Genomic DNA, 111,359 nt, shown 5'->3' with positions numbered 1-111,359 from the left:
CCGTAGGGGGCAAGTGCTCACCGCACAGGAGCCTCAATGTCCGAAGCCCTAGAAATCGAAGGCCACGCCAGCCTGTTCTGGACCCGCGACCTCAACGACGACGTCACGGCCGCTGGGGCCTTCGCCGCCAGCCTGGCCCGCACCGGCCCGGCCGGGGTGAAGATGCTGCACCAGCACGACGACGCCGAGCCGATCGGGGTCTGGGACGAGATCGCCGAGGACGCCCAGGGGCTGTTCGTCCGTGGACGGATTCTGCGCACCACGGCCCGCGGCCGCCTGGTGGCCGCCCTGGTCGAGGCCGGCGCCCTGGATGGCCTCTCCATCGGCTTCCGCGCCGTGAAGGCCCGCCCCGACGAGACAGGGCGGCTGCGGGTGCTGACGGCGGTGGAGCTGTGGGAGGTGTCGATCGTGACCTTCCCGATGCTGCCGGGGGCGCGGTTGAAGGTCGCGCGGCCGGAGGTCGGCTAGCCCGGCGCCGCGCCGTGGTCTAGCTTGCCCGGACAGCCGGGGGACGCTTCGATGACACGGATCTGGACGATCTTGACCGCCCTGGTCCTGGCGGCCCTTCCGGCCGMGGCCCGCGCCGGCTGGGCGGCCACCGAATGGGACATGACGCCCGCCCAGGTCGAGGCGGCGATGCCCGGGACCAAGTCGGTCAAGCGCGGCGCGGTGCTGTCGATGGGCCAGGTGCGGTCGGCCGGCCAATACACGCTGAACGGCCAGGCCGTCCGGACGAGCTACTATTACGACGACAAGGGCCTGTCGCTGGTCATGTTGCGCGTGCCCTTCAAGGCCTGCGGCGCGACGCTGGACCAGCTGCAGAGCGACCATGGCCGGCCGCTGAGGATCAGCGACCAGGTGTTCTTTCGGCTGGTGATCTGGCACGACGAGCCGGCCCAGACCCGGATACGGCTGATGGTCTCGCCCGAAGCCGAGATCTGCGACCTGCATTTCGAACGCCTGTCGACCTATCGCGAGGTCGACCTGGCCCAGGCGGCGCGGCCCTAGCGACGTGCAGGATTTCAGCGACCAGCCCGGCTTCGCGGCCGCCCTCGGCGTCCTGCCGCTGGCCCTGGTCGCGGTCGTTCTGGTCTTCGCCCTGATCGGGACGCGGGCGGCGAACCCCGGGCTTCGGCGCGGCTTCAGGCTGCTGGCCTGGGCGTGCGGGCTGGTGCTGGCCGCCGGCGCGGTCGGCCTGGCCGTTCTCACCGCCGCCTGAAACGACGGCCGGCCGCGCGGCTCACGGTTCCTGGAGATCGACCGCGACCGGAGGACTGTCGGCGTTCTCGCCGACCGCGTCGGGCAGGAAGCGCACCTCGGCCTGGGTCCAGCAATCGCTCCATTCCGTCGCGACGACGGCGCCGCAGACGCAGGCGCGGTTGGGGCCGTCCATGCCGTCGGAACCGCAGCAACCATTGTCCCGCCCGTGCGGCAGCAAGGCGTCCGGCAGGACGTCGTCCGGATGGGCGGCGATCGCGCCGGCCGGCGAGAAGACATGGATCCGGATCACCTCGCCGTGCTGGGTGACCGGGGTGCTGCTTTCCTCGAGCAGGCGGACGAGGGCGCCGACCGGGACGGTCGGGGCGCGATCGACCACCGTCACGTCATGCTCGGCCGGCGCCCCCCAGCGGCAGTCGCGGGTCAGCGGTCGGCCGCAGGCGGTGCAGGTCAAGCAAGGCATGCGCCGACGATAGCGTTCCAACGCGGGTCCTAGAAGACCGCGCGTTCGAGCCCCTTCCGCCCGTCCTCCGGGGCGAAGGCGGAGGGACCTTTCTTCAAAACCGGAGATCCCCATGAAGGAAACCAAACAGGCCGCGGCCTCGCCCGAGGCCCGGGCGGCGCTGCACGAGGTGCTGGCCGCGTTCGAGGGCTTCAAGGCCGCCAACGACCAGCGCCTGGCGGCGCTGGAGACCAAGCGCGCCGACGTGCTGCTGGAGGAGAAGGTCGCCCGCATCGACGAGGCCGTCTCCAGCGCCCAGGCGCGGCTGGACCGCGTGCTGAGCGACGCCCGGCGCCCTTCCATCGGCGGTGACGCGCCGCTGGCGCGTGTGGACGAGCGCAAGGCCGCCTTCGACCGCTACATCAAGACCGGCGAGACCCCCGGCCTCCTCCTGGAAGCCAAGGGCCTGTCGGAAGGCGTGGCCACGGCCGGCGGCTATGTGGCCCCGGCCGAACTGGAGCGGCAGATCCTGCGCCGTCTCGCGGCGGCGAGCCCGATGCGCGACATCTGCCAGGTGCGCACCATCGGAGCCGGCACGTTCCGCAAGCCCGTCTCGACCGCCGGCCTGGCCGCCAGCTGGGTGGCCGAGACCGCGGCGCGTCCGGAGACCACGGCCCCGACCCTGGACGTGATCGACTTCCCGGCCGGCGAGCTCTACGCCAGCCCGGCCGCCACCCAGGCCCTGCTCGACGACGCCTATGTCAACATCGACGAGTGGCTGGCCGAGGAGGTGCAGGACGCCTTCGCCGCCCAGGAGACCTCGGCGTTCATCAGCGGCGACGGGGTCAACAAGCCCAAGGGCCTGCTGGCCTACACCGCCGCGCCGGACGCCAGCTACACCTGGGGCCAGGTCGGCTACCTGGCCACCGGCGTCGCCGGCGCCTGGCCGGCCAGCAACCCGACCGACAAGCTGATCGACCTGATCTACGCCACCAAGACCCAGTACCGCCAGAACGGCCGCTTCGTGCTGAACCGCCGCACGGTGAGCGCCGTGCGCAAGTTCAAGGACGCCCAGGGCAACTACATCTGGAACGCGGCCCTGCAGCCGGGCCAGTCGGCCAGCCTGCTGGGCTATCCGGTCACCGAGATCGAGGCCATGCCCGACGTGGCGGCCAACGCCATGGCCATCGCGTTCGGCGACTTCGAGAAGGGCTACCTGATCGTCGACCGCGCCGGCGTCCGCGTGCTGCGCGACCCGTACTCGGCCAAGCCGCACGTGCTGTTCTACACCACCAAGCGGGTCGGCGGCGGGGTGCAGAACTTCGACGCGATCAAGCTGCTGAAGTTCGCGGTGTCGTAGTCCCGTCCCACTTGCCCCCACCTGGCGACTTCGTCGCCTGTCCGCCCCCATAGGGGGCGGAGGCTGGAGGCGCGCGTCCTCCGCCCCCTATGGGGGCGGACAGACCGCGCAGCGGTCAGGTGGGGGCAAGTCCCTCTTTCCACGGAAAATCTCATGCCCCTCTCCATCACCCTGGCCGAGGCCAAGGGCTTCCTGCGCGTGGCCGACGCCACGGAGGACGCCCTGGTCGGGCTGCTGATCGACGCCGCCGAGGCGCGCGTCGCCGCCGCCACGGGCCTGGTCCTGGCGCCCGCCAGCCCCGCGCCGCTGCGCCTGGCCGTGCTGCTGCTGGTCGCCCACGCCTACGAGCACCGCGACGGGAGCGAACCGCCGCCCGGCCTGGTCGAGGCCTGGCTGGCCCCGTACCGCGAGGCCCGGCTGTGAGCGGCCCTCTGAATAATGGCCCCGACGCGGCGATCGCCGCCGCCCTGGTCGAGGCCCTGAAGGCCGCGCCCGCCGTCTCGGCCCTGGTCGAGGGCCGCGTCCACGTCGATGCGCCGCGCCGGCCGACCTATCCGTGCGTCAGCCTCAGCCGCCAGGAAAGCCGGCCGTTCGGACCGGACGCGGATGGCCTGGAGCACCTGCTGACCGTCACCTGCGCCAGCCGGTTCGGCGGTCCGGAGGAGGCCCGCGCCGTCACCGCCGCCGTCCGCGCGGCCCTGCACAATGCGCCGCTCGTCGTGACCGGCCGCCGCCTGGTCACCCTGCGCGTCACCTATGCCGACGTCTTCCGCGCCGCCGACCGCGAGCTGTCGCTGGGCGTGCTGCGGGTGCGGGCGGTGACCGAGACCGTCTGAACGACAGCAGCTCACCCCCTTGCCCCCACCTGACGGCTTCGCCGTCTGTCCGCCCCCATAGGGGGAGGAGGCCGAAAGCGCGAAGCCTCTTCCCCCTGTGGGGGAAGACGACCGCGTAGCGGTCCGTAGGGGGCAAGTGATCGCCACAAACCCCGCAACCCGGAGATCCTCCCATGGCCGCCCAAGCCGGCAAAGACATCCTGCTGAAGATCAGCGACGGCGCCCCGACGCCGACCTTCACCACCGTGGCCGGCCTGCGGGCCCGCACGATCAGCCTCAACGCCCAGACCATCGACGCCACCGACGGCGACAGCGCCGGCCGCTGGCGCGAGCTGCTGGCCGGGGCGGGCGTGCGCTCGGTCGCCGTCTCGGGCGCCGGCGTGTTCCGCGACGCGGCGTCCGACGCCCTGGTCCGCGACAGCTTCTTCGCCCAGACGGCGCGGGTGTGGCGCCTGGTGATCCCCGACTTCGTCCAGCTGGAGGGGCCGTTCCTGGTGGCCGCCCTGGAATACGCCGGCGACCACGACGGCGAGGCCGCGTTCGCCCTGTCCCTGGCCTCGGCCGGGGCGGTGACGTTCACGGCGATCTGAGGCTCATCAGAAGCCGCTCATCCCGGCGAATGCCGGGACCCAGATGGAATGGCTTTGAGGCTGACGCCATGAGCTCCGAGCTCTTCCAATCAGCCACACCGCTAAGGGATCTGGGTCCCGGCATTCGCCGGGATGAGCGGATCAAAATTATCCGAAAGGTATTTGGGATGCACACCCCCAACCCCGCCCGAGGCGAGGTCCTCGTCCCCCTGGCCGGGGCACCCCGCCGCCTGTGCCTGACCCTGGGCGCCCTGGCCCGCATCGAGGCGGCCCTGGGCTTGCAGGACTGGAGCGCCTTGCCCGAACGGTTCGCGCGGCTGTCGGCGACCGAGCTGACCGCCGTGCTTGCGGCCCTGCTGGAGGGCGGCGGCGAGGATCCGGCCGTGCTGGACGCCGCCCCGGTCGCCATCCCCGAAGCMGTCGCGGCCGTGGCCGCCGCCCTGGCGGCCGCCACATGACGCCCCCCATGACGCCCCATTGGCGCGACGCCCTGCGCCTGGCCGGGTTGCAGCTGAGCATCCCGCCCGAGGCGTTCTGGCGGCTGTCCCTGGCCGAGTGGCGCGCCGTGACGGAGACGCCCGCCGCCCCGGTCCTGGCCCGCGCGGCCCTGGACGCCCTGATCGCCCGCTTCCCCGACGAGGAACCCCAATGAGCGACTTCGACCCAGATGGCCTGGACGCCATCCCCGCCCGCGCCGCCGAGGCCGCCGCCGCCCTGGCCGCGTTGCGCGCCCCGGCCGAGCAGGCCGCCCGCAGCATTGACGAGGCCTTCGCCAAGGCCGGCGCGGGCCTCGTCCGCTCGCTGGCCCACGCGGCCGCCGACGGCAAGGTCAGCCTGGGCGAACTGGCGCGGGCGGTGATCGACGCGATGTCGGCCGGGACTTCCGGGGGCGGCGGCCTGGTCCATGCCCTGGCCGGCGCCCTGGGCTCGGCCTTCTCAGGAGCCCAATTCTCTGGAGCAAGGGCCGACGGCGGCCCGGTGGCGGCCGGCGGGGCCTATCTGGTGGGCGAGCGCGGGCCCGAGCTGTTCCAGCCGGCCAGCGGCGGGACGATCGCGCCGGCCGGGGCGGCCGGGGTCAGCGTCACCGTCAACGTCCAGGGCGCCGACACCGCGTCCCTGGCCCGCTCCGACGCCCAGCTGGCCCAGGCCCTGGCCCGCGCGGTGAGCCTGGGGGCGAGAGGGCTATGATTTTGATCCGCTCATCCCGGCGAATGCCGGGACCCAGATCCTATGGCGGTGTGTCGGGCTGGATCAGCTCTGAGCTTGAGGAACCCACCTCAAAGCCATTCCATCTGGGTCCCGGCATTCGCCGGGATGAGCGGATTATGGGGAATTCAGGCGTTGGGGTTCAGGTCAGGGAACAGGTCCCGCCAGGTCGGATTGTCGGCCTCGATCAGCATGAGCTTCCAGGAGCGACGCCATTCCTTGATCCGCCGCTCGCGCTGAAACGCGCCGTCACGGGTCTCGAAGACCTCGTACCAGACCAGGATCGTGCAGTGATATTTCGCCGTGAAGCCGTCGCGAATGTGTTCGCGATGCTCTTCGATCCGGCGCGACAGATCGTCGGTGGAGCCGATATAGAGCGTACCGTTCCGCTGGCTGGCGACGATGTAGCAGTAGAAGGCCATACGGCATTTCCCCACCGCCGAAGCGATGGGGAAAGCTTGAAAAATCAGGGTTTCGGTTTTCGTCCTAGACCACCACCGCCGTCAGCGGCGGCTGGCCATACCGGTTGTCGACCGGCTCGCCCTCGGCGACGCCCACCCACAGGGTGAAGGCGATCATCGAGATGAAGGCGACGGCGACGCTGACCAGCAGGACCCCGACCCCGGCCAGGGCGGCCAGTTCGGGCTCGCCGCCGGTGAGGGCGGCGACGGCCGCGCCGAAGCCGATCCACAGGGCCGAGCCGACGATCAGCACCGGGCCCAGGGCCAGGGCCGGCGCCTGCCACCAGCCGCTGCGGCCCATGTCGTGCAGGCGCTTGGTGCACAGGCACACCCAGGCGAACAGGGCGATCAGCCCCAGCGCGTGGCCGACCACCGGGATCCACCCGGCCAACATCTGGACGCCCAGCAACACCAGCCAGCCGATCCAGAACGCCTGCCGGCCGATGCGGCCCTCGGCAGAGAAGAACAGCGATTTCCAGTCCATTTCCAGCTCCCAAATCCTGAAGCGAGATTAGGAGCAGCGGGCTCGCGGTTTAAGTGAATTGCAAGTCATGACGCGGGTTTAACCTGGGTCGCCGCGAAGCCCCGCGGGAAGGTGGGCGTCGGCCCCAGGCTGCCGATCCAGCCCAGGAAGATCGCCCAGGCCAGGGCGCTGGCCGCCATGTCGGCCAGGATCGGGGTGATCACCGCCATGCCGTCGTCGAACAGGTCATAGGCCCACAGTCCCATCAGCCCATGGATCAGCAGCACGATCAGGCCGAAGGCGATCAGCGGGGTGCGGCCCTGGCCGGCGTGGCGCGAGCGCTTCAGCACCAGGCAGGCGGCGGCGTAGAGGCGGGCGGCCACGATCAGGACCGCCGAGACCAGCGGCACGTCGGCCGCGACCGCGCCGTAGGCGTGGCTGGCCGCGCCCCCCACCAGGAAGGCCTCGCCGATCACCGGGATCGCGGCCGGCGAGCCCTCCACGCCCAGCCGCGTCAGGCCCAGCCAGACCGCCAGGCCCAGCACCGTCAGCTGCAGCAGGCCGCTCCAGAAGGTGCGGCGGTCAATCACGCCGCGGGGATCGAACAGCAGGGACAACGCACGCATCGACGGGTTCCTCCAGGGTTTTCGGTTCAAAGGGTGAATATTCACTCACATACGGCGACACTATCGCCCGAGGTCGGGCGGGCTTGGGTCAGGCAGGGCGGGGCTGGCGCGGACGGCTGGCGACGAGCCAGATGAAGAAGGCGGTCCAGAGCAGCAGGTTGAACACGACGTCGATCAGGGGCGGGAAGAGCGTCCCCATCTCCGAGGCCCACAGCGTGTAGGCCCACCGGCCCATCTGCACGTGGAAGGCCAGGCTCACCGCGCTCACGACGATCAGCGAGAGCGGGCCGCGCCCGGCGTCCCTCAGGCGCTTCAGGCACAGGCACGCCAGCGCGTAGAGGCGGGCGCAGGCGAGCAGGACGGCCGGGATCAGCAGGGGCGAGGCGTCCTTGTCGAGGACCGCCTCGATGATCGCGGCCACCAGCAGCGACGTACCCAACAGCGGCGTCGCGGCCGCCGCCAGATCGCCGACCGGCCACCACAGGGTCAGCGCCCCGAAGATCGCCAGGGCGAGGACGGCGATCGCCGCCAGCGCCGTCAGGCCGTCGGCGAACGTCTTGCGTCCGACGGCGCCGCGCGGGTCCAGCAACAGCTTCGAGAAATCCATGGTCCGCCCCTCCGATGCGGCGACCATAAGTGAATGTTCACTCACATGCAAGGAGGCGGCGCATGACCGCGTTCCACGAGGCGCGCCTGCCCGCGCGCCTGGCTTTCGGCTGCACCGGCGGCGTCGAGCGGCGCACCCAGGTGACGACCCTGGCCTCGGGCTTCGAGCGGCGCTCCAGCCCCTGGACCCAGGGGCGGCGGCGCTACCTGATCGGCACGGCGACGCGGCCGCTGGACGACGCGGCCGAGCTGGTCGCCTTCTTCGAGGCGCGGCGCGGGCGGCTGCACGGCTTCCGCTTCCGTGACCCGGCCGACTGCAAGTCGTGCGCGCCCTCGGCGACGCCGGCCGCGACCGACCAGGCGATCGGGATCGGCGACGGGGCGCGCCGGATCTTCCCGCTGTGCAAGACCTACGGGACCGGCGAGACGGCGGTGATCCGCGCCATCGCCAAGCCGGTGGCCGGCACGGTCAAGCTGGCGGTGGCGGGCGTGGTCCTGGGGGGCGGGGCCTTCGCGGTCGACACGGCGACGGGCCTGGTGACCCTGACGACCGCTCCGGCGGCGGGGGCGACGGTGACGGCCGGCTTCGAGTTCGACACGCCCGTGCGCTTCGACGGCGACCGGATCGACGTGACCCTGGAAAGCTTCAACGCCGCCCGGGTGGGCGCCGTGGCCCTGGTCGAGGTGCGGGTCTGATGCGCGCCGTCCCGACCGACCTGGCCGCGCGGCTGGAGAGCGGCGCGGCGTCGCTCTGCCACGCCTGGATCCTGACCCGGGCCGACGGCGCGGTGCTGGGCTTTACCGACCACGACCGCGACCTGGTAGTCGAGGGCGTGACCTGCCGGGCGGCCAGCGGCTGGACCGCCGGGGCGTCCGAGACGGCGGCCGGCTTCGCGCCCGGCCAGGCCGCGGCGGTGGGCGGCTTCGACGATGCGGCCCTGAGCGAGGCCGACCTCCTGGCCGGGCTCTATGACGGGGCGCGGGTGGACTGCCGCGTGGTCGACTGGTCCGCGCCGGCCCTGTCGGTCCCGCTGTGGTCGGCCCGCGTGGCGGCCGCCAAGGCCGAGGGCGGGGCTTTCACCCTGAGCCTGGAGGGGCCGCTGGCGGCGCTGGACCGGGTGGCCGGCCGCACCTTCGGCCGCTCGTGCGACGCGGCGTTCGGCGACGCGCGGTGCGGGGTGGATGTCGCGGCGTTCCCGGGGGCGGCTTGCGACAAGCGCTGGGCGACGTGCCAGGGCGTGTTCGGCAACGGGCTGAACTTCCGGGGATTCCCGACGGCGCCGGGCGAGGACTTCCTGACGCTGTATCCCAACGAGGGGGAGCGCAATGACGGCGGGCGGCGGTGAGGCGATCACTTGCCCCCACCTGGCGGCTTCGCCGCCTGTCCGCCCCCGCAGGGGGCGGATGCCGGCGCCGGCGCATCTTCCCCCTCCGGGGGAAGGCGACCGCGAAGCGGTMCGTAGGGGGCAAGTGGTAGCCGCCTCTGACTCCGACCGTGAGCGCGCTCTGACCGAAGCCCGCCGATGGCTCGGCACCCCCTACCAGCACCAGGCCTCCCTGCGCGGCGTCGGCTGCGACTGCTTGGGGCTGGTGCGCGGCGTCTGGCGGGCCCTGCACGGCGCCGAGCCCGAGGCCCCGCCGCCCTACCGTCCTGACTGGGCCGAGCTGGGCGGCCGCGAGCTGCTGCGTGAGGCGCTGGAACGCCGGCTGGTCCCGCTGGACCCCGTCGCCGCCCGCCCGGGCGACGTGCTGCTGTTCCGCATGGCCCCCGGCGCTCCCGCCAAGCACTGCGCGATCCGCTCGGCCGACGACCGCATGATCCACGCCTACTGGGGCCGCGCCTGCGTCGAGAGCTGGCTGGGCCGCTGGTGGCGCGAGCGGCTGGTCGCGGCCTTCGCCTTTCCGGAAACCTGAAGGACTTCGAACATGGCCCAGGTCATCCTTTCCGCCGCCGGCAAGGCCGCCGTCGGCCTGGTCGCCGGCGCGGCGATCAACGCCCTGACCCCCGCCCGCCAGGTCGGGCCGCGCATCCCGGAGCTGCGGCTGTCGGGCGCCGCCGAGGGCGCGCCGATGGCGGCGGTGTTTGGCCGGGCCCGCGTGGCCGGCCAGGTGATCTGGGCGGCGCGGTTCAAGGAACGCTGGGTCGAGGGCCGCACGGGCGGAAGCAAGGGCCCGCGCACCACCAGCGCCGCCTACAGCCTGTCGTTCGCCGTGGCCGTCTGCGAAGGCCCGATCGACGGGATCGGGCGGGTCTGGGCCGACGGCAAGCTGATGGACATGGCCGGGGTGGTCCTGCGCGTCCACACGGGCGGCGAGGACCAGGCGCCCGACCCGCTGATCGCGGCGGTGGAGGGCGAGGCGCCGGCCTATCGCGGCACGGCCTATGTGGTGTTCGAGGACCTGCCGTTGGGCGCCTACGGCAATCGCCCGCCGCAGCTTTCCTTTGAAGTCTTCCACCGGCCGCGCGCCAGCGGCGCGCCAGCGGGTCTGGAGGAAAGACTGAAGGGCGTGTGCCTGATCCCCGGCGCGGGCGAGTTCGTCTACGCCACGGACGCGGTCCTGCGCCGCGACGGCCTGACCCGGACGACGGCCGAGACCGTCAACAACGGCGAGGGCCGGCCCGACCTGGTTGTGTCGCTGGACCAGCTGCAGGCCCAGCTGCCGAACGTCGAGGAGGTGACGCTGGTGGTCGCCTGGTTCGGCGACGACCTGCGCTGCGGGTCGTGCACGATCCGGCCCAAGGTCGAGACGACGGCCAAGGCGACGATCCCCTTCGACTGGCGCGTGAACGGCGTCGACCGCGCTGCGGCGGCGGTCGTCTCAAGCAGCGGGGGCGGCCCGGCCTATGGCGGCACCCCGGCCGACCGGGCGGTGCTGCAGGCCATCGCCGAGCTGAAACGGCGCGGGCTGAGGGTGACGCTGTATCCGTTCGTGCTGATGGACGTGCCGGCCGGCAACACGCTGCCCGATCCGTACGGCGGGGCCGCTCAGGGCGCCTATCCGTGGCGCGGGCGGATCACCTGCCACCCTGCCGCCGGGCGTCCGGGCTCACCGGACAAGACCGCCGCCGCGAGCGCGCAGGTCGGGGCGTTCTTCGGCGCGGCCACGGCGGCGCAGTTCGGGGCGGCCGACGGCCTGCCGACCTACGGCGGTCCGGCCGGCGACTGGGGCCTGCGGCGCATGTTGCTGCACTACGCCAAGCTGGCCCAGCTGGCGGGCGGGGTGGACGGCTTCATCCTGGGCTCGGAGCTGCGCGGCCTGACCACGGTGCGCGACGGGGCCTCGTCCTATCCGGCGGTGACGGCCCTGAAGAGCCTGGCCGGCCAGGTGCGGAGCCTGCTGGGACCAGGGACGAAGCTGGGCTACGCCGCCGACTGGAGCGAGTATTTCGGGCACCAGCCGCCCGACGGGTCCGGCGACGTCCACTTCCACCTCGACCCGCTGTGGAGCGACGCCAACATCGATTTCGTCGGGATCGACTTCTATCCGCCGATGGCCGACTGGCGCGACGGCGACACGCACCTGGATGCCGGGGAGGGCGGGCCGCACGACCTCGACTACCTGCGCGCCAACCTCGCGGGCGGCGAAGGCTTCGACTGGTTCTACGCCTCGGACGCCGCGCGGGCGGCCCAGGTCCGCACCCCGATCACCGACGGCGCCTATGCCGAGCCCTGGGTGTTCCGGCCCAAGGACCTGGCCAACTGGTGGGGCCGCCAGCACTTCAACCGTCCGGGGGGCGTTCGCTCGGCGACGCCGACGGCCTGGGTCCCGAAGTCCAAGCCGCTGCGGCTGGTCGAGTTCGGCTGCGGCGCGGTCGACAAGGGCGCCAACGCCCCGAACCTGTTCGTCGACGCCAAGAGCGCCGAGAGCGCCCTGCCGCCGTTCTCGGACGGGAGCCGCGACGAGGTCGGCCAGCGGCGGGCGCTGGAGGCGGTGCTGGCCCAGCTGGCCGACCCGGCCGCCAATCCGGTCTCGCCGGTCTATGGCGGGCCGATGATCGCCGACGCGGCCGCCTGGTGCTGGGACGCCCGGCCGTTCCCCGATTTCCCGGCCCGGAGCGCCGTCTGGGCCGACGGTCCCAACTGGACCCTGGGCCACTGGCTGAACGGCCGCTCGGGGATCGCTCCGCTGCCGGAGTTGATCGCGGCCCTGGCCGACCGGGCCGGCGTGGAGGTCGATCCCGGCGAGGCCGGCGGGTCGATCGTCGGCTATGTGGTGGACCGGCCGATGCGGCTGCGCGACGCCCTGGCGCCACTGCTGGAGGCCTTCGCCCTGGACCCGGTCGAGCGCGGCGACGAGGTCGTGCTGGCGGCGCGCTCGGGCGTGGCGGCCCTGGCCCTCGGCGACGACGACCTGGCCTGGCCCGAGGACCGCGAGGCGCCGGTGGTCGAGACCCGCGCCATGACCGCCCCGGTCCAGGCCCTGCGCCTGCGCTTCATCGACGCCGCCCGCGACTACCAGACCGGTTCGGTGGTGGTGCGCCGCGACGACGGGCCAGAGTCGGGGGAGGGGAGCGCCGACCTCGACGCCCCGCTGGTGCTGGCCGCCGCCGACGCCCGGGCCGTGGCCGAGCGCCTGCTGGCCGCCGCCGACCCGCGCGAGGTCACCGCCCATCTGTCGCCTCTGGCCGCCCTGCGCCTGGAGCCCGGCGACCGCCTCGATCTGGACGGCGCGACCTGGCGGGTGACCCGCGTCGACCTCGACGAGCATCCCCGCGCCCGGCTGGCCCCGGTGGTCGATCCCGTCCGCGTAGGCGGCGACCTCGACTGGTCGCCCGCCGCGCCGCGCGCGGTGGCCGGGCCGCCGGTGCTGCACGTGCTGGACCTGCCCTCTTTTCAAAGCTTGGGGGGCCAGGCCGACGAGCGGCCGCTGGTCGCCGTGGCCGCCTCGCCCTGGCGGTCGTTCGACGTCCACGCCGGCGTCGGGGTCGAGGCCCTGGGCGTCCGCGCCACCGCCGCCGTCCCCGCGACGGTGGGCGTCACCCTGTCGGACCTGCCGGCCGGCCCGTTGCACCGCTTCGACCGCGCCACGCGCCTGACCGTGCGGCTGGAGGGCGCGGCCCCGATCAGCCGCGACCGCTCGGCCGTGCTGGCCGGCGCCAACGCCCTGGCCGTGCGCGGGGCGGGCGGGGAATGGGAGGTGCTGCAGTTCCTGACCGCCGAGCCCGTGGCCGACGACGTCTGGACCCTGTCGGGCCTGCTGCGCGGCCAGGCCGGCAGCGATCCGGCCATGGCGACCCTGACCCCGGCGGGAGCGGCCGTGGTGGTGCTGGACGAGGCCCTGGTCCGCGCCGACCTTGTCGCCGCCGAGCGCGGCCTGCCCCTGACCTGGCGCGCCGCCCCGGCCGGCGGTCCAGCCTCGGGGCCGGCGATGAGCCAGACGCTCGAGACCTGGCGCGGCCTGTCGGCCCGCCCCTGGTCGCCGGCCCGCCTGAAGGTCCGGCCCCAGGGCGGTGACGCCGTCGTCACCTGGATCCGCCGCGCCCGCCTGGCCGGCGACGGCTGGGACGCCGAGGTCCCGCTGGGCGAGGAGCGCGAGGTCTATCGCGTCGAGGTGATGGACGGCGAGACCGTGGTCCGCACCGCCGAAACCGTCACGCCGGCCTTCACCTACACCGCCGCCCAGCGCGCCGCCGATTTCCCCTCTGGACCGACCGGGGCCCTGGCTGTCAGGGTCGCCCAGGGCTCGGCCCTGTTCGGCTGGGGCGCCGTGTCGCGAACCTTGCTGTGATATTAATGCAACATAATGCTTGCACGCCGCGCCGAACGGCCTAATTGAGGCGTTCAGCCTTATCGAACCGAAGTGAGGAGCCTCCTTGGCGCGCGACCCCTATCTGGAGCTTGGCGTTTCCCGCACCGCGAGCGCGGCGGAAATCCGCAAGGCGTTCCACAAGCTCGCCAAGCAGCATCACCCCGACGCCAACAAGGGCGACAAGAAGTCGGAGGAGAAGTTCAAGCAGGTCAGCGCCGCCTTCGACATCCTGGGCGACGCCGACAAGCGCAAGAAGTTCGACGCCGGCGAGATCGACGCCGACGGCCGGGAGACCATGCGTGGCGGCTTCGGCGGCGGCGGCGGCAACCCGTTCGGGGCCGGCTTCGGCGGCCGCGCGCGCGGCGGCATGGGCGGCGAGGGGCCGGAGATCGACCTCAACGACCTGTTCGGCGACATCCTGGGCCGCAACCGCGGCGGGTTCGGCGGCGGCGAGCGCGGCGGCTTCTCGCCCAAGGGCGCCGACGTGCGCGCCCGGCTCGACATCGACCTGGAAGAGGCGATCAAGGGCGGCAAGAAGCGCGTGGCCTTCTCGGACGGCCGCACGATCGACGTCACCATCCCGGCCGGCGCCCAGGAAGGCCAGACCCTGCGCCTGAAGGGGCAGGGCAGCCCGGGCCGGGGCGGGCAGGGCGACGCCCTGATCGAGCTGGCGATCAAGCCGCACCCCATCTACCGCCCCGAGAACGGCGCCCTGGTCATGGACCTGCCGATCACCGTCCCCGACGCGGTGCTGGGCGGCAAGGTCGAGGCCCCCACGCCCGACGGCCCGGTGACCCTGACCGTCCCCAAGGGCTCCAACAGCGGCGCCAAGCTGCGGCTGAAGGGCCGAGGCCTGTCCGACGCCAAGGGCCACCGCGGCGACCTGTTCGCGCGGCTGGTGGTGACGTTGCCCGACGCGCCGGACGCCGAGCTGGAGAAGTTCGCGGAGACCTGGCGCGAGAAGCGGCCTTACGCGCCGAAGCGGCGGTAATCTCACTCTCTTCTCCGCTCATCCCGGCCTTCTCCGCTCATCCCGGCGAATGCCGGGACCCAGATGGAATGGCTCTGAGGCTGACGCCAAGCGCGCCGAGTCTATCCAGTCATCCACACCGCTTTGGGATCTGGGTCCCGGCATTCGCCGGGATGAGCGGATTTAGGAGGGGTCCGCCTCGCTGTGGTCCGCCAGGCTCTGGTACGGCCGCTTTCCCAGACTGTTTGAGCAAAAGGTCCGTCAAGGCCTACGGGCGGAGCTTCGGTCAACCCACCCCTTTCGGCAGCGCCGCCTTCTTGATCAGATAGGCCCCTTGCCCGATGCCGAAGCTGCCCAGCAGGGCGGTGTCGACGTCGGGGAGGGTGGTGGTCCTGGCGATGTCGATCAGGGTCAGGAACTCCCAGCTGGCGCAGGCGAAGATCACGGTGGCGGCGCTGCTGATCAGGATCATCTGGAAGTCGCCCAGGTCGGCGTCGCCGTAGTCGTTCAGCACCAGGTCGGTGAACTTCGGCTTGGCCGCGACGGCGGGCGGGGCCGGGGCGGCGGGAGCCGAGGGCGCGACGGCCGGGGCCGAAGCGCCGGCGCTCTTCTGCACGGCCACCACCTTGGCGGCGCCGAACGACAGGCCCGACAGGCCGGTCATGGCCAGGACGTTGGTGGTCATCGAGATGCCGCCGATGAAGTCCCAGCCCAGGAACCAGGCGCGCAGGATCAGGTCCGCGCCGTAGACCACGGCGACCACGCCGAACCACAGCACCAACTGGACCTGGGAATTGCTCATCCGGTTGTCGTCGCCGACCAGGAACTTCCACGGCCGGCCGGCCGTGGCCAGGGCGGCGAGGGCGGCGATGACCGTGAAGGCCGCGCCCAGGGCGATCAGCCGCTGCAGCACCGGCGCGGGCCGGGCCAGGCGGGTGATCTGCACCACGTGTTGCGGGTTCAGCGGGTCGTCGACCGTCAGCCAGATGCGGTCGCCCGGCCGCGCGCCCTGGTCCAGGGTCAGCTTGTCGGCCATGCGGTCCACGGTCAGGGTCACGGACTGGGCCGCGCCGGTGGGCAGGAAGGTGATCTGGTCGGAGTTTGCGCCCAGCCTCGAGCCCGGCAGCCCGACGGACTGGATCACGCCGTCGTCGGTGGCGGGCGTGGCGCTGGGCGGCGGCGCGTCGGCCCGGGCCGACGAGGCCGTCCCGCCAGCAGCGATCAGGCCCAGCGCCAGGACAAGGGCCAAGGCCCAGCCCCGTGGATTTCCGAACGATCGCATGCCTGGCCCCCCCACGGACGATGATGCAGGGATGCGATCCGCCGCCCTGCACGCGAGGATTGCACGCTAGAACCGTGTTATTTGACTGGCAAGGCCGTCGGCCGGCGCAGGGCGAGCCCGCGACGAACGCGCCCGATGCTCCGACCACGACCTTTCCTGGCCAAGGGACGGGCCGCCGGCCGCGCGCCGGCTTTTCCTGCGCCGAATCCGTGACAGAACGTCGCTACCCGTCCATAACGGCCGTGTTCAGCCTCTATTCAGCCGCTGCGCTCTAAACCTGAGCCCATGAAGCCTATTCACTTCCTCTTCGCCGCTGTCCTGGCCGCCTCGACCCTCCCGGGCGTGGCGTCGGCCCAGCGCGGCCCGGACTCGCTGGGGGCCGACTGGCGCGCCCGGCAGGACCAGGCGCGGGGCGGCGTGCAATCGGGCCAACTGGTGCCCCTGGGCCGGGTGATCGAGCAGATCGGCCGGCGCAYGCCCGGCCGCGTGCTTGACGCCGGTCTGGAAGGCCCCAACTACCGGGTCCGCTGGGCCACCACCGACGGCCGCCGCATCGACTTCATCGTCGACGCGCGCACCGGTCAGATCCTCAGCGCCAACTAAGCCGTCAACCGCGTCACGAGACAGAGGCTTTTCATGCGTATCCTGCTTGTCGAAGACGATCCGGACCTGTCGCGCCAGCTGAAGCTGGCCCTGGGCGACGCCGGCTACGCCGTCGACCACGCCGCCRACGGCGAGGAGGCCCAGTTCCTGGGCGAGACCGAACCCTACGACGCCGTCGTCCTGGACCTGGGCCTGCCCAAGGTGGACGGGGTGTCGGTGCTGGAGCGCTGGCGGCGGGGCAACGTCGCCACGCCGGTGCTGATCCTGACCGCCCGCGGCTCGTGGAACGAGAAGGTCGCCGGCTTCGACGCCGGGGCCGACGACTACCTGACCAAGCCTTTCCACACCGAGGAGCTGCTGGCCCGCCTGCGCGCCCTGCTGCGCCGCTCTTCGGGGCATGCGTCGCCGACCCTGTCGTGCGGCGGCCTGCGCCTGGACCCGCGCGCCGCCCGGGCCAGCGTCAACGGCGAGCCCCTGCGCCTGACCTCGCTGGAATACCGCCTGCTGCACTACATGATGATGCACCAGGGCCGGGTGATCGGCCGCACGGAGCTGGTCGAGCACCTGTACGACCAGGACTTCGACCGCGACTCCAACACCATCGAGGTGTTCATCGGCCGTCTGCGCAAGAAGCTGGGCAGCGACCGCATCGAGACCGTGCGCGGCCTGGGCTATCGCCTGACGCCGCTGGAAGGCGAGACCACCGAATAATGCCTTTCCGCCGGGCCAGCTGACCATGTGGGACCTCAGCAAGCGCTCGCTGGTCCGTCGGCTGGTGCTGCTGGCCGGGATCTGGAACCTGGTGGTGCTGCTGGTGGCGGGCGTGTTCCTGACCGCCCAGTTCCGCGACGCGGCGATCCGGCGGTTCGACCAGTCGCTGGCCGTGCTGACCGACGACCTCTACGCCGGCTCCACGGTCGAGGACGGGGTGCTGAAGGCCCCGGTGCTGACCGACATCCGCGCCACCCGGGCCTATTCGGGCCGCTACTGGACGATCTTCGATCAGCCGGCCGGCGGCGGCGGACTGAACGTCATCGAGCGCTCGCGCTCGCTGTTCGACAGCGACCTGATGATCCCGGTCGAGCAGTCGGAACGGCTGATGTCCGAGTCCGGCAAGACGCTCTATTTCGACCTCAAGGGCCCGCAGAACCGGCCGCTGCGCGCGGCGGCCCTGCTGGCGCGCCTGCCGGGCTATCCGCGGCCGGTGGTGTTCATCGCCGCCGAGGACCGCTCGCCGATCGACGCGGACGCCGACCGCTTCGGCCGCATCACCACCGTGGCCCTGGTCATCCTGGGCGCCGGCCTGATCGCCGCCGTCGTGGTGCAGGTGCGGGTGGGCCTGCTGCCGCTGTTTCGCCTGCGGCGTGAGGTGGCCTCGGTGCGGCGCGGCAAGGCCGAGAAGCTGGAGGGCGCCTATCCGGAGGAGCTGGAGCCCCTGGCCGTCGAGCTGAACGCCCTGCTCAGCCATAACCAGGAGGTGGTCGAACGCCAGCGCACCCACGTCGGCAACCTGGCCCACGCCCTGAAGACCCCGCTGTCGGTGATGCTGACCGAGGCCAGCCAGCAGCCGGGAGGGCTGGCCGAGGTCGTCGAGCGCCAGGCCCAGACCATGCGCGAGCAGGTCGACCACCACCTGCGCCGGGCCCGCGCCGCCGCCCGCTCCCAGACCTCGGGCGAACGCACGCCGGTCGAGCCGATCCTGGACGAGCTGGCCGTCACCCTGGAGCGGATCTTCCAGGACAAGTCGGAAGGGCGGGGCATCGAGATCGACTGGCGCTGCCCCGAGGACCTGTGCTTCCAGGGCGAGCGCCAGGACTTCATGGAGCTGGCCGGCAACGTGATGGAGAACGCCGGCAAGTGGTGCAGGGGCAAGGTCCGCGCCGAGGCCGTGGCCAGCTCGCCCGAGCAGATGAGCCTGACCGTCGACGACGACGGCCCCGGCCTGCCGCCCGACCGCTGKAGCGACGCCCTCAAGCGCGGCCAGCGCATGGACGAGCACACGCCGGGTTCGGGCCTGGGCCTGTCGATCGTCGACGAACTGGCCCGCGCCTACGGCGGCTCGGTGACCCTGGGAGCCTCGCCGCTGGGCGGTCTGAGGGTGACCCTGGTGCTGCCGCGCTCGGAGGGGTGAGGCGTTCGGGCGTCTCGACTGCAACCTGACATTTCGTCGGTTTTCGACCGACACCGGTTACTTGCGGCAGCGACGTTTCGACGCCGTTCTTCGCGTCGCGAAAACTTATGGTTTCGGAAAGTCTTAACCTCGTTGGCGACATGGTTGACGCGGCCTGGTTCGGGCTCGTCCGGTGGGGGATTATGGCAGGCATAGCCGCCAACAAGTTGCTGATGGTTCGGAAGCTGGTGGAAACCGCGCCCGACGCCGCCCTGCGCAGTCTGGAGCTCGCCCTGGCCGGTCCGGCCGGCGGGCAGGGCGCGTTGGCGGCCGTGCGCGGCCTGGTCGAGGACGAGACCGCCGCCCGCTATGTCCGCAACAGCGTGCTGGCCCCGATCGTCCCGCTGTGCGCCAAGCGCGACACCGAGCAGACCTCTTTCCCGCCCCGCACCCTGGCCCTGCTGTGGTCCGCCCTGAAGGAGGTCGCGCCCAAGCAGGTCGAGGAGGCCGCGGCGCGCTGCAATCCGTGGGACCTGGACGAGGGCCCGCCCGAAGTCTTCAACGACCTGTGCAAGCTGGCCGCCAAGGGGCTGCGCGCCCAGGCCGAGCGCGGCTTCCAGGCCTTGGACCCGATCTGCGACATCGACGAGCTGGCCTCGTGCCTGGAGCTGTCGCACATCGTGCGCTCCGCCCTGCCCAGGCTGCAGGAATGGGTCAGCAAGATGAGCGAGGAGCGCGCCTCCGCCGCCCGCCTGGCCTACAAGGACGCCTGCGACATCCGCGCCGACGCCGGGCCGCTGCTGTTCGAGATCCTGGCCGCCCACCTGCCCGACGACTTTCGGATCCTGCGGGTCATCTCGGCGGTCATGGACCGACCGGGCGACAAGTTCTGGGCCTCGTCGGAGGTCAGCGTGTTCGGCGAGCGGGTGCTGGCCGACATCGCGCGCAACATCGAGTTCATCGAGGGCTTCGACGCCGCCAAGGGCGAGGCCGAGGGCCGCAAGGCCGCCCTGGCCGCCCAGAAGACCGCGGCCGAGATCGCCGAGTTCGAACGCTCGGTGAACCTGGCCAAGGACGGCCCCTGGGGCCGGCGGATCGCCAAGCAGAAGACGGCCGTCGCCGAGGCGGTCGAGACGCGGATGGGCGGCGCCGAGCGCGAGCTGCTGGCGGCCCTGCCGCTGCGGCCGATCTCGTTCCTGAGCGGCAAGAACGGCAAGGGCGTGCCCCAGCTGACCGCCGAGCCCGACGAGGTCCTGGGCCGCCGCCTGACCGCGGTGCTGGTGTTCATCGCCGAGATCCGCGGCTGCGCCCAGCAGAGCGGCTACGGCTCCAGCCGCACCAAGGTGCTGGAGAAGCTGAACAGCCGCCTGGACCAGTACATCGAGGACATCCTGCACATCGTCCGCACCGGCGACGGCGGCGACCAGGGCCTGGCCCGCCAGTACCTGGACCTGGCCGCCGGCTACATCGCCTACAGCCGCGACGAGAAGACCGCCGAGATCGTCCGCCGCCGCGCGGCCGCGGCGATGGCGGCGGCGGCTTAGGCTAGAACACCCAATTCCAACGCCCCCTCGGTCCGCTCATCCCGGCGAATACCGGGACCCAGATGGGATGGCGGTGTGGCGGGCTCCATGAGTGCTGAGCTTCTCCAGTCATCCTTACGGCCATAGGATCTGGGTCCCGGCATTCGCCGGGATGAGCGGAGCTGGGAGAGGGACTCCCCTTACGGAATTTTTTCGCTAACGGCGCCGCCGTTTTCCCGAAGGGCTTATCGCCTAGCGCGATAAGCCCGTCTTATCTTAAGTAGCGCGATAACCGCCGAAACCGGCTTCCACTTTCGGCTATCGCGCTCTAACACGCGCTCATGATCGCTTTCTGGATCGCCGCGGCGGGATTGTCGGCCGTCGTCGCCGCCCTGATGCTGCGCGGAGCCGCGCGGGCGTCCATGGGCGTGGGCGACGACGCCAGCCTGGCCGTGCACCGCCGCCAACTGTCCGAGATCGACGACCTGGCCGAGCGCGGCCTGCTGGCCGACGCCGAGCTGAAGGGCGCGCGGGCCGAGGCGGGCCGCCGGCTGATCGCCGCCGCCGACCGCCAGGCGCCGTGGCCGTCGGCCAATCCCAAGCTGCGGCCGCTGATCCTGGCCCTGGCCGGCGCCGCGCCGCTGGTGGCGCTGGGCGTTTACGGCGTGATCGGCGGGATGGGCGTGCCCGACCAGCCCTACATCAAGCGGGTGGCGCAGTGGCGCAACAGCGACCCCGCCACGCTGGAGCCGCAGAAGATCGCCGCGGTGCTGGAGCAGATCGCCCTCCAGCGTCCCAAGGACCCCGAGCCGCTGCGGAACCTGGCCCTGGCCCGGATGGCCGCCGGCGACGCCACGGGCGCGGCCCAGGCCCTGCGCCGCGCCGTGGTCCTGGCCCCCGACCGCGCCGACCTTTGGGCCGGCCTGGGCGAGACCTTCGTGGCCGAAAGCCAGGGCGAGATCGGGGCCGACGCCCGCAAGGCCTTCGCCGAGGCCCTGAAGCGCGACCCCAAGAACACCAGCGCCCGCTACCACCTGGGGCTGGCCCGGATCAGCGACGGCGACGTCCAGGGCGGCCTGGCCGACTGGAAGGCCCTGCTCAACGACCTGCCGCCGGACGATCCGCGCCGCATGGGCTTCGGCCACCAGATCGCCCAGGTCCAGGCCGACGGCGGCCTGCGCCCCTCCGCCGCCCCGACCGGCCAACCGGCCGAGAGCGCGCGTGACGAAGACGTCCAGGGCATGATCCAGGGCATGGTCGCGGGGCTGGCCGCGCGGCTGCAGGCCAACCCCGATGATCCCGACGGCTGGGTCAAGCTGGTGCGCGCCTACGCGGTGCTGGGCGACACCGCTCGCCGCGACGCCGCCCTGGCCTCGGCCCAGGCGCGCTACAAGGGCCAGCCCAAGGTGCTGGCCGCCCTGAACCAGGCCGCCCAGACTCCCTCCCAAGGGGCCCCGTCCCAGAAGACGTCCCAGAATACTGGCCAGCCATGAGCTTCCTGCCCAAATCCCGCAAGGCGCGTCGCCGCCTGACCGTCCTGGCCGTGGCCGCCCCCGTCGTGGCCCTGGCCGTGGGCCTGGCCCTGTGGGGCATGCGCGACGCCATCTCGCTGTTCTACACCCCGGCCCAGGCCGCCGCCGCCCACGTGCCGGCCGGCCGCAAGGTGCAGCTGGGCGGGCTGGTCAAGGCCGGCAGCGTGGTCAAGCACCCCGACGGCCTGGTCGAGTTCGTGGTCGCCGACCAGCGCTCCACCGCCCTGGTCCGCTTCAAGGGCGACCTGCCCGACCTGTTCCGCGAGGGGCAGGGGATCGTCGCCTCGGGCGCCTTCGACGAGTCCGGGACCTTCGTCGCCAAGCAGGTGCTGGCCAAGCACGACGAGCGCTACATGCCGCGCGAGGTCTCCAAGGCCCTGAAGGAACAGGGAGAATGGCGCGGCGACGGCGCCAAGCCGGCGTATCAGGACTACAAGCCCGGGAAACCCACCACGTGACGTCGGCCCTTCTCCTTCCTTCTCCCCTTGCGGGAGAAGGTGTCGCGCAGCGACGGATGAGGGGTCTCTCAGACCTGTCCGTGCGACCCCTCATCCGACCTGCTTCGCAGGCCACCTTCTMCCGCAAGGGGAGAAGGGGAGCTTTCGCATGATCACCGAATTCGGCGCCTACGCCCTCGTCCTGGCCCTGGTCCTGTCGGCGCTGCAGCTGATCCTGTCGGCGGTGGGCGGGGCGCGGCGGTCGTCGCTGCTGGCGGGCGCGGGACGCGGGGCGGCGCTGGGCGCCTTCCTCTGCACGGCCCTGACCTTCCTGGCCCTGATCCACGCCTTCGTGCTGTCGGACTTCTCGGTCGCCAACGTCGCGGCCAACTCGCACACCGCCAAGCCGCTGCTCTACAAGGTGGCCGGCGCCTGGGGCAGTCACGAGGGCTCGATGCTGCTGTGGTGCCTGGTGCTGACCGGCTACGGCGCGGCCGTGGCCAGCTTCGGCGAGGCGTTGCCGCCGCGCCTGCGGGCCTATGCGGTGGCCACCCAGGGCGCGCTGGGCGTGCTGTTCCTGGCCTACACCGTCTTCKCCTCCAACCCGATGGCGCGGCTCTACGACGTGCCGGTCGAGGGCGCGTCGCTGAACCCGCTGCTGCAGGACCCGGCCTTGGCGTTCCATCCGCCGTTCCTCTACTGCGGCTATGTCGGCTTCTCGGTGGTGTTCTCGTTCGCCATGGCCGCCCTGATCGAGGGCCGGGTCGACGCGGCCTGGGCCCGCTGGGTGCGGCCCTGGACCCTGGCGGCCTGGAGCTTCCTGACCGTCGGCATCACCCTGGGCGCCTTCTGGGCCTATTACGAGCTGGGCTGGGGCGGCTGGTGGTTCTGGGACCCGGTCGAGAACGCCAGCTTCATGCCCTGGCTGATCGGCTCGGCCCTGCTGCACTCGGCCGTGGTGCTGGAGAAGCGCGGCGCCCTGCCGGGCTGGACCGTGTTCCTGGGCCTGGCGGCCTTCACCTTCTCGATGCTGGGCGCCTTCCTGGTGCGCTCGGGCGTGCTGACCAGCGTCCACGCCTTCGCCGTCGACCCGACGCGCGGGATTCTGCTGCTGACCATCATGGGGATCGCGGCCGGGGCCGGCTTCGCGATGTTCGCCCTGCGCGCGCCCAGCCTGAACAGCGGCGGCCTGTTCGCCCCGGTCAGCCGCGAGAGCGCCATCGTCCTGAACAACATCATCCTGTCGACGGCCACCGCCGTGGTGCTGGTCGGCACCCTGTTCCCGCTGATCCGCGAGGCGACCGACGGCGAGGCCGTGTCGGTGGGCGCGCCGTTCTTCAACATGACCTTCGTGCCGCTGATGGTGCTGGCCATGGCCGTGCTGCCGGCCGGTCCGCTGCTGGCCTGGAAGCGCGGCGACGCCCGGCTGGTGGTGCGTCGCCTGTGGCTGGCCCTGGCCGTCGCCGCCATCCTGGGCCTGGTGGCCTTCGCCGTGGTCTCGCCCCGCAGCGCCCTGGCCAGCGCCGGCCTGGTGGTCGGCTTCTGGCTGATCGGCGGGGCGGTGCTGGAGCTGGCCGAGCGGGTCAAGGCCTTCCGCGCCCCGTGGGCCGAGGTGCGCCGCCGGGCCACGGGCCTGCCCCGCGGCGCCTGGGGCACGACCCTGGCCCACGCCGGCCTCGGGATCTTCGTGCTGGGCGCGTCGTTCGAGACCACCTGGCGGGTCGAGGCGGCCCAGGCCCTGAGCGTCGGCGGCCAGCTGAAGCTGGGCGCCTATGAACTGACCCTGACCGATGTCGGCACGGCCGAGGGCGGCAACTACATCGCCGAGCGCGGGATCGTGAAGATCACCAAGGCCGGAGCGCTGGTCTGCGAGGCCAAGCCCGAGCGCCGGTTCTATCCGACCGGCAAGCAGACCACCTCGGAAGTGGCGATCTGCCCCAAGGGGCTGGACGACCTCTACGTGGTGCTGGGCGAGCGCCGCGCGGGCGAGGGCGGCCAGCCGGCCTGGCTGGTGCGGGCCTTCGTCAATCCGTGGGTGCGGCTGATCTTCCTGGGCCCGCTGATCATGGCCATCGGCGGCGTGGTCTCGCTGTCGGACCGCCGCCTGCGGTTTGGGGTGGCGCGCAAGGTGGAGAAGGCGGCGTGAAGCGGCTGCTGATCGCCCTGGCCGCCGTCGCCTGCATGGCCGGCGCCGCGGCCGATCCGGCCGAACGCCTGCCCGATCCCGTCCAGGAGGCCCGGGCCCGCGAGATTTTCCGCGAGGTGCGCTGCCTGGTCTGCCAGAACGAGTCCATCGACGACTCCCAGGCCGACCTGGCCGGCGACCTGCGCCAAGTGGTCCGTGACCAAGTGAAGCAGGGACGCAGCGACAAGCAGATCCGCGCGTTCCTGGTGGAGCGTTACGGCGAGTTCGTGCTGCTCAAGCCGCCGTTCTCGCTCGGAAACGCGCTGCTCTGGGCCACGCCTGGGATTGCGTTGATTTTAGGCGGCGTGTTGATGGTGCTGCTCCTGCGTCGGCGGTCCGCTTCGGCGGCCGACGACGAAGACGCGCAGCGACTTTCCCAGGAGGAAGAAGCGCGTCTTCAGGTGTTGTTGAAGGACGAATGACACGATTGCGCCGCGAAGACGCCGCAAGACCATCTTGAGCGTGGACGCATGATCTCTTTCGAAGACCATTGCGCCTTTCGCCAGCGCAACTAGGTTCTCAAGCCAAGGACCCGGCGCCGCGCGCCGTGGGTGAGGAAAGACGTAAGATGGCTGCTAGGAAGTCTGGTTTCTTTGTCGGTGCGGTCGCCGGCGCGGGCGTGGCCTGCGCGGCTCTGGCCGGGGTCGGCATGCGCATGGCGCCCGCCGGGGCGGCCGAGCCGGCCCAGGTGGTCCGCACCTCGGGCGCCCCAATGGCTAGCGGGGCCCCGATGTTCGCCCCGCCGCCCGGCGCGCCGATGTCGTTCGCCGACATCTTCGAACAGGTCTCGCCCGCCGTGGTGCAGATCGACGTGACCTCCAAGGCCGCCGCGGCCCCGCGCCTGCGCATCCCGGGCCTGGAAGGCTTCGACATCGTGCCGCGCGGCCAGAAGCCGGGCGAGGACGGCGAGGAGGCCCCCGGTCCCAAGCAGCAGTCCTCGGGCTCGGGCTTCTTCATCTCGGCCGACGGCTACCTGGTGACCAACAACCACGTGGTCGCCGACGCCGACGACGACGGCATCAACGTGGTGCTGAAGGACGGCCGCGAGCTGAAGGCCACCATCGTCGGTCGCGACGAGGGCACCGACCTGGCCGTGCTGAAGGTGGTCGACCCCAAGGCCAAGGGCGCGGCGTTCCCGTATGTGAACTTCGAGAACCAGGCCAAGCCGCGGGTCGGCGACTGGGTGATCACCATCGGCAACCCGTTCGGCCTGGGCGGCACCGCCACGGCCGGGATCATCTCGGCCTATAACCGCGACCTGGGCGACAGCTCGTCGACCTTCGTCGACTACATCCAGATCGACGCGCCGATCAACCGGGGCAACTCGGGCGGTCCGTCGTTCGACATCTACGGCCGGGTGATCGGGGTCAACACCGCGATCTTCTCGCCGACCGGCGGCTCGGTGGGCATCGGCTTCGCCATCCCCGCCGACGTGGCCGAAGCCACCGCCAAGCAGCTGATCAGCGGCGGCAAGGTGGTGCGCGGCTATATCGGCGCGCAGATCCAGCCCTTCACCAAGGAAATGGCCGACGCCCAGGGCCTGGGCGACGTCAAGGGCGCGATCGTCGCCGACCTGGTGGCCGGCGGTCCGGCCCAGAAGGGCGGCCTGATGCCCGAGGACGTGATCACCGCCGTCAACGGCGTGGCGATCAAGAACGGTTCGGAACTGACCCGCGAAGTGGCCAAGGGCCGTCCCGGCGACACCCTGAAGCTGTCGATCCTGCGCGGCGGCAAGCCCCGCACCATCGACATCAAGTCGGGCGTGCGTCCGACCGAGAAGGAACTGGCGCTGAGCGACGACGACAGCGACGAGGGCGGCGCCGAGGCGCCGACCAAGCCGCAGGTCCAGAAGTCGGAAGCCCTGGGGATGAGCCTGGCGCCGATCGACGACGCGGCCCGCCGCACCTACAGCATCGATCCCACCGTCCGCGGCGTGCTGATCGACGGCGTGAAGGCCAATTCCGACGCCGGCGAGAAGGGCCTGCGCAAGGGCGACGTGCTGACCAGCGTCAATGGTGATCCGGTCACCTCGGCCTCGCAGGTCAACGCGGCGGTCGAGGCGGCCAAGAAGCTGCAGCGTCCCAGCGTCAACCTGCGGATCATCCGCGCCGGTCGTCCCACGATCGTGCCGCTGAAGATCGCGCCGTAAGGGGACGCGAGGCCTAACACGGGTACGCGGGGGCTTTCGCCCGCGCCCGGATCACGTCACCATTGCGGGGACGTGACGACGACACGACAGAGGGCGTCATCGATTCGCACGGTGACGCCCTTTCGTGCATCTGGGGACCTGCATGCGTATCCTGATTATCGAGGACGATCTCGAAGCCGCCGGCGCCATGAGCCACGGCCTGACCGAGGCGGGCTACGAGTGTGTCCACGCGCCCGACGGCGAGGCCGGCCTGGCCGAGGCGGGCAAGGGCAAGTTCGACGTGATGATCGTCGACCGCATGATGCCCAAGAAGAACGGCGTCGAGGTGGTCGAGACCCTGCGCCGTGAAGGCGACCAGACGCCGGTGCTGTTCCTCTCGGCCCTGGGCGAGATCAACGACCGCGTCACCGGCCTGCGGGCCGGGGCCGACGACTATCTGGTCAAGCCCTACGCCTTCGCCGAGCTGATCGCCCGGGTCGACGCCCTGTCGCGTCGCCGCGAGACGGGCGCGGTGGCCACCACCCTGAAGGTGGGCGAGCTCGAGATGAACCTGATCAACCGCACGGTCCATCGCCAGGGCAAGGAGATCGACCTCCAGCCCCGCGAGTTCCAGCTGCTGGAATTCATGATGCGCCACGCCGGCCAGTCGGTGACCCGCACCATGCTGCTGGAGAAGGTGTGGGAATACCACTTCGATCCCCAGACCAACGTCATCGACGTGCACATTTCCCGCCTTCGATCGAAGATCGACAAGGGGTTCGATCGGGCCATGCTGCAGACCGTGCGCGGGGCGGGCTACCGGCTCGATCCGTAGGCGGCGGGTCCCGGGCGTGATAGGCTGGAGCCATGAACAAGCTGACCCAGCCCGTTCCCGAGCGCGAGGATTTCAGCGCTGAACCGTCCGAGGCCGAACTCGAAGCCTGGTTCGAGCGCAATCGGGACGCGCTGAAGGAGTCGCTGGACGTCGCGCGCCGACAGCTCGCCGAGGGGCGATCGGATAAGCGCACGGTCGCCGAGATCATCGCCGAAGGAACGCGCCGGCACCTCGCCAAGCGATAAGGTCGGAATGGCGGGGGCGTTCAATCGATCAGAGTCGTCCGGTCAGGACCTCGACGACATCTTCGCACGGGTCGCGGAAGACAACKGGCTGGGCGTCGCGGTCGCACAGCTCGAACGCCTGGAAAAATCCCTGGACCGGCTCGCGGCGTTCCCTCAACTGGGTCGCGCGCAGCGCGACCTGGGTGAAAATACATTCACTTTGCCGGTTCGGCCGTGGGTGATCATCTACGACCTCGTGGAGGGAGACGTCGAAGTGTTGCGTATCGTCGATGGCCGCCGCGACCTGTCCGCTCTTCTAGACGAGCCCCGCTGAACCATGCGCCTGCCGCGCCTGATCCGATCCACGCCGTTCCGGCTGACCCTGCTGTTCCTGGCCCTGTTCGCGGCGGCCGCCAGCGCGTTCCTGGGCTACATCTACATCGCCACCGCCGGCGAGGTGAACCGTCGCGCCGACGCCGACATCACCCGCGAGATGGAGAGCCTTGAGGCCGCCTATCGGGTCGGCGGGGTCAACGCCCTGAACCAGACCATCGTCGAGCGCGCCACCGGCGAGCGGCCGTTCCTGTACCTGCTGCTCGACAAGGACGGAAAGCGCATCTCCGGCTCGATCGAGGAGTCGCCGATCGACGACTTCACGGGCCCCGGTCCCACGTGGGAGACGTTCAAGCTCACCGAGACCGACATCGACGGGGCCGAGGTCAAGCGCGCGGCGCGCGGGGTGCAGGAGAAGCTCTCGGGCGGCGAAGCCCTGTTCGTCGGGGCCGACGTCCAGGAGTCGGAAGGCTATGTGATGAAGATCGTCCGGGCCCTGCGCGGGGCCGGGGCGCTGGTCATCATCCTGGGCCTGGCCGGCGGGGTGCTGATCAGCCGCAACGTCTCGCGCAGCATGCAGGGCCTGGTCGACGTCGTGAACGCGGTGCGGGCCGGCGACCTGCATGCCCGGGCCCGGGTGCGCGGCACCCGCGACGAGTACGACGAGCTGGCCGAGGGCCTCAACGACATGCTCGACCGCATCGAGCGGCTGATGGGCGGGCTGCGCCACGCCGGCGACGCCATCGCCCACGACCTGCGCTCGCCCCTGACCCGCCTGCGCGCCCGCATGGAGGTGGCCCTGATCGACGCCGAGAACGGCAAGGGCGACCCGATGGCGGCGCTGGAGACGGCCCTGATCGACGCCGACGGCGTGCTCAAGACCTTCAACGCCGTGCTGGCCATCGCCCKCCTGCAGGCGGCCGGCGAGGCGCCGAACCAGGAGTCGTTCGACGCCAGCGAACTGGCCTCGGACATGGCCGAGCTCTACGAGGCCAGCTGCGAGGACAAGGGCCTGGACTTCAAGGCCGAGATCGTCCCGGCGCTGAGCATCCGGGGCAACCGCGAGTTCATCGCTCAGGCCCTGGCCAACATCCTGGACAACGCCATCAAGTACACGCCCGAGGGCGGGGCGGTGATGCTGCGGGCCCGGCGCACCTCGTCCGGCGAGCTGGAGTTCTCGGTCACCGACACCGGCCCCGGCGTGCCCGAGGCCGACCGCGTCCGGGTGATCCAGCGTTTCGTCCGCCTGGAGAACAGCCGCAGCGAGCCGGGCGCGGGCCTGGGCCTGTCGCTGGTCCAGGCGGTKGCCGCCTCGCACGGCGGACGGCTGGAGCTGGCCGAGGGACCGGGCGAATACGGCGGCTTCGGCCCGGGCCTGCGGGTGGCGCTTGTGCTGCCGCGGGTGGAGTAGGGGGGCAAGTGATCGCCGCCGGAGCGTCTACCGCCCGTACACCACGGTATAGCACCGCTCCTGCCCCAGCTTCGTCGCGCAGAACCCCGTCTCGTCGGAGCCTTCACGGATGACGACGTAGCGGTCGCGCTTGCAGGCCCACCACTCCTCCTCGAAGCCCTGACCGTCGCCGTCCTGCTTGAACACCGGCTCGTCGCCCTGGGCGTAGAAGCGGGTCATGCCGGTCAGGCCGCCGAAGCTGCCCCAGCCGTTGACCAGGCCGCAGACCCGGCCGTCGCGCCGCGCCCACACCTGGCCCAGCTCCAGGCTGTGCGGCTGGGCCAGCCGGGCGATCAGCCGCGGCTTGACGCTAGCCCAGCGCACGCGCGCCATCGACCTGGCCTGGATCAGCTGGGCGCCGTCCCGGGCCGGGGCCTTGGGCTCGACCTTCAGCTCGTACTGCACGGTGTACATGACCATCAGGCCGACGGCGAAGGCGACCAGCGCCATGACGCCCAGCTCGAAGACCCTCACCGCGGCGGCCTTGCGGCGGCTTCGCGGGCCTCGGTTCGCCGGCATCCTKAGAACGAAGGTCATGGCCGCCCTGCCTGCTTCCACGCGGGGCGTGGATTACGTCTGTAGTTTACAAAACTTACAGGCGTAATCCGAATCGTCAAGCCATGGACACCAGGCTGCGGCGAACCGCAGGTTCAGTGGTTGAGCTTGGGCAGGGTGATGCTGTCGACCGGCGTGTCGCCGACGAACCGGCCGGGCCAGGAGATCTCCTGGTTGGGCAGGGGGCCGCGCGGCGTGACGGTCCAGACGACCAGGGCGGTGACCACGGCCATCAGGGCAATCGCGGCCGCGCCGGCGGTCTGGCGGCGATAGCTGGGCTCGGGCTTGGCCAGCAGCCTGACCCGCAACAGCAGCGGATGGGCCGCGAAGAAGCAGGCCAGGGGCGAGCCGGTCCGGCGGGTGTGCGCCTCGACCAGGGCCTYGGCATAGGTGCGGCGCAGGTTGGGGCGCAGGCTCAGGACCGTGGCGTCGCAGGCCATCTCCTGGTCCAGTCGGGCGCACAGGGCGCCCAGATGGATCAGCGGGTTGCACCAGCCCAGCACCTGGATGCCGGCGATGGCCAGGTTGGCGATCGGGTCGCCGCGCTTGATGTGGGCGCGTTCATGCAGGTCGACGATCTTGCGCGCCTGCTCGTCGAAGCGGGTCGCGAAGTCGGCGGGCAGGACGACGCGGGGCCAGAAGACGCCCATGACCGCCGGGCCGGCGCGGCCGGTCTCGGCCCGGGCGCGGAAGGCGCGCTCCTGCAGCAGGATCACCGTGGCCAGGGCGACGCCGCCGGCCAGCCAAACGGCCAGCAGCAGCACGGCGCGCTCCTCGCCCATCAGCGAGGCGGGCGCGCCCGAGCCCAGGGTCTCGGACAGGCTGGGGAAGACCGTGGCGATCGCCGCCACCGGCACCAGGGCCCACAGGCGGTAGGCCAGGCCGGGGCCGAACACCGCCCGCGTCGGGCTCCGCAGCAACAGGACCAGCAGCACCGCGGCGGCGGCCGCCATCTGGGTGCGCAACAGGGTCAGGGCCAGCAGTTCAGCCATCATTTTCGAGGCCCTCGATCAGGGACTTCAGCTGCTTGATCTCGTCGTTCGACAGGGCGCGGTGCTGGGCGAAATGCGCCACCAGCGGCGTCAGCTGGCCGTCGAAAAGTCGGTTCAGGAGGCTCTGGCTCTCGGCCTGCACATAGTCGGCGCGCTGGATGATCGGGGCGTAGCGCGCCCGGCCGTCGATGCGGTCCGACCGGATCGCCTTGCGCTTCAGCAGGCGGTTGATCAGCGTCTTGACCGTCGCCTCGCCCCAGCCCTGGGGTTCGGCCACCTCCGCCATGATCTCATCCACCGTCAGGGGATTGCGCATCCACAGCGCGTCCATGATGCGGCTTTCGGCCTGGGTGATGTTCATGGCGTTCGGTCTCCGGACTCGAACGATTACGCCTGTAACATCGCCTGTCAAGCGGGCAGCCACGGTGACCGAAAGGTGGTCTGCGCAACGACGTGAGGTTCGGGCCAGCAATGACCCTTTACCCGCAAGGCCCAGCGCGAGAACCTTCGCGAATGAACGAGCCTCGTCGCGATCCGAGCCAGCACTGCTGCACTACGATGTGGGTGATGACCCGGACGCGTAGTGATCTGCTCGCCGACCCGGAATTGTCCGCTGAAATGGGCGAGGGGGTGGAGAGCTGGTCGGAAACGGCGATGGTCGAGTGGGCGGAGCACATCGGCATGTTCGTCATCGGTCATGTCACTATCGCCTTTTGCCCTTGGTGTGGCGCCACGTTGCCCGGCGGGCCGGTCGTCCCGGACAAGGCGGTGCACGTCACCATCGGACCCCGGGGGGAGGTTTACGCCACCCTCGGCGACGAACCCATCGACCCGGCCCTGATCACGAGGGTCAGCCCGGTCAATGACGACATGGCCTAGAGCTAGCTCTCGCCGCCCCGCCGCGCCACAGTGCCCGCCATGACTCGCCTGCTCGAACGCCTTACCCCCTGCGGCCCCGTCGTCGATCCCAAGGCCGCCGAACGGGCGCACGAGACGATCACGCGGCGCGTCGGCGAGGCCGTGCCCCTGGTCGAGGCCGCCTGGCCGGCCCTGGCGCCGGTGTTCGCCGCCTCGCCCTATCTGACCGGCCTGGCGCGCCGCGACGGCAAGCGGTTGCCGCTGATCCTGGAGGGCGACCCCGAGGCGCGGCTGGCCGAGATCCTGGCCCAGGCCGAGGCCGTGGCCGCCGAACCGGACTTCGAGGCCGCCCGCCGGGCGATGCGCGAGCTGAAGGCCGACCTGCACCTGCTGACCGCCCTGTGCGACCTGGGCGGGGTCTGGGACCTGGACGCGGTGACCGGCGCCCTGACCCGCTTCGCGGACGCGGTCCTGCACGCCAGCCTGGCCCAGGCCGTGCGGCTGGAGGTGGCGCGCGGGGCGCTGACCCACGTCGGCGAAGGCCCGGACGGCCCGGCCCCGGGCCTGTTCTGTATCGCCATGGGCAAGCACGGGGCGTTCGAGCTCAACTATTCCAGCGACATCGACTTCTCGATCTTCTACGCGCCGGAAGCCCTGCCCGTGGCCGAGGGCGTCGAGCCGCAGGGCGTGACGGTGCGCATCGCCAACCATCTGGGCCGGCTGCTGGCCGAGCGCACGGCCGACGGCTACGTGTTCCGCATCGACCTGCGCCTGCGCCCCGACCCCTCGTCGACCCCGCCGGCCATGCCGATCGATGCGGCCCTCGACTACTACGAGAGCGTCGGCCAGAACTGGGAGCGGGCGGCGCACATCAAGGCGCGGATCTGCGCCGGCGACTTCGCGCGCGGCGAGGCGTTCCTGGCCGAGCTGCAGCCGTTCATCTGGCGCAAGAACCTCGACTTCGYCGCCATCGCCGACATCCATTCGATCAAGCGCCAGATCCACGCCTACAAGGTGGACGACCGCCTGACGGCCAAGGGCGCCGATCTCAAGCTCGGTCGCGGCGGCATCCGCGAGATCGAGTTCTTCGTCCAGACCCAGCAGCTGATCCTGGGCGGGCGCCATCCCGACCTGCGCAGCCCGCGCACCCTGGAGGCCCTGGCGGCCCTGTCCGAGGCCGGCCACGTCACGCCGGAGGACCGCGACTATCTGATCAAGGCCTATCGCGACCTGCGCGCCCTGGAGCACCGGGCCCAGATGATCGCCGACGACCAGACCCACAAGCTCCCGGAGAGCGACGCCGACCGCAAGAAGGTGGCGGCCCTGTGGGGGCACGCGGCGCTGCGCAGTTTCGACGCGGTGGTCGGCCAGGTCCTGAAGGGCGTCAACCGCCGCTACGGCGCGCTGTTCAAGGGCGAGGAGGAGTTGTCGTCGCGGTTCGGCAGCCTGGTCTTCACCGGCGTCGAGGACGACCCGGAGACCCTGGCCACGCTCAAGCGCATGGGCTTCTCTCATCCCGAGCGCGTGGCCGCCACGATCCGCGGCTGGCACCACGGCCACATCGCCGCCACCCGCACCGAGCGCGGGCGCGAGCTGTTCACCCGCCTGGCCCCGCGCCTGCTGGACGCCGCCAACGCCACCGGCGCGCCGGACGACGCCTTCAACCGCTTCGGCGACTTCTTCGCGGGTCTCAGCAGCGGCGTGCAGATCCAGTCGCTGTTCCTGGCCCAGCCGCGCCTGTTCGAGCTGATCGTCGAGGTCATGGCCTTCGCCCCGCGCCTGGCCAGCACGCTGGCGCGGCGGCCCACGGCGTTGGACGCCCTGCTGGACCCGGCCTTCTTCGGGCCGATCGAGATGCCCAAGGACGCGCCGTGGGACCCGGCCGATTTCGAGGGGGCGATGGACGCGGCTCGGCGGCTGTTCCGAGACCAGAGCTTCCGCATCGGGGTGCGGGTGATCAGCGGCACGGCGGGAGCCCGCGACGCCGGGGCGGCCTTCGCCGACCTGGCCGACCTGATCGTCGGCGGCCTGGCCCCGGCCGCCCTGGCCGAGGTCGAGCGGCTGGGCGGCGAGTTCCCGGGGCAGGTGGCCGTCGTGGCCCTGGGCAAGGCCGGCTCGCGCGAGATGACCGCCAAGTCGGACCTGGACCTGATGACGCTGTACGCGTCCGACGATCCGGCGGCGATGTCGGCCATCAAGGGCTGGAGCGCCGACAGCTTCTACGCCCGCTTCACCCAGCGCCTGACCTCGGCCCTGTCGGCCCCGACCGGCGAGGGCACGCTGTACGAGGTGGACCTGAAGCTGCGACCCTCGGGCACCAAGGGGCCGGTGGCGGTCAGCTACGCGGCCTTCGAGGACTATTACGAGCGCGAGGCCGAGACCTGGGAGCTGCAGGCCCTGACCCGAGCGCGGGTGATCTGGGCCAGCTCGCCGGCGTTCAAGGCCCGGGCCGAGGCCGCGATCGCCGCGGCCCTGCGCCGGGCGCGCGATGCGAAGAAGACCGCCGTCGACGTGCTGGAGATGCGCCAGCTGATGGAGGACGAACGGCCCGGCAAGGGCGACTGGGACCTGAAGCTGACGCCCGGCGGCCTGGTCGACATCGAGTTCGCCGCCCAGTTCCTGCAGCTGGTCCACGCGGCGGACGGCGGCCCCTTGGCCCAGAACACCGGCGAGGCCCTGGCGGCCCTGGGCCGCGCCGGCCTGGGCGACAAGGCGGCGCTGACGGCGCTGGAGGGCGCCTGGCGGCTGGAGCAGGACCTGTCCCAGCTGCTGAAGGTGGCCCTGGAGGACGGGCATGATCCGGACACCGAGCCCAAGGCGTTCCGGACGCTGCTGGCGCGGGCCGGCGGGGTGCGGGAGTTCAAGTCGCTGAAGACCAAGCTGGCCAAGGCGAAGGCCGAGGCGCGGGGGGCGTTCGAGGCGGTGGTGAGGGGTTAGTGGCTCACCCACTTGCCCCCACCTGACCGCTTCGCGGTCTGTCCGCCCCCATAGGGGGCGGAGGACGCCCGCACGGCGCGACCCGTAGGGGGCAAGTGGTCACATTCTGCATACGCCCTGTAACCATTCCCCCTCCCAGCACGTATCCTTCAAGGTAGCCTCCCCGGAGCCCGCCATGCTGATCCGCCACGCCCCCGACTTGACCGACAACGACGTCACCGACCGGGGGCTCTACCTGCGTCGGCGCGAGTTCATCGGCGGAGCGGCGGGACTGGGCCTGCTGGCGGCGGCGGGCGCGGCCGGGGCGCGGGAACTGACCTACGGCCCGGGCTTCTCGACAACCGAGAAGGCCACGCCGAAGAAGGACATCACCAGCTACAACAACTTCTACGAATTCGGGGTCAACAAGGAGGACCCGTCCGAGAACGCGGGCTCCCTCAAGACCCGCCCCTGGACCGTCCGCGTCGACGGCGAATGCGAGGCCCCGGCCAGCTTCGCCATCGACGACCTGATCAAGGGCAACAAGCTGGAGGAGCGCATCTACCGGATGCGCTGCGTCGAGGGCTGGTCGATGGTGATCCCCTGGGTGGGTTTCCCGCTCAAGGACCTGCTGGCCAAGGTCAAGCCGACGTCCAAGGCCAAGTACGTGGCCTTCGAGACCCTGATGCGGCCCTCCGAAATGCCCGGCCAGCGCTGGGACACCCTGCAGTGGCCCTATCGCGAAGGCTTGCGGATCGACGAGGCCACGCACCCGCTGACCATCCTGGCCGTAGGCCTTTACGGCGACGTCCTGCCCAACCAGAACGGCGCGCCCGTCCGGCTGGTCGTGCCGTGGAAGTACGGCTTCAAGGGCGCGAAATCGATCGTGCGGATCAGCCTGGTCGAGAAGATGCCGCGCACCGCCTGGAACGACCTGGCGCCGCGCGAGTACGGCTTCTATTCCAACGTCAATCCGGCCGTGGACCATCCGCGCTGGTCGCAGGCCACCGAGCGCCGGATCGGCGAGTTCCGCCGCCGCGAGACCCTGCCGTTCAACGGCTACGGCCAGTATGTCGCCGACCTCTATCGCGGCATGGACCTGAAGCGGAACTTCTGATGGACGGCTCGGTGAAGCGGGCGGCCAAGAGCAAGCGCCCCTCCAAGACGCAGGACAACCTGGTCTACGCCGCCGTCTGGCTGGCCTGTTTCGCCCCGCTGGTCTGGCTGGCCTGGCGGGTGTTCAGCGACGACCTGGGGGCCAATCCGATCGAGGCCCTGATCCGCCAGATCGGCGTCTGGGGCCTGCGCCTGCTGCTGGTGGGCCTGGCGATCACGCCCGCCGCGCGCCTCCTGAAGAAGCCGCGCCTGGTCCGTTTCCGCCGCACGATCGGCCTGTTCGCCTTCAGCTACATCTGCCTGCACCTGCTGACCTATATCGGCGTCGACCTGTTCTTCGACTGGGGCCAGCTGTGGAAAGACATCCTCAAGCGGCCCTTCATCACCCTGGGCATGCTGGGCTTCGCCCTGCTGATCCCGCTGGCCGTGACCTCGACCAACGGCTGGGTGATCCGCCTGGGGCGGGCGACCTGGCAGAGGCTGCATTGGCTGATCTACGTGATCGTGCCCCTGGGCGTGGCCCACTACTACCTGCTGGTGAAGGCCGACCATCGGCCGCCGCTGGTCTATGCGGGGATCCTGGCGGTGCTGATGGGCTGGCGGTTCTGGGATGCGTGGCAGAGAGCTCGGCGCTCCTGAACTCAAAAACGGTTGTCATCCCGGAAAGCGCGCAGCGCTTGTCCGGGACCCAGGGCAGCCGCGCCGCATGTGCCCAGTCACCTGGGTCCCGGACAGCCTCTGCGAGGCTTCCGGGATGACAACAGTGAGAGGCTCTAGAACATCTCCGCTTCGGGATCGCGTGTCTGGTCTCGCTTCCACCAGCCGCCCAGCTTCGCGCCGCCGCAGGGACCCTTCTGGGTGATCGTCACGGTGTCGAAGGTGAACGCCGCGTCCAGTCGGCAGGCGTCGGGACCTGTCCCGGTCAGCGGGAAGCTGGCCACGTCCTGGCCCGTCGCGATCTTCACCGGTCGGGTGTCGTCCGTGAAGCCCTGGCTCGCATTGGCGTCAGCCAGCTGGTAGGCGAAGTCCAGGCCGGTCGGCACGGCCTTGATGCGCAGGAAGTCCTGGCCGCGCACATAGATGCCGCTCAGCCGGAAGCCCGGGTTCCTCAGCACGGCGATGCGGTCGGCGTGGATGGTGCGCAGGCAGGGCAGGGCGGTCTCGTCGTCGGTGCAGAGGATCCCGCCCCCGCTCACCTCGGGCGGCTCCAGGGCGCGCGAGCCCACCCAGCCGCGCTGGGTCAGCTTCACATAGGCGGCGATCTGGCCGTCCCAGAGCTTGAGGGCCTCGCCATAGGCCTTGGCCAGGTCCTCGTCCTGGCGGGAGAGCTGCGGGTCCTTGCAGATCAGTTTCTCGACCTTCGACCGGGCCTTGGCGCAGTCGAAGCTGGCGGCCGTGGCGGGGGCGGCCCCAAGAACGGGGACCAGAGCGATCAGCAGAAGCCCGACGAGGGCGGCGACGAGACGGCTCATGACCTACTCCGCCACATAGACCGGCTTGGCCGGATCGCGCTTGAACACACGCTCGTCGGTGCCCAAGGCGCAGCGATCAGTCTTGGGGAACGACAGGGTCACGGTGTCCTGGGTGAAGGTCAGCACGCGCGAGCAGCCGGCGTCCTCGAAACTGAGCTTGCCCGAGGCGTCGACCGTCCCGGCCGCCTGCAGCAGCATGTTCCCCGCCGAACTGGGGCAGACGTACAGCTCCACCCCGATCCCGGCGTCCGGATAGCTCTGGGTCACGTCCAGATAGACCCCGTCGGCGGGGCACTTGCCGGCGACGTAGCGGCCCATCCATTTCAGGCTGGGATGGGTCAGGAAGCTGAGGCGGCGCTGGTAGTCCTGTTTCAGGCAGGCCGCGTCGGCCTTGCAGATCGCATCGCGATCCTTGATCCACCAGCGCTGCTCGGTGCGGATGTAGCTCGACCAGTTCCCGGCCGGCCACAGGCCTTGGGCGGCCTTGAAGGCGGCGGTGACCTGCTCGTCCAGCTTCGACACCGCCGGATCCTTGCAGATCGCCTTCTCGGTGGGCGAGCCGGCCTTGGCGCAGTCGAAACTGGCGGCTCGCGCCCCGGCGGGAAGGGCGGCGAGGCAGAGCAGGGCGGCCAGGGCGGCCCAGGACGCGACACGGTTCATGCGGAGACCCCTCCCAGCGACGCTGGGAGAGGCTAACCGAGAACGGCGTTACCCGAAAGCGCCCCTTGCTTCGCGGTCTACTTCGGCGCGGCCTGTTTGGCGGCGTAGTCCTGCACCTGGCGCACCACGCGCAGCACGTTGCCGCCCCAGATGGCCGCGACGTCGGCGTCGGTGTAGCCGGCCGCCTTCAGGCGGGCGGTGACCTTGGGCAGGTCGGCGACGTCTTCGAAGCCGACCACCCCGCCGCCGCCGTCCCAGTCGGCGCCGATCCCCACGTGCTCAGGACCCACCACCTTCAGGGTATGCAGCAGGCTGGACATGAAGTCCTCGAAGGTGGCGCGGACGGGCGGGAACTTGGCGTCCACCTCGGCGCGCTTCTTCAGATAGGCCGTCATCTCGGCCTCGGTCGCCGTCTCGCTGTCCGGCGCGGTCCCCAGGGCCTTGAGCGCCGCCAGACGCTCGGGGCTGGCGGCGGTGTTCTTCAGATAGACCGAGTTGATGCAGATCACCCCGCCGGCGTCGGCGATCTTCTTCAGCCGGCCGTCGTCCAGATTGCGCGGGTGGTCGTAGATGGCCTTGGCGCCCGAGTGCGAGGCGATGATCGGAACCTTCGACAGGGCCACGGCCTGGTCGACCACGTCGTCGGACGAGTGGCTGACGTCGATCAGGATGCCCAGCCGGTTGGCCTCGGCCAGCCAGCGCAGGCCCAGCGGCGAGAAGCCGTGCCACAGCGGCTTGTCGGTCGAGCTGTCGGCCAGCTGGTTGGCCTTGAAGTGCGCTGGCCCGGCCATGCGCACGCCGGTGGCGTAGAAGGTCTGCATCAGGGTGAGGTCCTCACCCAGCGGCCAGCTGTTCTCCATGCTCTGGAAGACGAACTTCTTCCCGGCCTTGTTGATCCGCTCGGCGTCGTCGGCGGTGTAGGCCAGCTCGAACTTGTCGGCATGGGCCGCGACCATCTCGCGGATCTCGGCGGCGCGCTCCAGCGCCGCGTCGCGGGCCTGGCGATAGCCCTCGGCGGTCAGGGCGCCCTGCTCGGTGTAGATCACGAAGAACCCGCCATCCAGGCCGCCGGCGTCCATGCGCGGCAGGTCCACCTGGGTGCCGTCCGCCTTGACGTCGTGCCGGTCGACGATGCTCCAGCCCTTGCGGGCGAAGTGCTCGGGGGTGTCGAGGTGGGTGTCGAGGGTCAGGACCTTCTCGTGCAGCGCGCGGTCCTGTTTGGAGATCGGGGCGTCCGCGGCATGCGCGGCGGTGGCGAGGGCGGCGGAGCCGAGGAGGATCGTCAGCAGGCGGGACATCTTGGCTCCGACATGGCGTTTGCTAAGGCCACGCTCGGGGATTGCTCGCGGTCGGTCAAGGCGGAGCGGCGATCACTTGCCCCCACCTGACCGCGTCGCGGTCTGTCCGCCCCCATTTGGGGGCGGAGGACGCCTAGTAGAACGCGCCGTAGATGACGTCGGCGATTCGGCCGGTGCGGGTCTCGACCAGCAGGAGGTCGGGTCCGTAGCGCACCCACTGGTAGCCCCAGGGCGGCCCTTCCAGGCCCATGCGCCAATAGTCGTCGTAATAGTAGGTCGGGGCCAGGAACAGCGAGGGCAGCACCACGCCGATGCTCCAGCGGCGATAGCGATAGCCCGGCGGATAGCGCCAGCGCGGACCATGGACCGGACGGAAGCCGGGCGGACGGCCCGCGCCGGGACGGTGCGGTCCCACGGGGCCCGGCGGACGCGGACCTGGGCCGGGATGGGGATGATGGCCGCCGCCCGAAGGCGGGCGAGGCGGAGGCTTGGGCGCGGGCGGTCTCGGTCCCGGTCCCTGACCCTGGCCGGGCGGTCGTCCGCCGCCGTTCCCGCCGCCGGGAGGACGCGAACCGCCGGAATTCCCGCCGCCGGGCGGATGACCTCCGCCGCCTGGTCCGCCCCCGCCATGGCCGCCGCCGGGTTTCCCGCCGGGCGGTCCGCCCGATTGCGCGAGGGCCGCGCCCGGGACCAGCAGTCCCAGGGCCGAGGCGACGAAGAGGCGGCGATCCATGCTCAAGCTCCCACGGCCGCCCGGATCGGGGCGTTCAGGCTTGAACGCCGCAAAGCGTCACCGGTTCACCCTGGGATACGGGGAGGGCCTCGTGAAGCCGTTGGCGCGGTTCGGCGGCCGTGTCAGAACAGGGTCATGGTGACGACGGACGCCCTGTTTCGAATTGGCGACGCCGCCGAGGAGGCGGGCGATTTCGATCTGGCCCTGCGCTCGTTCGAGCGTGGCTCGTCCCTCGGCTCGGCGGAATGCCTCACCCGGCTGGCTTACCTGTATGACGAAGGGCTGGGCGTCGAAGTGGATAAGCCCCTCGCGATGAAACTCTATCGCCGCGCCTGGCGCCGCCACGGCTCCACGGGCGCGGCGAACAACATCGCCATCCTGTATCGCGAGCTCGGGCGCTACCGGGACATGTTCGGCTGGTTCCAGCGAGCGGCTCGGGGCGGCGACGACGGCGCGCAGCTGGATCTCGCGAAGTGTTATCTCGACGGCGTGGGTGTCCGGAAGAACGTCCAGCTGGCCCTGCGATGCCTCGCGATCGCCGATGGCGGCGTCCACATCTCCGAGGACGAGCGGGACGAAGCGCGCGCCCTTCTGGCCGTGCTGGGCCCGCGCCTGGTCTGAAGTCCGCAAGCCACGCGCGGCGGCTTTCGGGAGCCGGACCTAGAACAGTCCCAGCGCCTTGAAGCTGGCCACGCCGTCGCGGCCGACCACTAGGTGGTCGTGGACATTGATCTTCAGCGCCTTGCCGGCCTCGACGATCTGCTTGGTCATCTCGATGTCGGGCCGCGACGGCGTCGGGTCGCCGCTGGGGTGGTTGTGCAGCAGGATGATGTTGCTGCTCGACAGTTCCAGCGCCCGGCGCATCACCTCGCGCGGATAGACCGGCGCGTGGTCGACCGTGCCGCGGTTCATCACCTCGTCGGCGATCAGCTGGTTCTTGTTGTCGAGGAACAGCACCCGGAACTGTTCGCGCGGCTCGTTGGCCAGGGCGACGCGGACATAGCCCAAGAGGGCGGTCCAGGACGAGATCACCGGCCGCTTGGCGATCTTGTCGCGCCCGGCCCGCAGGGCGGCCTCGTGCAGCAGCTTGATGTCGATCGCCGCGCTCTCGCCGACGCCGGGCACGGTCTTCAGCTCCTCGATCGAGGCCGAGATCGTGGCGCCGAACGAGCCGAACCGCGCCAGCAGGGCCTTGGCCATCGGCTTGACGTCGCCGCGCGCGAAGGTGCGGAAGAGGTAGAGCTCCAACAGCTCGTAGTCGGGCAGGGCCGACAGGCCGCCGGCCTTGGCGCGTTCGCGCAGGCGTTCGCGGTGGCCCAGCTGATGGGCGGCCGGGGCGGCGCGCTCGGCCACGCCCGTCGCCGGCGGCGCGGGTTCGCTTGCCCTGAGTGACTTGCCGCTGACCATCGCGCCCCCGCCTGCGAACAGGCAGTAGGCCGCAACATCTCAGGATTGTCCATGGTCGAGGTTCGCGCCTTCGGTGTGCTTGGGCGCGGACCTGGCGGGATCAGCCGCCCAGGATCGCCGGCTGGAACAGACCGGCGGGCGAGGCGGTGAACACCTCGTAGCCGTCGTCCGTCACGCCGATCGAGTGCTCGCACTGGGCCGACAGCGACTTGTCGCGGGTCACGGCGGTCCAGCCGTCGCCCAGCACCTTCACGGCCGGCTTGCCCAGGTTCACCATCGGCTCGACGGTGAAGAACATGCCGGGCTTCAGCACCGCGCCCTGGCCGGGGCGGCCGAAGTGCAGGATGTTCGGGGCGTCGTGGAACACCTTGCCCAGGCCGTGGCCGCAGAAGTCGCGCACGACGCTGCAGCGCTGGGCTTCCACGTACGACTGGATGGCGTAGCCGATGTCGCCCAGCGTGGCGCCGGGCTTCACCGCGTCCAGGCCGCGCTTCATGCCCTCGTAGGTGATCTCGACCAGGCGGCGGGCGCGCGGGCCCACTTCGCCGACGCCGTACATCCGCGAGGTGTCGCCGTGCCAGCCGTCGACGATGGCGGTCACGTCGATGTTGACGATGTCGCCCTCGCGCAGCGCCCACTCGCCGGGGATGCCGTGGCAGACCACGTGGTTGCGCGAGATGCAGACCGTCTTGGGATAGCCACGATAGAACAGGCAGGCGGGCAGGGCGCCGTGGTCGAGGATGAACTCGCGGGCCAGGGTGTCCAGGTAGTCGGACGACACGCCCGGCTTCACGTGCGGGACCAGCATGTCCAGGCACTCGGCCGCCAGCTTGCCGGCCTTGCGCATGCCCTCGAAGTCGGCGGGCTTGTGGATCTTGATCGCGCCGGTGCGGGTCTCGGCGGCGATCTCGACGGTGTCTTCGAGGGTCATGGGCGGTGGTCTCAAACTGGCGGCGCCGCCCTGGCCAAGGGGCGCCGAAATCACGGATCGGTTCGGGCTTATGTCGCAACGATAGCACAGAACTTCAACGTTCGCTTCCGGGAGAAGAGCGAACTCGCGTTTCATGCTATCTTGGGTTTCATTTGACCTTGGAGATCGCAGTGGGCGAGTTCGAAGTTTCGGATGCGGCGGCGGGGCGGAGGCGCGAGCCGTCCGTGCTCGTGGCGGCCGGCGGCGCCATACTGGCGCTGCTGGTGCTGGTCCTGCTGGGCTGGGTGGCGGTCTCGCCGTATCGCTACGGCGACGCCGTGCGCGACGCCGCCCAGGCCGGCGACCGCCAGCGACTGGAAGCCCTGGTCGACTTCCCGGCGGTGCGGGACCGAATGACCACCGATTTCAGGGCCACGCTGCTGAAGCCGACGCCGGCCGAGTCGGAAGACTACGAGGGCGGTGGGTTCGAGGCGGCGACCGGATCGTTTCTGGACCTGTTCATCACCGCCCTGATCGACCAGGTCGTGACCCCGGCGGGCCTGGAGAAGGTGGCGACCGGCAAGCCGATCATGGTCGAGGCGATCGGCGCGTCCACCGATCCGGTGGCCTCGGCCTTCCCCAGGGACGGGCAGGGGCGGCGGTTCCGCGTCGAGACGCGTTACTTGGCGCTCGACCGCTTCCGCTACACGCTGGTCAACGACGCCCGGAAAAGCCGCGTCGACATCGACCTGCGCCGCCAGGGCCTGTTCGGCTGGCGCGCGGTGCGGGTGACGCCGCGAATGGATCTGCTGGACCTAGCAGGCCAGCACGACGACGAGACCGCCGTGGCGGACGCGCCCCCGCCGCCGTCCGACGCCGCCCCGGCGGCCGAGCAGATGACCCGTCTCTCCGGCGAGGTGGACGCCGCTCACGCCGACGCCTTCCTCGCCAAGGTGGCCGACCATCTGGACGGGATCGTCGGCGTGCAGGTGTGGATCGAGCCCACCGAGGAAGGCGACGCGACCTATCAGGTGGGCCAGGACGACGAGCGCCTGGTGGTCTCCAACGAGACCTACGAACTCCTGGCGCCCAAGGGCGCCTGGCGATGGGAGCACGGCCGCTATGTGGTCGACGGCTTCTTCCTGGTGAAGAACGGCGGCGTCCACCAGGGCGTGTCGTCCCTGGGACTGGAGCCGATGTCCGAGAGCGCCGTGCGGCTCAAGCCCAACCTGACCGTGGTCGACGCCGGATTCTAGGCGCCGGCCTGGTCCAACCAGGGGATGCGGCGGGCGACGCGGATGGCGTCGGTCCCCATCTCGCAGGCATAGACCAGCACCTCGACCCCCGCCTCCGCGGCGCGCGTCAGTCCGGCGGCGAAGGCCGGGTCGAGCTCGGCGCAGGCCTTGAAGCCCTCGCAGTCCTCGCGTTGGACCACGAACAGGGCCACGGCGCGGTGGCCTTCCTTCACCTGGGCGGCCAGGTCTTCCAGGTGGCGGGTCGAGCGCGCGGCCTTGCAGTCGGGGAACTCGGCCAGGCCCGGCGTGCGCGACAGGTGGACGTTCTTGACCTCCAGCCAGCACGGCGGGCGGTCGGGATCGGTCAGCAGGAAGTCGACGCGGCTGGCGGCGGCGTACTTCACCTCTGGACGGATCGAGGCGTAGCCGGTGACCTCCTGGATCACCCCGGCGACCAGGGCCTCGGCGACCAGCTTGTTGGGCAGGTGCGTGTTGACCCCGACCAGACCTTTGCCGTCCGGTCCGGCCGCCTCGACCAGCTGCAGCGTCGCGGCCAGCTTGCGCTTGGGATCGTCGGACCACGACACCCACGCCCCCTGGCCCGGCAGGTTCACGCCCAGCATGGCGCCGGAGTTGGGGCAATGGGCGGTGATCTCGCGCCCGTCGTCCAGGACCAAGTCGCAGAAGAAACGCTTGTAGCGCTGGACGATCACGCCGCGCGTCATCGGTTGGGGGAGGAGCATCAGTCGTCGGTCTCGCGAGGTTCCAGGCCGGTGGTGAAGACGAAATCGTCCGGAGCGCTCTCGTGGGGCGCCGGGTCCTCGACCTCGAGAGCGCACTGAAGCGCTCGAAGGGCTGATAGCGGGAAGCCGCGATCCCCCATCCAAAGGGCGTTGTATTCGTCGGGGCCATGGCGATCCCATAGCGCCTGAGCCGTACCGGCGATCGCTCGCGCTATTGCCTCGGTCTCCACCGTGGCCTTGAACAGGACCCGGCCGCGCTCCTCAGGAAGGCAGGCGAAATCCTCGAATTCCAGCAAGCTGAGCTGACACGACCCGCCAAGGCTGCTGCTCCGATAGGCGCGTTGAAAGATCAACCGCTGCTCACCAGGTTCAAGCTCCAGCCCGACTTCGGCTCGATAAGCCCCCGTGGCCATGGCCAGGGCGGCACGTACGAGATCGCCCAGCGCATCAGTGCAATAGCTGAAAGAGCCGACATCGACCTTGCGGTCGCCCACGTTCAGCGTGAATCGCGACCATCCGCTCCGGCCCAAGTCGTACTCGATGGAGATCGGCTCGGCCTTCATCCGCTCATGACTCCCTTGCCCATCGAGCGGGCGACCGCGAGGGCGATTACAGGATGGCGTTGCCGTGCGCCACTCGCCAGCTTAAGTCCGAGGGAGGAACGGACGGGAGCGAAGCGATGGCGGTAGGCGACGAGCGCGTGACGGCGGCGGTTCTGATMATCGGCGACGAGATCCTGTCGGGCCGCACCCAGGACGTGAACCTGAACGCCATCGCCAAGTACCTGGCCACCTACGGCGTCGACCTGTGCGAAGCCCGGGTGGTGCCCGACGTCGAGCAGGAGATCATCGACGCGGTCAACGCCCTGCGCACCAGGTACGACTACGTGGTCACCACCGGCGGCATCGGTCCCACCCACGACGACATCACCGCCGATTCGGTGGCCAAGGCGTTCGGCGTCACCGCCCCCGAGCATCCCGAGATCATGGCCATGCTGCGCGAGCGCTGGGGCGAGCCCAACGCCGCCCGCCGGCGCATGGCCCACGTGCCCGAGGGCGGCACGCTGGTTAAGAACCCCGTCCAGGGCCCGCCGGGCTTCCAGAAGGAGAACGTCTTCGTCCTGGCCGGCGTGCCGGCGATCATGCGCGGCATGCTCGACGACGTCGGCCCGCGCCTGCGCACCGGGGCGGTGGTGATCAGCAAGACCGTGCGCGTCACCGGCACCGGCGAAGGCACGATCGCCGCGCCGCTGGAGGCGGTGGCCAAGGCCCATCCGGACCTGTCGATCGGCAGCTATCCGTTCTTCGCCCCGCCCGACGTCTATGGCGCCAGCCTGGTGATCCGCGGCCGTGATCTGGCCGAGGTGGACGCGGCGGTGGAGGAACTGGTGGCGGCCCTGACCGAAGCGGGCGTGAAGGGGATCGAGCGGCTGGAGGCCGGTTCCCAATAATCCGCTCATCCCGGCGAATGCCGGGACCCAGATCCCCAAGCTGGGTGGCTGATTGGAAGAGTTCAGCGTTTGTGGCGTCAGCCCAAAAGCCATTCCATCTGGGTCCCGGTATTCGCCGGGATGAGCGGAATCTTTCTAAGCCACGTCCGCCGTCTCGTCCGGTTCGACCAGGGTCTTGGCTACGTTCAGGATGGTCTTGCGGCCCTTCGGCGTGGCCTGGCTGTAGGCCCTCAGCAGGTCGATCGCGCCGGGCGTCGAAAGGGCCGTCAGCATGGCTACGTCCTGCTCGGCCAGGACGTCCTCGCCCACCAGGCTGCCGACCGTGGTCTGCAGCTTGCCGGCGATCCGCACCAGCATCGAGGCCGACACCCGGTTGGTGCCCCGCTCGTACTTCTGGACCTGCTGGAAGGTGAGGCCGAGGACCTGGGCCAGTTCGTCCTGGCTGATCTTCATGTGCCGCCGCTGGACCCGGATGCGGGTGCCTACCGCGACGTCGATGGGGTCCGGGCTGGTCGGCGTGTTCAAGGCGCGTCCCACTCAGAGATGAGGATATGGAACTATCGGCTTGGCCTTGGCCGGCTGCAATGCATTCTTGCACCGTACGCGGCGCGTCGGGCGCGGGCGTGATCGGCGTCGGGCGTGATGGACAGGTCTTCGGCCAATATCGAGCTGCTCACCCAGCGGGAGAGGGAAGCCCTGCGCTGGGTCGCCGAGCACAGGCTGTCCAAGGAAATCGGCCCCTTGATGGGGGTGTCCAAGTCGCGCGCCGACGCCCTGGTCGAGAGCGCCTGCCGCAAGCTGGGCGTCAGCGGGCGGCGGGCAGCGGCCCGGGTGCTGACCGCGCACGAACACCTCGCTTCCGGCTATGGGACCCGATCCCACAGCGACTCAATGGGCCTGTCGCCGGCTTCGCCGTCGCCGTCTGCTGCCGTCTCGACATTCCACGAGGCGGACGATGACCGTGACCACCACTCCCATCCTGGGCGCGACGAACGACAACCAGGCGACCCATCTGACCGGCGCGCGGCTGGGCAAGGTGGTGCGCAAGGTGCTGCAGATCCGCGAGGCGGCGACGGCCTTCGAGCAGGACTGGCCATCCCTGCCGAACCGGCCGCCGATGCCGGTCTTCGCCTGGACGGAGCTGGAGCGGCAGTTGCTGAGCCTGGCGCCGGAAGACTTGGCGCCGATGGTCCGCGACCTGGTCTCGGCGATCCGCAAGGAAGCCGGCCCCAAGCCGCCGGAGATGGTGCTGCGCGAGGTCCTGATCGTCGCGGCGACGGTGCTGGACGAGACCTTCCACGAGAAATGGGCGGAGAGTACGGGCCTGTCGTGAGCCCCGCCGTGCGGGTGCTGGTCGTCCTCGCCATCGCCGCCGCGTGCAGCCTGCTGATCGGCGCGCTGCTGGGCACGCGGCAAGTGGCCCACTTCTTCCAACACCTGCGCTACGGCTGAGACCTCCCAGGGTCGCCCTAGGGGGCTGGACCTCGTGGCGGGCGCCGGGCGTCCGCCATCCGTTCAGCAACGCGCCCGCGGGCGCAAATGGGAGACCCCGCATGAAACGTCGCATCGTCGCCGAGCAGCTGGCCAGCCGCCTGTTCACCACGGAGGAGGCCGTGGACTCGACCCTGGCCCTGATGGGCGATCTGATCGCCGCCATGCCGCGCGCGCGGCTGGAGGCGGGCCTGGGCGCCGGGGTGGGCCAGCAGGCCGTCGACCGCGTGCTGGAGGCCGCCTCCGGCATGGCCCACGCCCGGCGCGCGCTGATCGCCGTCCACGAGGCCCTGGCGCAGGCCAAGGACCAGGTCGGCTTGCGGCGCGTCACCCTGGTGGGCGGCGGGGACAAGCCCGGCGACCCTCCCGCGCCCACCGGCCATCTGCGCGAGCTGCGCAGCGCCTAGGCCGTCGCGAGGCGCTTGGCGCGGCCGCGTTTTCCGGGGAAACATGCCGCTCCTGACGCGGGGGCGGCATGTCTTTCTTCTCGGAGCTCTTCTCGATCCTGCCGACCCAGGTCGCGGCCTTGGCCATGCTGGCGGTCTGCGGCCTGGCCTTGCTGGTGGGGCGGCGCCTGGAGCGCTGGCTGGCCGTGGCCACCGTCGCCGCCTGGGTCCTGTCGGCCGCCGTCCAGTCGCCCGACCCCGTCGGCGTGCAGTGGGCGATCTTCGCGGTCGACCTCGTCTACCTGGCCATCCTGGTCGGCCTGTGCACGGTCGAGCGCCGGGTCTGGATCCTGTTCATGACCGCGTTCCAGCTTCTGGTCGTGCTGACCCACGTCGCCTTCATGATCGACCGCGGCCTGATGCAGTGGAGCTTCTTCTCCACCTACTACCTCTGGAGCGACGCCGAGCTGATCGCCTTCGCGGTCGGCGTGATCCAGGCGGGCTGGGGGCGGTGGAGGGCCAGGAAGGCCCGGGCCTGACGGCGCAGTCCGCTGCGTACGAATCCGCTTTTCATTCATTCACTACTAAATTAATGAAAGCCAACCGCGGATCGCGGCCCTGTTCGGACGCCCCGGAGAAGGCGTCGACGGAGGGCCGCCAGGGAGGCGTTTGGTTATGTCGCATGACGGTGTCGCACTCGGTTCCATCCTCGCCCACCACGCGCGGCGATCGCCTTCGCGGGCGGCGCTGATCGTCGACGGCGCGACCGTCACCTACKACCAGCTGGACGCGCGAGCCAACCAGCGGGCGCGGATGCTGGCGGCGCGGGGCGTGGGCCTGGGCGACTTCGTCACCGTGGCCCTGCCCAACGGCCAGGCGTTCTACGAGACCACCTTCGCGCTGTGGAAGCTGGGCGCGATCCCCAACATCGTCGCCGCCAAGCTGCCGCGCCTGGAGATGGAGGCCATCCTCGACATCGTCCGGCCCAAGCTGTTCGTCGGCGTCCCGCCCGGACCCGGCGTTCCGGCCCTGGCCGCTCAGCCGGACGGGCTGGCGGACTATTCGACGGAGGCCTTGCCCGAGGCGGTGTCGCCGCACTGGAAGGCGATGACCAGCGGCGGCTCCACCGGACGGCCCAAGGTGATCGTCGACGCCATGCCGGCGCGGTGGACTCCGCAGGAGGGTTTCCTGGGCCAGCGGCCCGGCGACGTGATCCTCAATCCCGGGCCGCTCTATCACAACGCCCCGTTCCACTGCGTCCACATGGGCCTGTTCGTCGGCGCCACCATCGTCGAGATGGACAAGTTCGACGCGCTGAGGTCGCTGGAGCTGATCGAGGCCCACGGCGTGGAGTGGGTGACGATGGTGCCCACCATGATGCACCGCATCTGGCGGCTGGGCCCCGACGTCCTGTCGCGCTTCTCCCTGCCCAGCCTGCGCATGATGCTGCACATGGCCGCCCCGTGCCCCGCCTGGCTGAAGGAGGCCTGGATCGGCTGGCTTGGGAGCGAGCGGGTCTGGGAATATTACGGCACCACCGAGGGCACCGGCTCGACCATGATCTCGGGCACGGACTGGCTGGCCCATCACGGCTCGGTCGGCCGCGTGCGAGACGGCTACGCGCTGAAGATCCTCGACGAGGCGGGGAACGAGCGCCCGGTCGGCGAGGTGGGCGAGGTCTTCTTCCGACCCCAGGGCGGGGCGGGATCGACCTACCACTATCTGGGCAGCACGCCCCGGCGGGTGGGCGATTGGGAAACCCCGGGCGACCTGGGCCGGGTCGACGCGGAGGGCTATCTCTATCTMGCCGACCGCCGCAACGACCTGATCATCTCGGGCGGCGCCAACATCTATCCGGCCGAGGTCGAGGCGGCGATCGACGCCCATCCGGCGGTGCGGACCAGCGCGGTGATCGGCCTGCCGGACGAGGAGTGGGGCGCGCGCGTCCACGCCATCGTCCAAGCGGTGGAGGGCAGCGGGCTGGAGGACGCCGAGCTGCTGGACTTCGTCGCCGATCGCCTGGCCCGCTTCAAGCTGCCCAAGAGCGTGGAGTTCACCAGCGAGCCGCTGCGGGACGAGGCCGGCAAGGTGCGCCGGGCGGCGCTGCGCGAGGCGCGGCTGGTCGTCCCGTCCTGAAAGGTCGCGACGGCGGGGCCTACTCCGCCGTCGCCTTCCGATGCTTGTAGAGGGCGTCGAAACCGCCGGCCATGAAGGTCACGAACCGCTCGCGCACCGCCTCGAAGTCGTCGGACCGGCACAGGTTGTTGGACAGGCGGTCGATGCGGCCGGTGCGCGACAGGATCAGCGAATAGGCGCCCGAGGTGAACTGGAAGCTCCAGAACAGGTCCTCGGCCTGGGCGTCGGGCAGGGCCTGTTGCAGCAGGTCGATCAGGCGCAACACCAGCGGGTCGAAATAGGTGTCCATCTTCTCGACGCCGTAGCCGGGGGCGTTGTTCACCTGGGCGAAGATGCGGCCGAAATTGCGCCAGCCCTCGTCGCCGTTGATGTAGACGTCGAACGCGCTGTCGTAATAGCAGCGCAGCGCGCCCTCGACCGTGGGACGGCCCGCGGCCTCGGCGGCGTAGGCGTCCAGGCCGGCCGTTCGCGCGGCGACGGCGTACTCCACGCGGCGCTCGAACACCGCGTCGAACAGCGCCTTCTTGCCATCGAAATAATAGTGGATCAGCGCCGGATGGATGCCCATCCGGTCGGCGACGTCCTTGATGGTCACCCCGAAATAGCCGAGCTGGGCGAACAGGTCCTCGCTGGTGTCGAGGATCGTCTTGACGGTGGAGGCGCGTTGCTCCGCCCGCGTTCGACGTCCCTCCACTTTGGTCGCTGCCGCCATGCCCTTCAGCCTTCCCGATGATGCGTCGCCCGGGCCACGCACCCGATCCCTCAGAAGGGGGACGATGGGGTGACCCTCCCGCCCGGTCAAGCGACGCCGCGCATATATTTCATTTAGCACTAAATGAATGAACTTGACGGACGCCGCCTCCCTGGGCTACCCGGTTGATCAAGCAAGAACACAATTGGGGAGGGTTGAATGGCTAGGACCTGGAACGCCGCGCGGCGGATCGCGCTGTCGGGCGCGTCGCTCGCGGCCCTGCTGCTGGCGGCCGGAAACGGGCTGGCGCAGACGTCGGACACGGCGCCGAAGGCGGCCGCGGACGACACCGTGCTGGAAGAGCTGGTCGTCACCGGCTCGAGCATCCGGGGCGTGCCGCCGGTCGGCTCGAACCTGATCAGCGTCACCCGCGAGGACATCCAGGCCATCGGCGCGGTCAGCACGCCCGACCTCCTGGCCACCGTCCCGCAGCTGAACAGCTTCAACACCGCGCCCCAGGCCAGCCTGGGCGGGATGGGGTCCTACGCGCCGGGCATGCGGGGCCTGCCGGCCAGCGCCACCCTGCCGCTGATGAACGGCCACCGGCTGGTCGCCGCGGCCGCCAACGAGACCAACCCCGACTACCCGCTGATCCCTGGCCTGGCGATCGAGCGCGTCGAGATCGTCGCGGACGGCGCCTCGTCGATCTACGGCTCGGACGCCGTCGCCGGGGTGGTGAACTTCATCACCCGCAAGCGCTTCTCGGGCGTCGAGCTGAACGCCAGCTACGGCGCGGCCGACGACTACGCCGCCGGCTATGTCGGCGCCCTGGTCGGCAAGGACTGGGGCTCCGGCTCGATCCTGGCGGCCTACCAGTACGCCGAGAACGGCAACGTCACCGGCGGCGACCGCGACTATCGCGTCCAGGATTTCCGGCCCCAGGGCGGCATCGACACCCGCGCGACCTCGTGCCCGTCGCCCAACGTGCTGGCCAGTACGACTTTCTGGTCGATCTACCAGGCGGCCCCGGCGTTCGGCCTGAACACCGTGAACTACTGCGACAGCGGCGCGGTGGCCGACCTGCTTCCGAAGTCGCGCACCCACACCTTCTTCGTGTCGGGACGCCAGGACCTCAGCGACCGCGCCACCCTGTGGGGCGAGCTGCTGTACTCCGATCGTCACGACGAGATCCGCGCGGCGGCGCCGGCCCAGACGGTGTTCATCACCAGCGCCAACCCGTTCTTCCAAGGACCGGCGGGCGCCACCAGCGAGTATGTCCTTTTCCGTCCGGACAACCTGGTGGGCGCCGACCACTTCACCAACACCGACGACCGGCGCGCGGGCAACTCGTCCGTGGGGCTGGACTACAAGCTGCCGCATGATCTGAACCTGACGGTCTACGGCTCGTACGACTGGGCCGAGAACGACGCCTTCATCCCGCAGATCAACACCGCGGCGATCACGGCCGCGGCGGCCGGGACGACGACGTCCACCGCCCTCGATCCGTTCGGCGCCGGCACGTCTCCGACGGTGCGGGCGGCGATCCTCAATTCCGCCACCGACGTCGACATCAAGCAGACCACCAAGCTGGCGGCCGCCAAGCTGGACGGGCCGTTGATGGACCTGCCGGGCGGCGCGCTGCGGTTCGCGGTCGGCGCCGAGATCCGGCGCGAGACGTTCCAGCAGCGGGGCTTCGTCGGCGCGACGGCCGTTCCCGAGGATCTGAAGCGGGACGTCAAATCGATCTATGGCGAGCTCTTCGTGCCGATCATCGGCGCGGGCAATTCGGCCCCGTTGTTCCGCAGCCTCTCGCTGTCGCTGTCGGGCCGCTATGACGACTACAGCGACTTCGGATCGACGACCAATCCGAAGGTCGGGGTCAACTGGGAGCCGGTCGGGGGCGTCACCCTGCGCGGCTCCTACGGCGCCTCGTTCCGGGCGCCGGGCCTGCGCCAGGTCGGCGCGACCGTCGGCTCGTACTATCTGAGCGCCGCCCAGGCGGTCACCTACGCCAACGACCCGACCCGGGGCGCGGCCCAGGTCAACACGGTCTACCTGCTGGGCGGCAATCGCGACCTGAAGCCGGAGGAGGCCACGACCTACTCGTTCGGCGTGGACGTGAACCCCAAGGCCCTGCCAGCCCTGCGCGCCAGCCTGACCTACTACAATATCGAATACACCGGCGTGATCGGCACGCCGTCGGTGCCGTACGTCTTCACCGATCCGACGTTCTCGGGCCAGGTCTACCGCAACCCGACGACGGCCCAGCTCAACGCCCTCCTGGCGCTGGCCACGCCGGTCAACCTGCCTTCGCCCCTGCCGGTGATCGGCAACGTGCTGGACCTGCGGCTCAACAACTTCGGGGTCCGCAAGACCGACGGCCTGGACTTCGACGCCAACTACCGGTGGACCACGGGCTTCGGCTCGGTGTTCGCCGACCTGGCCGGCAACTACATCCTCAACTTCGACACCCAGTTCTCGCCGGGGGCCCCGGTCTCCGACAGCCTGAAGCTGGGCGTGCCGCGCTGGACCGCGCGGGCGACCCTGGGCGCCGAGGCCGGGCCGGTCTCGGTCATCGGCTACGTGAACCATCGCGACGGGATCACCAGCAACTTCACCACGCCGACCGGGGTCGGCTCGTACGAGGCCGACGGCTACACGACGGCCGACCTGCGCGTGATCTGGACCCTGCCGGACAAGGACTGGACGAAGGGCACGGTGCTGGCCCTGCAGGTCAACGACCTGTTCGACGAGACGCCGCCGTTCTTCCCGGCGACCGACGGCATCGGCGGCGCCTACAACCCGATCGGGCGCTTCGTGGCCGTCAACCTGCGCAAGTCCTTCTGACAATCCAAGCGGCGACCGCGTCGAGGTCGCCGAACGCGCCGCGGGAGGGAGCGCGACCTCCCCCGTCCCCTCCCGCGGCGCGACAGTGACCCTTACGAGGCCGGAGCGCCCCTTTTGATGACCCGTGACGTTTTCGGCCCCGTCCGAGGCTTCGACCTCGCCAAGCTCGCCGCGGTGCGACCGGCGCTGCAGGCCTTCGTCGATCGCGGCGAGCTGGCGGGCGTGGTGACCTTGACCTCCCAGGGCGGCCAGATTGTCCAGAGCGAGGCGATCGGCTGGAGCGATCTGGAGGCCCAGGCGCCGATGCGGCCGGACACCCTGTTCCGCATCGCCTCGATGACCAAGCCGATCACCTCGGCGGCGGCCCTGATGCTGGTCGAGGAGGGGCGGATCGCCCTGGACGATCCGATCTCGCGCTGGGTTCCCGAACTGGCCGATCCGCTGGTGTTGCGCGACGCGGCGGGGCCGCTGCGCGAGGTGTCGCCGGCCCGGCGTCCGATCACGGTCGAGGACCTGCTGACCCACCGCGCGGGGATCGCCTACGGCTTCTTCTCGGAAGGTCCACTGAAGGCGGCCTATGAGCGGGCGCTGGGCGACCCGGCCATGACCCGCCTCACCCCCGACGAGTGGCTGGCGGCCCTGGGCGGCCTGCCCCTGGCCTACCAGCCGGGCGAGCGTTTCCACTACGGCCATTCGACCGACGTGCTGGGCTTCCTGGTCGGCCGCGTCGAGGGCAAGCCGCTGCGCCAGGTCCTGAGCGAGCGGATCTTCGCGCCGCTGGGCATGGTCGACACCGACTTCTGGCTGCCGCACGACAAGCGCCGTCGCCTGGCCAGCCTCTACGCCTATGACGAGTCGTCGGGCGGCCTCGCGAAGGTCGAGCCCGAGATGTACGACGAGCCGCCGGCCTACACGCCGGGCGGCGGCGGGCTGATCTCGACGGCGGGCGACTATCACCGGTTCGCACGCATGATCCTGGGCGAGGGGACGTTCGACGGGGTCCGTCTGCTGCGGCCCGAGACCGTCGCCCTGATGCGGACCAATCGCCTGACCGACGCCCAGCGCGAGGTCCCGTTCGCGGGCATGCCGCTGTGGCGCAAGTCCGGCTTCGGGCTGGGGCTGTCGGTGGCCGAGGACGTCGTCGATAACCCCTATGCCTGCGGCGCGCCGGGCGCGATGACCTGGCCGGGCATCTTCGGCACCTGGTGGCAGGCCGATCCGGCCAACGACCTGGTGATGATCTACCTGGTCCAGCACCAGGTGCCGGTCTCGGCCGGCTCAGGCGCGACCATCGCCACGGGGCAGGGGGCGGCCGGCCGCCGCGCCTTGCCGGTCTACCAGCAGGCCGTCTATGCCGCCTTGCGGGACGTGTGAGCCGACTATCCCAGCTGAACGATAGACGAGCCCGAAGGCTCGCGGTCCGAGGAAACGACGATGAGCAACGCCGAAGCCGTTCAAGCCGCGACCGCGCCGCCCCCTGCCGCGGGAGGAGATATCGAGGCGCCGGCGCCCGACGCCAGGGCCTGGGTCGCCCTCGGGTGCCTGTGGTTCATCTACGTCCTGAACTTCCTGGACCGGCAGCTGCTGTCGATCCTGGCCAAGCCGATCCAGGACACCCTGCACATCACCGACAGCCAGCTCGGCCTGCTGGGCGGGCTCTATTTCGCGGCCTTCTACTGCTTCATCGCCATCCCGGTGGGCTGGCTGGCCGACCGGACCAACCGCGTGGCGGTGCTGGCCATCGCCTGCGGAATCTGGAGCGCGGCGACCATGGCCTGCGGCGTGGCCAAGACCTATGGCGGCTTCGCCGTGGCGCGCATGACGGTCGGCTTCGGCGAGGCGGGCGGCGTGCCGCCGTCCTACGCCATCATCACCGACTATTTCCCGCCGGGCCGGCGGGGCAGGGCGCTGGGGCTCTACAACCTGGGTCCGCCGGTCGGGGCGGCCCTGGGCATCGCCTTCGGCGCCTCGGTGGCGGCGGCGTTCAGCTGGCGCGACGCCTTCCTGGTGACCGGCGGCGTCGGCCTGGTCGCGGCCCTGGCCCTGACCTTCATCGTGCGCGAGCCCAAGCGCGGCGGCCTTGACCGGGCGGCCGACGCGCCGGCCCCGCCCAAGGCGGGCTTCGGCGAGACCTTGCGCATGTTCGTCTCGCATCCCGCCCTGATGCTGGCCGCCCTGGGCGGCGGCGCGACCCAGTTCATCACCTACGGCCTGGGCAACTTCGCCACCCTGTTCCTGATGCGCGAGAAGGGCATGACCCTGCAGGAGGTCGCCCTCTGGTACGCCCTGGTGGTGGGTGTCGGCATGAGCGTGGGCATCTTCGGCTCGGGCTGGCTGATCGACCGCTTCACGCGGGTGTCCAAGCGCGCCTACGGCCTGGCGCCGGCCATCGGCCTGATCCTGGCCGTGCCCTTCTTCCTGGCCTTCGTCTGGGCGCCCAGCTGGCCGCTCGCCATCGGCCTGCTGATCTTCCCGATGTGCCTGAACCACTTCTACCTGTCGCCCGCCGTCGCCCTGGTCCAGACCGAGGTCCGGCCCAATCAGCGGGTGATGTCCGGGGCCCTGCTGCTGCTGGTGATGAACTTCATCGGCCTGGGCCTGGGCCCGACCTATGTGGGCGCGGCCAGCGACTTCTTCCGCGCCGCGCACCCGACCAACTCGCTGCAGATGGCGCTGTTCACCCTGGCCCCGTTCTACGTCCTGGCCATCGGCCTGTTCCTGGCGCTGGCGCGGCTGCTGGGCAAGGCCCCCAAGACCGGAGCTGTCCAATGACGAACCTCTCGAAGGCGATCCTCGGCGTTATGGGCGCGCTGGCCCTTGTGGCKGCTCCCGCCCCGGCCAAGGCCGATCCGGCGCGGCCCGTGGTCGCCGCGCCCGGCGGCACGGTGGAGGGCGTCGTCGACGGCGGTCTGCTGGCCTTCAAGGGCCTGCCCTACGCCGCCCCGCCCGTCGGCGCCGGCCGCTGGCGTCCGCCCGCGCCGGCCGCGTCCTGGACAGGGATCCGCGACGCCGGCCAGTTCGGCGCCGCCTGCATCCAGCCCACGCCCGGCCCTGCGTCGGTCTATTCGACCGCCGAGGTCCCGACCAGCGAGAACTGCCTGACCCTGAACCTCTGGACCCCGTCGACCACGGGCAAGGCGCCGGTGCTGGTCTGGATCCACGGCGGTTCGCTGACCTCGGGGACAGGGCGGTCCAACGGCTACAACGGCGCCAAGCTGGCGGCGACGGGGACCGTCGTGGTGACGATCAACTACCGGCTGGGCGCGCTGGGCTATCTGGCCCATCCGGAGCTCAGCAGGGAGTCGCCTGACGGGGTCTCGGGCAACTACGGCCTGCTCGACCAGATCGCGGCCCTGCAATGGGTTCAGCGCAACATCGCCGCGTTCGGCGGCGATCCCGCCAACGTCACCATCGCCGGGGAGTCGGCCGGCGCGCTCAGCGTCATGTACCTGATGGCCTCGCCCGAAGCGCGGGGGCTGTTCCGCAAGGCGATCGCCCAGAGCGCCTACATGATCTCGACGCCCGAACTGAAGGCCGCCCGCTACGGCGCGCCGTCGGGCGAGGGGGCGGGGGTCTATGTGGCCGGGGCGCTGAAGGCGTCGAACCTGGCGGCCTTGCGGGCCATGAACCCGCAGGCGGTGACCGACGGCGCGGCCAAGGCCGGCTTCCTGCCGTTCGGGGTCGTGGACGGCAAGGTGCTGCCCCGCCAGCTGGTCGACACCTTCGATCGCGGCGAGCAGGCCCCCGTGCCGATCCTGGCCGGCTTCAACAGCGGCGAAATCCGCGCCCTGCGCTTCCTGGCCCCGCCGACGCCGACCAGCGCCGTCGACTACGAGAAGACGATCCGCGAACGCTACCGCGACCTGGCTGACGATTTCCTGGCGCTCTATCCGGCCTCGAACCTGGAGGATAGCGTGCTGGCCACCACCCGCGACGCCCTCTACGGCTGGACGGCCGAGCGGCTGGTTCGGTCGCAGGCCGAGGCCGGCCATCCCTCGTTCCTCTACCTGTGGGACCACGGCTACCCGGCCATGGACCAGGCGGGCCTCCATGCGTTCCACGCCAGCGAGATCCCGTTCATGTTCGGCAACATGGACCGCACCTCGCCGCGCTGGCCCAAGTCGCCGGACACGCCGGAAGAGCGCGGACTGTCCCAGGCCATGATCGGCTACTGGACCAGCTTCGCGCATACCGGTCGGCCCCAAGCCGCTGGCGCTGCGGATTGGCCGGCCTATGCGCCGGGCGGCGGCTACATGGCTTTCCGCGACAAGCCGACGGCGGCCACCGACCTGATGCCGGGCATGTTCGCGCTGAACGAGCGGGTCATGTGCCGTCGCCGGGCCAGCGGCGACCAGGCCTGGAACTGGAACGTCGGCCTGGTGTCGCCGGTCATGCCGGCCCCGACACCGGCCTGTCCCTGAGGGCTATCTAGCGAACGGGAAGGGCGACAGCGACTTGCTGTTCTCCTCGACCAGCAGGGTCCGGTTGATCGGCGCCGCCGCGCGCTGCGGGCAGGCCGGGCGCTCGCAGATCCGGCACGAGGGGCCGATCTCGATGGTGATCGGGTTGGCCATGTCCAGCCCGCGCGCCTGGACCAGCTTGCCGGCGTATTTCAGCTCGCAGCCCAGGCCCACGACCAACTCGTCCTCCAGTCCAGCCTGCAGGCCCGACACCCGCCGTACCGTGCGTGACAGGGTGAAGTAGCGCTCGCTGTCGGGCGTCTCGATCACCTGGGTGACGATGCGGCCGGGAGTCTTGAAGCTGTCGTGGACGTTCCAGCGCGGGCAGGCGCCGCCGAAGCGTGAGAACGGGAAGGGTCCCGCCGCGAAGCGCTTGGAGATGTTTCCCGCCGCGTCCAGCCGCATCATGAAGAACGGCACTCCGCGCGAGCCCGGGCGGCCCAGGGTGGTCAGGCGCTGGGCGGCCTGCTCGTAGCTGACGCCGAACCGCGGCCGAACCCGCTCGATGTCGTAGCCGGTGGACTCCATGGCCGCCAGGAACGGCTCGTAGGGCATCATGATCGCCGCGGCCAGATAGCCGTCCAGGAACACCTTCAGCAGCTGGCGGGTGGCGCGGTCGGGGGCGTTGAAGCGGTCGGTCAGGTCGGTCAGCACCTGGCCGCCCTCCATCAGCCCCAGCTGGTAGCACATGCCGAAGATGCGGCTGGCCGGGGCCAGGGTCTCCGACAGCATCAGGCGCTTGCGGTGGTGATCGTAGCGGCGCAGCGATCCCGTCATCACCTCCACCGGCATGACCCGGCACTGGACGCCGTACTCGCGCAGCAGCCGCTCGCGCACGGCCGGGCCCAGGTCCTGCGGATCGGCCTTCAGCCTGGCGCCGATCGCCTCGGCCAGGGTCTCCAGCTCGGTGAAGTGGTTGCGCTGGGCGCCGACAAGGTCGCGGACCCAGTCGGTCGGCGACTGGCCCGAGACCGGTCCGGCCCCGTCCGGCCGCTCGAAGGCGCCCAGGTCGATCAGCCGTCCCCGGTCCAGATAGGCGCGGTAGAGACGGGTCACCGCCTCGGCCAGGCCTGGCGACAGCTCGGCCACCTCGGCCACTTCGTGGCGACCGATGCCCAGGTCGGCGAACATCTTGTCGGCCAGCACCTCCTCCAGCCCCGCCCCGCCGCCGGGGTCGTCGGCCGACAGGCTGCGCAGGTCCAGGTCGTAGGCGTCGGCCAGGCGCAGCAGCAGCTGGGCCGTCACGGGCCGCTGGTTGCGCTCCAGCAGGTTCAGATAGCTGGGCGAGACGCCCAGTTCCTCGGCCATCCGCGCCTGGGTCACGCCCAGGTCGCGACGCAGCCGTTTCAGCCGTCCCCCCAGGAACAGCTTCTTGTCGCCCTGTTTCTTGTCTAGCGTCGCCATTCGGTCAATTTGTCACGACTTTACAGAAATTACAAAGTCGATCTTTGACAAATTGCCCTCAATAGGTTCGACCGTTCCGGCGGCGCGGCGTTAGGTCCCCAACGACACGTTTTCCTTGGCCCGCAAGGCTTACCGCCCCGGGCTCCGAAGTTGGGACCGAACGACGATGACGCAGCGCAAGACCTATGCCGACCACCGCGACGCCCTGCTGGCGCGCTATCCGAACGGCGTCGCGCCGGGCGGGGTCGACATCGACGCCATTATCCAGCTGAAGCTGCAGAACACCTTCAACACCCACCTGGACATCGCCCGGGCCATGGCGCCGGTCATGCGCGCCGACATGGCCGCCTACGACGCCGACMSSTCCAAGTWCACCCAGTCGCTKGGCTGCTGGTCGGGCTTCCACGCCCAGCAGATGATCAAGTCGGTCAAGCGCCTGCGCGGCACGACCAAGGGCGCCTATGTCTACCTCTCGGGCTGGATGGTCGCGGGCCTGCGCAACCGTTTCGGCCACCTGCCCGACCAGTCGATGCACGAGAAGACCTCGGTCGTCGACCTGATCCAGGAAATCTACGTCTCGCTGCGCCAGGCCGACGAAGTCGCGATCAACGACCTGTTCAAGGCCCTGAGCGCCGCCCGCGAGGCCGGCGACCAGGTCGCCKAGCAGGCCGCGATCAAGGCCATCGACAACTTCGAGACCCACGTGGTGCCGATCATCGCGGACATCGACGCCGGCTTCGGCAACGAGCACGCGACCTATCTGCTGGCCAAGGAGATGATCAAGGCCGGCGCCTGCTGCCTGCAGATCGAGAACCAGGTCAGCGACGCCAAGCAGTGCGGCCACCAGGACGGCAAGGTCACCGTGCCGCGCGAGGACTTCATCGAGAAGCTGCGCGCCTGCCGCCTGGCCTTCGAGGAACTGGGCGTCGACGAGGGCGTCATCGTCGCCCGCACCGACAGCCTGGGCGCGGGCCTGACCCAGAAGATCCCGGTCAGCCAGGAGCCGGGCGACCTGGCCGCCGACTACATCAAGTGGCTGAAGACCGAGCCCGTCACGGCCGACAACCCGCTGCAGGACGGCGAGCTGGCGATCATGAAGGGCGGCGCCTTCGTCAAGCCGGTGCGCATGCCCAACGGCCTGTTCGCCTTCCAGGACGGCACCGGCCGCCAGCGCGTCATCGAGGACTGCATCGCCAACCTGACCCAGGGCGGCGCCGACCTGCTGTGGATCGAGACCGACACCCCCAATGTCGACGAGATCGCCTCGATGGTGGCCGAGATCCGCAAGGTCGTTCCGAACGCCAAGCTGACCTACAACAACTCGCCGTCGTTCAACTGGACCCTGAACCTGCGCAAGCAGGTCCGCGACCAGTGGATCGCCGAGGGCAAGATCCACAAGGACAGCTATCCGGAAGGCAACTCGCTGATGTCGGCCGAGTACGACAAGAGCGATCTGGGCCGCGAGGCCGACGAGCGCCTGGCGCRCTTCCAGGTCGATATCTCGGCCCGCGCCGGGGTGTTCCACAACCTGATCACCCTGCCGACCTTCCACCTGACCGCCAAGAGCGTCGACGAGCTGTCGCGCGGCTACTTCGGCGAGGACCGCATGCAGGCCTACGTCAACACCGTGCAGCGCGAGGAGATCCGCCGCGGGGTGTCGGCCGTGAAGCACCAGCACGAGGTCGGCTCGGACCTGGGCGACACCTTCAAGGAGATGGTCGCCGGCGAGCGCGCCCTGAAGGCCGGCGGCCACGCCAACACCATGAACCAGTTCGCGGCCGAATAGCCCCGAGCGCCCTTCAACCCTTCCTTCCACCCGATCAAAGGATTCATCCCATGACCGCCACGCAATTCGCTCCCGCCGCCATGCCGAACTCCGCCGACCAGCAACGGGCGGTCGATCGGGTGGCCGAGGCCGCCCATCGGCTCAACGAGGCGGTGCAGCGGGCCATCGCGGCCGGCTATTCGGTCGAACTGGTGCGCACCTCGCGCCACCACGACGGCGCGGGCAACTGGGGCGACCAGATCGTCCCGACCGTCCGGGCTGGAGGGCCGAACGGCGCCGCCTAAGAGCGCCGGGCCCTCAACGCTCAACAAGACGTACGCTTCATCTAGTATCCATGCGGCTCCCCGGGGCAGAGGCCTGGGGAGCCGCCACCGACCACGGGAATCCACCATGCCGCTCGACGTCGCCGCCAACATCCAGATCACCGGCCCGATGGAAGGTCGCGCGGTGGAGGTGCTCACCCCCGAGGCGCTCGACTTCGTGGCCGACCTGCACCGCCGCTTCGACGCCCGCCGCCGCCAGCTGCTGGAAGCCCGCCAGGCGCGCCAGGCCCGCTTCGACGCCGGCGAGCTGCCCGACTTCCTGGCCGAGACCTCGCACGTCCGCGCCGCCGACTGGGCCGTCGCCCCGGTCCCGGCCGACCTGCTGGACCGCCGCGTCGAGATCACCGGCCCGGTCGACCGCAAGATGATCATCAACGCCCTGAACTGCGGGGCCAAGGTGTTCATGGCCGACTTCGAGGACGCCACGGCTCCCACCTGGGCCAATGTCATCGAGGGCCAGGTCAATCTGAAGGACCGCTGGCAGGGCGACCTGACCCATGTCGACGCCAAGTCCGGCAAGGCCTACGCCATGGGTCCGACCCCGGCGGTGCTGAAGGTGCGTCCGCGCGGCTGGCACCTGATGGAGCGCCACATGGAGGTCGACGGCCAGGCCGTGGCCGGGGCGCTGTTCGACTTCGGCCTCTACGCCTTCCACAACGCCAAGGCGGCCATCGCCAAGGGTTCGGGCCCGTACTTCTACCTGCCCAAGCTGGAGAGCCACCTGGAGGCCCGCCTCTGGAACGACGTGTTCGTCCGCGCCCAGGAGGCCCTTGGCCTGCCGGTCGGGACGATCAAGGCCACCGTGCTGATCGAGACCATCCCGGCCGCCTTCGAGATGGACGAGATCCTGTTCGAGCTGAAGGACCACATCGTCGGCCTCAACTGCGGCCGCTGGGACTACATCTTCTCGTTCATCAAGCGCCTGGGCCGCCGCGCCGAGTTCCTGACGCCGGACCGCTCGGCCATGGTGATGGGCAAGGCCTTCCTGGGCGCCTATTCGCTGAAGCTGATCCAGACCTGCCACCGCCGGGGCGCCTTCGCCATGGGCGGCATGGCGGCCCAGATCCCGGTCAAGGGCGACGACGCCGCCAACCAGGCCGCCTTCGCCAAGGTCAAGGCCGACAAGGAGCGCGAGGCCGGGGCTGGCCACGACGGCACCTGGGTCGCTCACCCCGACCTGGTGCCGGTGGCCCTGGAGGTCTTCGACCGCCTGATGCCGACGCCGAACCAGCGCGACAAGACCCTGGCCGACCTCGAGATCACCCACCCGGGCGGTGGGGCGGGGTGGGGGTTGACCTCCGCGCCCGTCGATGGGATTCCGGCTCCGAGGATGCTTGGCCGTGACGGACGCGGCGGCGTCGCGCGAGAACGGAACCCGATGATCGACTTCCCCGACGACATCTTCACCGAGCCGGAAGATGTGGATCTCGACACCCTGGCCAATCTGGGCCCGCTGCGGCGGCTGGCCGGCGTGTGGGAAGGCCGCAAGGGCGTCGACCTGAACCCCAAGGCCGAGGGGCCGGAGCGGCGCGACTATCTCGAGCGCATCGAGATGCAGCCGATCGATCCCCAGGCCAACGGACCCCAGCTGCTCTACGGCCTGCGCTACCACGTCCACATCGTCGCCTCGGACGAGGACACGACCTTCCACGACCAGGTCGGTTACTGGCTGTGGGAGCCCGCGACCGGGCTGATCATGCAGACCCTGGCGATCCCGCGCGGCCAGACGGCCCTGGCCAAGGGCCAGGCCGCGCCGGACGGCTCGGGCCTGGTCGTCCGGGCGGATCGCGGTGGGCCGGGCTACGGCATCTGCTCGACCGACTTCCTGGAGTGGGCCTTCAGGACCGATTCCTACGAGCTGGACGTGAAGTTCGACGCCGACGGCGGCTGGTCGTACGTCTCCACCACCATGCTGCAGGTCCGCGGCCGCACCGCGCCCTTCCGCCACGTCGACCGCAACACCCTGCACAAGGTGGCCGAGCCCCGCCTCAATCCGTCCGCGCGCGTCGCGGCCGGCAAGGCCAACCGGACCGAAGCGCACGGCTTCACCGTCGGGGGAGCCTTGGACGTTCCGGTCGTCGAATAGGGCCGGTCGTCGAATAGGGGAGGTGGTGCGGGCGGCCGGGGTCGAACCGGCATAGCCTTGCGGCTGGCGGATTTTAAGTCCGCTGCGTCTACCAGTTTCGCCACGCCCGCGCTGGTCCTGCCCGTATAGGATGGGGGGAGAGTCTCGCCAAGGGCGAGCGCGGCCCTCGCAGGCGCCCGCGTTCCCGGCACGCGCGCGAAACGTGGCTCTTACGGCTCGACGTCCCGAGCGCGCGTGATAGCGTCGCCGTTCTGGATCGCCCGGAAAGAGGGCGGGGACGGGGATTAGTGATCATGCAGCGTCAACTGGCCGCTCTGGCCTTCATCGCGGCCGCCTGCGCCGCGCCCTTGGCCCAGGCGGCCGATATCGAGGTGGTGCGCGCCGCGCGTCTGCTCGACGTGGCCACCGGCAAGTATGTCGACAACCCGCAGGTGGTGATCATCGACGGCCGGATCACCGCGGTGGGCAAGGCGGGCGACGCCACGCCGCTGGGGGCGGTGGTGACCGACCTGCCGGGCGCGATCCTGCTGCCGGGCCTGATCGACATGCACACCCACATCAGCGCCGTGGCCGAGGTCGGCGGCTACAACAGCCTGCAGTACAGCGACGCCTTCTGGAGCGTGGTCCAGACCGCCAACGCCAAGAAGACGCTGGAGGCGGGCTTCACCACCATCCGCAACGTCGGCTCCGATCGGTTCGACGACGTCGGCCTGCGCGAGGCGATCGACGAGGGCTACGTCGAAGGGCCCCGCATCGTCACGGCCACCTACGCCATCGGCGCCACGGGCGGCCACTGCGATTCGACCTTCTTCCCGCCGTCGATGGACCAGAAGAGCCCCTACAACGTCGACAGCCCCGACGAGGGCCGCAAGGTGGTGCGCACGCTGAAGAAGTACGGCGCCCAGGTGATCAAGATCTGCGCGACGGGCGGGGTGTTCTCGCACGGCGACGAGCCCGGCCAGCAGCAGCTGACCCTGGCCGAGATGACCGCCATCGTCGACGAGGCCCATATGGCCGGCCTGAAGGTGGCCGCCCACGCCCACGGCGCGGCCGGGATCAAGGACGCCATCCGCGCGGGCGTCGACACCATCGAGCACGCCAGCCTGGTCGACGACGAGGGCATAAAGCTGGCCGTCCAGAAGGGCGCCTACTTCTCGATGGACATCTACAACACCGACTACACCCAGGCCGAGGGCGCCAAGAACGGGGTGCTGGAAGACAACCTGCGCAAGGACCGCGACATCGGCGAGCTGCAACGCGAGAACTTCCGCAAGGCCCTGAAGGCCGGGGTGAAGATGATCTTCGGCACCGACGCGGGGGTCTATCCGCACGGGACCAACGCCAAGCAGTTCGCGGTGATGGTCCGTTACGGCGCCACGCCCCTGCAGGCGATCCAGGCCGCGACGATCACCGCTTCCCAGGCCCTGGGCCGCGAGAAGGACGTCGGCCAGGTGGCCGTGGGCCGCTACGGCGACCTGATCGCGGTGGACGACGACCCGCTGACCGACATCACGACGCTGGAGCGGCCGGTGTTCGTGATGAAGGGCGGGGTGGTGGTGAAGCGGCCCTGACGGGCTCGCCTCTCGCCAAACGGAGCGCCAGCGCCTAAATGCACGCGCTCCACAACGCCCGAGCCCGCCGTGATCACCTTCCAAGACGTTTCCAAGACCTATGCCGGAGGCGGAGACCGCGCCGCCCTGAGCGGGGTCGACCTGTCGGTCGCGCCCGGCGAGGTGTTCGGGGTGATCGGCGCGTCGGGGGCGGGCAAGTCCACCCTGATCCGGCTGATCAACGGCCTGGAGAAGCCGTCGGGCGGCAAGGTCGTGGTCGACGGCGACGACGTGGCGGCCCTGGGCGTCGAGGGGCTTCGGTCCCTGCGCCGCCGGGTCGGGATGATCTTCCAGCACTTCAACCTGCTGTCGTCCAAGACCGTGGCCGGCAACGTGGCCTTCCCGCTGAAGCTGGCCGGCCGGCCCGATGCCGAGGTCAAGGCGCGCACCGCCGAGCTGCTGGCCCGGGTGGGGCTGAGCGATTTCGCCGGCAAGTATCCGGCCCAGCTGTCGGGCGGACAGAAGCAGCGCGTCGGCATCGCCCGCGCCCTGGCGACCGGCCCCAAGGTGCTGCTGTGCGACGAGGCCACCAGCGCCCTCGACCCCGAGACCACCGAACAGATCCTGGAGCTGATCTCCAACCTCAACCGCGAACTGGGCCTGACCATCGTGCTGATCACCCACGAGATGGACGTGGTCCGCCGCGTCTGCGACCGGGTGGCGGTGCTGGAGGGCGGCCGCGTGGTCGAGAGCGGCCCGGTCGAGCAGGTGTTCCTGCATCCGGCCAGCGCCACGGCCCGCCGGTTCGTCACCGAGGCTGAGGGCGAGCCGGGCGAGGGCGCCGTGGTCGGCGGCCGCGTGGTGCGCCTGACCTTCAAGGGCGAGGCCACCTACAAGCCGATCCTGGGCGCGGTCGCCCGCGAGACCGGCGTCGACTATTCGATCCTGGGCGGGCGCATCCATCGCCTGCGCGAGACGCCCTACGGCCAGCTGACCCTGTCCCTGACCGGCGGCGACGTCGAGGCGGCGATCGCGCGCTTCCAGGCCGACGGCGTCCGGGTGGACCTGGTCGGGGAGGCCGGCCGATGAGCGGGTTCATGGACAATATCGACTGGTCCGAGATCGGCCAGGCCACGCTGGACACCCTGTCGATGCTGGGGGGCTCCATGGCCCTGACCGTGGTGCTGGGCCTGCCGCTGGGCGTGATCCTGTTCCTGACCGGCAAGGGCCAGATGCTGCAGAACCGCGCCGCCAACGGCGCGCTGTCGCTGGTGATCAACATCCTGCGCTCGGTGCCGTTCGTGATCCTGCTGATCGTGATGATCCCCCTGACCGTGGCCCTGGTCGGCACCTCGCTGGGCGTGGCCGGGGCGATCCCGCCGCTGGTGGCCGGCGCCGCGCCGTTCTTCGCCCGCCTGGTCGAGACGGCCCTGCGCGAAGTGGACAAGGGCGTGATCGAGGCCAGCTTCGCCATGGGCGCCAAGCGGCGGCAGGTGGTGCTGGGCGCCCTGCTGCCGGAAGCCATGCCGGGCCTGATCGCCGCGGCGACGGTCACCGCCATCGCCCTGGTGTCCTACACCGCCATGGCCGGCGTGGTCGGCGCGGGCGGCCTGGGCGACCTGGCCATCCGCTTCGGCTACCAGCGCTTCCAGACCGACGTGATGGTGGTGACCGTGGTGCTGCTGCTGGTGCTGGTCCAGGCGCTGCAGATGGTCGGCGACGCGGTGGTGCGCCGCGTCTCGCACCGCTAGGACGATCCCATGACCGACGACATCCCCATCCTCTCCGCCCCGCCGCCCGAACACTGGGACGAAGGCTTCGCCCAGGGCCTGGTCGGCAAGACCATGCTGGTGAACCTGACCTTCCTCGACGCCGAGGGCGAGGTGGAGGGGCGCGAGGCCTTCTACGGCGTGGTGATCACCGCTGACGCGGAGGAGGGAATCCTGCTCGACCTGCTGGGTCCGCAGGACGGCGACACCACCACCCTGCCGCCCCAGACCTCGAACATCCGCGCCGCCGAGCCGGGCCTCTATCCGCTGACCGGCGGCGAGAGCGTCGAGAACCCCGATTTCCTGTCCAGCTGGACGATCGCCGGGCCGGAAGAGCCGGCGAACGACGAGGACGCATGAGCGATCAGCCGCGACCGGACTGGGACCCTGCCTTCGCCGACGCGCTGCTCGGCAAGACCGTTCTCGTGGGCCTGACCTATGTGAACGACGCCGACCAGGTGACCCGTCAGGTGCAGATGCACGGCGTGATCGGTCTGGCGGACGCAGAGAGCGGCGTCCGGCTTGACCTCAAAGGCGTGAAGGCGGGCCAGACCTATTGGTTGCCGCCACAGGTCGACAACTTCGAACCAGCCAGCCCCGGCGTCTATCGCCTGCGTGAAACGGGAGAGGAGGTCGTCGATCCCGACTTCATCTCGACCTGGACCATCCACGCGCCGGTGACGGCCAACGACTAGGCCTGGTCGAACGGGAACGGCAGCCGACCGGCCTTGAACAGGATCACCGGGTTCTCGTCATAGTCGCCCAGTTCGACGTCGGCCGAGGCGGCGAAGGCCACGACGCCTTCGCGCAGGGGAGCCAGGCGCTCGGCCTTGCGGCGGGCTTCCTCGGCGTCCTTGCAGCCGACCTGCTGCTCGGCCTTCAGGCCCTTGCCGCGGCCGGCCTTGTAGGCTTGGACGATGTAGACGGTTTCTCGGGCCATCCCCATCCAGGCGACCTGTTCGCGGGCCGGGTCAAGGCGCGATCATGAAATGATCCAAGACTCTGCGCGCCGGTTCAGGAAAACTGATTTCCCGATCCAGCGGGAAGCGGGCAATACCCGACCCGTTCAATCGCCTTTACGGAGCCGTTCATGGTCGCCCGCCGCGCCGTCCTCGTCAGCCTCGCCGTCCTCTCGCTGGCCGCCTGCGGCAAGAAGCCCGCCGCCAGCGCCGGCGACACCCTGACAGTCGCCGCCACGGCCATCCCGCACGCCGAGGTGCTGGAGTTCATCAAGCCCAAGCTGGCGGCCGAAGGGCTGAAGATCGAGGTCAAGGTCTTCAACGACTACGTCCAGCCCAACATCCAGGTCGCCGAGAAGCGCATGGACGTCTCCTATTTCGAGACCCTGCCGTACCTGGAGACCTTCAATCGCGACAAGGGCACCAATCTGGTGCCGGTGATCGGCGTGCACATCGAGCCGATCGGCGCCTATTCGCACCGCTACAAGTCGATCGCCGAGCTGCCCCAGGGCGCCACCGTGGCCATCCCCAACGACGCCTCGACCGAGGACCGCACCCTACGGCTGCTGGCCAAGAACAACGTCATCGGGCTGGACGTCAGCAAGGCCGGGCTGAGCCTCAAGGACATCGCCAGCAACCCCAAGGGCCTGAAGTTCAAGGAACTGGAAGGCGCCACCCTGCCGCGCACCCTGGACCAGGTGGACCTGGCGGTGATCAACACCAACTACGCCCTCGACGCCAAGCTGGACCCGGCCAAGGACGCCCTGCTGATCGAGGACAAGAACAGCCCCTATGTGAACTACCTGGTCGGCCGGCCGGACAACAAGGACGACCCGCGCGTCCAGAAGCTGGCCAAGGCCCTGACCTCGCCCGAAGTGAAGGCCTTCATGGAGCAGAAGTATCACGGCGCGGTGGTGCCGGCGTTCTAGTCGGCCTCGGCCCAGGCAAGCGCGCCGGTGAGCGGGTCGACCCGCACCAGGGCGGCCTGGTCCAGGCCCCCCTGGGGATCGATCACCGACATCATGACCGGCGTCGCCTTCATCACCGCCACCGAGGCGCCGCGTGGCGCGAAGACCGCTTGCTCGGGATAGCGGTCGAACACCAGGGCGTTGAGGCGGCGGATATCCTCCGGGTTGGTGACCTCCGTCGCGTCGGCGGCCATCGACAGCCCGCGAAGATCAGGCCCGTTCCCCACATGCCGTCCGATCGCGATCGAGATCCGGGCGTCGCGCTGAGTGTTGGCCAGCTTTTGGCTGCCGCGGGCGATGGTGAAGTAGAGCGTCAGCCCATCGTGCGCGTACCCGACCATGGTCGCCTGCGGCCAACCGTCCGGGCGCAGGGTGGCCACCGCCATGATCCGATTTTCGGAAAGAATGCTCAGCGCTTCTTCGCCGACCGCGTCGATGGAAGTATCTGTCGGATTCATGGCGTCATCTCCTGCTCCCGCTCGCGTGGCGAGGGCTGTCGCGTCGGATGAACCCAAGGCTCGCGAAGCGAAGGCGCGCAGTAGAACTCGGATGCGGTCGCCGCGAAGACTAGCACAACCGGCGGTTTTTAGCTGGGGAATCGCGCTCCTGCGTCTCTTGCCCTATCCAGCCCTAGCGTGATCTGACATTTCACCATAGATATCAGGACTTGCGATTTCGGAGCGCCGCCTTGCGAATCCTCATGGCCCCTGACGACGCCTCCGCCGGCGGGCCCAGCCGCGACCGCATGCTGGTGCTCGACGTCTGCTCGTCGTCGGGCCTGGAAGACTGGTCGCCCGACCTTCAGAAGGCCAAGGTCTACGAGCGCATCCTGTTGGACCTGATCCTGGGCCGCCTGGCGCCTGGCGCGCGGCTGGACGAGCAGTCGCTGGCGGCGCGCTACGACGCGGGCTTGGCCGGGGTGCGCGACGCCCTGGGCCGCCTGGCCCTGGAAGGCCTGGTGATCCGCCGCGCCCGTTCGGGCACCACCGTGGCGCCGCTGGACCTGGTGGAACTGCGCCAGGGTTACGAGGCCCGGGCCCTGATCGAGCCGCACTGCGCCGGCCTGGCGGCCCGCAACGCCAGCAAGGCCGAGGCCGAGGCGATCCGCGCGGCCTTCGACGACGGCGAGCGGGCGGCCCGCGAGCGCGACCTGCCGTCCCTGGTGGCCATGGACCAGCGCTTCCACGCCGCCGTGGCCCGCGCGGGCGGCAACATGGCCCTGGCCCGCATCCTGATCCCCCTGCAGCACAAGGCCGCCCGCTACTGGGTGTTCTCGTTCGGCGCGGCCACCGAGGCCGAGCTGATCGCCGACGTCGAGCAGCACCGCGCGGTGGCCGACGTGATCGCCAGCGGCGACGTCGAAGGCGCCAAGCTGGCGATGATGCGCGTGCTCAACATCATGCCGGAAGCCACCCGGCCAATGGTCGAAGGCTAGAACCTCCCCACACATCGGCATCGGTTTTCCTGACTCCGGCCTCAATATAATTTCTTCTGAAATGTTACATAACGTTTTGACGAACGTTGCGTAAGGTCCCATTTGCTAGCTTCGCCGCCGCTCCCCCGGCGGGCCTGGAGCTTTCGAGATGCCGATCCGCGCCTATCTGCTCGCTTCCGCCATGGCCCTGGGCGTGTTCACCTCCGGCCAGGCCCTGGCGCGCGACGGGGTCGAGGACGCGCCGCAGAACATCGCTGGGGCCGACGCCGTCGACGCGGTGATCGTCCAGGCCCGCGACAAGGCCGGGCTGTTGGAGAAGCAACCCAGCACCACGGTCTTCGGCCTGGAGAAGCCGCTGCTGGAGACCCCGCGCTCGGCCAGCTTCGTCAGCGACACCACCCTGACCCGCTACGGCATCGAGACCATCGACGGCCTGACCTCAGTGTCGCCGGGGACCTACACCGCCAGCTTCTACGGCGTGCCCGGCGCGCTCAACATCCGCGGCACCCTGGCCGAGAACTACTTCCGAGGCTTCAAGCGGGTCGAGAACCGCGGCACCTATTCCACCCCGATCGGCGGCGCGGCCCAGATCGAGATCGTGCGCGGCCCGCCGGCCCCGATCTACGGCTCGGGCAAGGTCGGCGGCATGTTGAACTTCATCCCCAAGTCGGCACGCGACGAAGGCCGGTTCCTGACCGACCCCAAGGGCGAGATCACCGCGACCGTCGGGGCTTACGACAAGAAGAACCTGACCGGCCAGGTCGCCCTGCCGATCAAGCTGGGCGCGGCCGACGGCGGGGTCTACGCCTATGGCGAGCTGGATGATTCCAAGAGCTTTTACCGTGGGCTCCACCCCAAGCGGCAGCTGGCCGAGGTCTCGGCCGACTTCGACCTGAACAACGGCTGGAGCACGGCCTTCGGCGGCATGGTCTACCACTCGACCGGCGACATCCAGACGCCCGGCTGGAACCGCCTGACCCAGGACCTGATCGACCACCAGACCTACATCACCGGCCGCGACACCAGCCTGGTCGACGCCGACGGCAACGGCCGGATCACGCCGGGCGAGGTGGGGCCGTATCCGTTCGGCAGCGCGCTCTACATCCCGTACTACGGCTTCCCCGCCACCGACGCCAACCACACCCTGGACACCGGCGTGGGGACCACGAAGCTGGACCCGCGCACGGTCTATGTCAGCGCCGCCGACTTCTCCAAGACCCGGACCAACACCCTCTATTTCKACCTGGCCAAGCGGTTCGACGACGACGGCGTGCTGAAGCTGCAGCTGTTCTACGACGACCAGGAGAACAAGCGCTTCGTCAGCTACGGCTACCCGGCCTGGTTCGACAGCCATGTCTGGGAAGCGCGGGCCAGCTACGCGTTCAAGCGCGAGTTCGGGCCGGTCAGCACCGCGACCATCGTCGGGGCCGGCTATCGCGACTTCTTGGGCCGTCGGCGCGAGAGCTTCAACAGCGGCCTGATCGCCATCGACCGCCGCGACCTCTCGGTCGGCGCCCAGCCCAACGACATCATCGACAGCCCGTTCAGCACCGAGCCCGCCGGGGTCCAGGGCCTGGAATGGGAGAACGACAACAAGGGCACGTGGAGCCAGACGGGCCTGTTCTTCACCAGCGACGTCAAGTTCGGCCAGCGCCTGACCCTGACCCTGGGCGGCCGCTACGACTGGTACGACGTGGCGGCGGAGGACACCGGCTTCCTGACCTTCGCCCCCACGGGCCGCCAGACCGACAGCCGGGGGAAGGGGACCTACAGCGCCAGCCTGACCTATCAGACGCCGGTGGGCCTGATGCCCTACATCAGCTACGCCAAGGCCTCGGCGCTCGAGGTCAGCCAGGCCGGCGAGGTCGCCCCAAGCCTGGTCGCCGACGGTTCGTGGCTGTCGGACAGCGACCTGGCCGAGGCCGGCGTGAAGTTCCAGCTGCTGAAGGGGACCCTGGTCGGCTCGCTGGCCGCTTACCGCCAGAACCGCACCCAGCTGTCGGGTCTGACCCCGGTGGTGCAGGGCACGCGGGCCAAGGGCGTGGAGCTGGAGGTCCGCTGGCTGGCGTCCGAGCATCTCAGCTTCACCGCCACGGCCAACGCCCAGCACACCACGGTCAAGGGACCGGACAACTCGTTCCAGTACATCCCGGCCTATACCGCCGGCGTGCCCGGCGCCCAGGGCTATGGCGGCAGCTATGTGGTCTGGACGTTCAGCAGCCTGCCGGGCCGGGCGGGCGACTATGACTACACCCTGATCCCCAAGTCGGTGGTCAGCCTGTACGGCGCCTACACCAGCGACCAGCACGACTGGGGGCAGGCCGGGGCGACCTTGGGCGTCACCCACGTGACCAAGACCTCGGGCCTGGTGCAGGACGCGGTGACCTATCCCGCCTACGCCGTGGTCAACGCCTCGGCCTATGTGACGCGTGGGCCGTACACCGCCGAGCTCAACGTCGATAATCTGTTCGACAAGCTCTATTTCACCCCCGACGCCGACACCTATGCCAATCTCGGGTCCTTGCCCGGCAAGGGGCGGGAATGGCGCGTGACCCTGAAGCGGAGTTTCTAATCGTGATCCTTCTCCCCTTGCGGGAGAAGGTGTCGGCCGAAGGTCGACGGATGAGGGGTCTCTCAAACCTTCATCGCCCCACTCGACCTTACCGCAGCACGCGGCTCAACTGATCTTCAACCCCTCACCCGACCCGCTTCGCGGGCCACCCTCTCCCGCAAGGGGAGAGGGATGAAATGGCGCCCTGAATGACCGACCAATTCTCAACGCGCTTCCGTCCCTGGTTGCTGGTCGCCGCCTTCAGCCTGCTGCTGTTCCTGATCACCGCCGCGACCTATTCCTCGCTGGGCGTGGTGATCCCGGCCATGGTCCCGGAACTGGGCTGGAGCTGGGAGCACGCCTTCCTGGGCTTCACGATCCTGGGCGTCTTCACCGGCCTGTCGTCCTGGCTGCCGGCCATGCTGATCCGCCGGATGGGCGTGCGCGGCGCGATCCTGGTCGGGGTGGCGGTGATGGCGGGCGGGCTGTTCTGCCTGTCGCGGGTCCACGCCCTGCCGATCTATTTCGTCGGGACGGCCCTGTGCGGGATCGGCTTCCAGATGGCAGCCCTGATCCCCGGCACCCACGTGCTGTCGGCGATCTTCAAGGAACGCGCCCTGCCGTTCGGGATCTACTTCACCTTCGGCGCCCTGGGCGGGGTGGCCGGGCCGTGGATGGTGGTCAGCGCGCTGACCGCGACCCACAACGACTGGCGGCTCTACTGGGCCCTGCAGGCCCTGGCCGTCGGCCTGGTCGGCCTGCTGTGCGCTGTGGCGGTGGGCGGGCGGCGCTGGCTGGAACAGGCGGGCGCCGCGCTGGACCGCGAGCTGGACGCCGAGGCCAAGGCCGGCGCCACACCCTCGGGCGTCTATCACACCGACCATGAATGGAGCGTCCGCGACGCGGTGCGCACGCCGCAGTTCTACGTGCTGCTGGCCGCCTATTTCAGCCACCTGCTGGCCGGCATCAGCGCCGCCAGCCTGACCCAGGCCCACCTGACCCAACTGGGTGTGGCCGGGGCGGTGGCGGCGGGCATGCTCAGCCTTGAGGGCGGCATGCAGGTGGTCGCCCGCCTGGGCGGCGGGGCGATCGGCGATCGGGTGGACCCGCGCTGGCTGCTGGTCTTCGCCCAGGGACTTCTGGTGGTCGGCCTGCTGGCCCTGTCGCGGGCCACGACGCCCCTGCTGTTGACGCTGTACGCGGTGGGGGTGGGCGTCGGGTTCGGCCTGACGGTGCTGGCCGTCAGCCTGCTGCTGCTGAACTATTTCGGCCGCCGCAACAATGTCGAGCTGTTCTCCCTGACCTGCCTGATCGGGGCGGTGTCGGCGGCCGGGCCGTTCATCGGCGGCGCGATCCGCGACCGAGTCGGCTCGTTCACGCCCGCCTTCGAGCTGTTCGCGGCCCTGACGGCGGTGGTGTTCCTGGCGGCGCTGTTCATGCGCCCGCCGTCCGCGCCCAGGGCCTAGGGCGCGTCTCCGGCCAGAGAAAAGGCCGCCTCGACGATGTCGAGGCGGCCCGTTCCAGACTTCGTAAGCGCGTGGCTTAGAAGGCCACCTTCAGCGAGGCGGTGACCGTGGCGTGCCAGATCGAGCCGTAGTCGCTCTTGTTGGTGTCCGAGTAGCGGAAGTCGGCGCTGACGTGGTCGTTGATCGCGGCGGTGACGCCGGCGTTCCAGGTCACGTAGCTGGTCGTCTGGCCGCCGAAGTAGTTGTCGGCGTCGACGTCCTGACGGCCGATGGCGCCGCTCAGGGTCAGCTTTTCTTCCAGCGGGATCGAACCGTTCAGCTCGTAGTACAGGGCTTCGCCGCCCTTACCCGGGAATTCCGGCGAGTAGTACACGGCGGCGCCGACGGTGGCCGGACCGGCCGGGACCGAGCCCGCGGCCTTGACTTCGAAGTAGCCGTACTGGCCCGGAGCGCCGTTCTTGTCCTTGCTGTAGCCGTAGTAGATGACGCCGAAGTCCAGCGAGGCCGGGCCGACGGTCGGCTTCACGCCGGCGTAGACGTCGATTTCCTGGTCGGGATTCGGGGTGCCGAAGTCGACGTTCGAGGTCCACACGCCCGCGTAGCCGATGCCGTAGGTGGCGTCGATGCCGCCGAAGACCTGGCCGTTGGTGTTGGTGTTGCTGACGCCGCGGAAGATGTAGTTGCTGGCGACGCCGACGTTGTACGAGAGCTTCAGCTCTTCGGCCATCGCGGCTCCGCCCATGGCGACCGAGGCGGCGGCGGCGACCAGCGCCAGTTTCATGAACTTCATGTGTTCTATCCCCTTATTTCGTTTTGCCGACCGAAGGGTTTGGAGCCTTCGTGGTCCAGCGCGCCTGCAAGCGTGTTTGGGCACAACCGGAATAGTCGTGGTCTACACCCTAGTTGCAATCACGATGGTTAAATCGCCAGCAGAAACGGCGCCTCGAGCACAAGGAATAAGCGAAGTGTGACGATTTTGCTGCAGAAGTGGCGCGAGGCGCCACAGTGTCTAGGGCGTGGTTGTTTGAGCTTTACCTGCGGCCTCAGCGCATCGCCAGGCTGGCGCCGCCCAGGTGCAGGCCCGCGTCCACCAGCAGGGTTTCGCCCGTGACGTGCCGCGAGGCGGGCGAAGCCAGGAACACGGCGGAGCCGGCGATGTCCTCGGCGGTGGAGGCCGCCTTCAGCGGCGTGGCGGCCGCCGCGCCGGCCCGCAGGCGGTCGACGCGCTCGGCGTCCATCGCCTTGCCGAACCAGGGCGTGTCGATGAAGCCCGGGCAGACGGCGTTGACCCGGATCCGCGGCGCCAGCGCCCTGGCCAGGGACAGGGTCATGGTGGTCAGCGCCCCCTTGGAGGCGGCGTAGGGCACCGACGAGCCGTTGCCGACCACCCCGGCGATCGAGGCGGTGTTGACCACGGCCCCGGGCTGGGGCGCGGCTTCCAGCAGGCTGCGGGCGGCGCGGACCATCTGGAAGGCGCCCACCACATTGACCGCGTAGAGGCGCAGGAAGTCCTCGGCGTCGACCGCGTCGAGATCGGCGTGGTTGGGCGCGAACTTGGTGATTCCGGCGTTGTTGAACAGGGCGTCGATGCGGCCCGTGCCGGCGGCGGCCTCGGCGATTCGCCGGCAGTCGGCGTCCTGGGCCACGTCGCCCTGGACCAGGACGGCCTTGGCGCCCTCGGCCTCGACCAGCCGGGCGGTCTCCTCGGCCTCGGCGGCGCTGCTGGCGAAGTTGACGACAACCAGGCCGGCGCCGCGCCGGGCGGTCTCCACCGCCATGGCCCGGCCCAGGCCCGTGGAGGCGCCGGTCACCACCACCGTGAAACCGTCGAAATCCCGTCCGCTCATGGTCGCTTCCTCATCCGAACATCTGTTTTGACCAGTGATAGCGACACCGCGCGCGCTTGTCTCGCGGGGGCGCGGGGCCTAGATGACCGGCCATGACCGAACTTCATGTGACCCAGCTGGGCCAGGTGGTGGAGCCCGCCGCCAGCCCCGACCAGGCCGTCCTCGAGCGGGTGCCCAACCCGCAGAGCGACGTGACCTACCTGGCCCGCTTCGTGGCCCCCGAATTCACCTCGCTGTGCCCGGTGACCGGCCAGCCCGACTTCGCGCACCTGGTGATCGACTACGCGCCGGGCGACTGGCTGATCGAGAGCAAGTCGCTGAAGCTCTATCTGACCAGCTTCCGCAACCACGGCTCGTTCCACGAGGACTGCACGGTCAAGATCGGCCGCAAGATCGTCGAGATCGCCCAGCCGCGCTGGCTGCGCATCGGCGGCTACTGGTACCCGCGCGGCGGCATCCGGGCGCGCCGGGCCGGCCGCGCCCTTCTGGTTTCTAGCGAGGCGTCGCCGGCTGAGCCGGCGGCGTGGGCTGGGCGCTGGTCGAAGGCGGGCCCTGCGGCGTGACGCCCGGACGTACGCCCGGGGCGCCGCCCGGCGTCCGCACCGGCGGGGCCGGGCCGATCAGCTTGCGGAAGCTGATGCGCACCGTCCGGCCGATCGGGTCGCGATAGTCCGGCTGGTACGCCTGGGGCGTGACGCCCAGGCGGTCGTGCACGTCCTGCTTGGTGTCGAACAGGTTCTGGACCTGCATCTGCACCCGCGTGCCGCGCAGCCAGGGATGGGCCCGGATCAGGTCGGGCCGCGAGGTCGGATCGGCGAAGACGTTCAGGCTGAAGGTCGACTGGTCGCTGAAGAACAGGTCCTTCTGCGAGGTGTCGCCGTTCAGGCGATAGCCGCTGCGCCAGCTGCCGTTCAGGAACATGCCCATGCCGCTCTTGAAGACGCCGACCTGCAGCTGGACCTCGTGCTCGGGGCCCGCGCCCGAGCCGCCGTTCAGGCGGTCGATGATCGGCAGGCCGTCGCGGATGGTGATCTCGTCCTTCAGTTTCCAGGTGTGGTAGAGCGAGACCTGGAACTGGCCCTGGCCGGGGCGCGGGCCGTTGCGGAAACCGCCGCCACCGCCGCCGCGGAAGCCGCCACCGCCGCCGCCACCACCGCCCGGGCCCGCGCCGGGCCCATCAGGACCGCCGCCACCACTGCCGCCGCCGCCCGGAGGCGGACCGCCMCCGCCGCCGAACTGGAAGCCCGGCCCCCCCGCACGCGGCTTGCCGAACGCCCGCGACAGGTTGAAGCCCCAACGGATCTGCTCCTGCTCGGTCTTGGCGTAGTTCACCGGCCGGGCGTCGACCGAGACCAGATTGCCGTCGGCGTCGCGCACGATGCGGTCGGGGAAGGCCTGCTCGATGTCGGGGGTGATGGCCGGGAAGTTGTTGGTCGAGTCGTCGATCCGCGTGACCGTGTAGTTGGCGCTGATCTGCAGGTTGGTCTTGGCGTCCTTGGGCAGCGGACGCAGGTTGACGCCCAGCTTCATGACCTGGCGGCTGTCGGACAGCAGGTTCGGATTGCCGCCCTCGATGCGCGTCGCCAGGACCGTGCGGTTGTTCCTGAAGTCGAAGATCGAGACGTTGGGCGTCGCCAGGATCGGGTCGTTCAGCTGCGAGGCGGTCGKGGCGCCCTCTTCGTCGGTGTAGCCGACGATGACGGTCAGGGGATCGATCGGCGTCCAGTTGAAGCCGCCGCCAAGGGTGGTCAGGCCGCCGAAGTCCGACAGCTGGTTGTATTCGCCGTTGAAGTTCAGCGACAGGTCGCCCAGCAGCGGCAGCACGCCCTTGGCCCGGTTGGTGATCGGCACCGAGATGTTGGTCTGCAGGCTGCCGGTGGTTCGCGAGATGTCGCGGTCCGCGATCAGGGTCTTGTGCTCCACCGCATCGTAGCGGGTGGTGCGCGAGTCCTGGGTCTGGGTGTCGGCGCCGACCTTGAACGTCGCCGACACGTCGCCCGCCGCGGCCCGCACCGGACGGCCCATCAGCACGAACTCGCCGTTGGCCGTGTTCGAGGTCGAGTGGGCGGTGTCCGGCGAAAGCCTGGGGATCAGGTTCGAGGGGATGTTGCCGAACGGATTGACCGCCGGGTCGTCGGCGGCGATCGCGGCCACGAACGCCGAAGCGTCCAGGCCCCGGCCGGTCGTGGTGTCGCTGACCGAGCGGACGAAGCCGCCGGTGGCGCTCCAGCGCCAGTCGTCGAGCCGGCCGTTGGCGGCCGCGGAGATCGTCGCCTTCTGGCTGTCGACCTTGCGCTGCATCGACACATAGTCGTCGGCGTAGCGATAGAGTTCGACGTCCTGGCTGAACGGCGAATACGGGTTGCCGGTCGGGATGACCGGCACCTGGTCCTGGGCCTGGATCTTGCCGGGATCGCGCACGGTGGGCAGGCCCAGATAGCTGAGCGTGCTGGTGTCCTCGAAGGAACCGCTGATCGTGGCCATCGACGCCTTGCCCACGGGGCGGGTCACCGCGCCGGTCAGCGAGGCGGCGGTGGTCTTGGGGGCCAGGCTGCGCCAGGCGGTCAGGTCGTCGGTGGCCGGAATGGTGGAGAAGTCGCTCAGGGCGGGCCGCCCGCCGGCCGCCGAGGTCGGCACGGCCGCGGCGCGGACATCGCGGCCGGCCAGGGCCGACAGGTCGGCGATCGGCGCGCCGTCGACGCCCGTGATGTTGCCGGTGAGGTCGTAGGGCGCGTTCCCGGGCGTGCGCACGATGTCGCGCTCGTCCTCGAACAGCGGCGTGTCGTGGCTGATCTTGCCGTTGAACAGCCAGCGCTGGTCGCCCTGGACGCGGAACAGGGTGCTCTGCAGGTCGCTGCTGGTGCGCCCGCCCTCGGTGGCGCCCTTCAGGCCGACCTCGTTGGTGACGGCGCGGAAGCGGCGGCGCAGGACGATGTTCACCACCCGCTGGTCAGCGCGGTAGCCGTAGGTCAGCGACACTTCCTCGGGCAGGATCTCGAAGCGCTCGATGGCCTCGGGCGGGATGTCGCGGATCTCCTGCATGCCCGAGATGCGGCGGCCGTTGATCAGCATGATCGGCTGGCCGTCGCCGCGGGTGCTGCGCAACTGCGGCTCCAGGAAGGCCATCAGCTCCGAGATGCTGCCGGCGCCGTAGGCGCGGATCTGGCCGGGGTTCAGCGTGATCTCGGGCTTGATGTCGCCCTCCACCGAGCCGCGCGGCTTGCCGGCGACCACCTCGACCGCGTCGACCTCGGAGGCGTACGGATCGGCCTGGGCCGCCTGCTGCGGCGTCTGCTGGACCTGGGCGGCCGGTTCCTGCTGCGCGGGCGCGGCTTCAGGCGCGCCTTCGAGCGCGGCGGACATGCCGAGAATTAGGAGAGAGAGCGTCATAAACCCCGTCGGCCGAAAAGTTTTGGTCGGCGTGTAAGTACGCAGACGTCGTCGAGCTGGGCCTTATGCAACTCAAGGCCAACTGACAAGTTACCGATGCTTAAGGTCGAATTGATGCAAGACTGTTACATAAAATGTCGCAGCTGATGCACTGGGAACCTTGCGGTTCGCAAGTCCCACGGCATGGGACTAGAGACTAGTCGGACGGCCGTTCTGCGCTTTTAGTGGTCATTTCGCGCATGAGCGGCCTTCATGAAGGCGCCCGACCGATGCCGAAACGCAACAGGGGCGACCTGGAGGAGGCCTCAGTCGGCGGACCATTCGCTGGTGATCGCCGCCACGTCGGGCCGAACGCGCTCCTGCGGGGATTCGGTCGAGGTCCCCAGATAGAGGAAGCCGGACACCAACTCGTCCTCGGCCAGGCCCAGGACGGCCTTGGCGCGCGGGTCGTAGGAATACCAGTCGGTGATCCAGTTGGCGCCCCAGCCCATGGCGGCGGCGGCCAGCAGCATCTGCTGGCAGACGGCCGAGGCGCTCTGGCGTTGCTCCCACTCGGGAATCTCGCCGGGGATGAAGCGCGAGATCACGGCGACGCAGACCGGCGGCCGCGTCAGCTTGCGCAGGGCGGCGTTGGCCTTGACCGGATTGGCCTGGCTGTCGGCCAGGGCGGTGATCTTCTCGGCGAAGGCGTCCTTCGCCGCGCCGCGCAGGATTACGAACCGCCAGGGGGCCAGCTTGCCGTGGTCGGGCACGCGGGCCGCCAGGCGCAGCAGGTCGGTCAGCTGGGCGTCGTCGGGACCCGGCGCCGCCAGGCTCATGGCCGAGGCCGAGCGCCGCTTGGCCAGGAAGTCCAGCACCGCCTGCGACGGCTCGATCGGCAGCACTTCACCGAATTGCGGGGCAGGGGGAACGGAACCGGTCAAGACGACCTCCAGAAACCGAGATAAGGCAGCACACCTATGGCCGGTCCTCGGCCGCCACAAGTCGCGAGTCGTTCGCATGACCGATAAACCCACCTGGCTCAAAGCGCACGGAACGCCGTGGCGCGTCACCAGCGAAACGATCGCCTACGACAATCCCTGGATCACCCTGACCGAGTACCAGACGATCGCCCCCACCGGCCGGCCGGCCCTCTACGGCAAGGTCGGGTTCAAGAACCGGGCGATCGGGATCGTGSCGCTGCACGCCGACGGCACGGTGACCCTGGTGGGCCAGCACCGGTTCCCGCACGGCAACTACAGCTGGGAGATCCCCGAGGGCGGCGCGCCGCTGGACGAGGACCCRCTGGACGGCGCCAGGCGCGAACTGGCCGAGGAGGTCGGGCTGGAGGCCGCCGACTGGCGCCTGATCCTGACGATGGAGCTTTCGAACTCGATCACCGATGAGCTGTGCCACGGCTATCTGGCCCTGGACCTGACGCCCACGGGAACCGCGCCGGACGAGACAGAGGACCTGGCGACGGTCCGCGTCCCGTTCGGCGAGGCCCTGGACGCGGCGGTGTCGGGCCACATGCCGGACTCCTTGACGGTGGCTTTACTGCTTCGCGTGCACCATATGGCGGTGAAGGGCGAGCTTCCGGAGGGCCTGGCGCGACTTGTGCTGGCCTAGGCGCGTTCCTAAATGGCGAACGGTTCGACGGCTTGACCGTTGAATCCAAAGGACGTGTGGAGCATTTCTCAAAAAGATGCTCTATGGCGGCGTGGGCGAGGGAGAACCCGGTGGCCAAGCATCTCGAGGTCGTGACGCAGGAAACGACGCCGCCCGTGTGGGCCGCGCTGCGCAACCAGGCCGAACACGCCGCCAAGGCCGAGCCGGCCCTGGCCTCGCTGCTGAACGCCGTGATCCTCAGCCATGACAACCTGGCCGACGCCCTGACCTTCCAGCTGGCGCGCAAGCTGGGCGACCAGGAGATGCGGGCCATGACCGCCCGCGAGTTCGCCGCCGACGCCTTCGAGAGCGATCCGTCGCTGGTGGCCGCCGCCGAGGCCGACCTGGTGGCGGTGTTCGAGCGCGACCCGGCAACCAAGGGCTACGTCCAGCCGTTCCTGTTCTTCAAGGGCTTCCTGGCCCTGCAGACCCATCGCGTGTCGCACTGGCTGTGGAGCCAGGGCCGCGAGACCCTGGCCTTCTACCTGCAGAGCCGGGCCAGCGAGGTCTTCCAGGTCGACATCAATCCCGCCGCCCGCATCGGCAAGGGCGTGTTCATCGACCACGGCACCGGCATCGTCATCGGCGAGACCGCGGTGGTCGGCGACGACGTCTCGATGCTGCACGGCGTGACCCTGGGCGGCACCGGCGCCGAGCGCGGCGACCGCCACCCCAAGATCGGTCGCGGCGTGCTGCTGGGCGCGGGCTCGAAGGTGCTGGGCAATATCCAGATCGGCGAATACGCCAAGATCGCCTCGGGCTCGGTGGTGCTCAAGCCCGTGCCGCCGCATTGCACGGCCGCCGGCGTCCCCGCCCGGATCGTCAATTGTCCCACCTGCGAAGAGCCGGCCCGGACGATGGACCATACGTTGGCCGAGGTGGTCTACGACTACGTGATCTGAGCCACCCCATTCCGCTCATCCCGGCGAATGCCGGGATCCAGATCCCATGGCGGTGTGGCTGACTGGATAAGCTCATCGCTCATGGCGTCAGCCTCATGGCCATTCCATCTGGGTCCCGGCATTCGCCGGGATGAGCKGATTTAGAGGCCGCGCTTCACCAACTCCGCCTGCACCAGGGCGTGGATGTCGATCCCGTAGATCGTCAGGCCCTCGATATTGGCGTCCTCGATGGCGACGCCGCTCATGTTGACGTTGGTGAACCGCGCGCCCCGCAGGTTCACGTTCGAGAACAGCGCGCCCGCGAGGTTGACGTCGTCGAACGTCGCGCCGGGCAGGGCGCAATCGTGGAAGGCCACGCCCGTCAGGTTCCGGCGCTCGAAGCGCGCGCGGGCCAGTTCAGCGCCGCCGATCGGCTGGCCCACGTCGATCCGGTTGCCGTCGGGATCAGCGAACACGAAGGCCCGCAGGCCGTAGTCCTTGTCGGCCAGGGACTTGATGATCCGCACGCCTGCCGCCACGCAGATCGCGTGCAGGGCGTCGACGTCGTCGACGATCAGGTGGGCCACGTTGGTGGTCGAGGCCTTGTGGTCCTTGACCAGGCTGAGGTGCAGCTCGGCCCGATCCTTCTCCAGGATCACGAAGCCGACGGGATCGCCGTTCTCGAACACCTTCGCAAAGCCCAGGACGTCGCCATAGAAGGCGAGGGCTTTTCCGATGTCGCGAACGAAGATTCCCGGCGCGGTGCGGCCGAAGGTGATGTCAGAAATGGATTTGGAGGTCATCGCACACAGTCTCCCGAAGCGAGCAGGGGCGGCGGTGCGCATGCTCAGGTGCGGAGCGGTGTCCGAAGCCGGAATCTGCCACAGGGCAAGGAAGGGGCCAAGATTGAATCCCTCTCTCAAAGAGAGAGGGGAATAGTGACTAGTACACGACCCCGCCGACGCCGCCGTCCAGGCTGAGGCTCATGCCCGAGCTCTGCTGCTCGCGCACCGTCTCCTCGCGTTCGGCGGTGTACTTCTCGGTGTAGAGCATGGTCAGGATCTTCACGCCGGCGCCGTAGCGGCGCAGCAGCGAGCGCTCGTTGCAGTCGCGGGCCGGCTTCTGCGGCCGGCAGGCCACCGAACCGCCCTGGGCGCCCGGCGAGAAGTACAGGGCGTCGTTCTTGCCGCAGACATAGGTCTCGCCGCTGAAGTTGCTGCGCTCCAGGCCCTCATAGGCGCCGACCACGTACTGCATGCGCGACCCGGCGATGCAGCGATAGAGCTCGCCCTCGTAGCCGTTGTCGATCTCGCGGTCGGGGGTGACCTGCGAGGCGGGGTGGGGCACGTCGCGGTCGTCCAGGCAGACGGCGCGGATGACCACGCGCTTGTAGCGGGTGCGGGTGGCCTCGTAGGACGCGCGGCGGCGCACTTCGCCGCCCTCGACGTTCAGGCCCTGGATGTAGCCGGTCGAGACCGGGCCGGAATAGTAGCCGCCGTGCGTGCCGCCGCCGTAGTAGACGGTCGAGCCCGCCGAGGCGCCGGCGCCCGCTCCGGCCCCGGCTCCGGCCACGGCCGTGCTGGTCGCCGAGGCGTTGGCGTTGACGACGACCGAGCCGCCGACGTGGATGTTGATACCGGGGACGTAGACGTTGTGGCCGCCGCCGCAGGTGTTGCAGCTGGGCGGGGTCGGCGGACGCGGCGGCGCCGGCGGCGGGCTGCAGCAGGGCGGCGGCGTGGGCGTGCAGCTGCCGCACTGGGCGTAGGCGACCCCGCCCAGCACCAGCACGCCCACGAAGGCGGCCAGGCTGATCCACAGCTTGGACAAGGTCATTTTCGGCGCCTGCATCGGCCTTTTCCCTTCACAACACCTCGACGTGCCGCGTGGCGCAAAGCCAAGCAAGAACCACGCCATGCCCGCCGTCCGACCGGGGAACTGTCCCAGGACGGCACGGTCCGAGGGCTGGCACGGTTCTCCTTGCAAGCCCGGTGCGGTCGAAAAGGGGACCGCGAGTGAGCCCGCGAGGGGAACGACGATGTTCCATCCAAGCACGGAACGATTGATAGACTATTGGCGTAGCAGGGCCGTTAACGACGGCGTGCCCGCGCGGGCCAGCGTCAATCCCGGCGATTTCCTCGATCTGCTGCCCCAGGTGTTCATCCTGGGGCGCGACGCCAAGGGCCGCTATCCGGTGCGGCTGGCGGGCGGCTTCGTCACCGATCTGCACGCCCGCGACCTGCGCGGCGAGGACGCCCTGGGCTTCTGGGCGCTGTCCCATCGGCTGGAGGTCAAGTCGGCCCTGGAGGTCGCGCGCCGCCGCGGCGAGCCTATGGTGATCACCGCCGACATCCGCTCGGTCGGGGCGCCGTCGGTGGGCATGGAGGTGTTGCTGGCCCCGATGGTCGGGGCCGACGGCCAGACCGACCGCTTCCTGGGCCTCTACCAGCCCATCGCCATGATCCAGCGCCTGATGGGCCGTCCGGCGTCGGAGCTGGGCGTCCGCAAGATCCAGAGCCTGGGCCCGGCCAACGAGGAGTCGCCGCGCCTGCGCCTGGCGACCCTGCACGGACGCCGGATCGCCTAGGAAAGACATCACGAGCTTTTCCGTGCCGGGGGGGACGGAAAGGACGGCGTGTCGGGGGGACGCGCCGGTGATGGGAAGGGGCGCCGCACGGCGACCCCTTCCCATTGGGTTTTTCAAAATATCCGCTCATCCCGGCGAATGCCGGGACCCAGATGGAATGGCTTTGAGGCTGACGCCAAAAGCGCTGAGCCCTTCCAATCATCCACACCGCTAAGGGATCTGGGTCCCGGCATTCGCCGGGATGAGCGGAATGATGATTGAGTTGAAGCGGAGCTCTAGCGCGCGGCGTTCAGGCTCTCCATCACCTCGGCCGGCAGTTTCAGCCGCGCCGCCCCCATCAGTTCGTCCAGCTGCGCCACGCTGGTGGCGCTGGCGATCGGGGCGGTGATCGCCGGACGGGCCATGATCCAGGCCAGGGCCACCTGGGCGGGAGAGGCCGACACCGCCTTGGCCGCCGCGTCCAGCGCCGCCAGGACCCGCTTGCCCTTGTCGTTCCAGTAGTCGCGCAGGATGGTCCGCGCGCGGGCCTTGCCCTCCAGGTCGGCGTCGGTGCGGTACTTGCCGGTCAGGAAGCCGGCGGCCAGGCCGTAATAGGGGATGATCCCCAGGCCCTCGCGCGCCGTCAGGGCCGCCAGCTCGCCCTCGACCTGGTCGCGGTCGAAGAGGTTGAACTTGGGCTGGATGGTCTCGTAGCGCGCCAAGCCCTGGGCGGCGCTGGTCGCCAGGCTCTCGCCCAGCCGCGCCGGGGTGAAGTTCGACGCGCCGACCGCCCGGGCCTTGCCGGCCTTCACCAGCCGATCGAAGGCCTCCAGCGTCTCGTCGATGGGGGTGTCGGCGTCGTCCTGGTGGGCCTGGTAGAGGTCGATATAGTCGGTCTGCAGGCGCTTGAGCGAGCCTTCGACAGCCGAGACGATGTTGGCCGCCGACAGGCCCGGCTGGGCCGGCCACATGGCCACCTTGGTCAGGACCAGCACCTTGCCGCGCTTGCCGCCGGCCTTCAGCCAGCGGCCGATCACGCTCTCGGACTCGCCGCCCGTATGGCCCGGGACCCAGGCCGAATAGACGTCGGCGGTGTCGACCGCGTTGAAGCCGCCGTCGACGAAGGCGTCGAGCAACCGAAACGAGGTCGCCTCGTCGGCCGTCCAGCCGAACACGTTGCCGCCGAACACCAGCGGCGCGGTGGCCAGGCCCGAGCGGCCCAAGGGACGTTGGTTCATGGGGAGCCTCTCAAGTGGGGGCGGGGACACGCGCATGCGCGTGTCCCCAATCGTAGCACGACCCTAGGCCGCCGCCGCCCGGCCGTCCTCGAACACCGGCGCGTCGATCGGGGCCAGGGTCGCCTTGCCCCGGATCAGGTCCGAGGCGCGCTCGGCGATCATGATGGTCGGGGCGTTGGTGTTGCCGCCGATCAGGGTGGGCATGACCGAGGCGTCGATCACCCGCAGGCCCGAAAGCCCCTGCACGCGCAGTTGGTCGTCGACGACCGCCAGCGGGTCGCCGGCCGCGCCCATCMGGCAGGTGCCCACCGGGTGGTAGATGGTCTCGGCMTTGGCCCGCACCCAGGCGTCGATCTGGTCGTCGGTCTTCACCTCGGCGCCCGGCGCGTACTCGGCCTCGCGATAGGGATCGAAGGCGGCCTGAGCCACCACGTCGCGGGCGATGCGGACGCCTTCGCGGATGGCGCGTCGGTCCTCCTCGGTCGCCAGGTAGTTGGCCAGGATGGTCGGGTCGTCGAACGGATCGGCCGAGCGCAGACCGACCTTGCCGCGGCTCTCGGGGCGTAGCTGGCAGACGTGCAGGGTGAAGCCGTCCTTCTCGACCTGGACCTTGCCGTGGTCCTGCATGATGGCCAGCACGCCGTGGATCTGCAGGTCGGGGCGATCGAGGTCGGGGCGCGACTTCAGGAACGCGCCGCTCTCCAGGAACTGCTGGCGGCCCAGCCCCTTGCCCAGCAGCATGTAGGACAGGCCCGTGCTCAGCTTCTTCAGGCCCTTGTTGGCCGAATAGGCGGTCTCCAGGTTCTTGGTCGTCCACGACAGGCAGACGTCCAGGTGGTCCTGCAGGTTGGCGCCGACGCCCTTGCTCTCATGGACGACCGCGACCCCCTGGGCCTTCAGGTCGTCCGGAGCGCCGATGCCCGACAGCTGCAGGATGTGCGGCGACTGCACGGCGCCGGCGCTGAGCAGCACCTCGGCGTCGGCGTGGGCCACGAGGCGTTCGGGGCTGGCCCCGACCACGTACTCGACCCCGATCGCCTTGCCCTTCTCGACCAGGATGCGGGTCGTCCGCGCCTCGGTCACGCAGGTCAGGTTCGGCCGGGTCAGGGCCGCCGTCAGATAGGCCGCCGCCGCGCTCCAGCGCTTGCCGTCGCGGATGGTCAGGTCGTAGGGGCCGAAGCCCTCCTGGCGATAGCCGTTGAAGTCCTCGGTCACCGCATGGCCCGCCTGGCGTCCGGCCTCGATCAGGGTCGGATAGAACGGGCTCTTGGACTCGCCGTGCGAGACGTGCAGCGGACCCGCGTCGCCGTGATAGGCGTCACCGCCGCCGTGATGGCTCTCCGAGCGCTTGAAGTAGGGCAGGACCTCGGCGTACGACCAGCCCGCCAGCCCCATCTGCCGCCACTGGTCGTAATCGCGCGCGTGGCCGCGGATGTAGATCATGCCGTTGATCGCCGAGCTGCCGCCCAGGCCCTTGCCGCGCGGCCACCACAGCTTGCGATCGTTCAGGTGCGGCTCGGCCTCGGTCCAGAAGCCCCAGTTCTGGTCGCCCTTGGCCTTGATMAGCTCGCCCACCCCGGCGGGCATCTTGACCAGGATCGAGGTGTTCTTGCCGCCGGCTTCCAGCAGCAGGACCTTGACGTTCGGGTCCTCGGTCAGCCGCGCGGCCAGGACGCAACCGGCCGAACCGGCGCCGATGATGACGTAGTCGTAGCGCGTGCTGGCCATGGCCCGACGTCGCCTCCCTGGAATGTTATCGTTGTTAAGACAGAGAGTGACGCGGGTTTGCGCGGGGGGCAAGGGGGACGCGGCGGAAGGCGGCCGGGCGGTGATCGGGCGGCTTTGACAGCGCGACCGCCTGAGGTCATTGTCTCAATTATAGGAATTGTATTCCAAATAATGGGATGAAACGAATGAACCTGGGGTCGTTGTCGCGGCGGAGCGCGGTGGGTTCGGTCCTGGCCGCGCCGCTTCTCGTGACAAGCGCCGCCGCGCGGGCGGGGATGGCCCGAAGGACGGTCAGGGCGACCGCGCCGTTCGACATGCCGGGGATCACGGTTCCTGATTTCCGGTCCAGCCGTCCATTCCCGATCACCGACTTCGGCGCGGCCCAGGATGACCAGGGCAAGACCGGCCGGGCCATCGCCTCGGCGATCGACGCGGCCCATCAGGCGGGGTCGGGCGTGGTGATCGTCCCCGCCGGCGTCTGGCCCACCGGCAAGATCCACCTCAAGAGCAATGTGAACCTGCATCTCGCCAAAGGCGCGACGCTGTTGTTCTCGTCCGATCCCGACGACTATCTGCCGGCCGTGCCCACCAGTTGGGAGGGGCTGGAGTGCTACAACTACTCGCCCCTGGTCTACGCCTACGATTGCGAGAACGTGGCGATCACGGGCGAGGGGACGCTGGAGGCCAGGCTCGACGTCTGGCAGGTCTGGTACAAGCGCCCCAAGCCGCACCTGGACGCCCTGGTCGCGCTCTACGGGATGGCCGTGAAGGGCGTGCCGGTGGAACAGCGCCAGATGGCTCAGGGCGAGAACCATCTTCGCCCGCACTTCATCCAGTTCAACCGCTGCCGCAACGTCCTGGTCGAGGACATCCGCATCCGCAACAGCCCGTTCTGGACCCTGCACCCCTATCTCTGCCGCGACGTGGTGATCCGGCGCGTCGACGTCATGGCCCATGGCCACAACAATGACGGCGTCGATCCGGAGATGAGCCAGAACGTGCTGATCGAGGACTGCCTGTTCGACCAGGGCGACGACGCCGTCTCGGTCAAGTCGGGGCGCGAGTTCGACGCCTGGAAGATCGGCGCGCCGGCGCGTAACGTCGTCATGCGAAACTGCCGGGTCAAGAACGGCCACCAGCTGATGGCGGTGKGCAGCGAGCTGTCGGGCGGGATCGAGAACGTCTTCGTGGACGACTGCCATTTCATCGGCGACGGCAAGGGCGCCGACGGCTGGGCCGCCCCGGTCGCCAACATCCTGTTCGTGAAGACCAACGAGCGGCGCGGCGGCTTCGTCCGCAACATCCACCTGTCGAACGTGTCGGCCAACAAGGTCGCCGGTGGGGTGCTGTCGGTGGACACCGACGTCCTCTACCAGTGGCGCACCCTGGTCTCGACGCAGGAGCGGCGGTTGACGCCGATCAGCGGCCTGCATGTCAGCGACGTGCGGGTCGGCGAAGCCAAGTTCCTTTGCCGGATCCGAGCCGAGGCGGAACTGCCCGTCCGCGACGTGTCGTTGAGACGGGTCGTGGCCGGCAAGGTCGAGGGGCCGGCGATCGACAACGACCATGTCGAGGGTTTCTCGATCTCCTGACCGGGATCAGATCCCGCCGGCGCGTCGAATCTGTTCGTGGTCCGCGCCCTCGAGGGCCCGCCCCACCGTCGCCAGCAGCTCCTCCCGCCGGATCGGCTTGGCCACGTGCCCGTCCATGCCCGCCGCCCGGCACCGCGCGATCTGCTCGGGCAGGACGTCGGCGGTCAGGGCCACGATCGGCACGGCGCCGGGCGGGCCGGGGAGGGCGCGGATGGCGCGGGCGGCGGCGAGGCCGTCCATCCCGGGCATGTGGACGTCCATCAGGATCAGGTCGAAGCCGCCCAGGCCGGCGGCCTCCACGGCCTGGGCCCCGTCTTGGGCTGTGGCGACGTCGCAGCCGGCCAGGGTCAGCAGGGCGTGGCCCAGTTCGCGGTTCATCGGGTGGTCGTCGACCAATAGGACGCGGGCCGGGCGAGGGGGCTCCGGCTCGACCTGCGCGGCGCAGGCGGAGATGGAAACGGGAGCCGCGGCGGCGACCTCCGCCGACAGCGTCACCCAGAACCGCGAGCCTTGCCCCGGGGCGCTGTCGACGCCGATCTCGCCGCCCATCTGGGTGACCAGGGCCTTGCTGATCGCCAGGCCCAGGCCCGCGCCGCCGTAGCTGCGGCTGATCGAACTGTCGGCCTGGCTGAAGCGACGGAAGAGGCGGGCCTGGACGTCGGGGGCGATGCCGATGCCGGTGTCGGCGACCTCGAACCGCAGGTCGCCCGGCGCGGGGCCGAGGATCAGGCGGGCCGCCACCCGGCCCTGGGCGGTGAACTTCAGCGCGTTGGCCAGCAGGTTCAGCAGCACCTGGCGCAGGCGGGTCTCGTCCAGGGCCAGCAAGGCGGCCTCGTCGCCGGCGCCGGTGGTCTCGACGTCCACCGACAGGGCCAGGCCCTTGGCCTGGGCGGCGGGGGCGACGATGGCGACGGCGTCGCGCAGCAGGGCGGCGGGCGAGGCGGGCTCGGGCCGCAGGTCCAGGCGTCCGGCCTCGACCTTGGCGAAGTCCAGCAGGTCGCCGACGATCTCGGCCAGGGAGCGCCCGGCGCGCTCGACCAGGTCGAGGCGGCGGCGGCTCTCGGCCGACAGGCCGGGGTCGTCGCCGACCAGGCCGGCGAAGCCGAGGATGCTGTTGAGCGGGGTGCGGATCTCGTGGCTGATCGTGGCCAGGAAGTCGCTCTTGGCCTGGTTGGCGGCCTGGGCCTTGGCCTGGGCGGCGCGGGCGGTGGCCTGGCGGCGGACCAGCAGGGCCTGCAGCCGCGCCTGGCGGCTGAGGGCCAGGGCGGCGGCCAGGCACACGGCGTAGAGCACCAGGTGGAAGATCTGGGCCTGGCGCAGCGGCGGCACGGCGGCCACGGGGTCCATGCCGGTCTTGTGCAGGATCGCCGGGATGGTCGCCGCMAGCGAGCCGGTCACCAGCACGGCCGCCGCGCGCGGTCCGCCGCGGAAGACCGCCAGCAGGGCGGGGGCGAACAGCAGCACCTGCAGGGCGGTGTCGGCGGTGAACACGGTCACGGCGGTGACCAGCACCAGCATCAGGACCAGCAGCGACTCAAGCGGGCTGACGCGGAAGCTGTCGCGATGGCGGCGGTCGAACAGGATCAGCAGGGTGGGCAGGGCGATGGCCACGCCCAGCACGTTGGAGGTGGTCCATTCGCTCCAGGCGCGCCAGAACGGGCCGTGGAAGCTGAGCGACAGCAGGCCGTTGACGACGATCGAGCTGATCGCCGTGAAGCCGGTCGAGGCGGCCATCAGCGCCAGGAAGCCGCGCATGGAGCGCACGCGGATCGGCAGGCGCATCAGGCGCAGCGCCGTCGCCGTCGCCGCGGTCTGCAGGGCGTCGAGCGCCGTGATGGTCAGCACGAACCGGGGCGAATCCCCGGCCGTCAGCTCCATGGCCACGTGCACGACGGCGGTCAGGGCCAGCAGCGCCAGGCCCTGCCGGCGGGTGAGCAGCAGCAGGCCGCCGATCAGCACGGCGTTGGCGGTCCAGATGGTGGGGATGCGCTGGGCGGCGCCGGCCAGGAACAGGCTGTAGGCCATGCATCCGGCATAGGCGAGCGTCAGGACCGCCAGGCGCCGATGCGCCGGATTCCACACTCGTCTCGGGTTGGCCGCCATGCGCTGTCCCCACGTCATGGCCCCGACAGTGGTCCTAAACCGTCGGTATTTTATTAAGTCGGGTTCCCGACGGACGTCAGTCGATCCGGTTCAGCTCGGTCCGGTAGCGCTTCCAGTTCTCGACATAGTGCAGGGCCGAGGCCTGGAGGATCACGGCGTGGCCCTCGCCGATCTCGCGGACCACCTTGCCGGGCGCGCCCATGACCATCGCGTTGTCGGGAATCTCCTTGCCCTCGGTGATCAGGGCCCCGGCGCCGATCAGGCAGTTCTTCCCGATCTTCGCGCCGTTCAGGATGATCGAGCCGATGCCGATCAGCGAGCCGTCGCCGATCGTGCAGCCGTGAAGCATGACCATGTGGCCGATTGTCACGTTGGCGCCGATGGTCAGTGGGCTGCCGATGTCGGTGTGCAGTACTGAGCCGTCCTGGACGTTGCTGTTCTCGCCGATCTCAATGGGATCGTTGTCTCCGCGAACTATTGCGCCCCACCAGACGCTGGAGTTCTTCCGCATGATGACGTTTCCCATCACCGAGGCACTGGGCGCGATCCAATATTCGCCTTCCGGCGGCAGCGAAGGATTTGCGGCGCCCAAGGAATAGACAGTCATCCGTACACCTCGTGTTCTAAAATCAGGCAAGGGCTTAACCGCTCATAAACCATGCCCGCCCCATTGTATTTGTGCGATTCGAGGGGGAACACTCCCACATCGGGAGTCATTCTTCTCGTATCCGAGCCGCGCTCGATCGCCGAACGCGGCCTCCCGGTAACGGAGACCTTGGGTGTCGGTTTTGGGGTTTGGGCGTTCATCACCGCCTTCGGGGGCAAGCTCCGAACCGCCCGGCCGCGCTCGCGTCTTCGTTTCTCTCCTCCCCACCTGCTCCAAGGACGTCGCCCTTCGGCCACGTCCTTTTTTCATGCCTGAATGGAGGCTTACATGACCAAGCGAGCTCTCAAGCGGATGGTGCGCGAAGGCGCGAATGACGCTGGCCGTTACGACGACGACGCCAAGGTGCGCCGCCTGCCGGTGGAGCATCGCAGCGCGTGGTCGCCGCTTGGGAATCCAGGGCATGAGGATCGGGACCAGAGTTACCTCAAAACGATCAAACCCAAATCGCCCGGCCAGGCCGGGCTGATGGAGGCGATCGACACCAAGAACCTGATCATGGCCCTGGGCCCGGCCGGCACGGGCAAGACCTACATCGCCATCGCCAAGGCCGTGGAGGCCCTTGAGGCCGGCAAGGTCGGCCGCATCGTGCTGTCGCGCCCCGCCGTCGAGGCCGGCGAGTCGATCGGCTACCTGCCGGGCGATATGGAGGACAAGCTGGCCCCGTATCTGCGCCCGCTCTACGACGCGCTCAGCGACCGCCTGTCGGTCAAGCGCATGCGGGCCCTGATGGCCGAGGGCGCGATCGAGATCGCCCCGGTCGGCTTCATGCGCGGCCGCACCCTGAACAACGCCTTCGTGGTGATCGACGAGGCCCAGAACTGCACCTACATGCAGCTGAAGATGCTGCTGACCCGCCTGGGCTGGAACTCGACCATGGTGGTGACGGGCGACCCGAACCAGTCGGACCTGCTGCCGGGCATCTCGGGCCTGGCCGAGGTGTCGGCCAAGTTCGAGCCGGTCGAGAACATCGCGGTGGTCCGCCTGGCCGACCGCGACATCGTCCGCCATCCGCTGGTCGCGGAAATGCTGGGGGTGCTCTGAACCTGTTCCCTGAAAAGGGATTTCAAGGGTAACGCCAGCCCGCAAAACGCGAAAATGCGGAACAAGGCTTGAGTTTGGGGCGGTCGGACGTGCAAGGTCCGGCCGCCTTAACTGTTTTGGGACCCTTCATGCCGTCCGACGCCGCCGCGATTCCACGTTCTGAGATCACGATCCGGGGGATCCTGATCGGGATCATCATCACCGTGGTCTTCACCGCCGCCCAGGTCTATCTGGGCCTGAAGGTGGGTCTGACCTTCGCCACGTCGATCCCGGCCGCCGTCATCTCGATGGCCCTGCTGCAGCTGTTCCGGACCGGCACCATCCAGGAAAACAACATCGTCCAGACCATCGCCTCGGCGGCGGGGACGCTGTCGTCGGTGATCTTCGTGCTGCCGGGCCTGCTGATGATCGGCTGGTGGGGCCACGTGCCGTTCCTGGCCACCTTCGGGGCCTGTCTGGTCGGCGGGGTGCTGGGGGTGATGTACACCATTCCCCTTCGGCGGGCCTTGGTCACCAATTCCGACCTGCCCTATCCGGAAGGCGTCGCCGCCGCCGAGGTGCTGAAGGTCGGCACCGGCTCGCGCGCGGGCGCCGCCGAAGGGCAGAAGGGCCTGATCGCCGTGGTGCTGGGCACCGTCGCCTCGGCCCTGTTCGCCGCCCTGGCCGCGGCCAAGATCTTCGCCGCCGAGGTGGCGCGCTACTTCAAGGTCGGCTCCGGCGCGACCGGCCTGGGCGGGTCCAGCTCGCTGGCCCTGATGGGCGCGGGCCACCTGATGGGCATCACCGTCGGCGTCGCCATGTTCGCCGGCCTGGCCATCGCCTGGGGGATCCTGGTCCCCGTCATGACCACCCTGCACCCGATGCCCGGCGTCGACGTCGCCAAGCACGCCCTGACCGTCTGGAAGACCGAGGTGCGGTTCATGGGCGCGGGCGTCATCGGCGCGGCCGCCATCTGGACCCTGGGCAAGCTGGCCCTGCCGATCTGGGCCGGCCTGATGTCGGCCTTCGAGGCCAACAAGGCCCGCAAGTCCGGCGGCGGCGACATCCCCCGCACCGAGCAGGACATCCCGATCGGCATCGTCGGCCTGGTCTCGCTGCTGCTGCTGGCCCCGGCCGGCTGGTTCCTGGCCAACTTCCTGACCGGCGGACCGATCACCAGCCTAGCCGCCCCGCTGGTGGCCATCGGCATCGGCTACGTCCTGGTCGCCGGCCTGCTGGCCGCCGCCGTCTGCGGTTACATGGCCGGCCTGATCGGCTCGTCCAACAGCCCGGTCTCGGGCATCGCCATCCTGACCGTGCTGGGCGCCTCGCTGATGGTCGGCGTCGTCGGTCGCGGCGTGATCGGCCCCGACATCGCCAAGGCCCTGGTCGCCTACGCCCTCTACGTCACCACCATGGTGCTGGCCGTGGCCGTGGTCGCCAACGACAACCTGCAGGACCTGAAGACCGGCCAGCTGGTCGACGCCACGCCGTGGAAGCAGCAGGTGGCCCTGATCATCGGCGTCGTCGCCGGCGCCATCGTCATCCCCTTCGTCCTGGAGCTGCTGAACCAGTCGAACGGCTTCTCGGGCGCGGCCAACCTGTCGACCGTGGCCGGCGCCAAGCCGCTGGACGCGCCGCAGGCGACCCTGATCTCGACCCTGGCCAAGGGCGTGATCGCCCACGACCTGAACTGGAGCCTGCTGGGCTACGGCGCCCTGATCGGCCTGGGCCTGGTCATCGTCGACATCCTCCTGCGCCGCACCAGCAACGGCCGCCTCAGCCTGCCGCCCCTGGGCGTGGGCCTGGCCATCTACCTGCCCAGCGCCGTGACCGCCCCGGTCGTGGTCGGCGCGGTGATCGGATGGGTCTACGACAAGATGGTCGACAAGGACCGGATGGGCGAGGCGGCCAAGCGCCTGGGCGTGCTGATCGCCTCGGGCTTCATCGTCGGCGAGAGCCTGTTCAATGTGGCCCTGGCCGGCCTGATCGTCGCCACCCAGAAGCCCGGCCCCCTGGAGGTTCCCTTCGCGCCCCCCGAGCACCTGGGCATGATCTTCGCCCTGATCGCCGCGGCCGTCGTGGTGTTCGTGCTGTACGGCTGGGCGCGGAAGTCGGCGAACCAGATCGAGGCGTGATCGCGCTGAGCTAGACGGACAAGGGACCCGGAGGGCGAAAGCTTTCCGGGTCTTTTTCTTTGTCCAATGATCCGCTCATCCCGGCGAATGCCGGGACCCAGATGGAATGGTGGTGTGGCTGACGCCAGGAGCGCTGAGCTCGTCCAATCAGCCACCCAGCTACAGGATCTGGGTCCCGGCATTCGCCGGGATGAGCGGGTTAGAGGGGAGCCAGCACCGTCAGCACCTGCTCGCACCGGAACCGGAACCCCAGCGCCTCGTACAGCGCGATGGCGCCGGCGTTGTGGTCGTAGCTGTGCAGGAACGGCGTCTCGCCGCGTGCGGCGATCTTGTGGGCCACGTGCAGCATCAGCTTGGCGGCGTAGCCCTTGCCGCGATGGTCGGGGTGGGCGCAGACGGCGCTGACCTCGGTGAAGCCCTCGGGTCGCATCCGCTCCCCCGCCATGGCGACCAGGCGGCCATCGACCTTCACGCCCACGAACTCGCCCAGCTGATGGGTGCGCGAGAAGAACGGGCCGGGCGCGGTCAGGGTGGCCAGGGCCACCATCTCGGGGCTGTCGGCGTCGGTCAGGGGCGTGATCTCGAAATCGACGGGACGGGGCTGGACCAGGGTCTCGGCGACCATCTGGTTCAGCACCGCCCGGCGTGTCACCACCGTTCCTGGAACCGGCGGCGGGTCGAATCGCTCGACGATCCCCACCTCGCCCGGATGCGCGTGAACCAGGCGGGAGAGGGCGGCCAGGGTCCGCGGCGCATGGTCGGCCGTGGCGACGAACAGGCCGATCTCGGGATCGACGCGCAAGGCGTCGCCGTCGCGTAGGGCCAGGTGCGACTGGCGGCTGGTGAACGCGGACCAGACGGGGCGGTCGAGGGGATGGCTCATCATCCCTCACTTGGGGAGCAATAAGCCCCGATCAACGCCTTCACCGCCCCGACCACGGCCAGGGCGGGCTTGTCGTCGTCGTCGAACATCTGGCTGGAGGTGAAGACCCCCTCGACCAGCAGCATCATGGCGTCGCCCAGGGCGTCGGGGTCGGCGGCGCCCATCTCCGCGGCCTTGGCCCGCAGCCGCGCGCGCAGGTCCTGCTTGTGGACCTGGGCCACGGCGCGGCCGGCGTGGTCGCGGTCCGGATACTCGACCACGGCGTTGCTCAGCGCGCAGCCCCGATAGTCGGCCCCGCCCGACCGCGCGGACAGGCCCTCGAAAAAGGCGACCATCTGGGCCTTGGGATCGTCGGGAAAGGCCGCCTCGGCCGCGTCGAAGCGGCCCCAGAACCCGACCTCGACCTCGCGCAGCACGGCGGCCACCAGCTCGTCCTTGGATTTGAAGCCGCGATAGAGGCTGGGCTTGGTCACCCCGGCCTTGGTGACGATCTCGTCGACCCCCACCGCCCGGATGCCCTCGCGATAGAACAGGTCCCGCGCGGTCTCGAAGATGCGCTCGGCCGCGCGCGGCCCGGGGCCGTAGGGCAGGTGGTGATCGGGGACCTCGCCCTCGAAGGGCTTCGGATCCGAGGTTTTTTCGTCGTTCTTGGCCATGGCTCTTGACGATGTTACTTACCGGTACGTATGCAAGGCGACAAGCCCCGTACCGATCGGTTACATCGCATGCAGATTCTCCGCCGCACCCTCGGAAACCGCTACGCCTTCGTCGTCGCGGCCGCGACCTTCCTGGCCCTGTTGTCGGCCGCCGGCCTCAGGGCCGCGCCGGGCGTGCTGATCCTGCCGCTGGAGAAGGCCTTCCACTGGGACCGCGGCTCGATCTCCCTGGCCGCCGGGATCGGCATCTTCCTCTACGGCCTGACCGGGCCGTTCGCGGCGGCGCTGATGCAGTCGTTCGGCGTGCGGCGCACGATCAGCCTGGCCCTGCTGCTGATGGCGGTCTCGACCGGGCTGTCGGCCTTCATGACCCAGAGCTGGCAGTACGTGGCCACCTGGGGCGTGATGGCGGGCGTCGGCAGCGGGGCGGTGGCGATGGTGCTGGGCGCGACCATCGTCAATCGCTGGTTCGTCCAGCGGCGCGGCCTGATGCTGGGCCTGCTGACGGCGGCGACGGCCACCGGTTCGCTGATCTTCCTGCCGGCCATGGCCTGGATCGCCGACCACGGCGGCTGGCGGCCGGTGGTGCTGACCGTGGCCGCGGTCGCGGCGATCATGGCCCCGATCTGCTGGCTGCTGATCCCCGAGAGCCCCGACGCCATCGGCCAGCGCCCGTTCGGCGCGCCCGACGACTGGACCCCGCCGCCCAAGGGCTCGGCCTCCAACGCCCTGGCCGCCGCCTTCGGCGCCCTGCACCGGGCCAGCAAGACCCGCACCTTCTGGCTGCTGTTCGGCGGCTTCTTCATCTGCGGCCTGACCACCAACGGCCTCATCGGCGTGCACATGATCGCCTTCTGCGGCGACCGGGGCCTGCCCGAGGTCAAGGCGGCGGGCCTGCTGGCCCTGATGGGCCTGTTCGACCTGTTCGGCACCACGGCCTCGGGCTGGCTGACCGACCGCTACGACCCGCGCAAGCTGCTGTTCATGTACTACGCCCTGCGCGGGCTCTCGCTGATCTACCTGCCGTTCTCGGACTTCTCGCTGATGAGCCTGTCGGTGTTCGCGGTGTTCTACGGCCTGGACTGGATCGCCACGGTGCCGCCGACCGTGCGCCTGGCCACCGAAGCGTTCGGCGACCGCGACGGGCCCATCGTGTTCGGCTGGATCGGGGCGGGCCACCAGCTGGGCGCGGCGACGGCCGCGATCGGCGCGGGCGTGATCCGCGCTCAGCAGGGGCAGTACATGGAGGCGTTCGTGATCGCCGGGGTGGCCGGGCTGCTGGCGGCCGGGGCGTCGCTGATGGTGCGGCGGGGGATGGTCGCGGCGGCGACCGCTTCCTAATCCGCGTCCCACGGATTGAACACCGGCCCGCCCCAGGCTTCGAAGTCACGGACGTTGCGAGTCACCAGGGTGAGGCCGTGGACCTCCGCCGTAGCGGCGATGAACGCGTCGTTCGCGGGCATAGTCCGCCTATCGTTCTCGGCCGAACGGCGGATGCGCGCTTGCGCCATGGCGACCTGCGCGTCGATGGGCAGCATGCGTTCGCCGAAATCGACGATCACGCTGCCGAGCCAATGGCGCAGGCTGTCGGCTTTTCGGCCCGCGGGAAGTCTTTCGATTCCGTAGTTCGCCTCGGCCAGACTGATGACGCTGGCGAACAGCGTCGAACGGGATTGCGCACCCAGCCATCGGGTCACCGAGAGATGCGGCATCAGCTTGGTGGAATCCGACAGGACGTTCGTGTCGAGCAGAAACATCAGAACTCGATCACCCGCCCCGGATCCGGGTCACGGGTGAACAATCGCGCGTGTTCTTCGTCGCTGAGAACGCGGTAGCGAGGATCGAGCCAACTGGGGGGCGGCTTGGCGGTGTTGGCTTCCGCCTCGCTGAGCCGTCGGTAGTCCTCCGCCGAGAGGACGACGGCGGCGTCCTTGCCGTTCTTGGTCAGATGCTGAGGGCCTTGGGTCTTGGCCCGTTCGACCACTTCGCTCAGCTTGGCCTTCGCGTCGGCCAGGCTCCAGGTTCCATCGGGCATCACGCCCTCCAATGACCACTTCGACTGAAAGATAGTCAAAGTGGTCATTTTCGCCAAGCCGTGGCGAGGCCTATTCCAGGTCTTCGGCCAGGATCGCCATTTCGAACATGAACGAGCCGTCCTCGTCCTCGTCCTGGAAGACGACGCCGATGAATTCGCCCTTCACCTCGACCTCGGCCGAATCCTTCTGCTTGGGGCGGGCCTTCAGGGCGATGTGCGGGTTGCCGAAGGTGCGCTTCAGATGGGCTTCGAGCTTGGTGATCGTGGCGGCGTCCATGACGGGCTCCTGATATCGGTGGGGCGCGCGGGGGCGCGGGGGATCGGCGGAAACTAGAGGGCCGGACGCGAAAGTGTAAGGGCTTTTGCTCCGGCGCGCTCGACCGGTTGTTGAGAACCGGCCCCTGAGGCGTCTTGCGAGCCGGGCGGCGGCGGCGTCGCCGCGCCCTGGGCGACCAGCCAGTCGCGGAACCGGCGCGCGGCGCGGGTGGCCTTGCCCTTGGGCGTCAGGGCGCAAACCTGGGCCTGGCCGGGGATCATGCCCAGCGGCGCGACCAGCCGGCCGGACGCCAGGTCGTTCTCGACGAAGGCGAAGGGGCTCAGCGCCACGCCAAGTCCGGCGGCGGCGGCCTCCAGCATGTAGAAATAGTGGTCGAACTCGCGGTTCACGGGCGCGGGCGGGACCTTGAGCCCCGCCGCGCCCTCCCATTCGCTCCAGCTCTCCAGGAAGGTGCGGGTGTGCAGCCGGGGCAGGTCGGCCAGGCTGTCGACGTCGCGGACCTGGGCGGCCAGGTCGGGCGCGGCGACGGGGCCGACATAGTGCTTGAGGAACGGCGTGACGTCGGCGTCCGGCGAGGGCGGGGCGTCGGGCAGGCGCATGCGGATCGCCAGGTCCACGCCGTCGGCGCGGAAGTCGAACGGGCCGTTGGACTCCACGATCCGCGCCTGGATGTCGGGATGGGCGGCGACGAAGCCGGGCAGGCGCGGGATCAGCCACTTCATGGCGAAGGTGGGCAGGCACGAGACCACCAGCGTCCCATCGCCGGACCCCGCGGGCCGGGGCAGGGCGGCCTCGATCTGGTCCAGCGCGAGGGTCAGGGCCCGGGCCAGGGAGAGGCCGGTCTCGGTCAGGATCAGGCGGTTGCGCGGCCCCTCGGTGAGGGCGACGCCGAGGTGGTCCTCGAGCTGGCGGATCTGGCGACTGATCGCGCCGTGGGTCACGCACAGCTCGTCGGCCGCCAGGGTCATCCGCCCGCGCCGGCCGAACGCCTCGAAGGCGCGCAGGGCGTTGAGCGGCGGGAGCGATCGGGCGACCATGTGACGAAACCTCACAGATGCCCGCTGATAAGTCGTTATTCGCGGAAGGGCAACCGTCGGATAACGGCGCCATGAAACCGCCCAGGCCCTATCCCGTCACCCCCGTCGAATGGCTGGCCGTGCTGGCGATCTGGGGTCTCGTGGCCTACGGGGCTCTCGCCCATCCCTCCGGCCCGCCACCGCAGGATCAGGTCCACCTGATCGCCTGCCGATAATCCTAAATCCGCTCATCCCGGCGAATGCCGGGACCCAGATCCCATAGCGGTGTGTCGGGTAGGATGAGCTCAGCGCCCTTGGCGTCAGCCTCAAAGCCATTCCATCTGGGTCCCGGCATTCGCCGGGATGAGCGGATGTCTTGGGGTTACTTCCCCTCGGGCTTGACGATCATGGTCCACGACTTGTCGTCGCCCAGGAAGGTCTGGGCCGCCTTCTGGACGTCGGCGACGGTCACGCGCTGCAGGCCGGCCAGCACCGAGCGGGTGGCGGTCAGCAGGCGCGGGTCGGTCTGGGCGCCCGACAGGGACCCCAGCCAGTACTCGTTGGTCTCGCGGGCCTTCTCGATCTGGTCGATGCGCGGCTTCTTGGCGCGCTCTAGCTCGTCGGCGGTGATCGGCTTGTCGCGCAGGTCGGCGGCGATCTGGCGGATGCTGGCGATCACCCCGTCGATCTTGTCCGGCGGGGTCTCGACGCTGACCGCCAGATAGCCCCAGCCGGTGAAGGCCAYGCTGGCCGTCGCCGAGGCCGAGGGCGAATAGGTGGCCCCCTGCTTCTCGCGCAGTTCGTCGGTCAGCCGCAGCTGCATCACCTGGGCCAGGACCTGGACGTTGCGGGCCCGCTGCAGGTCGGCGAACAGGTCGTCCGTCTTCCAGGCCATGAACAGCTGGCCCTGGTCGGCCCGGCCCTTGTGGGTGCGCACGATCGGGGTCTTCGACGGCGCGGGGAAGGGCGCCTTCTCGGCCCCGGCCGGGGCCGGGGTGTCGGGACGGGCCGGCAGGGCGCCGAAGGTCTGGGCCACGGCCGCCACGGCCTTGTCCACCGTGGTGTCGCCGACGATCACCACCTCGATGGAGTCGGCGGCCAGCGGACCGGACACCGCGGACTTGAGCGGGTCCAGGGTGGCGCCGGCGATCTGCTGGCGGCTGGGGAAGGTCCAGCGGCCGTCGCCGCCGTGCAGCAGTCCGCCCAGGTCGCGGCCCATCACGCCGCTGGGGGTGGACTCGAGCTGGTCGTGGATCGAGCCGTAATAGGTCTTGATGCGGTTGAAGGCCTCGGGACGCCAGCCGCCCTCGGTGGCGTAGGCGGCCAGCACCTGCAGCTCGGTGTCCAGGTCCTCGGGGCGGGTGCGGCCCGACAGGCTGAAGGCGTCGTCCTCGACCCCCAGGCCGGCGTTGTAGACCTTGCCGTTCAGCACCCGCTCCATGTCCTGGGTGCTGATCTGCTTGAGGCCGCCCTCGATGAAGGCCGAGCCGCCCCACATCGGCGACTGGGCGCCCGACGGCAGGTCCAGCAGGCCGTGGCCGATCCGGGCCTTCACCAGGATCTGGTCGTCGCGGAACTTGGTCGGCTTGACCGTCAGGCGCACGCCGTTGGCGAACCGCACGAAGACGGTGTCCAGGTCGGTGACGTCCTTCTGCTCGACGACCGCGCCCTTGGCGCCGAAGGTGGCGTAGGGCCAGTTGGTGACGCCCGGCGTGGCCGGGGCGGCGACGGCGACCTTGGCCGAGGCGGCGTAGGCGTCGGTCACGGCCTTCTCACCGCCGTCGATGGCGGTCGGGGTCGGGATGGTGATCAGCGGGCCGGAGCCGGCGAACTGGGCCTTGAGCAGGGCCGAGACCTTGTCGGCGGTCAGGCCCTTGGTGGCCTCGTCGAAGACGGCCAGGTTCTGGGACGGGCTGGTGACGATCTCGCGGTCGCCCAGCGTGCCGACGATGGCGCCGGCCAGGGCCGTGGTGCGCTGGGTGGCCTCGCCGGCGGCGGCGGCCACGAAGCCGGCGCGCATCGAGGCGATCTCGCGGTCCAGTTCGTCCTGGCGCACGCCGTACTGGACGATGCGGCGCTGTTCCTGGTCCAGCGCGGTCAGCGCCTCGGCCCAGTGGCCCGGCTGGACCGTGGCCCCCAGGGTGGTGATGTCGGCGGCGTGCTCCTGGTCGTTCTGCACGGCCACGGCGACGATGAACGGCGGATTGTCCGAGCGCGTCAGCACCGTCAGACGGCGGTTCAGCACGGCGAAGCCCAGGGCCTTGACCAGTTCTTCCTTGTCCTTGGCGCGGGTCTCCAGCTCGAGGTCCGGCGGCAGGACCCAGGCCATCTGGACCGAGGTCTGGGCGCCGGGCTCGACCAGCACCTTGGCGGTCAGGCCGCGCTTGGCGACGGGGCCGAGGTCGGGCTTCACGCCCGGCTGGCCCTGGCCCTTCCAGTCGCCGAACCTGGCCTTGATCTTGGCCTCCATGGCGTCGACGTCGAAGTCGCCCACGGCCACGACCACGGCGTTCTCGGGCCGGTACCAGGCCTGGTAGAAGTCGCGGATGGTCTGGGCCGGGGCGGTCTTGAGGATGTCGGTCTTGCCGATCGGCAGKCGCTGGGGCGGGCGCTGGCCCTGCAGCTGGAAGCCGAAGGTGTTGACGAAGGTGCGATAGCCGGGGCTGTCGCGGGTGCGTTCCTCCGACAGCACCACGCCGCGCTCGCGATCCACCGCGTCCGGCGCGATGGTCAGCTCGCCCGCGGCCTCGCGCAGCAGCATCAGCGAGGTGTCGACCGTGTCGTCGTCGGTCTTGGGCAGGTCCAGCTGGTAGGTGGTCTCGCTGAAGCTGGTCGAGGCGTTGGTGTCGGCGCCGAACGACAGGCCGTGGCGCTCGAGGATCTTGATCATCTCGCCTTCGGGCACGTTTTTCGAGCCATTGAACGCCATATGTTCAAGGAAGTGGGCCAGGCCTTGCTGGGCGTCGGTCTCGTCCAGCGAGCCGGCGTCGAACCACAGGCGCAGGGCGGCCTGGCCGGGCGGGGTGGCGTTTTTCTGGATCGCGTAGCGCATGCCGTTGGGCAGCACGCCGAACCGCACGCGCGGGTCGGGCGCGACGTCGGAGACGGCCTGCGGCCACTGGCCCGGCTTGACCTGGTCGATGGTCGGGACGCCAGAGGTCTTGGGCGGCAGCGCGTGGGACGCCTTGGGCGTCGATGCCGGCGTCGCGGCGGGCGCGACGGCCTCGTCCTTCCCGCCGGGCATCACGTGGGACAGGGTCGCGCAGGCGGAGAGGCTGAGCCCGGCGGAGAGGACGAGCGCCAGGCGCGAAACGCGGATCATGTGCGACCTTGAAGATAGAGCATCGGAGGGGGCGCACCTTGGCCGGAGCGCGTGGCGCAAGCAAGGCGTCGGTTGGGCGAAACGGCCACGCTCCATGTCGATCACGGCGCGTGTCGCGCGTGGGGCTCAGGGCGCCTGGTCCAGCATCCTGCCGGTCAGGCCGAACATCTCCTCCGACGTCTCGGGCGCGTCGAGCAGCAGGTTGGAGCCGGCGTAGACGAAGGTCCGGTTGTCGTTGGCCGACACGGCCTTGACGCTGGAGTCGCTGGTGATCCGCACCGGCGAGCGGGCGCAGGCGCGCAGCGAGGGGATCACCGTGTCGCCCACGGTCTCCAGCCGCAGCGACCAGGCGTCGCCGGTGAAGGCCGCCAGAGGATCGTCCGAACGCCCGGTGTCGCGGAACAGCGACCCGGCCGGCACCACCAGCGGACGGATCGGGGGCGTGGCGGTGTCGAACACCCTGCAGATCAGCAAGGTCGCGGCGCAGCCGACGGCGGGTGTCGTCAGGACGACTCCCGCCGCCGACGTCAGCAGCAGGGCGAGGGCTGGGGCCCTACTGGCTGATCGCGAACGTGTAGCCATCGCCCCCCGCGGTGACGATCAGGTTGGCGGTGGCGCCGGGGCTGGCCTGGGTGACCAGGACGCCGCCGGTCAGGCTGTCCACCGTGTCGGAGCCCATGGTGAAGGCCCCGCCGTTGACGGTCAGGCCCAACGACGCGCCGGCGCCCGTCTGGACCACCCGCACGACGCCCGCCGCCCCCGCCGCGCCCACCGTGTTGGTGAGGGTAGTATTGAGGGTCGAACCCGCGCCGCTGGCCACGACGCCGTAATCGACGCGCGAGGTGACGCCGTTGACCGTCAGGTTCGAGATCTGGGTCCCGGAGCCGCCGGTGAAGTCGTTGCTGATCGTGTTGCCGTCGGCGCCGCCGCTGGGCAGGGTGACGCTGAAGGTCTTGGCTCCGGCCCCGTTCGAGGTGTTGGTCACCACGTTGTCGTCCGAGGCGATGGTGATCGTGCCGGTGATCGAGGTCGCGCCGGTGATGGTGTTGGTCACGGTGTTGCCGACGCCCAGGGCCCCGCCGTTGATCGTCTCCGTCACATTGATCGCGCCGGTGGCGGCCAGGGTGTTGCTGACGGTGTTGTCGGCCCCGTTCAGCGTCAGGGCGTAGGTCAGGCTGGAGCCGTCCAGCACGTCGGTGATGGTGTTGGTCGCGTTGGTCGGATCGGAATTGATGACGGCCACCGTGACGCTGGGGTTCACCGGAGCCGTGGTCCCGCCGATCGTCAGGCTGTGGTGGTTGTTGCCGCCGGTCACGCCCGAGCCGTAGGTGAGGCTGAGCGAGGCGGTGGTCGAGGCGCTGGAGGTGATCGCCCCGGCCAGGGTGTTGCTCTGGCCGAGCTGGGTGATGGCGATGCTGTTCCATGCGCCCCGCACGGGCAGGGCCGCGCCGTTGGTGGCGCCGTTGGCGCTGATCACGTGGGTGGGACCCACATTGTCCTGCCGGATCCGCAGGGACCGCACCGTGCCGCCGCTGCTGATGTCGATGTTGAGGGTGTTGGCGGCGAGGGCGACGTCGGCGGCCGCCCCCATGGCCACACAAGCGGCCGAGGCCATCAGCAGGAGCCTGACGGTTCGTCCTAGGCGGCCCCTGGCCCGTTGAGACTGAGACATTTCCTCTCTCCCTTATGTGGAGACCCGTTCAGGACCACCATCCGTCGCGAAGCCCCTGGTTGATCAGTGCGAACAGCGCGCTGCGCACGGCCGCGCCCAGCGCCAGGCCCACGGGCTCGTTGCCCGCGCCGCCGATTTCGAATTCCACCGTCGAGGTGTCGTAGATCTTGGAGATGTGCCCGCCGATCGACAGCGAGGTGACCGATTTGCTGACCGTGGTCTGGCCCAGGACCTCGCCGGTCTGGACGGCCACGGCGCGCAGGCTGAAGGTCACCAGGTCGGTGACGTATTCCCCGCTGCCGCCCGTGCCGTTGACCGCCAAGCCGCCGGCCGCCTGGCGCGTGGCGCGGTCATAGGCGACGACCTGGCCGATCAGCAGGATCTCGGCGACCCTCAGGGTGATCAGGCGGCGGGCTGGCGGCGGCGGAAGCGCCTCCAGGCCGGCGGCCGGGGCGGTGGTGTCCGGCGGGGTGTTGAGCGCCAGGGTGGCCAGCTGGCGTTCGCGCAGCAGTTCGTCCACGTGCTGGCGCTCGACCAGATAGACATAGCCCCTGGGCACCGAGCGCACGGCGTCGATCAGATAGGGCGTGCAGTCCATGGGCACCGCGGTGCTCAGCTCCTGCGGCAGCTTGGTCGGCCGGCGCTGGCCCGAGGTGTCGATGCAGCTGTAGACCCCCACGGTCAGGGCGCGGGGCGGGGCGGGCGGCAGGGTGAAGTCCGGCTGGGTCTGCACTTCGGGCGGATGGACCGGCGCGGTCACGCAGCCGGCCAGGACGGTCGCCGCGATCAGTCCGGCCAGCGCCTTGCCCCCCCTCATGGTCAGACCCCGCCGGAGGGGATGACCAGGGTGGTCGTGCCGGTCGGCGAGGTGATGGTCACGCTCAGCTGCCCGTCCGAATTGATGTAGGTGATGGTCACCGATCCGGACTGGATGGTGCCGGCCTGGCCGTCGCCGGCGTTGGCGATCCTCTGGGCGATGGTCTGGGCGACGATGCCGTTGAGCTGCGAGACGATCGCGTTGACGAAGGCGGCGTTCGGATCGCTGGGCGTCCCGGCGCGCGCCGCCGCGGCCTCGGCGGCCGCCTGGGCGGCCTTCAGCGACTTCTCGTACTGGGCCATCTGGAAGCCCACGGGGTTGAAGCCGCCGAAGTTCGGCGACATCGGCGCGTAGCGCAGGTCGGTCGCCAGGCCCTGTGTCGCCGCCAGCGACAGGCCCAGCGCCGCGCCGGCGGCGAGCAAGGCCCTTGGCCAGGTCCTTCGGTGCGAACCCCGCCGACGACAAGGCGCGAGGGTTCGTTCGCCCGATCCGGCGAGATTTCGCATCCGCCCGCCGGGGGATGCGCAAATGAAACTGTGCATAGCGAAGCCATCCTGGATGGCGATCGGCTCGACGGCGGCCCGTCAAGCGGCGCCACAATGCCAGAACCCTTGCTCCCGGGGTTTGGGGGAGTCAATCAGGTCATCTACCTAGTTTTGTGGGTGCTTGGGGCGCGTGAAGTCTCTATTTCAATGATGGGTGAAATGCGGGTGCGGACATTTTCCGAATATTGAAATCCGTTCTGCCGACGGGCGTTGGGCTCTGCCGGAGGAGGGGGCGCGCTCGCAGAACCCTCTCTCTTAGAGAGAGGGAGGGGCCCGCCGCGAAGCGGTGGGAGGGTGAGTGGTTACAGTCTTTCAGGATGGAGCGATGACGAAGACGGTTCTGCATTAGCGGCCCTATAGACGGCGGCGGTCTGGGTTCTTGCGAAAAGGCTCGACGGCTCTGGGTTTACCGGCCAACGGTGAAACCACTCACCCTCCCACCGCCTGGCGGCGGCGGGCCCCTCCCTCTCTCAAAGAGAGAGGGGTTTGGGGTGCGTATCCCCGCCTCATTGCCGACCAACCCGCTGATATCGCTGCGCTAAATCTTTATTCCCCGCAGGGTTTCCCGGCGGCCGCATAATCATCCCACCTCGACGCGGGAAAGGGCGCATGGCCAGCGACCGATGCGGCGGCGGGGGGCGATCGAGCGGGAAGCTCTGTCGGATCCGGTCCGCGTTCGGTAGGGGCTGGAACAACCTCACGGCTCTGGTGCCGGTCGGGCGTGGTCCACAGATACGACGTGACGTGAGGGTCGATCGAGCAGCAGGCGAGCTTTGACAGGCTCGCGGTCCGGGACTGGAGATCGTTGATCCAGCCCGCCCGTCGGAGGCTTCAAGGCGGCGAGGTCCGAACAGGGCTCAGCKCCGCAGGCTTCCGGATAACGACCGCGCGGAGCGATCGGGCTTCGTCGAAACGGTATTCTTTTTCAAACTCCGGACGGTGTCCGGCGCTCCGCAGCCCTTTCCATCAGCTCACAGCCGTTGGCGTGAGATCACACCCACTTGCCCCCACCTGACCGCTTCGCGGTCTGTCCGCCCCCATAGGGGGCGGAGGGCGCGCGCTCACGGCCTCTTCCCCCTCTGGGGGAAGACGACCGCGAAGCGGTCCGTAGGGGGCAAGGGGTGGCCGCGCGGTCCGTTGGAAAAGGAGTCCCGCCCCTGACGCCCCTAGTTCGTCACCGAGAACGTCGCGTTGTTCCCCGTCGCCGTCGAGACGCCGACGACCGCGCGGCCCGACGAGCGGACGGTCACGGTCGAGCGGGCGCTGACGTCGACATTGTTGGACTGGCTGTTGGTGGCCGTCATCGTGCCGCTGCACAGGTTGCAGGCATAGCCGCTGACCGCATTGCCGATCGCCGTGGCGCTGGCCCCGGCGTCATAGCCGTCGTGGCCGTCGAAGCTGGCGATCACCTCGACCCCGCCGCCGTCATTGACCTGGACGTTGTCCAGCACCAGGCCGGGACCGTTGCTATTGCTGGCCATGGCCGAGTTGCCCACGCCGTAAGCCGTCGCCTGGGCGCCGCCGAACTGGTACGAGGTCTCCTCGGCCTGGGCCCGCACATAGGCGGTGTTGTACTGGTGGCTGGCCACGTCCAGCAGGGTGCCGTCGTTGCTGGCGTTCAGGTTGTTGCCCGAGGCCGTGGCCGCCGTGGTGGTCAGGTAGCTGTTGCCATAGGCCGTGAACTTGGTGGCCGTGACATTGGCCGCGCCGTTGTTCTGGTCGGTGATCACGCGGGCGGCCGACTGGTTGGCGCCGGTCAGGTCGATGTTGTTGCCCGCCGCCGTGCCGGCCACGACCGCGGTCCCGGCCACGTACTGCAGCACCGCCCCGCCGTCGGCGGCGACGTCGGCCTRGTTGTTCTGGCTGACCCGCGCGCCCATCGCGCCGTTGACCATCAGCAGGCCCTGGCTGTTGCCGGCCGCCGAGCTGGTCTCGATCACGTCGCCGGCCTGGGCGGTCTCGCCCTCGATCTGGCTGCGGGCGGTGACCGCGCCGCTGTTGGTCTGGACCATGAAGCCGCTCAGCGTGCCGTGGGCCGCCGTGGCCGTGCCGCTGTTGCCGACGGCCGTCGTGGTCACGGTGCTGGAGTCGCCCATGGAGCCTGAGACGTTGACCACGCCATGGGCGCCGATCGCGCCTTGGTTCACCTGGTTGGAGGTCAGGCCGGCGTCGGCGTTGACGGTGGTCGCGCCGAAGGTGTTGCCCCCGGCCGTGGTGGTGGCGGTGACGCCCTCGTCGGCGGTGACGACGTTCAGGGTCTGGTCGGCGAAGATCCCGCCGACGTTCAGCTGGTCGTTCGAGCCCTGGACGGGGACGGTCTGGCTAGTAGCGACCCCGCTTGCCAGCATCACGCACATTGGGATCGCTGCGATCGTTCCAGCGAGACGGGTCTTCGCGGGTCTGCGCATTGTTGGTTCCCAGGTTGTTGTAGGCGGGGACGAAGGCCCCGGTCGCGCCCACGGTGTTGCCGGCGTAGGGGTCGAACTGCAGGCAGCTCTGCGGACCCGGCATGCCGTAGAGGTTGGCGCTCATCTCGATGGTGGCCCGCTCGATCAGCGAGCGCACGGCCAGCTGCATCGGCTCCAGCGCGCCGCGGCCCGCCGAGATGTCGAAGATGTTGCCGTTCAGGAAGTCGAAGACGCCGGCGCTGATCTCGCGGCCAACCACCTGCTTCTGGTAGGAGATCACGTCGACCACCTCCAGCGTGCGGGTGTTGATCAGGCGCAGGTCCAGGGCGATGTTCATCACGAACACCCGGCGGCGGAAGTTGCCCTTCAGGCCGTCGGTGTCCTTGTCGCCGGCATAGGCGTCGATCCCGGCCGAGCGGATGTTGTAGTTCAGCTCGGTGATGCCGCCGGCCACGTAGAAGTCCGAGCCCGGGACCTGGCCCGCCAGGATGCGGCGGTAGTCGGCCGGGGCGTCGGCGCCCGGCTTGGGGTTGTCGGAGATCAGCTTGTTGTTGGCGTATTTCAGCTCGTACTCCGACACCGAGGTGTCGAAGCGCTCGACCATCGGCATGCCGGCCTTGGCGAAGGCGGTCATGGCCAGCAGCGAGGCGCCCTGGGTGACCTTGCGGCCCGAACCGTCGGACTCTTCCTTGCCGGTGTAGTCGGCGATGCGGCCGATGGCGACGCGCGGCGCGACCACGTGGTTGGCGCGGGCGTACTGGGCCAGGCAGACCAGGCCGGCGGTGTAGGGGGTGGGGTTGGCGGTCACCGGCGCCGAACCGATCGGCGTGGCGTAGTTGCCGTCGGTCATCGACTTGGGGACGCCGCCGCACGCGCTCAGCGCGGCGCAGGCGCCCGCCAGCAGAAGGAGGAGGCGCTTACTGGCCATTGCCCGATTTCCCGACGTTCGTTCCGGCGCTGATATTGCCGTTGTTGATCTGGCTGGAGTTGACGATGACGGTGTTGTTGTTGCCCTGGGTGACGACCGTCAGGTTGTTGCCGATCGCCGTGGAGCTGCCCCAGCCCCCGAGGGAGCCGACGCCCGAATAGCTGTCCAGCGAGCCCGACGAGTGGCTGGACGAATAGACGCTCTGGTCGGCGCCGGTCAGCATGACGCCGTCGACGATCACCCGGTTGCCGTTGGCGTCGCGGGTCGAGTACTCGACCACGTGGTTCTCGGAGCCGGCCACGCGGCCGTAGCCGGCGTTGAACGAGGCGGAGTTGGCGTCCAGGGTCTGGGCGCGGGCGGGGCTCGACAGCACCAGGCCCGTCGCGGCCGCGGCCAGGGCCAGAACGGCAGCGCTGATCGCCAGCAGGCGGCCGGCGCCCGGCAGTTTCTTCACACTCGCAGCCATCTGGACCTCGTGAACACCGACGTGTCCGAACGGCAAGCAACCCCCGTGCCAATATCGGACAGCGTTCGGTCTACGCCCGAAGGTCTCGCGATTTGGTTAAGCTGGGTCGCGACAATAAGCGCCCCGCCCGGCGCGCGGCCCATTGATAAGGGGGCCGCTTTGCGAGACCCTGTTCGAAATATAAGTCTCAGGGAGGATTAAGCTTTGCTGGTTTCTCAGATCCTGAAGGACAAGGGCGATCTCGTCTTCACCGCCTCGCCGAACGAGACGGTGGGCGCGGCCGCGGCCCTGCTGCACACCCGGCGCGTGGGCGCCATGGTCGTGCTCGAGGAGGACGAGACGATCGCCGGCATCCTGTCCGAACGGGATATCGTGCGGGTGATCGCCGAGGGCGGGGCGGCCGCCCTGTCCAGGCCGATCTCCACCTGCATGACCAAGGACGTGGTCTTCGCCCAGCCGGAAGAGACCGTCGACGCCCTGCTCGAGCGCATGACCGATCGTCGGATCCGCCACCTGCCGGTCTGCAAGGGCAAGCGCCTGGCCGGCATCATCTCGATCGGCGACCTGGTGAAGTACAAGATCAGCGAGGCCCAGGCCGAGGCCGAGGGGCTGAAGGCCTATATCGCGGCCGGCTGAGGCCGCGCCGCGAAGGCCCTGGCGGGGCGGTCCGGGAAGGGGCGTCCCCGCTCTCTATATAGGGCGCCTATATAGAGCGTCGTTCAGGACGCCGGCTCTTCCAGCAGTTCCGCGCCCGAACCGGCGACGGCGTCGGCGAGGCTGTAGCCCTCCAGCACCGCCGCCGTGGCGTCGCGGGCCCGCAGCAGGGCTTCGCGCAGGGCGCAGGTGGCCAGGTCGCGGCAGTCCTCGCAGCGGCGGAAGGCGGTCCGGCTGACGCACGGGGTCAGGGCCAGCGGGCCGTCGACCAGGCGGATGATCTCGGCGAAGCTGATCTGGGCCGGTTCCCGCCCCAGCAGATAGCCGCCGAACTTGCCCCGGCGGCTGATCACCAGGCCCTGGCGCGCCAGTGTAAGAAGTATGGCCTCGAGGAACTTGCGCGGCGCGTCGGCGCGGACGGCCAGTTCGCCGGCGGTGACCTGCCCGTCTTCCCGGGCCAGTTCGATCATGGCGCGCAGGGCGTAACGCGCTTTCTGGGACAACATGGACGCGAGGCCTCCTCTTGTGGAGGTCTATGGAGCCAGGGGAGGGGGTGGCGCAAGCGTCGTCGCCCCGAGGGCGTGGACGAGCCGGGCGTCAAACCATTCACAGATCCACACACAGACAATGCGATGCGTGCGATTGATCGGGTCGCTTTTGCGGTTGCGACTCTCCGGGGCGGTGGCTAAACACCGCCCTCGCTTCGGGGCCACGGCCTTCCGGACGAATTCGAGCCCTCCGGGGCTTGCATTCGAAAGGGTGGATCGCTAGGTTCCGCAGCCTCAATCGACTCGGTGACGAATTTGCGAAGACCCTGTCTTCAAGGGCTTCGTCGCCGCGCTTTTGTCCTTCGAAGCGGCCTCGGCCAGCTCATAGACGAAAGTGAGAAGGTCGGTTGACAGGGGGTTTAGCTTTCCTTAGAAAGCGCGGCTCCGGAGGGTTTGGTGAAGAGTTCGCAAGAATTCGGATCTGGGTCCTTCAAGTCTAGAAAGAGTTTCCTGGAAATTCTTACTTGACTTGGTTGGCGCTCTTCTCTAGAAGG

The 111,359-nt window shown here is 69.9% G+C and carries 112 protein-coding genes, 1 tRNA gene and 5 pseudogenes; 70 read left to right on the top strand and 48 right to left on the bottom strand.

Annotated features, from left to right (window positions below; genetic code table 11):
- Positions 1-36: 36 nt before the first annotated feature.
- The 3 genes from AC1U89_RS21140 to AC1U89_RS21130 are packed head-to-tail and all read left to right on the top strand — an operon-like array spanning position 37 to position 1,219.
- Positions 37-468, top strand: coding sequence for an HK97 family phage prohead protease (locus AC1U89_RS21140; RefSeq protein WP_479901605.1), 432 nt, complete (start codon positions 37-39; stop codon positions 466-468).
- A gap of 51 nt (positions 469-519) precedes the next feature.
- Positions 520-1,008: a hypothetical protein gene (locus AC1U89_RS21135; protein WP_479901604.1), complete on the top strand. Its 489-nt coding sequence runs from the start codon at positions 520-522 to the stop codon at positions 1,006-1,008.
- A 4-nt stretch (positions 1,009-1,012) separates the two neighbouring features.
- Positions 1,013-1,219 carry a hypothetical protein gene (locus AC1U89_RS21130; RefSeq protein WP_479901603.1) on the top strand — a complete coding sequence of 69 codons (207 nt, stop codon included), beginning with the start codon at positions 1,013-1,015 and terminating at the stop codon, positions 1,217-1,219.
- Positions 1,220-1,240: 21 nt separating this feature from the next.
- Here AC1U89_RS21130 and AC1U89_RS21125 read toward each other — a convergent pair whose 3' ends face one another.
- Positions 1,241-1,681 (bottom strand): hypothetical protein, encoded by a 441-nt coding sequence (locus AC1U89_RS21125; RefSeq protein ID WP_479901602.1) that lies wholly within the window; start codon positions 1,679-1,681, stop codon positions 1,241-1,243.
- 112 nt (positions 1,682-1,793) lie between these two features.
- Between AC1U89_RS21125 and AC1U89_RS21120 the strand changes: the two genes are divergently transcribed.
- From AC1U89_RS21120 to AC1U89_RS21090, 7 genes are all read left to right on the top strand, one after another.
- On the top strand, positions 1,794-3,020 hold the full coding sequence (locus AC1U89_RS21120) for a phage major capsid protein (protein WP_479901601.1): 1,227 nt from the start codon (positions 1,794-1,796) through the stop codon (positions 3,018-3,020).
- Positions 3,021-3,173: 153 nt separating this feature from the next.
- On the top strand, positions 3,174-3,443 hold the full coding sequence (locus AC1U89_RS21115) for a head-tail connector protein (RefSeq protein WP_479901600.1): 270 nt from the start codon (positions 3,174-3,176) through the stop codon (positions 3,441-3,443).
- Positions 3,440-3,856: a DUF3168 domain-containing protein gene (locus tag AC1U89_RS21110; protein WP_479901599.1), complete on the top strand. Its 417-nt coding sequence runs from the start codon at positions 3,440-3,442 to the stop codon at positions 3,854-3,856. Before AC1U89_RS21115 ends, AC1U89_RS21110 begins: the two co-directional genes overlap by 4 nt.
- Positions 3,857-4,029: 173 nt before the next feature.
- On the top strand, positions 4,030-4,446 hold the full coding sequence (locus tag AC1U89_RS21105) for a phage major tail protein, TP901-1 family (RefSeq protein WP_479901598.1): 417 nt from the start codon (positions 4,030-4,032) through the stop codon (positions 4,444-4,446).
- Positions 4,447-4,613: 167 nt separating this feature from the next.
- The gene (locus AC1U89_RS21100) at positions 4,614-4,904 is read left to right on the top strand and encodes a GTA-gp10 family protein (RefSeq protein WP_479901597.1); all 291 of its coding nucleotides are present in this window, start codon (positions 4,614-4,616) and stop codon (positions 4,902-4,904) included.
- Positions 4,901-5,098 (top strand): phage tail assembly chaperone, encoded by a 198-nt coding sequence (locus tag AC1U89_RS21095; RefSeq protein WP_479901596.1) that lies wholly within the window; start codon positions 4,901-4,903, stop codon positions 5,096-5,098. Before AC1U89_RS21100 ends, AC1U89_RS21095 begins: the two co-directional genes overlap by 4 nt.
- Positions 5,095-5,634, top strand: coding sequence for a phage tail tape measure protein (locus AC1U89_RS21090; RefSeq protein WP_479901595.1), 540 nt, complete (start codon positions 5,095-5,097; stop codon positions 5,632-5,634). Before AC1U89_RS21095 ends, AC1U89_RS21090 begins: the two co-directional genes overlap by 4 nt.
- A gap of 146 nt (positions 5,635-5,780) precedes the next feature.
- On the opposite strand, the gene AC1U89_RS21085 is transcribed toward AC1U89_RS21090, so the two are convergent.
- The 4 genes from AC1U89_RS21085 to AC1U89_RS21070 form a co-directional block, all read right to left on the bottom strand.
- The gene (locus AC1U89_RS21085) at positions 5,781-6,074 is read right to left on the bottom strand and encodes a GIY-YIG nuclease family protein (protein WP_479901594.1); all 294 of its coding nucleotides are present in this window, start codon (positions 6,072-6,074) and stop codon (positions 5,781-5,783) included.
- Positions 6,075-6,138: 64 nt separating this feature from the next.
- Positions 6,139-6,597 (bottom strand): DUF805 domain-containing protein, encoded by a 459-nt coding sequence (locus AC1U89_RS21080; RefSeq protein WP_479901593.1) that lies wholly within the window; start codon positions 6,595-6,597, stop codon positions 6,139-6,141.
- A 65-nt stretch (positions 6,598-6,662) separates the two neighbouring features.
- Positions 6,663-7,202 carry a hypothetical protein gene (locus tag AC1U89_RS21075; protein ID WP_479901592.1) on the bottom strand — a complete coding sequence of 180 codons (540 nt, stop codon included), beginning with the start codon at positions 7,200-7,202 and terminating at the stop codon, positions 6,663-6,665.
- Positions 7,203-7,290: 88 nt separating this feature from the next.
- Positions 7,291-7,809 carry a hypothetical protein gene (locus AC1U89_RS21070; protein WP_479901591.1) on the bottom strand — a complete coding sequence of 173 codons (519 nt, stop codon included), beginning with the start codon at positions 7,807-7,809 and terminating at the stop codon, positions 7,291-7,293.
- Positions 7,810-7,871: 62 nt separating this feature from the next.
- Here AC1U89_RS21070 and AC1U89_RS21065 point away from each other — a divergent pair, with 62 nt between their 5' ends.
- From AC1U89_RS21065 to AC1U89_RS21045, 5 genes are all read left to right on the top strand, one after another.
- Complete coding sequence (locus AC1U89_RS21065; protein ID WP_479901590.1) at positions 7,872-8,504, top strand: phage distal tail protein, Rcc01695 family; 633 nt, start codon at positions 7,872-7,874, stop codon at positions 8,502-8,504.
- Entirely contained in the window at positions 8,504-9,154 is a 651-nt protein-coding gene (locus tag AC1U89_RS21060) for a baseplate hub domain-containing protein (RefSeq protein ID WP_479901589.1), read from the top strand. Before AC1U89_RS21065 ends, AC1U89_RS21060 begins: the two co-directional genes overlap by 1 nt.
- Before the next feature lie 124 nt (positions 9,155-9,278).
- On the top strand, positions 9,279-9,722 hold the full coding sequence (locus tag AC1U89_RS21055; RefSeq protein WP_479901588.1) for an NlpC/P60 family protein: 444 nt from the start codon (positions 9,279-9,281) through the stop codon (positions 9,720-9,722).
- Between the two features lie 12 nt (positions 9,723-9,734).
- Positions 9,735-13,538, top strand: a complete 3,804-nt coding sequence (locus tag AC1U89_RS21050) for a baseplate multidomain protein megatron (RefSeq protein ID WP_479901587.1) — start codon at positions 9,735-9,737, stop codon at positions 13,536-13,538.
- 85 nt (positions 13,539-13,623) lie between these two features.
- The gene (locus tag AC1U89_RS21045; protein ID WP_479901586.1) at positions 13,624-14,550 is read left to right on the top strand and encodes a DnaJ C-terminal domain-containing protein; all 927 of its coding nucleotides are present in this window, start codon (positions 13,624-13,626) and stop codon (positions 14,548-14,550) included.
- 265 nt (positions 14,551-14,815) lie between these two features.
- Here AC1U89_RS21045 and AC1U89_RS21040 read toward each other — a convergent pair whose 3' ends face one another.
- Positions 14,816-15,811, bottom strand: coding sequence for a hypothetical protein (locus tag AC1U89_RS21040; RefSeq protein WP_479901585.1), 996 nt, complete (start codon positions 15,809-15,811; stop codon positions 14,816-14,818).
- A gap of 285 nt (positions 15,812-16,096) precedes the next feature.
- Between AC1U89_RS21040 and AC1U89_RS21035 the strand changes: the two genes are divergently transcribed.
- The 14 genes and pseudogenes from AC1U89_RS21035 to AC1U89_RS20970 all read left to right on the top strand — a co-directional run bounded on the left by AC1U89_RS21035 (position 16,097) and on the right by AC1U89_RS20970 (position 29,132).
- Positions 16,097-16,414, top strand: coding sequence for a PepSY domain-containing protein (locus AC1U89_RS21035; protein ID WP_479901584.1), 318 nt, complete (start codon positions 16,097-16,099; stop codon positions 16,412-16,414).
- Positions 16,415-16,447: 33 nt separating this feature from the next.
- Positions 16,448-17,125 carry a response regulator transcription factor gene (locus tag AC1U89_RS21030; RefSeq protein ID WP_479901583.1) on the top strand — a complete coding sequence of 226 codons (678 nt, stop codon included), beginning with the start codon at positions 16,448-16,450 and terminating at the stop codon, positions 17,123-17,125.
- A 25-nt stretch (positions 17,126-17,150) separates the two neighbouring features.
- Positions 17,151-18,545 (top strand): ATP-binding protein, encoded by a 1,395-nt coding sequence (locus AC1U89_RS21025; protein ID WP_479901582.1) that lies wholly within the window; start codon positions 17,151-17,153, stop codon positions 18,543-18,545.
- Between the two features lie 182 nt (positions 18,546-18,727).
- Positions 18,728-20,068 carry a hypothetical protein gene (locus AC1U89_RS21020; RefSeq protein WP_479901581.1) on the top strand — a complete coding sequence of 447 codons (1,341 nt, stop codon included), beginning with the start codon at positions 18,728-18,730 and terminating at the stop codon, positions 20,066-20,068.
- Positions 20,069-20,388: 320 nt separating this feature from the next.
- Complete coding sequence (gene ccmI / locus AC1U89_RS21015) at positions 20,389-21,540, top strand: c-type cytochrome biogenesis protein CcmI (protein WP_479901580.1); 1,152 nt, start codon at positions 20,389-20,391, stop codon at positions 21,538-21,540.
- Positions 21,537-22,037: a cytochrome c maturation protein CcmE gene (ccmE, locus tag AC1U89_RS21010; protein WP_479901579.1), complete on the top strand. Its 501-nt coding sequence runs from the start codon at positions 21,537-21,539 to the stop codon at positions 22,035-22,037. Before ccmI ends, ccmE begins: the two co-directional genes overlap by 4 nt.
- Before the next feature lie 27 nt (positions 22,038-22,064).
- A pseudogene (locus AC1U89_RS21005) lies at positions 22,065-22,175 on the top strand (hypothetical protein); the annotation flags it as partial.
- A gap of 10 nt (positions 22,176-22,185) precedes the next feature.
- Entirely contained in the window at positions 22,186-24,162 is a 1,977-nt protein-coding gene (locus AC1U89_RS21000; RefSeq protein ID WP_479901578.1) for a heme lyase CcmF/NrfE family subunit, read from the top strand.
- Positions 24,159-24,623 (top strand): cytochrome c-type biogenesis protein, encoded by a 465-nt coding sequence (locus tag AC1U89_RS20995; protein WP_479901577.1) that lies wholly within the window; start codon positions 24,159-24,161, stop codon positions 24,621-24,623. The genes AC1U89_RS21000 and AC1U89_RS20995 overlap by 4 nt, the downstream gene beginning before the upstream one ends.
- Before the next feature lie 146 nt (positions 24,624-24,769).
- Positions 24,770-26,350 (top strand): trypsin-like peptidase domain-containing protein, encoded by a 1,581-nt coding sequence (locus AC1U89_RS20990; protein WP_479901576.1) that lies wholly within the window; start codon positions 24,770-24,772, stop codon positions 26,348-26,350.
- Between the two features lie 142 nt (positions 26,351-26,492).
- Positions 26,493-27,164: a response regulator transcription factor gene (locus AC1U89_RS20985; protein WP_479901575.1), complete on the top strand. Its 672-nt coding sequence runs from the start codon at positions 26,493-26,495 to the stop codon at positions 27,162-27,164.
- A 32-nt stretch (positions 27,165-27,196) separates the two neighbouring features.
- Complete coding sequence (locus AC1U89_RS20980) at positions 27,197-27,409, top strand: hypothetical protein (RefSeq protein ID WP_337685985.1); 213 nt, start codon at positions 27,197-27,199, stop codon at positions 27,407-27,409.
- A 7-nt stretch (positions 27,410-27,416) separates the two neighbouring features.
- Positions 27,417-27,722, top strand: coding sequence for a type II toxin-antitoxin system RelE/ParE family toxin (locus tag AC1U89_RS20975; protein WP_479901574.1), 306 nt, complete (start codon positions 27,417-27,419; stop codon positions 27,720-27,722).
- 3 nt (positions 27,723-27,725) lie between these two features.
- A complete protein-coding gene (locus AC1U89_RS20970; protein WP_479901573.1) occupies positions 27,726-29,132 on the top strand; it encodes a sensor histidine kinase in 1,407 nt (468 codons plus the stop codon).
- A gap of 27 nt (positions 29,133-29,159) precedes the next feature.
- Here AC1U89_RS20970 and AC1U89_RS20965 read toward each other — a convergent pair whose 3' ends face one another.
- From AC1U89_RS20965 to AC1U89_RS20955, 3 genes are all read right to left on the bottom strand, one after another.
- The gene (locus AC1U89_RS20965; protein WP_479901572.1) at positions 29,160-29,708 is read right to left on the bottom strand and encodes a hypothetical protein; all 549 of its coding nucleotides are present in this window, start codon (positions 29,706-29,708) and stop codon (positions 29,160-29,162) included.
- A 113-nt stretch (positions 29,709-29,821) separates the two neighbouring features.
- Positions 29,822-30,721, bottom strand: a complete 900-nt coding sequence (locus tag AC1U89_RS20960; protein WP_479901571.1) for a M56 family metallopeptidase — start codon at positions 30,719-30,721, stop codon at positions 29,822-29,824.
- Positions 30,711-31,079 (bottom strand): BlaI/MecI/CopY family transcriptional regulator, encoded by a 369-nt coding sequence (locus AC1U89_RS20955; protein ID WP_479901570.1) that lies wholly within the window; start codon positions 31,077-31,079, stop codon positions 30,711-30,713. Before AC1U89_RS20955 ends, AC1U89_RS20960 begins: the two co-directional genes overlap by 11 nt.
- A 206-nt stretch (positions 31,080-31,285) precedes the next feature.
- Between AC1U89_RS20955 and AC1U89_RS20950 the strand changes: the two genes are divergently transcribed.
- From AC1U89_RS20950 to msrQ, 4 genes are all read left to right on the top strand, one after another.
- Positions 31,286-31,597, top strand: a complete 312-nt coding sequence (locus tag AC1U89_RS20950; protein WP_479901569.1) for a hypothetical protein — start codon at positions 31,286-31,288, stop codon at positions 31,595-31,597.
- 39 nt (positions 31,598-31,636) lie between these two features.
- Entirely contained in the window at positions 31,637-34,513 is a 2,877-nt protein-coding gene (locus AC1U89_RS20945) for a bifunctional [glutamine synthetase] adenylyltransferase/[glutamine synthetase]-adenylyl-L-tyrosine phosphorylase (protein WP_479901568.1), read from the top strand.
- 175 nt (positions 34,514-34,688) lie between these two features.
- Positions 34,689-35,609 (top strand): protein-methionine-sulfoxide reductase catalytic subunit MsrP, encoded by a 921-nt coding sequence (msrP, locus tag AC1U89_RS20940; protein ID WP_479901567.1) that lies wholly within the window; start codon positions 34,689-34,691, stop codon positions 35,607-35,609.
- Complete coding sequence (gene msrQ, locus AC1U89_RS20935) at positions 35,609-36,247, top strand: protein-methionine-sulfoxide reductase heme-binding subunit MsrQ (RefSeq protein WP_479901566.1); 639 nt, start codon at positions 35,609-35,611, stop codon at positions 36,245-36,247. Before msrP ends, msrQ begins: the two co-directional genes overlap by 1 nt.
- A gap of 134 nt (positions 36,248-36,381) precedes the next feature.
- Here msrQ and AC1U89_RS20930 read toward each other — a convergent pair whose 3' ends face one another.
- The 4 genes from AC1U89_RS20930 to AC1U89_RS20915 form a co-directional block, all read right to left on the bottom strand.
- Positions 36,382-37,080, bottom strand: coding sequence for a lysozyme inhibitor LprI family protein (locus AC1U89_RS20930; protein WP_479901565.1), 699 nt, complete (start codon positions 37,078-37,080; stop codon positions 36,382-36,384).
- A gap of 3 nt (positions 37,081-37,083) precedes the next feature.
- Positions 37,084-37,740: a lysozyme inhibitor LprI family protein gene (locus tag AC1U89_RS20925; protein ID WP_479901564.1), complete on the bottom strand. Its 657-nt coding sequence runs from the start codon at positions 37,738-37,740 to the stop codon at positions 37,084-37,086.
- A 77-nt stretch (positions 37,741-37,817) separates the two neighbouring features.
- Positions 37,818-39,038, bottom strand: a complete 1,221-nt coding sequence (locus AC1U89_RS20920) for a dipeptidase (protein ID WP_479901563.1) — start codon at positions 39,036-39,038, stop codon at positions 37,818-37,820.
- A gap of 133 nt (positions 39,039-39,171) precedes the next feature.
- A complete protein-coding gene (locus AC1U89_RS20915) occupies positions 39,172-39,771 on the bottom strand; it encodes an RcnB family protein (protein ID WP_479901562.1) in 600 nt (199 codons plus the stop codon).
- Between the two features lie 135 nt (positions 39,772-39,906).
- On the opposite strand from AC1U89_RS20915, the gene AC1U89_RS20910 reads away from it, so the two are divergent.
- A complete protein-coding gene (locus AC1U89_RS20910; RefSeq protein WP_479901561.1) occupies positions 39,907-40,392 on the top strand; it encodes a tetratricopeptide repeat protein in 486 nt (161 codons plus the stop codon).
- Positions 40,393-40,431: 39 nt separating this feature from the next.
- On the opposite strand, the gene radC is transcribed toward AC1U89_RS20910, so the two are convergent.
- On the bottom strand, positions 40,432-41,178 hold the full coding sequence (gene radC, locus AC1U89_RS20905; protein ID WP_479901560.1) for a RadC family protein: 747 nt from the start codon (positions 41,176-41,178) through the stop codon (positions 40,432-40,434).
- 100 nt (positions 41,179-41,278) lie between these two features.
- Complete coding sequence (gene map, locus AC1U89_RS20900) at positions 41,279-42,109, bottom strand: type I methionyl aminopeptidase (RefSeq protein WP_479901559.1); 831 nt, start codon at positions 42,107-42,109, stop codon at positions 41,279-41,281.
- A gap of 170 nt (positions 42,110-42,279) precedes the next feature.
- Here map and AC1U89_RS20895 point away from each other — a divergent pair, with 170 nt between their 5' ends.
- Complete coding sequence (locus AC1U89_RS20895; RefSeq protein WP_479901558.1) at positions 42,280-43,344, top strand: DUF2939 domain-containing protein; 1,065 nt, start codon at positions 42,280-42,282, stop codon at positions 43,342-43,344.
- Here AC1U89_RS20895 and sfsA read toward each other — a convergent pair.
- Entirely contained in the window at positions 43,341-44,066 is a 726-nt protein-coding gene (sfsA, locus tag AC1U89_RS20890; protein ID WP_479901557.1) for a DNA/RNA nuclease SfsA, read from the bottom strand. The genes AC1U89_RS20895 and sfsA overlap by 4 nt on opposite strands.
- The gene (locus AC1U89_RS20885) at positions 44,066-44,629 is read right to left on the bottom strand and encodes a hypothetical protein (RefSeq protein WP_479901556.1); all 564 of its coding nucleotides are present in this window, start codon (positions 44,627-44,629) and stop codon (positions 44,066-44,068) included. Before AC1U89_RS20885 ends, sfsA begins: the two co-directional genes overlap by 1 nt.
- Positions 44,630-44,745: 116 nt before the next feature.
- Between AC1U89_RS20885 and AC1U89_RS20880 the strand changes: the two genes are divergently transcribed.
- Complete coding sequence (locus AC1U89_RS20880; protein WP_479901555.1) at positions 44,746-45,516, top strand: competence/damage-inducible protein A; 771 nt, start codon at positions 44,746-44,748, stop codon at positions 45,514-45,516.
- Positions 45,517-45,651: 135 nt separating this feature from the next.
- Here AC1U89_RS20880 and AC1U89_RS20875 read toward each other — a convergent pair whose 3' ends face one another.
- Positions 45,652-46,041, bottom strand: a complete 390-nt coding sequence (locus tag AC1U89_RS20875) for a helix-turn-helix domain-containing protein (RefSeq protein ID WP_479901554.1) — start codon at positions 46,039-46,041, stop codon at positions 45,652-45,654.
- A 117-nt stretch (positions 46,042-46,158) separates the two neighbouring features.
- Here AC1U89_RS20875 and AC1U89_RS20870 point away from each other — a divergent pair.
- The 6 genes and pseudogenes from AC1U89_RS20870 to AC1U89_RS20845 all read left to right on the top strand — a co-directional run.
- Positions 46,159-46,338 (top strand): annotated as a pseudogene (locus tag AC1U89_RS20870) (LuxR C-terminal-related transcriptional regulator); the annotation flags it as partial.
- Between the two features lie 139 nt (positions 46,339-46,477).
- On the top strand, positions 46,478-46,849 hold the full coding sequence (locus AC1U89_RS20865; protein WP_479901553.1) for a hypothetical protein: 372 nt from the start codon (positions 46,478-46,480) through the stop codon (positions 46,847-46,849).
- Positions 46,822-46,968: a hypothetical protein gene (locus AC1U89_RS20860; protein WP_479901616.1), complete on the top strand. Its 147-nt coding sequence runs from the start codon at positions 46,822-46,824 to the stop codon at positions 46,966-46,968. The genes AC1U89_RS20865 and AC1U89_RS20860 overlap by 28 nt, the downstream gene beginning before the upstream one ends.
- 101 nt (positions 46,969-47,069) lie before the next feature.
- Complete coding sequence (locus AC1U89_RS20855) at positions 47,070-47,414, top strand: hypothetical protein (protein WP_479901552.1); 345 nt, start codon at positions 47,070-47,072, stop codon at positions 47,412-47,414.
- A 68-nt stretch (positions 47,415-47,482) separates the two neighbouring features.
- Complete coding sequence (locus AC1U89_RS20850) at positions 47,483-47,932, top strand: hypothetical protein (protein WP_479901551.1); 450 nt, start codon at positions 47,483-47,485, stop codon at positions 47,930-47,932.
- A gap of 136 nt (positions 47,933-48,068) precedes the next feature.
- Complete coding sequence (locus AC1U89_RS20845; protein ID WP_479901550.1) at positions 48,069-49,529, top strand: AMP-binding protein; 1,461 nt, start codon at positions 48,069-48,071, stop codon at positions 49,527-49,529.
- Positions 49,530-49,548: 19 nt separating this feature from the next.
- On the opposite strand, the gene AC1U89_RS20840 is transcribed toward AC1U89_RS20845, so the two are convergent.
- The gene (locus AC1U89_RS20840; protein ID WP_479901549.1) at positions 49,549-50,223 is read right to left on the bottom strand and encodes a TetR/AcrR family transcriptional regulator; all 675 of its coding nucleotides are present in this window, start codon (positions 50,221-50,223) and stop codon (positions 49,549-49,551) included.
- A 216-nt stretch (positions 50,224-50,439) separates the two neighbouring features.
- Here AC1U89_RS20840 and AC1U89_RS20835 point away from each other — a divergent pair, with 216 nt between their 5' ends.
- The 4 genes from AC1U89_RS20835 (at position 50,440) to AC1U89_RS20820 (ending at position 57,488) form a co-directional block, all read left to right on the top strand.
- Positions 50,440-53,067 carry a TonB-dependent receptor plug domain-containing protein gene (locus AC1U89_RS20835; RefSeq protein ID WP_479901548.1) on the top strand — a complete coding sequence of 876 codons (2,628 nt, stop codon included), beginning with the start codon at positions 50,440-50,442 and terminating at the stop codon, positions 53,065-53,067.
- Positions 53,068-53,184: 117 nt separating this feature from the next.
- Positions 53,185-54,441 carry a serine hydrolase domain-containing protein gene (locus tag AC1U89_RS20830; protein ID WP_479901547.1) on the top strand — a complete coding sequence of 419 codons (1,257 nt, stop codon included), beginning with the start codon at positions 53,185-53,187 and terminating at the stop codon, positions 54,439-54,441.
- A 60-nt stretch (positions 54,442-54,501) separates the two neighbouring features.
- A complete protein-coding gene (locus tag AC1U89_RS20825; RefSeq protein ID WP_479901546.1) occupies positions 54,502-55,839 on the top strand; it encodes a spinster family MFS transporter in 1,338 nt (445 codons plus the stop codon).
- Positions 55,836-57,488 (top strand): carboxylesterase/lipase family protein, encoded by a 1,653-nt coding sequence (locus AC1U89_RS20820; protein ID WP_479901545.1) that lies wholly within the window; start codon positions 55,836-55,838, stop codon positions 57,486-57,488. Before AC1U89_RS20825 ends, AC1U89_RS20820 begins: the two co-directional genes overlap by 4 nt.
- Before the next feature lie 3 nt (positions 57,489-57,491).
- Here AC1U89_RS20820 and AC1U89_RS20815 read toward each other — a convergent pair whose 3' ends face one another.
- The gene (locus AC1U89_RS20815) at positions 57,492-58,931 is read right to left on the bottom strand and encodes a helix-turn-helix domain-containing protein (protein ID WP_479901544.1); all 1,440 of its coding nucleotides are present in this window, start codon (positions 58,929-58,931) and stop codon (positions 57,492-57,494) included.
- Between the two features lie 166 nt (positions 58,932-59,097).
- Here AC1U89_RS20815 and AC1U89_RS20810 point away from each other — a divergent pair, with 166 nt between their 5' ends.
- The 4 genes and pseudogenes from AC1U89_RS20810 (at position 59,098) to AC1U89_RS20795 (ending at position 63,126) form a co-directional block, all read left to right on the top strand.
- Positions 59,098-60,717 carry an isocitrate lyase gene (locus tag AC1U89_RS20810; protein ID WP_479901543.1) on the top strand — a complete coding sequence of 540 codons (1,620 nt, stop codon included), beginning with the start codon at positions 59,098-59,100 and terminating at the stop codon, positions 60,715-60,717.
- Between the two features lie 50 nt (positions 60,718-60,767).
- Entirely contained in the window at positions 60,768-61,001 is a 234-nt protein-coding gene (locus tag AC1U89_RS20805) for a hypothetical protein (RefSeq protein ID WP_479901542.1), read from the top strand.
- Positions 61,002-61,107: 106 nt separating this feature from the next.
- A pseudogene (aceB, locus tag AC1U89_RS20800) lies at positions 61,108-62,304 on the top strand (malate synthase A); the annotation flags it as partial.
- 66 nt (positions 62,305-62,370) lie between these two features.
- Positions 62,371-63,126 carry an FABP family protein gene (locus AC1U89_RS20795; RefSeq protein WP_479901614.1) on the top strand — a complete coding sequence of 252 codons (756 nt, stop codon included), beginning with the start codon at positions 62,371-62,373 and terminating at the stop codon, positions 63,124-63,126.
- 23 nt (positions 63,127-63,149) lie between these two features.
- Here AC1U89_RS20795 and AC1U89_RS20790 read toward each other — a convergent pair.
- Positions 63,150-63,236: transfer RNA gene (locus tag AC1U89_RS20790), tRNA-Leu, on the bottom strand.
- A 183-nt stretch (positions 63,237-63,419) separates the two neighbouring features.
- Here AC1U89_RS20790 and AC1U89_RS20785 point away from each other — a divergent pair.
- The 5 genes from AC1U89_RS20785 to AC1U89_RS20765 all read left to right on the top strand — a co-directional run bounded on the left by AC1U89_RS20785 (position 63,420) and on the right by AC1U89_RS20765 (position 67,140).
- The gene (locus AC1U89_RS20785; protein WP_479901541.1) at positions 63,420-64,697 is read left to right on the top strand and encodes a Xaa-Pro dipeptidase; all 1,278 of its coding nucleotides are present in this window, start codon (positions 63,420-63,422) and stop codon (positions 64,695-64,697) included.
- Between the two features lie 69 nt (positions 64,698-64,766).
- On the top strand, positions 64,767-65,765 hold the full coding sequence (locus tag AC1U89_RS20780) for a methionine ABC transporter ATP-binding protein (protein ID WP_479901540.1): 999 nt from the start codon (positions 64,767-64,769) through the stop codon (positions 65,763-65,765).
- Positions 65,762-66,427, top strand: coding sequence for a methionine ABC transporter permease (locus AC1U89_RS20775; RefSeq protein ID WP_479901539.1), 666 nt, complete (start codon positions 65,762-65,764; stop codon positions 66,425-66,427). The genes AC1U89_RS20780 and AC1U89_RS20775 overlap by 4 nt, the downstream gene beginning before the upstream one ends.
- A 9-nt stretch (positions 66,428-66,436) precedes the next feature.
- A complete protein-coding gene (locus AC1U89_RS20770; protein ID WP_479901538.1) occupies positions 66,437-66,805 on the top strand; it encodes a hypothetical protein in 369 nt (122 codons plus the stop codon).
- Positions 66,802-67,140 (top strand): hypothetical protein, encoded by a 339-nt coding sequence (locus AC1U89_RS20765; RefSeq protein ID WP_479901537.1) that lies wholly within the window; start codon positions 66,802-66,804, stop codon positions 67,138-67,140. The genes AC1U89_RS20770 and AC1U89_RS20765 overlap by 4 nt, the downstream gene beginning before the upstream one ends.
- On the opposite strand, the gene AC1U89_RS20760 is transcribed toward AC1U89_RS20765, so the two are convergent.
- Complete coding sequence (locus AC1U89_RS20760) at positions 67,137-67,385, bottom strand: hypothetical protein (RefSeq protein ID WP_029907406.1); 249 nt, start codon at positions 67,383-67,385, stop codon at positions 67,137-67,139. The two genes, AC1U89_RS20765 and AC1U89_RS20760, sit on opposite strands and share 4 nt — an antisense overlap.
- A gap of 150 nt (positions 67,386-67,535) precedes the next feature.
- On the opposite strand from AC1U89_RS20760, the gene AC1U89_RS20755 reads away from it, so the two are divergent.
- Complete coding sequence (locus AC1U89_RS20755; RefSeq protein ID WP_479901536.1) at positions 67,536-68,333, top strand: MetQ/NlpA family ABC transporter substrate-binding protein; 798 nt, start codon at positions 67,536-67,538, stop codon at positions 68,331-68,333.
- On the opposite strand, the gene AC1U89_RS20750 is transcribed toward AC1U89_RS20755, so the two are convergent.
- Positions 68,330-68,830: a pyridoxamine 5'-phosphate oxidase family protein gene (locus AC1U89_RS20750; RefSeq protein ID WP_479901535.1), complete on the bottom strand. Its 501-nt coding sequence runs from the start codon at positions 68,828-68,830 to the stop codon at positions 68,330-68,332. The two genes, AC1U89_RS20755 and AC1U89_RS20750, sit on opposite strands and share 4 nt — an antisense overlap.
- 242 nt (positions 68,831-69,072) lie before the next feature.
- Here AC1U89_RS20750 and AC1U89_RS20745 point away from each other — a divergent pair, with 242 nt between their 5' ends.
- The 3 genes from AC1U89_RS20745 to AC1U89_RS20735 all read left to right on the top strand — a co-directional run bounded on the left by AC1U89_RS20745 (position 69,073) and on the right by AC1U89_RS20735 (position 73,824).
- On the top strand, positions 69,073-69,807 hold the full coding sequence (locus tag AC1U89_RS20745; protein ID WP_479901534.1) for a GntR family transcriptional regulator: 735 nt from the start codon (positions 69,073-69,075) through the stop codon (positions 69,805-69,807).
- A 148-nt stretch (positions 69,808-69,955) separates the two neighbouring features.
- Positions 69,956-72,379 carry a TonB-dependent siderophore receptor gene (locus tag AC1U89_RS20740; protein ID WP_479901533.1) on the top strand — a complete coding sequence of 808 codons (2,424 nt, stop codon included), beginning with the start codon at positions 69,956-69,958 and terminating at the stop codon, positions 72,377-72,379.
- Between the two features lie 188 nt (positions 72,380-72,567).
- Positions 72,568-73,824 carry an MFS transporter gene (locus AC1U89_RS20735; RefSeq protein ID WP_479901532.1) on the top strand — a complete coding sequence of 419 codons (1,257 nt, stop codon included), beginning with the start codon at positions 72,568-72,570 and terminating at the stop codon, positions 73,822-73,824.
- A gap of 76 nt (positions 73,825-73,900) precedes the next feature.
- On the opposite strand, the gene AC1U89_RS20730 is transcribed toward AC1U89_RS20735, so the two are convergent.
- Positions 73,901-74,614, bottom strand: coding sequence for a TorF family putative porin (locus tag AC1U89_RS20730; protein ID WP_479901531.1), 714 nt, complete (start codon positions 74,612-74,614; stop codon positions 73,901-73,903).
- Between the two features lie 253 nt (positions 74,615-74,867).
- The gene (locus AC1U89_RS20725; protein ID WP_479901530.1) at positions 74,868-75,671 is read right to left on the bottom strand and encodes an SDR family NAD(P)-dependent oxidoreductase; all 804 of its coding nucleotides are present in this window, start codon (positions 75,669-75,671) and stop codon (positions 74,868-74,870) included.
- A 92-nt stretch (positions 75,672-75,763) separates the two neighbouring features.
- On the opposite strand from AC1U89_RS20725, the pseudogene queF reads away from it, so the two are divergent.
- Positions 75,764-76,129: pseudogene (queF, locus tag AC1U89_RS20720) on the top strand (preQ(1) synthase); the annotation flags it as partial.
- 34 nt (positions 76,130-76,163) lie between these two features.
- Here queF and AC1U89_RS20715 read toward each other — a convergent pair.
- Positions 76,164-79,034, bottom strand: a complete 2,871-nt coding sequence (locus AC1U89_RS20715; RefSeq protein WP_479901529.1) for a TonB-dependent receptor — start codon at positions 79,032-79,034, stop codon at positions 76,164-76,166.
- Positions 79,035-79,366: 332 nt separating this feature from the next.
- Positions 79,367-79,984, bottom strand: a complete 618-nt coding sequence (locus AC1U89_RS20710; RefSeq protein WP_479901528.1) for a nitroreductase family protein — start codon at positions 79,982-79,984, stop codon at positions 79,367-79,369.
- A 76-nt stretch (positions 79,985-80,060) separates the two neighbouring features.
- Between AC1U89_RS20710 and AC1U89_RS20705 the strand changes: the two genes are divergently transcribed.
- Positions 80,061-80,669, top strand: a complete 609-nt coding sequence (locus AC1U89_RS20705) for an NUDIX domain-containing protein (protein WP_479901527.1) — start codon at positions 80,061-80,063, stop codon at positions 80,667-80,669.
- A gap of 110 nt (positions 80,670-80,779) precedes the next feature.
- Positions 80,780-81,610 (top strand): serine O-acetyltransferase, encoded by an 831-nt coding sequence (gene cysE, locus AC1U89_RS20700; RefSeq protein ID WP_479901526.1) that lies wholly within the window; start codon positions 80,780-80,782, stop codon positions 81,608-81,610.
- 140 nt (positions 81,611-81,750) lie between these two features.
- On the opposite strand, the gene AC1U89_RS20695 is transcribed toward cysE, so the two are convergent.
- On the bottom strand, positions 81,751-82,392 hold the full coding sequence (locus AC1U89_RS20695; RefSeq protein WP_479901525.1) for a glyoxalase superfamily protein: 642 nt from the start codon (positions 82,390-82,392) through the stop codon (positions 81,751-81,753).
- Between the two features lie 139 nt (positions 82,393-82,531).
- The gene (locus AC1U89_RS20690) at positions 82,532-83,437 is read right to left on the bottom strand and encodes a hypothetical protein (protein WP_479901524.1); all 906 of its coding nucleotides are present in this window, start codon (positions 83,435-83,437) and stop codon (positions 82,532-82,534) included.
- Between the two features lie 187 nt (positions 83,438-83,624).
- Here AC1U89_RS20690 and AC1U89_RS20685 point away from each other — a divergent pair, with 187 nt between their 5' ends.
- Entirely contained in the window at positions 83,625-84,173 is a 549-nt protein-coding gene (locus tag AC1U89_RS20685; RefSeq protein WP_479901523.1) for a PAS domain-containing protein, read from the top strand.
- 275 nt (positions 84,174-84,448) lie between these two features.
- On the opposite strand, the gene AC1U89_RS20680 is transcribed toward AC1U89_RS20685, so the two are convergent.
- Positions 84,449-85,390: an aldo/keto reductase gene (locus tag AC1U89_RS20680; RefSeq protein ID WP_479901522.1), complete on the bottom strand. Its 942-nt coding sequence runs from the start codon at positions 85,388-85,390 to the stop codon at positions 84,449-84,451.
- Positions 85,391-85,453: 63 nt separating this feature from the next.
- A complete protein-coding gene (locus tag AC1U89_RS20675) occupies positions 85,454-87,118 on the bottom strand; it encodes a choline dehydrogenase (protein ID WP_479901521.1) in 1,665 nt (554 codons plus the stop codon).
- A gap of 275 nt (positions 87,119-87,393) precedes the next feature.
- Between AC1U89_RS20675 and AC1U89_RS20670 the strand changes: the two genes are divergently transcribed.
- Positions 87,394-88,710, top strand: coding sequence for a glycoside hydrolase family 28 protein (locus tag AC1U89_RS20670; protein WP_479901520.1), 1,317 nt, complete (start codon positions 87,394-87,396; stop codon positions 88,708-88,710).
- A 6-nt stretch (positions 88,711-88,716) separates the two neighbouring features.
- Here AC1U89_RS20670 and AC1U89_RS20665 read toward each other — a convergent pair whose 3' ends face one another.
- Both AC1U89_RS20665 and AC1U89_RS20660 read right to left on the bottom strand, forming a co-directional pair.
- The gene (locus tag AC1U89_RS20665) at positions 88,717-90,831 is read right to left on the bottom strand and encodes an ATP-binding protein (RefSeq protein WP_479901519.1); all 2,115 of its coding nucleotides are present in this window, start codon (positions 90,829-90,831) and stop codon (positions 88,717-88,719) included.
- A 58-nt stretch (positions 90,832-90,889) separates the two neighbouring features.
- Positions 90,890-91,360, bottom strand: a complete 471-nt coding sequence (locus tag AC1U89_RS20660; protein WP_479901613.1) for a gamma carbonic anhydrase family protein — start codon at positions 91,358-91,360, stop codon at positions 90,890-90,892.
- Between the two features lie 375 nt (positions 91,361-91,735).
- Here AC1U89_RS20660 and AC1U89_RS20655 point away from each other — a divergent pair, with 375 nt between their 5' ends.
- Together AC1U89_RS20655 and AC1U89_RS20650 are read left to right on the top strand one after the other, a co-directional pair.
- A complete protein-coding gene (locus AC1U89_RS20655) occupies positions 91,736-92,521 on the top strand; it encodes a PhoH family protein (protein ID WP_479901518.1) in 786 nt (261 codons plus the stop codon).
- Between the two features lie 128 nt (positions 92,522-92,649).
- Complete coding sequence (locus AC1U89_RS20650; protein WP_479901517.1) at positions 92,650-94,638, top strand: OPT family oligopeptide transporter; 1,989 nt, start codon at positions 92,650-92,652, stop codon at positions 94,636-94,638.
- Between the two features lie 199 nt (positions 94,639-94,837).
- On the opposite strand, the gene AC1U89_RS20645 is transcribed toward AC1U89_RS20650, so the two are convergent.
- The gene (locus tag AC1U89_RS20645) at positions 94,838-95,524 is read right to left on the bottom strand and encodes a GNAT family N-acetyltransferase (RefSeq protein ID WP_479901516.1); all 687 of its coding nucleotides are present in this window, start codon (positions 95,522-95,524) and stop codon (positions 94,838-94,840) included.
- Entirely contained in the window at positions 95,521-96,177 is a 657-nt protein-coding gene (locus tag AC1U89_RS20640; protein WP_479901515.1) for a TetR/AcrR family transcriptional regulator, read from the bottom strand. Before AC1U89_RS20640 ends, AC1U89_RS20645 begins: the two co-directional genes overlap by 4 nt.
- A gap of 69 nt (positions 96,178-96,246) precedes the next feature.
- Here AC1U89_RS20640 and AC1U89_RS20635 point away from each other — a divergent pair, with 69 nt between their 5' ends.
- The gene (locus AC1U89_RS20635) at positions 96,247-97,518 is read left to right on the top strand and encodes an MFS transporter (RefSeq protein ID WP_479901514.1); all 1,272 of its coding nucleotides are present in this window, start codon (positions 96,247-96,249) and stop codon (positions 97,516-97,518) included.
- Here the strand turns inward: AC1U89_RS20635 and AC1U89_RS20630 are convergent.
- From AC1U89_RS20630 to AC1U89_RS20615, 4 genes are all read right to left on the bottom strand, one after another.
- Entirely contained in the window at positions 97,515-97,934 is a 420-nt protein-coding gene (locus AC1U89_RS20630; protein WP_479901513.1) for a PIN domain-containing protein, read from the bottom strand. The genes AC1U89_RS20635 and AC1U89_RS20630 overlap by 4 nt on opposite strands.
- Positions 97,934-98,212: a type II toxin-antitoxin system Phd/YefM family antitoxin gene (locus AC1U89_RS20625; protein ID WP_051695082.1), complete on the bottom strand. Its 279-nt coding sequence runs from the start codon at positions 98,210-98,212 to the stop codon at positions 97,934-97,936. The genes AC1U89_RS20630 and AC1U89_RS20625 overlap by 1 nt, the downstream gene beginning before the upstream one ends.
- A 70-nt stretch (positions 98,213-98,282) precedes the next feature.
- A complete protein-coding gene (locus AC1U89_RS20620) occupies positions 98,283-98,489 on the bottom strand; it encodes a DUF3126 family protein (RefSeq protein ID WP_479901512.1) in 207 nt (68 codons plus the stop codon).
- 53 nt (positions 98,490-98,542) lie between these two features.
- A complete protein-coding gene (locus AC1U89_RS20615; RefSeq protein WP_479901511.1) occupies positions 98,543-99,526 on the bottom strand; it encodes a LysR substrate-binding domain-containing protein in 984 nt (327 codons plus the stop codon).
- 71 nt (positions 99,527-99,597) lie between these two features.
- Here AC1U89_RS20615 and AC1U89_RS20610 point away from each other — a divergent pair, with 71 nt between their 5' ends.
- Positions 99,598-99,741, top strand: a complete 144-nt coding sequence (locus AC1U89_RS20610) for a hypothetical protein (protein WP_479901510.1) — start codon at positions 99,598-99,600, stop codon at positions 99,739-99,741.
- Positions 99,742-99,887: 146 nt separating this feature from the next.
- Here the strand turns inward: AC1U89_RS20610 and AC1U89_RS20605 are convergent, their stop codons facing one another.
- The 5 genes from AC1U89_RS20605 to AC1U89_RS20585 form a co-directional block, all read right to left on the bottom strand.
- The gene (locus tag AC1U89_RS20605) at positions 99,888-102,827 is read right to left on the bottom strand and encodes a M16 family metallopeptidase (RefSeq protein ID WP_479901509.1); all 2,940 of its coding nucleotides are present in this window, start codon (positions 102,825-102,827) and stop codon (positions 99,888-99,890) included.
- 126 nt (positions 102,828-102,953) lie between these two features.
- Complete coding sequence (locus tag AC1U89_RS20600) at positions 102,954-103,301, bottom strand: hypothetical protein (protein WP_479901508.1); 348 nt, start codon at positions 103,299-103,301, stop codon at positions 102,954-102,956.
- A 79-nt stretch (positions 103,302-103,380) separates the two neighbouring features.
- The gene (locus AC1U89_RS20595) at positions 103,381-104,442 is read right to left on the bottom strand and encodes a hypothetical protein (protein ID WP_479901507.1); all 1,062 of its coding nucleotides are present in this window, start codon (positions 104,440-104,442) and stop codon (positions 103,381-103,383) included.
- A gap of 85 nt (positions 104,443-104,527) precedes the next feature.
- Positions 104,528-105,316: a CsgG/HfaB family protein gene (locus AC1U89_RS20590; protein WP_479901506.1), complete on the bottom strand. Its 789-nt coding sequence runs from the start codon at positions 105,314-105,316 to the stop codon at positions 104,528-104,530.
- Between the two features lie 2 nt (positions 105,317-105,318).
- On the bottom strand, positions 105,319-105,738 hold the full coding sequence (locus AC1U89_RS20585; RefSeq protein WP_479901505.1) for a curli assembly protein CsgF: 420 nt from the start codon (positions 105,736-105,738) through the stop codon (positions 105,319-105,321).
- Positions 105,739-106,440: 702 nt separating this feature from the next.
- Between AC1U89_RS20585 and AC1U89_RS20580 the strand changes: the two are divergent.
- Positions 106,441-106,516 (top strand): annotated as a pseudogene (locus tag AC1U89_RS20580) (hypothetical protein); the annotation flags it as partial.
- 511 nt (positions 106,517-107,027) lie between these two features.
- On the opposite strand, the gene hfaD reads toward AC1U89_RS20580, so the two are convergent.
- From hfaD to hfaA, 3 genes are read right to left on the bottom strand one after another with little or no spacing between them, the layout of a single operon-like run.
- Entirely contained in the window at positions 107,028-108,218 is a 1,191-nt protein-coding gene (gene hfaD, locus AC1U89_RS20575; RefSeq protein ID WP_479901504.1) for a holdfast anchor protein HfaD, read from the bottom strand.
- The gene (gene hfaB, locus AC1U89_RS20570; RefSeq protein ID WP_479901503.1) at positions 108,184-109,197 is read right to left on the bottom strand and encodes a holdfast anchoring protein HfaB; all 1,014 of its coding nucleotides are present in this window, start codon (positions 109,195-109,197) and stop codon (positions 108,184-108,186) included. The genes hfaD and hfaB overlap by 35 nt, the downstream gene beginning before the upstream one ends.
- Complete coding sequence (gene hfaA, locus AC1U89_RS20565; protein WP_479901502.1) at positions 109,187-109,663, bottom strand: holdfast anchoring protein HfaA; 477 nt, start codon at positions 109,661-109,663, stop codon at positions 109,187-109,189. Before hfaA ends, hfaB begins: the two co-directional genes overlap by 11 nt.
- Positions 109,664-109,867: 204 nt before the next feature.
- Here hfaA and AC1U89_RS20560 point away from each other — a divergent pair, with 204 nt between their 5' ends.
- Entirely contained in the window at positions 109,868-110,299 is a 432-nt protein-coding gene (locus AC1U89_RS20560) for a CBS domain-containing protein (RefSeq protein ID WP_479901501.1), read from the top strand.
- 83 nt (positions 110,300-110,382) lie between these two features.
- Here AC1U89_RS20560 and AC1U89_RS20555 read toward each other — a convergent pair whose 3' ends face one another.
- Positions 110,383-110,823, bottom strand: a complete 441-nt coding sequence (locus tag AC1U89_RS20555; RefSeq protein WP_029907369.1) for an RrF2 family transcriptional regulator — start codon at positions 110,821-110,823, stop codon at positions 110,383-110,385.
- Positions 110,824-111,359: the final 536 nt, after the last annotated feature.

Source organism: Caulobacter sp. 05T431 (assembly GCF_056665975.1).
This window is presented reverse-complemented; position numbering and strand designations above follow the sequence as displayed.

Excerpts from the sequence above, each read along its gene's own strand:
- AC1U89_RS20885 (WP_479901556.1), bottom strand. The coding sequence starts at position 44,629 with ATGAAGGCCGAGCCGATCTCCATCGAGTACGACTTGGGCCGGAGCGGA.
- AC1U89_RS20555 (WP_029907369.1), bottom strand. The coding sequence starts at position 110,823 with ATGTTGTCCCAGAAAGCGCGTTACGCCCTGCGCGCCATGATCGAACTG.
- AC1U89_RS20615 (WP_479901511.1), bottom strand. The coding sequence starts at position 99,526 with ATGGTCGCCCGATCGCTCCCGCCGCTCAACGCCCTGCGCGCCTTCGAG.
- msrQ (WP_479901566.1), top strand. The coding sequence starts at position 35,609 with ATGGACGGCTCGGTGAAGCGGGCGGCCAAGAGCAAGCGCCCCTCCAAG.
- hfaB (WP_479901503.1), bottom strand. The coding sequence starts at position 109,197 with ATGGCCAGTAAGCGCCTCCTCCTTCTGCTGGCGGGCGCCTGCGCCGCG.
- AC1U89_RS20595 (WP_479901507.1), bottom strand. The coding sequence starts at position 104,442 with ATGGCCTCGGCCGCTTGTGTGGCCATGGGGGCGGCCGCCGACGTCGCC.
- AC1U89_RS20825 (WP_479901546.1), top strand. The coding sequence starts at position 54,502 with ATGAGCAACGCCGAAGCCGTTCAAGCCGCGACCGCGCCGCCCCCTGCC.
- AC1U89_RS20920 (WP_479901563.1), bottom strand. The coding sequence starts at position 39,038 with ATGTCCCGCCTGCTGACGATCCTCCTCGGCTCCGCCGCCCTCGCCACC.
- AC1U89_RS21070 (WP_479901591.1), bottom strand. The coding sequence starts at position 7,809 with ATGGATTTCTCGAAGCTGTTGCTGGACCCGCGCGGCGCCGTCGGACGC.
- AC1U89_RS21050 (WP_479901587.1), top strand. The coding sequence starts at position 9,735 with ATGGCCCAGGTCATCCTTTCCGCCGCCGGCAAGGCCGCCGTCGGCCTG.
- AC1U89_RS20950 (WP_479901569.1), top strand. The coding sequence starts at position 31,286 with ATGACCCGGACGCGTAGTGATCTGCTCGCCGACCCGGAATTGTCCGCT.
- AC1U89_RS21090 (WP_479901595.1), top strand. The coding sequence starts at position 5,095 with ATGAGCGACTTCGACCCAGATGGCCTGGACGCCATCCCCGCCCGCGCC.
- AC1U89_RS20750 (WP_479901535.1), bottom strand. The coding sequence starts at position 68,830 with ATGAATCCGACAGATACTTCCATCGACGCGGTCGGCGAAGAAGCGCTG.
- AC1U89_RS20770 (WP_479901538.1), top strand. The coding sequence starts at position 66,437 with ATGACCGACGACATCCCCATCCTCTCCGCCCCGCCGCCCGAACACTGG.
- AC1U89_RS20630 (WP_479901513.1), bottom strand. The coding sequence starts at position 97,934 with ATGTTTCTGCTCGACACGAACGTCCTGTCGGATTCCACCAAGCTGATG.
- AC1U89_RS21095 (WP_479901596.1), top strand. The coding sequence starts at position 4,901 with ATGACGCCCCCCATGACGCCCCATTGGCGCGACGCCCTGCGCCTGGCC.
- AC1U89_RS20635 (WP_479901514.1), top strand. The coding sequence starts at position 96,247 with ATGCAGATTCTCCGCCGCACCCTCGGAAACCGCTACGCCTTCGTCGTC.
- AC1U89_RS20850 (WP_479901551.1), top strand. The coding sequence starts at position 47,483 with ATGTCTTTCTTCTCGGAGCTCTTCTCGATCCTGCCGACCCAGGTCGCG.
- AC1U89_RS20645 (WP_479901516.1), bottom strand. The coding sequence starts at position 95,524 with ATGATGAGCCATCCCCTCGACCGCCCCGTCTGGTCCGCGTTCACCAGC.
- AC1U89_RS21080 (WP_479901593.1), bottom strand. The coding sequence starts at position 6,597 with ATGGACTGGAAATCGCTGTTCTTCTCTGCCGAGGGCCGCATCGGCCGG.
- AC1U89_RS21115 (WP_479901600.1), top strand. The coding sequence starts at position 3,174 with ATGCCCCTCTCCATCACCCTGGCCGAGGCCAAGGGCTTCCTGCGCGTG.
- AC1U89_RS20625 (WP_051695082.1), bottom strand. The coding sequence starts at position 98,212 with ATGCCCGATGGAACCTGGAGCCTGGCCGACGCGAAGGCCAAGCTGAGC.
- AC1U89_RS20685 (WP_479901523.1), top strand. The coding sequence starts at position 83,625 with ATGTTCCATCCAAGCACGGAACGATTGATAGACTATTGGCGTAGCAGG.
- AC1U89_RS20775 (WP_479901539.1), top strand. The coding sequence starts at position 65,762 with ATGAGCGGGTTCATGGACAATATCGACTGGTCCGAGATCGGCCAGGCC.
- AC1U89_RS20955 (WP_479901570.1), bottom strand. The coding sequence starts at position 31,079 with ATGAACATCACCCAGGCCGAAAGCCGCATCATGGACGCGCTGTGGATG.
- hfaA (WP_479901502.1), bottom strand. The coding sequence starts at position 109,663 with ATGGCTGCGAGTGTGAAGAAACTGCCGGGCGCCGGCCGCCTGCTGGCG.
- AC1U89_RS21105 (WP_479901598.1), top strand. The coding sequence starts at position 4,030 with ATGGCCGCCCAAGCCGGCAAAGACATCCTGCTGAAGATCAGCGACGGC.
- AC1U89_RS20835 (WP_479901548.1), top strand. The coding sequence starts at position 50,440 with ATGGCTAGGACCTGGAACGCCGCGCGGCGGATCGCGCTGTCGGGCGCG.
- AC1U89_RS21125 (WP_479901602.1), bottom strand. The coding sequence starts at position 1,681 with ATGCCTTGCTTGACCTGCACCGCCTGCGGCCGACCGCTGACCCGCGAC.
- AC1U89_RS20765 (WP_479901537.1), top strand. The coding sequence starts at position 66,802 with ATGAGCGATCAGCCGCGACCGGACTGGGACCCTGCCTTCGCCGACGCG.
- AC1U89_RS20830 (WP_479901547.1), top strand. The coding sequence starts at position 53,185 with ATGACCCGTGACGTTTTCGGCCCCGTCCGAGGCTTCGACCTCGCCAAG.
- AC1U89_RS20725 (WP_479901530.1), bottom strand. The coding sequence starts at position 75,671 with ATGAGCGGACGGGATTTCGACGGTTTCACGGTGGTGGTGACCGGCGCC.
- AC1U89_RS20855 (WP_479901552.1), top strand. The coding sequence starts at position 47,070 with ATGAAACGTCGCATCGTCGCCGAGCAGCTGGCCAGCCGCCTGTTCACC.
- AC1U89_RS20650 (WP_479901517.1), top strand. The coding sequence starts at position 92,650 with ATGCCGTCCGACGCCGCCGCGATTCCACGTTCTGAGATCACGATCCGG.
- AC1U89_RS20745 (WP_479901534.1), top strand. The coding sequence starts at position 69,073 with ATGGCCCCTGACGACGCCTCCGCCGGCGGGCCCAGCCGCGACCGCATG.
- AC1U89_RS21040 (WP_479901585.1), bottom strand. The coding sequence starts at position 15,811 with ATGCGATCGTTCGGAAATCCACGGGGCTGGGCCTTGGCCCTTGTCCTG.
- AC1U89_RS20860 (WP_479901616.1), top strand. The coding sequence starts at position 46,822 with ATGGGCGGAGAGTACGGGCCTGTCGTGAGCCCCGCCGTGCGGGTGCTG.
- AC1U89_RS21120 (WP_479901601.1), top strand. The coding sequence starts at position 1,794 with ATGAAGGAAACCAAACAGGCCGCGGCCTCGCCCGAGGCCCGGGCGGCG.
- AC1U89_RS20805 (WP_479901542.1), top strand. The coding sequence starts at position 60,768 with ATGACCGCCACGCAATTCGCTCCCGCCGCCATGCCGAACTCCGCCGAC.
- msrP (WP_479901567.1), top strand. The coding sequence starts at position 34,689 with ATGCTGATCCGCCACGCCCCCGACTTGACCGACAACGACGTCACCGAC.
- AC1U89_RS20640 (WP_479901515.1), bottom strand. The coding sequence starts at position 96,177 with ATGGCCAAGAACGACGAAAAAACCTCGGATCCGAAGCCCTTCGAGGGC.
- AC1U89_RS20680 (WP_479901522.1), bottom strand. The coding sequence starts at position 85,390 with ATGAACCAACGTCCCTTGGGCCGCTCGGGCCTGGCCACCGCGCCGCTG.
- AC1U89_RS20620 (WP_479901512.1), bottom strand. The coding sequence starts at position 98,489 with ATGGACGCCGCCACGATCACCAAGCTCGAAGCCCATCTGAAGCGCACC.
- AC1U89_RS20985 (WP_479901575.1), top strand. The coding sequence starts at position 26,493 with ATGCGTATCCTGATTATCGAGGACGATCTCGAAGCCGCCGGCGCCATG.
- AC1U89_RS20930 (WP_479901565.1), bottom strand. The coding sequence starts at position 37,080 with ATGAGCCGTCTCGTCGCCGCCCTCGTCGGGCTTCTGCTGATCGCTCTG.
- map (WP_479901559.1), bottom strand. The coding sequence starts at position 42,109 with ATGACCCTCGAAGACACCGTCGAGATCGCCGCCGAGACCCGCACCGGC.
- AC1U89_RS20990 (WP_479901576.1), top strand. The coding sequence starts at position 24,770 with ATGGCTGCTAGGAAGTCTGGTTTCTTTGTCGGTGCGGTCGCCGGCGCG.
- ccmI (WP_479901580.1), top strand. The coding sequence starts at position 20,389 with ATGATCGCTTTCTGGATCGCCGCGGCGGGATTGTCGGCCGTCGTCGCC.
- AC1U89_RS20915 (WP_479901562.1), bottom strand. The coding sequence starts at position 39,771 with ATGGATCGCCGCCTCTTCGTCGCCTCGGCCCTGGGACTGCTGGTCCCG.
- AC1U89_RS21060 (WP_479901589.1), top strand. The coding sequence starts at position 8,504 with ATGCGCGCCGTCCCGACCGACCTGGCCGCGCGGCTGGAGAGCGGCGCG.
- AC1U89_RS21085 (WP_479901594.1), bottom strand. The coding sequence starts at position 6,074 with ATGGCCTTCTACTGCTACATCGTCGCCAGCCAGCGGAACGGTACGCTC.
- sfsA (WP_479901557.1), bottom strand. The coding sequence starts at position 44,066 with ATGCTCCTCCCCCAACCGATGACGCGCGGCGTGATCGTCCAGCGCTAC.
- AC1U89_RS20815 (WP_479901544.1), bottom strand. The coding sequence starts at position 58,931 with ATGGCGACGCTAGACAAGAAACAGGGCGACAAGAAGCTGTTCCTGGGG.
- AC1U89_RS20755 (WP_479901536.1), top strand. The coding sequence starts at position 67,536 with ATGGTCGCCCGCCGCGCCGTCCTCGTCAGCCTCGCCGTCCTCTCGCTG.
- AC1U89_RS20735 (WP_479901532.1), top strand. The coding sequence starts at position 72,568 with ATGACCGACCAATTCTCAACGCGCTTCCGTCCCTGGTTGCTGGTCGCC.
- AC1U89_RS20795 (WP_479901614.1), top strand. The coding sequence starts at position 62,371 with ATGCTTGGCCGTGACGGACGCGGCGGCGTCGCGCGAGAACGGAACCCG.
- AC1U89_RS20655 (WP_479901518.1), top strand. The coding sequence starts at position 91,736 with ATGGAGGCTTACATGACCAAGCGAGCTCTCAAGCGGATGGTGCGCGAA.
- AC1U89_RS21140 (WP_479901605.1), top strand. The coding sequence starts at position 37 with ATGTCCGAAGCCCTAGAAATCGAAGGCCACGCCAGCCTGTTCTGGACC.
- AC1U89_RS21065 (WP_479901590.1), top strand. The coding sequence starts at position 7,872 with ATGACCGCGTTCCACGAGGCGCGCCTGCCCGCGCGCCTGGCTTTCGGC.
- AC1U89_RS20695 (WP_479901525.1), bottom strand. The coding sequence starts at position 82,392 with ATGACCTCCAAATCCATTTCTGACATCACCTTCGGCCGCACCGCGCCG.
- radC (WP_479901560.1), bottom strand. The coding sequence starts at position 41,178 with ATGGTCAGCGGCAAGTCACTCAGGGCAAGCGAACCCGCGCCGCCGGCG.
- AC1U89_RS20925 (WP_479901564.1), bottom strand. The coding sequence starts at position 37,740 with ATGAACCGTGTCGCGTCCTGGGCCGCCCTGGCCGCCCTGCTCTGCCTC.
- AC1U89_RS20785 (WP_479901541.1), top strand. The coding sequence starts at position 63,420 with ATGCAGCGTCAACTGGCCGCTCTGGCCTTCATCGCGGCCGCCTGCGCC.
- AC1U89_RS20690 (WP_479901524.1), bottom strand. The coding sequence starts at position 83,437 with ATGCAGGCGCCGAAAATGACCTTGTCCAAGCTGTGGATCAGCCTGGCC.
- AC1U89_RS20760 (WP_029907406.1), bottom strand. The coding sequence starts at position 67,385 with ATGGCCCGAGAAACCGTCTACATCGTCCAAGCCTACAAGGCCGGCCGC.
- AC1U89_RS21020 (WP_479901581.1), top strand. The coding sequence starts at position 18,728 with ATGGCAGGCATAGCCGCCAACAAGTTGCTGATGGTTCGGAAGCTGGTG.
- AC1U89_RS20730 (WP_479901531.1), bottom strand. The coding sequence starts at position 74,614 with ATGAAGTTCATGAAACTGGCGCTGGTCGCCGCCGCCGCCTCGGTCGCC.
- AC1U89_RS20980 (WP_337685985.1), top strand. The coding sequence starts at position 27,197 with ATGAACAAGCTGACCCAGCCCGTTCCCGAGCGCGAGGATTTCAGCGCT.
- AC1U89_RS20910 (WP_479901561.1), top strand. The coding sequence starts at position 39,907 with ATGGTGACGACGGACGCCCTGTTTCGAATTGGCGACGCCGCCGAGGAG.
- AC1U89_RS20610 (WP_479901510.1), top strand. The coding sequence starts at position 99,598 with ATGAAACCGCCCAGGCCCTATCCCGTCACCCCCGTCGAATGGCTGGCC.
- AC1U89_RS20590 (WP_479901506.1), bottom strand. The coding sequence starts at position 105,316 with ATGAGGGGGGGCAAGGCGCTGGCCGGACTGATCGCGGCGACCGTCCTG.
- AC1U89_RS21075 (WP_479901592.1), bottom strand. The coding sequence starts at position 7,202 with ATGCGTGCGTTGTCCCTGCTGTTCGATCCCCGCGGCGTGATTGACCGC.
- ccmE (WP_479901579.1), top strand. The coding sequence starts at position 21,537 with ATGAGCTTCCTGCCCAAATCCCGCAAGGCGCGTCGCCGCCTGACCGTC.